This window comes from Bacillus sp. RC252, from assembly GCF_044909215.1.
GTDB classification, from domain to species: Bacteria; Bacillota; Bacilli; order Bacillales; family Bacillaceae_G; genus Bacillus_A; species Bacillus_A mycoides.
Genome location: NZ_JBIYDV010000005.1, coordinates 57,672 through 173,014 on the forward strand (window position 1 = coordinate 57,672; position 115,343 = coordinate 173,014).

Sequence of the window (115,343 nt, forward strand, 5' to 3'; positions counted from 1 at the left end):
AAACTATCAATCTTTTCTAATGCAACATTTTCATTTTGAAGAAAAGCTTCTTTCATAGATGCAGCTCCCATCGGTTCTACACCGATTACCTTTGTAGTAGGACTAACCCCCTTTACATATGTACCAATACCAGATGCTAATCCACCACCGCCAATTGCTGTAAATATATAATCAACTGGTTTCTCCATATCATGCATAATTTCAACAGCGACTGTTCCTTGACCAGCAACGACATACGGATCATCAAACGGATGTACAAATGTCATCCTATTTTCTACACAATAGCGCTGCGCCTCTTGGAAAGAACTATCAAATGTATCACCAACTAATACAATGTCTGCGAAATCACCACCGAAAAATTCAACTTGTGATACTTTTTGCTTAGGTGTCGTTGTCGGCATGAAAATTTTTGACGGAATCTTCAATAAATTACACGTATAAGCAACTCCTTGTGCATGATTACCAGCACTTGCACAAACAACACCATTTTGTAACTTTTCTTTCGGTAAACTTTGAATTAAATTATACGCACCACGAATTTTGAAAGAACGAATAACTTGTAAATCTTCTCGCTTAACATATACGTCACATTCATATTTCTCAGATAAAACTGAATCTCGTTGTAACGGTGTTTTAATAACGATATCTTTCATGCAATTATGAGCCATTAAGATATCTTCAATTTTCACTCTCTCCTTTACATTTTGCACCATTTTATATCATCCTTATCTCTTTTTATATTGGCTCAATCAAAATTCGGGATTTTCAGAACTGCACCTGTATTCGCCGATGTTACCATTTGTGCATAACGTCCAAGCCACCCAGTTTTCACTTTTGGTTCTGGTCGTTTCCACCCTTTTTTACGCTTCTCTAATTCCTCATCACTAACTCTCACTTCTAACAAGCGTTCCTCAACATCAATACATACAATATCTCCTTGTTCAAGAAGTGCAATCGTTCCGCCAGCTGCTGCTTCTGGTGAAATATGCCCTACCGAAATACCACGTGAAGCACCAGAGAAGCGACCATCAGTTAAAAGTGCAACATCTGCTCCTAATCCCATACCAGCAATTGCTGATGTTGGTGCTAACATTTCCGGCATACCAGGTCCGCCTCTTGGTCCTTCATAGCGAATAACAACTACATCTCCTTTCTTAACTTTCCCAAGCATAATGCCGGCAAGCGCCTCATCTTGTGAATTAAAAATAACGCAAGGTCCTTCAAATCGTTTTACTTCTGTTGCTCCGCTTTTAATAACCGCTCCGTCTTTCGCAAGGTTTCCTTTTAATATACGTAATCCTCCTTCTTCACTATGAGGATTTTCTAGAGAATGAATAACTTCCTTATCTTGAATCTCTGCATGAGCAATATTTTCTCTTAATGTTTGCCCAGTAGCAGTTATACGATCAAGGTGAAGTACCCCTTCTTTTCGGCTCATCTCTTTCAAAATTGCACTAATCCCGCCTGCGCGATCGATATCTTCCATATGCCAATTAGAAGCTGGACTTACTTTACATAAATGCGGTACACGTCTTGAAACTGCATCAATGCGGTTCATATCGTAATCTAACCCCGCCTCTTGTGCGAGTGCTAACGTGTGTAATACTGTATTCGTTGATCCACCCATCGCCATATCAAGTGCAAACGCATCATCAATTGCCTCTTCTGTTACAATGTCGCGTGGTTTAATATCTCTTTCAATTAAAATTTTTAATTTTTCTGCTGCTTGTTTAATTAACTCCTCACGTCTTGGATCAATCGCTAAAATACTCCCGTTACCAGGAAGAGCTAAACCTAACACTTCACATAAACAGTTCATAGAGTTCGCTGTAAACATACCGGAACAAGAACCACAAGATGGACAGCCATGATCTTCAATATCCTTTAATTCTTCTTCTGAAATTTTCCCAGATTGATAGGCTCCTACCCCTTCAAAAACAGAACTTAAATCGACAACTTCCCCTTTAGATGTTTTCCCCGCTGCCATCGGACCACCTGAAACGAAAACAGTTGGAATGTTTATTCGAAGTGCAGCCATCATCATACCTGGTGTAATTTTGTCACAGTTTGGAATACAAATCATTCCGTCAAACCAGTGTGCATTTACAACCGTTTCTACTGAATCTGCAATGATTTCACGACTCGGAAGCGAATAACGCATACCGATATGACCCATCGCAATACCGTCATCTACTCCAATTGTATTAAATTCAAATGGAACCATGCCTGCTGCACGTACTGCTTCTTTAACAAGTTTCCCAAACTCATTTAAGTGCTTATGACCTGGAATAATTTCAATAAAAGAATTACAAATTGCTATGAATGGTTTATCAAAATCTTCATCTTTTAAACCAGTTGCTTTTAATAAACTACGATGCGGAGCTTTATCAAAACCTTTTTTAATCATGTCACTTCTCATCTTGTCAAATCCCCTCTTACATATTTTTCACTTATACTCTATTAATCTATTTCTATACTAATTCTTTCGGTGCATGAATCCAGCTCATCATTTCACGAAGCTCTGCTCCTACTTTTTCTAGCTGATGATTTTGTTCTGCTTTTTTCATCGCACTATACGTTGGACGCCCTGCTTGATTTTCTAAAATCCATTTCTTCGCAAATTCACCTTGCTGAATTTCTGTAAGAACACGTTTCATTTCCTTCTTCGTTTCATCTGTAACAATTCTCGATCCTGTTACATAATCTCCAAACTCTGCCGTATCTGAAATAGAATGACGCATACTCGTTAATCCGCCTTCGTACATTAAATCAACAATTAACTTTAATTCATGCAAACATTCAAAGTATGCAATTTCAGGACGATATCCACCTTCCGTTAACGTTTCAAAACCAGCTTTCACAAGTGCTGTTACTCCTCCGCAAAGTACTGCTTGCTCACCGAATAAGTCTGTCTCTGTTTCTTCTTGGAATGTCGTTTCAATTACACCTGCACGTGTACAACCTACACCTTTTGCATACGCTAGTGCTACACTTAATGCTGTTCCCGTTGCATCTTGATGCACTGCGACTAATGCTGGGACACCATTTCCTTCTTGGAATACACGGCGAACGAGATGACCTGGACTTTTCGGCGCGACCATCGCTACATCTACGTAACTTGGCGGATTAATTTGTCCGAAGTGAATATTAAAACCATGTGAGAAAAGTAACATTTGTCCTTCACGAAGATTCTCTTCTACTTCTGTTTTATATACATACGCTTGTTGTTCATCCGGCAATAACATTTGTACAACTTGTGCGGTTCGAACCGCTTCTGAAACAGACATTACTTCAAATCCATCAGCTTTTGCTACTTCATATGACTTACCAGGGCGAACACCAACTACAACTTCCACACCAGAATCTCGTAAATTTTGTGCTTGTGCATGACCTTGAGATCCATATCCGACTACCGCAACTGTTTTCCCTTTTAATAGCTCTAAATTTGCATCTTTCTCATAATAAGTTTTCATATTCCATACACTCCTTATAATTTATTTACTTGCAGTACATTGATTAATTTTTTCAACTGACTGACAAGTAACGTTGCTTCATTTTCAGTACAAACTGCTGTTAGTTTCACTTCAGAAACACCACTTGTATCTCTTTCGTTTAAGCTTAAAGAAGAAATATAATAACCACGCCGAGCAAAAATTCCGCTTATACGTAATAAGACGCTCGGATCGTTATGAATAACTAATGAAAAAGTATGACTCATTCTTCCCACCTCTTCATAATCATTTCGTTATTCCCTTTGTTTGGCGGAACCATCGGAAAAACGTTCTCACCTTCTTCTACACAAAAGTCAACTACGACAGGACCTTCATGAGAAAATGCTTCTAGCATTACCTTTTTCGCCTCAAACGAATTTGTTGCTCTTAGCCCTTTTACACCATAAGCTTCTGCTACTTTCACAAAATCTGGTGACCCAATTCTCGATTCCGACAAACGGTTTTCATAAAACATTTCTTGCCATTGCCTTACCATTCCTAAAAATTTGTTGTTTATGATGAATACTTTGACAGGAATATTATTTTCAGCAATTGTTTGCAGCTCTTGAATGTTCATTTGGAAAGAAGCATCACCAGCAATACAGATGACAAGTTCTTCTTCTTTTGCAAGCTGAGCACCAATTGCTGCTGGAAAACCAAATCCCATCGTCCCTAATCCCCCTGATGTTAGGAAAGTCCGTGGTTTTCTCGCTTTATAAAAGTGAGCAGCCCACATTTGATGCTGTCCTACCTCTGTCGTGACAATCGCTTCACCATTCGTTAATTCACTTACTAAGTTGATAACATGCTGTGGTTTTAACTCAAATTCTTTTTGCTTATATGAAAGTGGATATTCTTCTTGCCATTTCTTCACTTTCTGAAGCCATTCATCTGTTTGTGAATAAATAGACATATGTAATAGCATATGTAGCGCCTTTTTCACATCACCAACAATCGGATGCTCTACAGTTACATTTTTATGGAACTCAGAAGGATCAATATCAATATGTACTTTTTTCGAATGCGGAGAAAAAAGTTCTAATTTTCCTGTTACACGATCATCGAAACGAACACCTAACGCCAGTAATAAGTCACATTCTGTTACTGCCATATTTGCAGTGTACGTTCCATGCATACCGAGCATTCCTAAAAACAACGGATCTCCCGGCGGATATGCACCCAGTCCCATTAAAGTTGAAACGACTGGAATACGATTCTCCCTCGCAAGCTTGATGAGTTCTTCAGATCCGCCTGAATGAATGACGCCTCCCCCGATATAAAGGAGTGGGCGTTTTGCTTTTGAAATTGATTTTGCTACCTCCCTCAGTTTCAAACTGTCTGACAAAGGTTCTGGTTTATATCCTGGAATCTCCACTTCTTCATTAAAGAAACATATTACATTTGCATTTTGAACATCTTTTGAAATATCGATTAATACCGGTCCCGGTCGCCCGCTTTCGGCGATGTAAAAAGCTTCTTGCACAGTTCGTGATAAATGATTTACATCACGAACTTGGTAATTATGCTTCGTAACAGGTACTGTAATTCCGACAACATCCGCTTCTTGAAATCCGTCTTTACCAATTAAAGGCGTTGCAACTTGCCCTGTAATGACAACTAAAGGAATCGAATCCATATAAGCATCTGCTAAACCCGTAACTAAATTCGTCGCCCCTGGGCCAGAGGTAGCAAAGACTACCCCAACCTTTCCAGAAGCTCTCGCATATCCTTCCGCTGCATGAATTGCAGCTTGTTCATGACGAGTTAAAACGTGCTTTAAACCACTTTCGTATAACGCATCGTATATTGGTAAAATCGCTCCGCCTGGATAACCGAAAACGGTCGTTACACCTAATTTCTTCAAACATTGAATAACGTGTCCAGCACCTGTAGCTTCTTCACTCTGCAGTTCATCACATGCTGTATACTGTTCCTCCATTTTAATTAACTCCTCTCCCTATTTACGCTAAACTTGCCGCCAATCCTGGAACACGTACTCCTCTTTCTCTCGTTAATTTTTTAAATTCTTCGGTTAATCTTTTTGTTACATCTCCTGGTTTTCCATCTCCAATTTCTCTTGAATCTACTTTCACTACAGGAATTAGTTCCGCTGCAGTTCCTGTTAAAAACACTTCATCTGCTACATATACGTCATGGCGAGTAAATGGCCTTTCCTCACATGGAATACTTAGACGCTCACATAACTCAATCACACTATTTCTCGTAATACCTTCTAGCGCCCCTAAGTACGAAGGAGGTGTTAACACTTTTCCATCTTTCACAATGAAAACATTATCTCCAGACCCTTCACAAACATATCCTTGTTGATTTAACATAAGAGCCTCTAGCACTCCCGCTTGTGCCGCTTCAATTTTTACAAGCACGTTATTTAAATAGTTCATTGACTTAATGCGTGGGTCTAATGCGTCTGGCGTATTACGTCTTGATGCAACAGACACAACGCTTAGTCCATTATCATAAAATTCCTGAGGGAATAACTTTAATTGTTCTGCAATGATAATTACGCTCGGTTTCACACAGCTTCTCGGATCGAGCCCTAAGTCACCTTTTCCTCTTGAAACAATTAATCGAATGTAGGCATCCGTGTATTCATTTTTTTGCAATGTTTGTACAACTGCTTCTTCCATTTCATCTACCGTCATTGGAATTGTAAGTAAAATAGATTTCGCCGATTCATATAATCGTTTCACATGTTCTTTTAAACAAAATACATTTCCTCCGTAACTACGAATCCCTTCAAATACACCGTCTCCGTATAAAAAACCGTGATCATATACTGAAACAACTGCCTTTTCTTTCTCTACAAATTCCCCATTCATATAGATGGACTGGTTTCCCATCTCACATCGCTCCTCTGTTTTATCTCTGTTTTTGCAATCTATTTCTATATCGATTGCTGAGATGAGTATTTTTAACAGAATATTCAGTATACTAACCTTAAAAATATACTCGTCTCAACAATCGATTACTTACACACTTGTAGCAATCCATTGCTGAGACGAGAGACTCGTGGTACCACTCAGCTTCCTTACACTTCTCACGAAATATAAGCTCTGCAAGTCCAATTAGACTTTTGTTTTTCTATCGGAAACAACTCCGCTACTTTTTACTAACTTCAAAAGCAGTGCTCCGAGGTGATTTTCAATGATTCAATTGTTACCACCCTCACAGCCTTTGGGCGGCTCTCTGAAACAATCTTTATCATTTACTCTCCTCTTCCTCGCATTCTTTTATTCTATTTTTTAAAATAAAAACTCTCGCCTCAGCAATCAACTACTACAAATTAGTAGCTTTGATTGCTGAGGCGAGAGTTTCGCGTTACCACTCAGCTTCCTTATACTTCTCACGAAATATAAGCTTCATAGGTCCAATCAGACCTCCGTCCTTTTACCGGAGACGATGCCGCCGCCCTCTACTCAGTTTCCCTTTCGCAAGCGATGCTCCGAGGTGATCTTCAATGATTCGATTGCTACTACTCTCTCAGCCTAGGAGTAGCTCTCTGAAACGACCATAATCATCTACTTTCCTCTTCTTTGCATATACAACATATAAAGTTAGAAAATTCTTAATTCACTTTTATTTGTTACACGTATTATAGGACGCGGTTCTTTTCATTGTCAACATGTTTTTAGAAAAAAATTAAAATTCATTCTATTCACTAGAAATCTATTTATTTTTTCTCAAAACAAAATCGGAATGAACTTCTTACACATACTCATATATTACTTAAGTATGTTCGCATTACTACATAAAGAAAAACAACTTAAAAACATATAAAATTTATGAGGAGATGAGAAAACTATGTTAAAAGGAAAAATAGCATTAGTTACAGGAGCAAGCCGAGGAATTGGGCGTGCTATCGCAAAACGGTTAGCAAACGACGGTGCATTAGTTGCTGTTCATTATGGAAATCGAAAAGAAGATGCTGAAGAAACTGTTCATGAAATTCAATCAAATGGCGGATTAGCTTTTTCTATCGGTGCAAATCTTGAATCTTTACACGGTGTAGACAACCTGTATATTTCTTTAGATAACGAATTACAAAAAAGAACTGGTGGAACACAATTTGATATTTTAATAAACAACGCTGGAATCGGTCCTGGTGCTTTTATTGAAGAAACGACTGAACAATTTTTTGATAGAATGGTTTCAGTAAATGCAAAAGCACCATTCTTTATCATTCAACAAGCACTACCACGTTTACGTGATAATAGCCGAATTATTAATATTTCATCAGCTGCCACCCGCATTTCTTTGCCTGATTTCGTTGCATATAGTATGACGAAAGGTGCAATTAACACGATGACTTTCACGCTTGCAAAACAACTCGGAGCACGAGGAATAACAGTAAATGCAATACTTCCAGGCTTTATTAAAACAGATATGAACGCAGAACTATTGAGCGACCCAATGATGAAACAGTACGCTACTACTATTTCCGCCTTCAATCGCTTAGGTGAAGTAGAAGATATTGCCGATACTGCTGCTTTTCTTGCTTCTCCAGACAGCCGCTGGGTTACTGGACAATTAATTGATGTTAGCGGAGGATCTTGTTTATAAAAAACATATATTTTCAAATCTTTTTTATTGCGCAATAAAACAATTTATATAATACTATATAAAACATATACATTTAGGAGGATTACAGCAATGTCTGAAAAAACATACGAACTCGCAACCTTCGCAGGCGGTTGTTTTTGGTGCATGGTAAAACCATTTGATGAGCTTCCCGGTATTCAAAAAGTACTTTCCGGCTATGCAGGTGGTCATGTAGAAAACCCAACATACGAACAAGTAAAGACTGGAACATCTGGACATTTAGAAGTTGTACAAATTACATTCGATCCTTCTATTTTTCCTTATCAAAAATTACTAGATTTATATTGGCCGCAAATCGATCCAACTGATGATGGCGGACAATTCTTTGACCGTGGTCCCTCTTACCGCACAGCAATTTTTTATCATAATGAAACACAAAAAGAGCTTGCAGAAAAATCGAAGCAAACTCTAGCAGAAAGCGGTATGTTTAAAGATCCTATTGTGACTGAAATTCTTCCTGCTGCACCTTTTTATGAAGCAGAAGAGTACCACCAACATTTCTATAAAAAGAATCCAGAGAAATATGCTAACGAGCAAAAAGAATCTGGCCGTGAAGACTTTATAAAAGAAAATTGGCAAAAAAAATAATAAAAACGCATCGTGCTTTCTTTTTAAAGTGCGATGCGTTTTTATCTTTGAAAAAGGATTCTTATTCAGCAAATTCACGTTTGATCATTTCCTACATATCTTACGCCATAATTACTCCTAGAATAGAATAATAGTACTAACGATTTATTGAGATTTTAATATTTTTATTCCTCATCAACAAATATTAAAACTAATAAAATGGTTGAATCATCCAGTCGTTAAAACTAATTAACCGGCAGTCGAATACCGTTCCAGTTACCTACATCACATTGGCCAAATTCATTATTACCTACCGCGACCACCGTGCCGTCTGATTTAAGTCCGACCGTATGCGCACAACCAGCCGCTATCGCTACAATATCGCGCCAATCACTTACATTACATTGACCATACTCATTCCAGCCCACTGCCACCACGGTACCGTCTAATTTAAGTCCGATTGTATGATTACTCCCTGCCGCTATTGCCACAATATTGCGCCACTCTCTTACATCACATTGACCCTGTTTATTATTACCCACAGCCGTCACCATACCGTCAGATGTAATACCAACTGTATGAAGATATCCCGCCGCTATCGCCACAATATCATGCCAGCTACTTACATTGCATTGGTCATACCGATTATTACCCACAGTCGTCACCGTTCCGTCCAATTTAAGACCGACTGTATGCCAGTCACCCACCGCTATCGCCACAATATCACGCCAGCTACTTATATTGCATTCTCCTTCTTTATTTCGTCCCACCGCTATCACCGTGCCATCCGGTTTCAGGCCAAAGGTACGACGCCAGCCCGCCGCAACCGTTACAATATTATGCCAGTCGTTTACATCACATTGATCATGCTTATTCCACCCCACTGCAACCGCAGTATTATCACATTTAAGAGCGATTGTATGAGCATTACCCGTGTTCGTCGCCATATGAACATTGCCCGCTGCGACTGCTTCAATATTACACCAGCCGCTTACATGGCATTCACCTTCTTTATTTCGTCCCATTGCTACCACCGTGCCATCTGATTTAAGAGCAACGGTATGACCACGACCCGCCGCTATCGTATCTTTAGGCCACCGTTTCACTTTTAACACCTCTTCTTTCGGTGAAATGTAATTCATGTTTTACCTCCTTGCATATAAGCAACTGTATCCAAATAGATATTTTCATCAAATTTCATTATAAATGAACTAACTTTTTTATAAATCTACATCTCCAAAGGAACCTATTACTTCTTCTTCAAAAATAAAAACCTCCAGTTTAAATACTAGAGGTCTTCTATTTTATTTCTTTAGTCTCTCAATAAAATCCTGTAACTTATCAAGCGATTTCATATTATGATTACAAGCTACACCATCTTTGCAAATATAGTTTCCCTTTCTAACGAAAGTTCCTTGTACATCACCTTTAATTTCAACTAAAAACATTCCTACTTCTTCATGCCCATGACATAATGAACAAATGCTTTTTTTATTTAAACTTTGAAATGTTCCTTGCAGACCAACAAACTTATTTTTATCATTTTTCGCTATAATAAATTTCCTGCTTGACCCTTTATCAATCCAGCTTAAATAAGATAATTCTTTCATGTCCAGTTCTTCCATATCAGGAAGTTTTAATTTTTTCGCTTTAGGAAATAATTTTTTTAATGTTTGTGCTGTAACTTCCTGAAACGGAATGACATACGGATTTATTTTCATTAAAAACGATTCTGCATCTTCTCTATTTTGAACTGTTAATACCGTATCAATTAACTCTTTCTGTTCATCCGTTAAATTCTCAAATACATGTATTATCTTTTCAATCGCAAGTGATTTTAACGCTTGAATTACACCTCTATCATTTGCCGTTGCATGCCCATTTGCTAAAATATAAGCTTGTGACTTTATAAAATTGTATTGATCACTTCTAATAAAAGCTTCCATCTTTATCACTCCATACAAATTGTTGATCTAGTCTTATTGTATACAATGATTCAGCTTTTTGATATGTAAAAGATAACTTAGAAATGAACATTACATACTCTGACTATGTTCTACCGAGGCATTTCCTGACAAAAGAAACCATCATCTGTTTTCCATTCTGCATATAATACATCTTCAAATTTAGTAATCCCTTTTTGCTTTATTTGTTTATAAAGCCATCCTTCATCAGAACCTGCTTCCCTCAAATTATCTTTCACTACTTTTCCATCACTAATTAATGAAATCGGTAAGTATACAGGTTTATGTTTTAAACTTAAATCATTTATAGTAGGAGATTCATATTTGCTTTTCTTCAGAACACTTATGTTTCCATTAGGTTCCAAAATCATATATTCAACTTCTCGGATTGAATATATATCTTTTTGTTGTCTTAGCATTTGTTGTAGTTGATTAATGTCCAAATGATTTGAACTTAGTTGTTCCCGGTCAATATATCCATTACGGATAATGATTGACGGAGAGCCTTCAAAAAAACTTCTCGTCCCTCTAAATTTTTGCGTTATCACTTCTATTGTATAAATTAACACTACCCATACAAGTACTGCATATAAAATAGACCATACTTTTATTTCCGGATCATATATAGTATTTCCTACTAATTCTCCGAGAACTATGGCAGAAATAAAATCAAATGGCGTTAACTGAGATATTTGTGTCTTCCCTAATATTTTAGTAGCAATCAATAGCACAAAAAAACAAAAAAATAGTTCTATCGTTATTTGTCCTAGATGATTCATATATGCTCACCTTTCTGCTTTTCACTCAAATGCTCTATATTCTATTTAGTAAAAAGCCGGCACATTTTTTCTATTATCTTGCCCATTCATATCCAATAGATACAAAACAAAAAGAGTCTAGTTCAATTATTAAATTGAACTAGACTCTTTTATTTTCATTTAGAATACACAATCTTTTTAATCGTTTCTCCGGAAAGAAAATGCTCCTCCGCAAGTTGATGAATGGAAATTCCATTTTTAAACGCTTCTTTAATAGCTTTGTTTCTTTCATCTAGTTGTTTTCTTCCTCCAGATTGTGTACCCCATTTATAATGTTTTGTTTCTTGTTTTGGAATGTAAATTGTTTCACCTTGTATATACTTTTGAATTTCAGCAATTAAACTTTCTGGTAAAACCGTCGCAGCTTTAACATATTTCATTTCTGCTCGCCCCTTATTTTTTATGGTTCATTTCAATAAGGTGCAAAGCCAAATATAAAAAATGATACGAGCTCATTTAGGCGATTGTATATTACTTGTCTACCCCACGCAAAGTATCGCCATTTCCATACTTGGCTTTGCATGAGACGCTGCAGTGTCTGGCAATTGAATTGTAATCGCCATATAAACACCTCCTAATATACCTTTTGCATTTTATTATATGATAAATTTCTTCCCCTTGCATCCACATCCTTTTTAAAGCACGAAGTTACTTAGTTTGATATAATACTTTTTAGTCCAATCCAAAAGTATAGTGAGGTTGCGTTATGAAAAAGAATATAATCATTACAATCGTTACATTATTCATTATTACTGTAGCATTATTCGGAACATACAAATTGATGAACGCAAGAAGTTTTCAATTGTTTGGAGGTTTAACAAACCGAGTAGAAACAAATGAAAAAGTGATTGCTTTAACTTTTGATGATGGTCCTACTAACAATGTTAAACAAATATTACCGCTACTAGATCGATACAATGCAAAAGCTACTTTCTTTTTAATCGGAAATGAATTAGAGAAAAACCTATCGTTAGGAGAAGCTATCGTACACTCTGGACACCAACTTGGAAATCATACATATTCTCATAACAGAATGGTTTTTAAAACACCTTCTTTTATTAAAGAAGAAATAGAAAAAACGAATTCATTAATCCGCCAAACAGGATTTACAGGCGAAATTGATTTTAGACCACCTAACGGTAAAAAGCTAATTGGTCTGCCCTATTATTTAAATAAAAATAATATCGAAACAATCACATGGGACCTTGAACCTGATACTTTTTATACATCTACAGCTGATAAAATTGAATATGTTAGTAAAAATGTAAAACCAGGTTCTATCATTTTATTGCACCCTATGTACGATGAATCTAATGAAAATCTGCAAACTATTGAAGGTATTTTAGACTCTTTATCTAAAAAGGGCTATCAATTCGTGACAGTAAACGAATTGCAAAAAAAAGCAAAATAAAAAGGTAGCGTATCATATCTCGATACGCTACCTTTCTTTTATATAATTCCAAGCACATTTAGGAATACGATAATAATCGCAATTGGTGCAATATAGCGAAGTAAGAATAACCATAATACGAATAGTTTATAGCCTTTATTTTTACTTACACCAAGCTCTTTCATTAATACATCTTTCTTCATTTTTAAAGGGACAAAGATGGAAACTAATAAAACACCAAGTGGCATTAGTATGTTACTAACCGCATAGTCTGCTAAATCAAAAATTGTTTTCCCAAATGGTTTCACATCACTTAACAAACCAAACGATAAGGCTGATGGAACCCCTACAACAAAGATTAACAAGCCAACAATTAATGCCATTTTTTCACGTTTCCCTTTACTTTTACCTTTAGTTGTTAAAGACGCAACACTAATTTCTAACATCGAAATTGCTGATGTAATAGTAGCAAAGAAGAATAGTAATAAGAAAACAATGAAGAATAATTTTCCGAACGCCATTTTACTGAAAATAGCTGGTAATACGATAAATAATAGTCCCGGTCCTTGAGATGGTTCCATTCCAAATGCGAATACAACTGGGAAAATTGCTAGTCCTGCAAGTAATGTAATCACAAGCGTTAAAGCTACGATAGAAAATGCTGAACGCGGTAAACTTTCTTCTTTCGGTAAGTACGAGCTATACGTTACCATAACGGCTACACCAACAGATAGTGAGAAGAACGATTGCCCCATTGCATATAAAATGATTTCTGACGTTACGTTTGAGAAATCAGGTTGTAAGAAGAATCGAACTCCTTCTCCAGCACCGTCTAAAGTAAGTGCACGAACAATTAGTACAAAGAATAATACGAATAATGCTGGCATGAAATATTTATTTACTTTTTCAACACCATTTTGTACACCTTTACTTACGATAAAAATAGTAATAAGGATGAATAATAGCTGTGATCCAACTGCTAAATATGGATTGGAAATGATTTCACCAAACGTAGCTTCGTATGCCCCATTTCCTTCCCATAGTCTACCTGTAATTGCATTCCATAAATATAGTAAAATCCATCCCCCTACAACACTGTAGAAAGAAAGTAGTATGAAACAAGTTACAATCCCTAATTTACCTAACCAAGGCCATAGTGTTTTTGGTGCGATTTCGCTATACGCATCAACAGCCTCTTTTTGTGTACTTCTTCCGATAACGAATTCAGCTAATAATAGCGGTAAACCAATTAATAATGTGAAACCGATGAAAATAAGGAAGAACGCGCCGCCCCCTCCAATTCCGGCCATATACGGGAACTTCCAAATCGCCCCTAGACCAATTGCTGAACCTGCTGCAGCTAATACGAAACCTAATTTCGATGTCCATTGCTGTGAATTCATCTTTTTATCTCCTCTCTTTTTCTTTTTCTTTTCATTATAATTCGCTCTATGTTCATATTGTTCTATTACTAGCCCGTTCTAATCCAACCACTTCCTCTCAAATAAAAAACGCCCCTACGTAAATACGTAGGGACGACAAAAATATCGCGGTACCACCCTAGTTATGAAGATACAACAAAGTTAGGACCTAAATAAAAAACGTCCCTACGCAAATACGTAGGGACGATAAAATATCGCGGTACCACCCTAGTTATGAAGACACAACAAAGTTAAGACCTAAATAAAAAACGTCCCTACGTAAATACGTAGGGACGATAAATATCGCGGTACCACCCTAGTTGTGAAACAATCTTCACCACTTTATTTGATAACGGTATAAACTACCGTCTTTCATTTCCTCATACTGTGAGATTTATGAAAGATGCTCCAGGACGAACTTCATGAATAATCTATATACTGATTCACACCAACCATCAGCTCTCTGAAATAGGGAGATTTTCACTACTATACCCTTTCATTGCCCAAATATTATTTTCCGAATTGATTACTATCATTTTTATCATACATTAAAAATAGTGTCAACTTATATTTTGAAATTTTATGCATTACATTCTATTTAAAAATTCAAAATATGACTTTTTTATGAATAGTATTAGAACATTTATGGTTTATACTGTATTAACTTCTCTAGCAGGTTTATAGTAGTATACGATAAAGTGAAACTTTAATCAGTGGGGGTTTTGTTCATCCCTCACTGATTATTAGTTGAACCAATCGGGCGTTTACGGGCAGTTGATCTCCCACCTAACTTCTTTGCTCCAGTCGCATTTTGAGGTGGGAGTCTTACTGCCCGCAAATAGCGGGATAAATGCAAGACAGCACGAGTAGGAGGAAAGAATTTTGTCTACTTCAAAAGTTTTAAAAGGTACCGCTTTATTAAGTGGTGCAACAATGATTTCACGAATTTTAGGTTTTATATACTTTTTCCCCTTTCAATTATTAGTTGGAACGCAAGGGGTCGCTTTATATGGATACGCATACTCTTGGTACGGTATTTTATTAAGCTTTTCAACAGCTGGTATTCCTATTGCCGTCTCAAAATTTGTTGCAAAACATAATGCACTTGATGATTATAGTACAAGTAAAAAATTGTATAACTCGAGCGTAAAATTAATGATGTTTATGGGCTTTTTAGGATTTTTAACTTTATTTATTGGAGCACCGTACATATCACAATTTATTATTCGCTCGAAAACACCAGATCCACAATTTATCGCAGACGTAACACTTACGATGCGAGCATTAAGCTTCGCGCTTATTATCGTACCAGCTATGAGTGTTACACGTGGTTATTTCCAAGGTTTTCAACATATGAAACCAAGTGCTGTTTCTCAAGTCGTAGAACAAATCGCACGTGTCGTTTTCATTTTAGTTGGTAGTTTTATCGTCTCAAAACTATTAGGAGGTTCAGTAGCTTCTTCTGTTGCAGTTGCTACATTTGGTGCTGTTATCGGGGCACTTGCAAGCGTCTCTATTTTAACGATGTACTGGAAAAAATATAATGGATTAAAACCTCCTGAAGGTGAGCTGAAAACGAGATCATCAAACATTCCGTTAAGAAGTATTTATATGGAGTTACTACGTTATGCAATTCCAATTGTATTTGTAGGCATTGCAATCCCGCTCTATACGTTAGTAGATCAATATACCGTAGCTGATGTCCTTAGAGCGATGGGAGAACCTTTAGAAACCGCGAATGCAGTTTTCGCTTATATAACGAACTATGCCCAAAAGTTAATTATGATTCCGGCTTCACTTGCAACTGGATTCTCATTAACAATTATTCCGGCTATAACGAAATCATTTACAAGCGGGAAGCTAGATGAATTACAAGGACAAATTTCAAAGATATTTCAAGTGTTGTTATTCTTCACTATCCCAGCCGCATTCGGTCTTGCTAGTATCGCTTACGATGCATTCCGCATGGTTTATGTAAATCCTGAAATTGCACTTAGTGGATCACAATATTTAATTTCATTTGCACCTTCTGCTGTATTAAGTGCGATTTTCACAGTTTCAGCTGCTATATTACAAGGAATTGATTATCAAAGAAAAACAATGATTGCATTCTCAGTCGGTATTCTCGTTAAAATTGTGGTGAACACACCGCTCTTACATTTATTCGGTGGACATGGTGCTGTGCTTGGAACAATTCTTGGCTATCTCGTTTCAAATATTATTATGTTGTACTGCATCGTTAAGTTTGCGAAATTTAAAATTGGCGAAACAGCAAAAACAGTATTTCTTATTACGCTTTATTCCGCGGCAATGTCTGCTGTTGTAATCGCATTAAGAGCATTTATAAGTTGGATTATTCCTGGCCAATCTTATATAGAATCATTGATTATTGTGTTTATATGCGCCTCAGCAGGAGGACTTGTTTATCTTTTATTCGTACTAGCGAGTGGACTTGCTTCGCATATTCTCGGTGATCGTATTCAACGTTTACCTGTATTAGGAAAGTTAGTAAAATAAAAAAACAAGAGATGTAACACGTTGTTACATCTCTTGTTTTTTTACTTCGCATATTGAATGCGCTTTTGTTGTTCAGCAATATTTAATTCTGGAGCATATTGTTCTACTAAATGTAATACCTCTTCGATCAACACTTCTAACTCCTGTACACTATACTCCGGTTTCCCTATTAACGTATTCGCCATACGCTCATATAGATTTTCAGGTTTGATATTCATACGCTCTACATTATAAGCCATCCATTTAAATGCAGGATGATGTACATACAGTTTATTCAAACCAAATAAAACACCGAATAAATCTCTTTGTACTTCACAAATAACATCGTAAAGCATAAGCCAATCCTTTCGTGTTAAAAGAGCCTCTCGATTATGCCAACGATTGCTTAACCAAAGATTTTCTGAAATCATCCTTTTCGCCAATTCTTCTGGATATACTTCAATCCTATCTTTTAGAGCATGTACTTTTACTTCTCCATACAAACTTACGCCATCATGAACCGATGATACAATACATTGTTTCTCATAATTTGTATCATACTGCTCTATAACTTCTGAAATAATTTTTTCTACTGTTAATGTTAAAAAGTTACTAATCTCTAGTTTAATTCCTTCTTTCGTCAAATACGTTTCCGACCATTCTTCGTCCTCGTAAGGATGATATGACAAAATCGTTCCACCAATATTATTAATTGGACCTAGACGCTCTTCATCCTCTGGTGGTTCTGACCATAAAATATGTAATTCAATATCTGAATGTTCATCTTCTAACTTTCTCGCTACAGATCCTGCTAAAATAATAGCTTCGACTTTCTTGTTTTGCCTATAAATCTCCGACATCTCTACCGCTTTCTCTTTTAATCCCATTGCATTTCCCCCTAAAACTGCAGTACTCCCCTTACTTTTCATTTATCTATTTCGATATTAAACATTACATTACCTTTTCAAATTCCTACTAAATCATATTTCTACCCAATAACGCTGAACAATTTCGCCAGAATTAGAAGAAACTACTTCATTTTCTAGCACACCGCCAACCTTTTGTATTGTTTTAGCAGAACCAATATTTTCTTTATCACAAGTTATTAACACTTTCTTCAACCCTAATTTTTGCGCCTCAGCCAATGAAAGTAGCAGTTGCTTCGTAGCGTAACCTTGGCGACGTTTATTCGGATGGACACTATAACCGATATGACCGCTTTCCAGTAATAATTCTGGATTTAATCGATGTCTAATATTCACAAAACCTATAAGTTCTCCTTTTTCAACACTTAAAAACTGACTAGACGGCACTCGATTAGATGGTAAGTTTTCTCCTACTTCTTGTATACTCACTTTTGCAAACCATTCATCGAGAGAATCAAAATTTTGTAGAGAACTGCTGCCGTGTGGTTGTTCTCCTGATTGTAAAAACGCATGTCTATATGCCATAATTTCCCCACTATATTCATGTATTGGTTTTAATAGTTTCATTGTCATTCTCCCCTCTTAATAACCTAAAACAAACACCTTAATAGCTCTATTTCGCTATTAAGGTGTTTCTATCAATTTCATTCAAATAATCCCATACTCAAATAACGCTCACCTGTATCAGGTGCAATACATAAAACTTTTTTACCAGCGCCTAATCGTTTCGCTATCATAATTGCTGCGTAAACAGAAGCTCCTGAAGATGGCCCTACTAATAAGCCTTCTTGTCTTGCTAAGTTTCTCATTGTAGTTAATGCTTCTTCATCCGCAATTTGAATAATTTCGTTATACACTTCTGTATTTAAGTTTTTTGGAATAAACCCTGGGCTTGTTCCGACTAGTTTATGAGGGCCTGGAACACCACCAGATAACACTGGTGATCCTTTCGGTTCTACTACGGCAATATATAAGTTTGGTAGTTTCTCTTTTAACGTTTCACCGGTCCCTGTAATTGTTCCACCTGTTCCTGCGGTTGCTACAAATGCATCAAGTTCTCCATCCATTTGTTCATAAATTTCAAGTGCAGTCGTATAACGATGAATATTCGGATTTGCTGGGTTTTCAAATTGCTGCGGAATAAAACTATTTGGAATTTCTTTTTGTAACGCTACCGCCTTCGCAATTGCTCCTGGCATTCTTTGTTCTGCTGATGTTAAAACTACTTCTGCGCCGTATGCTTTCAATAAATTAATACGCTCTTTGGACATATTATCTGGCATAATTAAAATAGCTTTATACCCTTTAGCAGCTGCATTCATCGCTAAGCCAATTCCTGTATTTCCACTTGTCGGTTCAATAATTGTATCACCTGGCTTAATGAGACCATGTTCCTCAGCAATATGAATTAAGTTATAGGCAGCGCGATCTTTCACACTGCGTGACGGATTAAACATTTCCAGTTTTACATACACATCCGCTGCGTCCTCTGGAATAAATTTAGATAATCGGACAACAGGTGTATCTCCTATTAATTCTGTAACGTTTTCACATAATTTCATAGCGCATCCCCTATTCTATCGTTTTCTTATCATTTGGCAGTAACAATGAAGTAAGTCCAATTAATGGTAAACCACTACATAATAGCATAATAAATTGAAGACTATACATATCAGCTAATTTCCCTAGGACTACAGCACCTAATGCTCCAAGACCAAACGCAAGACCGACAATTAATCCTGACACCATTCCAACTTTCCCTGGAACAAGTTCTTGTGCATATACAACGATTACACTAAAACTACTAGAGCTAATAAATCCAATGCATAAAAATAACGGTACAACCCACATAAGAGAAACGTGAGGTAACAATAGTGCAAGCGGCGCTGAACCGAGCATCGAAAAGACAATAATCTTTTTCTTACCGAATTTATCTGCTAACGGACCACCAAAGAACGTACCTAATACACCAGCAATCATAAATGCGAATACAAAATATTGCGCATTTTTTATAGATAAACCGTAATGCTCAATTAAGTAAAATTGATAGAAATTCCCGATACCAGCACCGTACCAAGAACGTACAAAAGTAAGAAAAACAAGAAGTATAATAACGAATTTAATGTGCGTACTTACAATTGCATTTTCCGCCTCAAGCGCAGCCCTCTTTTTCCTTCTTACAGCACCAGTTGCTAATTCATTTTTATACCAATTAGACACAGAAATTAACAATACAATTCCTACTGCTGCAAAGGCTGTAAAGCCTAAAGAACCAATTTGACCGAGCGGAACGAAAATTAATGCTGTAAAAATAGGTGCTAGAGAATTCCCTGTATTTCCTCCAACTTGATAAATCGCTTGCGCTAAACCTCGTTTTGCACCGGCTGCCATATAAGCAACACGAGCGCCCTCTGGATGAAAGACCGCGGAACCTAATCCAATAAATAAAACAGAAATAATAACAATTATAAAGTTCGGTGCAAATGCGAGTCCAATCATCCCAAGCATACTCGAAAACATACCGAGTGGTAATAAAAATGGTGACGGCTTCTTATCTGAATACATACCAAAAACCGGTTGCATAATCGATGACGTCATATTTAACGCGAACGCTATCCACCCTACTTGCATGTAGGATAAATTCATCGTTTTTTCCAAAATAGGAAACAACGCCGGTACAACTGCTTGCATCGAATCATTCAAAAAATGTCCGAAACTAATCGCAAATAATATTCGATATATCGTTGGTGTTTCCACTGCACTTTTTTGTGAAACTGCCGGCATATACGAATCTCTCCTTCCCGTACAAAATATATATTTATTACAATAAGTGTAATAAATTCTGAGTTTTGAAACATTTCTATTCTATACTGGTTTCATTTCTTTTTCCAGAAATATCACTTCATAAATATTAAATTTTCCCTATCTGTTTTATCAGATTTATTTATATGAACTCTCTGTACTTTTTTTCATGCTAAGTTAGGACGACGGGAAGGCTTGCAATTATGAAGAAAAAGACGACCCTAAAACATATTAGGATCGCCTTTTTTTATTAAATAGAAAAACGCTTATATTTCTCATAATCACTCGTCTTACATTCTAGTGCCATTTTCGTACCTTCGTTTTCATAACTCGTAGATAAAACGTGTGCATGATTGTTGAAATACGAAACTACCTGCCCTTGATCATACGGAATTAACATTTCACACTTCGTATACTCTTTATAAATGTGTGAACGAACTACTTCTACAAGCTCTTTAATTCCAACATGTTTCTTCGCAGATAGATAAACGCGATCTTCTTGCACTTTCGGAATTTCAACATCTACCAAATCTGATTTGTTATATGCATATATCGTCGGGATATTTTCCACGCCAATTTTCTTTAACGTTTCATTTGTAATATCAATTAATTGCTCATAATTGGGATTTGAGTAATCTACAACGTGAATAAGTAAATCTGCTTCCGCCACTTCCTCTAGCGTTGAACGGAATGCTTTCACAAGATGATGCGGTAACTTACTTACAAATCCAACAGTATCCGTTAATAAAAATGATTTATTATCCGGCAAATCAATATTTCGTACAGATGTCTCTAACGTCGCAAATAACATATCTTTTTCAAATACTTGTTTCTCTACAGTACCATTAAAAATTTCAAGCATTGTATTCATTATCGTTGATTTACCTGCATTCGTATATCCTACTAACGACACAACTGGAATTTCATTTTTCTTACGTTGTTTACGCTGCGTTTGGCGCTGTGCAACAAGTGCTTCTAATTCTTTATTTAGAGCCGCAATTTGTTCTTCAATTTTACGACGATCTAATTCCAACTTCTTCTCACCGACACCTTTATTTTTCGTGCCAACTCCCCCGCTTTGTCTTCCTAAAGATTCACGAAGACCGATTAAACGAGGCATCATGTACTGAAGATGGGCCACTTCTACTTGCAACTGCGCTTCTTTCGTTTTCGCACGTTGCGCAAAGATATCTAAAATTAAAATGGTACGATCAATTACTTTACAATCTAAATCCTCTTCTAAATTTCGAATTTGTGAAGGAGATAATTCGTCATTAAAGATGACCATATTTGCATCTGCTTCTTTCACATACGCTGCTACTTCTTCAATCTTCCCTTTTCCAATATAATGCGACGGATTTACTCGTTGTAAATTTTGCGTCACTTGACCGATTACTTCCACATCACAAGCTTCCGTAAGATTTGCTAACTCTTCCATCGAATATGCAAAATCAGCTTCCTTACCTAAATTTACTCCAACTAATATTGCTCTTTGTAATAATTCTTCCATATATTTATTCCTCCATTTCGATTACGCAAAATAAAAAACACAGGTCACTGCCTGTGTTTTCGTAAACGGATAAGGGTTCACCAAAGAAATAGAAGAAAGCAGTGCTTTCGTCCTATACATGGTCAAAAAGTCCCAAGATAGTATACGTATCCAACAAGTGTTCACCTATACTATCCCATTCTATTTATAAAGGCAAAACAAAAAGAGGGCGTATTCGTCCCTCCCTCTTTTTCACATATAAGCTTAATAAAGGGTTCCTTTAAAATAGGCAGACCAATCCCGTTCACTCTGTACACAGACAGAGCCTTTGAGCGCTATTCAATTATCGGCACAAAGTATTGAGACGTAATCTGATTAAGATCAAAGGAAGCCCCTCCGTTCATTTTAAGTTAAATAAAGTGTAGCATAAGTAATTCGCTTTCACAAGATTAAACCACCTATAGAAACCGAAAGAAAATCTTTATATTTTTACTTTAATCGTCATTTTTTGCGAGTTCTTCTCACAATGAAAATAACAACAGCAATTATTAATAACACACCTATAGAAATGATAGTCACTTGCCACCAACTTAAACCGCTTACCATTTCATCTTTTAAATACACTTTCTTCGTCGGAACAGACTCTTTTGCAATATGACTTAAAGCATTTTTCTGAATCTCTGCCTCATCTAATCTCTTCGTTCCACTGCAGATAGATGTCTCTAACTTTTCTTCTCCTCTGTAAGAAGAAAAGACTAGGTACTCTCCTCCCTCTGCAAAAGGAAATTCACAGCTACTAACACTTGTATACATAATAATTTGCGAAGAACTTGTCCCTTTCCAAATGTTCTTCACTTCAAATAATGTTTTTATTCTTCCGTCCTTCCTTCTCTTGAACTTCTAATACCTTACCTTCAAACACTACATCATTTTTTTGTAACCTCTCTTCTGGTGATGCTTTAGTACAATCACAAGCATAAGATTTCTCTGGTAAAATAAAATAAGTAAAGCTGCAAATTAAAACAAGAGACAACAAATAAATGATTCTTTTCAAGAATCTCAGCCCCCTTCACATTATCAATTTTAGAAGCTTTCCATATATTATTTTTATGTCATTCGCCAAATCCCTCTGTAGTAATTAAAATATTGTCGTTTCAATAAAATAAAGGTCCGTATTGACGTTTTCATAACCTAATATTAGTATCAGATTATGAAAACTAAGGAGATGTTTCTATGAATTCTAAATCTCGTATTACCGCAATTGGTACTTATGTTCCAAATCAAATATTGTCTAATAACGATTTAGAAAAGATGATCGATACGAATGATGAATGGATTGTGCAAAGAACAGGAATGAAGGAAAGAAGGATTGCTAACGAAGACGAATACTCCTCACACTTAGCCATTAAAGCAATCGAAAATTTGTGTACAACATATAAGAAAAACTTAGAAGATATTGACTGTATCATCGTCGCTACAACTACTGCTGACTATGTTTTCCCTAGTATTGCTTGCCAAATACAACAATACTTCAACATACCTCATACACTAGCTTTTGATTTAAATGCGACTTGCGCTGGTTTCACATACGGACTGCATGTCGGTAATAGCTTAATCACTTCTGGATCACATGAAAAAGTACTCGTCATAGCGACAGAGACATTATCTAAAGTTACTGATTACACCGATAGAACGACCTGTATTTTGTTCGGTGATGGCGCTGGAGCTATTTTATTAGAAAGAGATGAAAATAAACCAAGCTTTATCGCTGCTTCCTATCTGCTAAATCGGTACCAGCATAACGAGCTTGTAGATTCGTCGCTGTACCTGCACCGTATATGAGTAAAGAAACTAGTAAAAGAATAATACTATTTGTTAACGCAGCCAATACAACTCCAATAGCCCCTAGTCCCCCTACTATAAACCCTGTTGCAAGTCCTATTCGGCGACCATATTTTTGCGATAACTTCCCAACAAAGAAAGCCGCTACCGCAGATCCCATTGTAAACATAGCAGCCGGTAATCCCGCATATGCATCTGTCCCAAGCATTTGCTGTGCAAGTAGTGCACCTACTGTAATACCAGCAGCTAACCCTGCTCCGCCGAACATTTGTGAAATACTTACTATTATTAACGTTCGTTTATATAATTTTTGCTGCTCTTCTTCTGTATACATATGGTTACTTATTGAAGCATCCGCCTTACCTAGCATTTTCTCACCCTCCTTTTGAAATTAATTCCTCTTGTTAATGTACTATGTTTAACGTTACATATTCAATGTCATTTTTCATCCGTCGCTTTAATTATTAAAAAATCTCTAACTATACTTTACTTATCTCATGCTATATTAAAAATACTACTATTCACAATATACAAGGAGAAAACAATGAAAAAAACACTAGAATTATGCGAAGCTTGCAAACATAATCCAGTACAGCAAATAGAAGAATCTGATGAAGCAAATCAACCTTATAAATTATGTAGCCAATGTCATGAACGTCTTATCTCGTTATCTTTACATCCAAATGAATGGTACAATCTTGCAATCGTTCATTCACCTTATAAGTATTATTTGCACGACGATTTTTATGAAGGAGATGGTGAGGCGACGCAACCAGAATTAGAGATGGATGAGCATAAACTTGCACCCGCGCCTACTTTAGAAGAAGTTCGCTCAAACTTTAAAAACTTACTTGATTACACAATGACTCGATGGTTTCTTCAAGAAGAAGAAATTGAAGCTCTTAATATGTACGATAAAAGCGAAATATTAGATGCTGTTATGAACCGCTTTTCTAACACGATAAATGGTGTAATTAAAACTCGATTACTCGAGATTGTTATATGTGTATTAGGAGAAAATGCCTCTGATTGGATAAGAAAACTGTGGAAGGAATTTGATGAAGATTTAATTGCACCTCTTTCACACGCTGCCGCTTACTGTTTACCATTTGAAGAAGCATTCCCTTTAGTAATAGAAAAGCTAAAATCAGTATTAGAATGTGAGCTTCCGACCACTTCCTTCATTTGTTTACATTCTTTTCAATCCTCAGCAATATTGGATTGGATAGAGGAAAATGCAGTATCATTTCATAGCGATTGGGGACGATTAGCTGCAGTATCACAACTAACTTGGACGCGGATTAAATCTTGGCTAACAAAAGGACAACCATTAAGTTTAATAGCACTGGAAGCAATGGTTAACTGCATACCTTCAAATGAAGATATAATATATGAAATGAATCCCAAAATTTTATTAACAGATCCTTCAGAAATAGAGTCTATTTTAATAGCATACAAAGAAAAAGACAGTGTTTCTAATGTTAAAACAAGTGTTGAAACTATTTTAGAAAACAAAACGGTAATATTTCAACATGCGAATCCTTTACAAATATCTATCAAGAAGAAACCAAAAGACTTTTTAGTTATGGATGGCACAGTACAAATTCATGAAAACAGACTGGATGAATACGTAGAATTCATTAATACAAACAACTATACCCAAGTTTACATTAATGACCTTAGGTATAGTATGGAGCATCTTGATTTTCTAGAACGCTGTCCGCAAATCGAAGCGCTACAAATTAATAGTACCTATATTACCGATTATTCAGCTTTATATAAATTAAAAAACTTAAACTCTTTATCACTAGAAGAACCACAAGTCCCTTTAAACTTAACAGCACTAGAAAGCTTTAAAAATATAGAGGAACTTTACATACAGTGGAATAAAAACATTACAGGGTTCGAATCTTGTTCTAACTTAAAAGAACTATACATTTGGAAATACAAACCGAAACAAAAAAACCTTGAAGAATTAATGTCTTTACAAAACCTTGAAAAACTAAGAATTACACAAGGGAACATTAACTCATTAAAAGGATGTAGAGCATTTCCTAAATTAAAACATTTAGAAATCAATTATGTAAGAAATTTAGAACATATTGATGAAATTGAAAACAATGCTTCAACTTTAAAATACGTCGAATTCGATCATTGCAGTAAAATTAAAAATCACGACTATTTGCGTTATTTAACAGAGTTAGAAACACTCATTCTATCAAGTTGTGGTAACATACAAAATCTACAATTCATTAAAGAGCTACCACGGTTAAAGCATTTTAGCTTCGTGGATTCTACTATTGTAGACGGCAATTTAGAGCCTTGCATCGGAATTGATTTTGTTGGCTTTAATAATAAGAGGCATTACAGTCATAAGTTTAACGAATTAAACCCAGATTTTTCATACTAGCATAAAGAAAAACAGGCTAATAGCAGCCTGTTTTTCTTTACACTTCCTCTACCACTCTTTCCCTTCTCTTTTTACTCAAAGCCTTGCCTTCCCAAAATAACAAACTTACTAAAGCACAAACTAAAATAATTGGCACACTCGCTTTATATAAATCTGTAAAACTCATAGCCATCTGATTCTTAGCATAATGATTCACATCATTCAAAAATGCGAGTACCTCTTTCTTCATACTTTCCTCTTGTCTTTCAACTTCTTTTGTCACTTGACTCATAACTTCTTCTCTTTTTACATCTCTATATTCTACTGGAACTCCGCTTAATACTTCATCCACCTTTTGGTGAATTAATTCTTCTTTTTTCTCTTTATTTAGCCCTACAAATGTTCCATTTTGTTTCTTTTCTATATTTGTTTCTATACTTTGTTTCTCTATCTTTTCTTTTGTTACTTGTAATATTTCAGTTTGCTGAGCACTATCCACATGAATATTACGCACTTTTTCTTCTGCATAACGATATACATTCTCTTTATTTACAGATAAGTTGTGTGTTAAGTTAGATACAAATATCGCTACTGCTAATACAATACCTACTTGACGTAACATCGATACGACAGTTTGAGAAGCAGTTAATAATTCCCCTTCAAACGAAGATGCACTTAAAACTGTAATTGGTCCCACTACTAAACCATATCCAACACCTAATATCATACACGGAATAATAATTTCTATATTTGTTGAATTGACGTCAATCATTTGCAACCAATAGTAGGATAGGCCCATAACAAGAAACCCTGACAAAATAATAGTTACTTTTCCAAGCTTTTTAATTAAAGTTGCTGCAACAGGAGAGATAAAAAATATCATCGCTGAAATAGGTGTCACTAGAAAAGCAGCTTCAATTTCCGTTCGGTGCTGTATTTTTGTCAAAAAAGTTGGAAGCAATACAGTAACGCCAATTAAGAATAAATTACTCAATATAACAACGATAGATGCTCCGACAAACATTCGATCTTTAAATAAATTTAAATTCACCATTGGATTATGAATCTTTCGTTCCACTAAAACAAATAGAATAAGAGAAATAGTGCTAATTGCATAACAAGACAAAGCAATATTACTTTGCCATCCCCATGTATTACCTTTTACTAGTATGAGAGTAAAAGAGAAAATCGCTGAACTACTTAATATAAGCCCAATCCAATCAATTTTTGAGATAATACGTTCTTCATTTTTTATTTGTAGCATAATACAGCATAAAATGATTCCAAGAATACAAATCGGAACATTGACGAAGAATACCCATCTCCAGCCTACATTTTGCGTAATAATCCCGCCTATTACTGGACCAATTGCAGCTGACAACCCCTGTGTTACTCCTAAAATGCCAAGTGCAACATGTCTCTTTGCTAATGGCATAGCCGATACACCTATTACCATACTCGTTGGAAATAAAATTGCAGCACCAATACTTTGTATAAAACGAGAAAAAATAAGAAAATCGCCTGTATTAGCAAAAGCACAAAGCACTGATCCACCACCAAAAATAATTAAACCGAGAATATACACCTTTGCTTTCCCAAAAATATCAGCTATCCGTCCTAGCGGGATTGCGAGTACTGCAATCGTCATTGTATAAACATTTAATACCCAAGACATCTTCTCTAATGAAGTATTTACACTCGATTGTATTGCTGGTAAAGCTATATTCATAATCGTTGTATCAATCATACAAAGAAAAATACCTAAGCACATTAAAAAGACAATCTTAATACCCTTTGACTGCTCCATGTTAATCTACCCCTTTATTTATTGCGAACACAGTTTCTATTCTTTTGTTTTATTGCTTTCTTTCACTTCTAATTGCTGTAACTTCCTCTTCAACGTCTCTACTTGTGCACTATATGATGCAATACCTACATCGAGCGAAATTTCTTCAACGAAAGTAATACCTTCTCTCCATTGTTCATATTTCAAACGAAGATCTGCAATGTACGCTTCTTTCCTTTCAATTTCGTCTTCAATCCATTTTTTTATCGCCTTATGATCACTATAATTACCAAAATACATCCTCATTAAAAAATCTGAACGTAAAACGTCTTTCTCTACATCCGTTTGCATGTATTGATAAAACTCTTCACGCCCTTCATCTGTAATAAAGTACATTTTCTTATTCGGTTTCCCTTCTTGCATAACAACCTCTTTTTTTATTTTCCCCTCTTTTTCTAATTGTCTTAAAGTTGGGTAAATCATTCCAAAGCTTCCATCAAAAAAATGAGTAAATACATCTTCAAACAAAATTTTAATATCATAACCAGACAATTCTTTTTCCATTAATAAACCTAAAACAACATCTCTTCCCTTCAAAATAAGACCCCCACATAGCATATAATCAATAATCATATTAACAATGTTAATATGATTATTGATTATATACCTTATTCTGTAAATTGTAAAATGTTTCTAACTAAAAAAGCTGCCCTGTAATTTGGTTTTTCCAAATTACAGGACAGCCTCTCTTCATATTTCCTACACAAAACTTTTTACTATTTAACTCCTACATCTTGCATAGATTCAGTTTCCTTTTTCTTACCTTCTTTTATTTCATAGTAATAAGAAGGTAATTCTATATTATGCTCTAAGAAATAGTCCTCAATTAATGTAGTAATCACTTTCAATGTTTTCAAACGAGCGTATAATTTATCATTACTCGCAATAATATTCCATTTAGCATTCGGCTTATTTGTTTCTTCAAACATATCTTCCATTGCTTCGACATACTCATCCCATTTTTCACGATTACGCCAGTCTTCGTCTGTAATTTTCCATCTTTTAAGAGGGTTGTTCTCTCTTTCTGTAAATCTTTTTAATTGTTCGTCTTTACTAATATGATAGAAAAACTTTCCGATTATGTAATGATCATCAGTTAATAGTTTTTCGAAATCATTAATTTCACCATACGCTCTCGTCCACTCTTCCTTTGTGGCGAACTCTTCAACACGTTCAACTAATACACGCCCATACCAAGAACGGTCGAATATAGTAATTTGCCCATATTGAGGAAGTTTCCGCCAAAAACGTTGCAAATAATGATACCGTTTTTCATGAGGAGCAGGCGCGCCAATTGGATTTACTTGGAATCCACGCGGATCAAGATGTTCAGTCACTCGCTTAATTGCTCCGCCTTTACCTGCTGCATCCCAACCTTCCATAACGAGCATAACAGCGATTTTTTCTTCTTTTAAAATTTGCTGCAATGCTAATAAGCGCATTTGATATTTTTCGAGTTTTTTATTGTACTTAGATTTTGATTCAATTCTTTTCGTTACATCTACTTTAGCAAGATGTCCATTTTCCATAAAACAAATCCCCCTTGTTGTATGACAATGTTATTTTAACATATTATTGGGAATTTTTTCATATTAATACACCTCTTGATTCACGTTTTCAATGAAGAACAGAAATGATAAATCACATCTGCAAATACTTTATAGCAACATCATCAAAGAACGTATATTCCTATTAACTCTTTTCGATAATTACCTTCTAAATTATATATTCATTGATTTTGCCTCACATCGGCTCAATGCTACATAACATGCTCCATATACACCGGCATCATTATGTAATGATGCTAAAGCGATGTTCGTCTTATTTTGATAAATGTCCATTACTTTGTCGTGGAACCTTTCCTGAATTTCTCTCAAAAATGGTTCACCTTGTTCTGTAATACCTCCCCCTATAATAATTAATTCGGGGTTGAACATATGGGTAATATTCACTAAACCAGTAACAACATACTGCAAAAACTGATCATATACATTTTTCGCCAACTGCTCTCCTATATATATACGTTCTATAATTTCTTCACCTGTAATTGTACCTATCTCTATTCCTTGTATTTTAGATGCTTCTTTATATTGACGAATCAGCGCCGAAGTCGATGCATACCTCTCGTAACACCCTGCTCCACCGCAACTACATTTTTCTCCATTATGAAGAATTATCATATGGCCAAGCTCTCCGGCTAGCCCTTTTGCTCCCTGAAGCAATTGGCCATTTGTAATAATCCCACTACCAATCCCGGTTCCAAGTGTTATTAAAACAATATGTTCTTTACCTCTCCCCGCTCCTTTCCACATTTCACCGAGACAAGCTGAACGAACATCATTTTCAACAGTTGCCACGTACCCTGTCTCACTATAAATGTAATCTGCTATTTTTGTACCACTATATCCCGGAATATTAGCAGAAAACATAACTTCTCCTTTTATATTATCAATAATCCCACATGATGATATACCAACAGAATGAATTGTATAACTCTTTTCAAACTCATGTATTACTTCACAAATGCGATGCAAAATTTCTTTTTTTTGATTTTGTCCTGGTGTGTTTATTTTTCCTTGTTCATATACTATTCCTTGTTCATCAATCATTGCATATTTAATAAAAGTTCCTCCAATATCAAAACAAGCAATACACTTCACCATATTTCTCCCCTCCCTACTTTTACACAATTGTAATTTCATTATAGAATTTCTCTACAGTTTTAAGCTGTATATAACCTGTTGCTTGCTCAGCTGCATTCGCCATTCCACACGCCACTGCTAATCGAAGTGCATCCTTTACCTCATACCCCTTTGCGAGTGCAAACGTTATTCCTGCTACCATTGCATCTCCCGAGCCAACAGCATTGATAGAGTTTATTTCTGAAATAATTGCCCTAATGCTTTCAACTTTCGTGATAAGTATCGCCCCTTCTCTTCCAAGTGACAGAAGAACATACTGCACGCCTCCCTCGCATATTTTAGTTGCTTCCGCAATCATTTCTTCCTGTGATACATGCTCCTTTTGAAGCAACTGGCAAATTTCTTGCCTGTTTGGTTTAATTAAGAATGGCTTTCCTTGTATGCCATGAAATAATGGCTCTCCACTTGTATCTAATATAAATTTCTTACCATTTTCAGCAGCTTTTTGTGCCAACTGTTTATAAAATGAGTTTGGGATACCCTTAGGTAAACTTCCCGATGCAACAATAAACTCAAAATCTTTTACTATTCTTTCATATTTTTTTATAAAAAGAGCTATTTCATCCTCCGAAATAGCTGGACCTACTTCTAATACTTCAGTAGCCGAAGCAGAATTTTTTGTTACTAACGCTAAACAATTGCGAGTTTCTTCTTTCACGGAAACAAACTCATCTATAATTGATAGTTCTTTCAATTCTCCTCTTATGAACTCACCATTTCTACCACCAAGTAAACCAATACCTGTTACCGCTTCTCCTAGCAACCGAATTACTCTCGATACATTAATTCCTTTTCCACCCGCAGTTTTTTCATAGTCCTTCGTGCGATGCACTTTGTGTGGTTTTAATTCTCCTAATTCATATCGCATATCAACAGATGGATTCAATGTAATTGTCGCAATCATAAAAATATCTCCCTACACTCGATTCAAACTTTTGCACATCTTTATTTTATCCGCAACAAGTTGTTTCATGGCCAGAATTGCATCTGAAAAATATTTACGCGGGTCATTTTCTTCTGGATTAGTATGTAAATAATGGCGTAATGCTGTTACAAATGCAATTTTTAATTCTGTGGCGATATTCACTTTACAAATTCCTAAGCGAATTGTTTCTTGGACTAGACTGTCCGATAATCCAGATGCTCCATGTAGTACAAGCGGAATATCAACTTGCTTCCGAATTTTTGTTAATCTTTGTAAATCTAATTTTGGTTCCCCTTTATATAGCCCGTGAGCCGTCCCAATTGCAACTGCTAGTGAATCAATGTTGGTACGTTCTACAAATTCTTTCGCTTGATAAGGATCTGTATAAATTGAGTTTTCTACTATTATATCTTCTTCTATTCCTAATAATTGCCCTAACTCAGCTTCTACTGTTGCTCCATATTGTTTTGCATACGCCACAACTTCCTGAACAATCTGAATATTACTTTCAAACGGATGATGTGATGCATCGATCATAATAGAACGAACTCCTAAATCGATACAATTTTTAATATCTTTTATATCTTCATGATGATCCAAATGTAGGCTGATTGGTATATCATATCGCTTCCTTGCTGCTTCAATCATATACAAAAGATATTCTTTTCCCATATATTTTATCGTACCTGGTGTAGCAGCAATAATAACAGGTGACCTAAGTTCTACTGCGGTTTCAATTACCGCTTTTAAAGTTTCTAAATTATGAATATTAAAAGCAGGAACCGCATAGCCATTTTCTTGTGCATTTCTCAGTATAAATTGAGTTGAAACAAGCATATTCTCAAATCCTTTCTTTTTTCTTTTTATATTTCATTTCTCCCCCGACAAATGTCCCTATAAGGTTTAAATCCTCTGTTAATATAAGAAAATCAGCTCTTTTCCCTGGTGCAATACTTCCAATTTCATTGTCAACTCCAATACTTTTAGCCGGTATTAGCGAACCCATATGGACGCTTTCCCATAACGATGCATTTGTCCATTTCTCCATATTCTTCACACCATCAATAAATCGAAGTGTGCTTCCCGCTAAAGATCCCGCCTCTGTTCGGGCAATTCCTTCTTTTACATGGACAACAAATTCCCCTAAATTATATGCACCATCCCCTAATAAGCCCGCTCGCATACAGTCACTAACTAAACAAGTTTTATCATATCCTTTACATTTATATAAAATATTCACTACACTCGGATGGACATGATGTCCATCTGGAATGATTTCACCATACACACCCTCAGTAGAAAGTACTGCCCCAACAACGCCAGGTTCACGATGATGTAACCCCTTCATTCCATTAAACGTATGCACAAAGATTGTCGCTCCTGCCTGAATCGCTTTCTGACATACCTCATAGTTTGCATTCGTATGACCAATTGCTACACGGATATTCTTTTTCACAGCTTGCTGTATAAACGCAATAGCACCTTTTCTCTCTGGTGCCATTGCAATTTTTTTAACCGTCCCTTCTGATGCAATAATCCACTCCTCTAATAATTCAATAGTTGGATCAATAAAATACTTTGGGTTTTGTGCACCTTTATAGACTTCCGTAAAACAAGGTCCCTCAAGAAAAGATCCAATAATACTTGCCCCTGCCACTCCCCTCTTTTTTGCATGAGCTATATTCTTTAAGGATCTTACTGTATTTTCCAAAGAATCAGTTAATATAGTTGACAAAAAGCTCGTAACACCATTTTCCAATAACATAATAGAAATATTATTTAACGATTCATATGTGCTATCCATTACATCATGTCCCGCTACACCGTGAATATGCGTATCAACAAATCCTGGAGAAATAATACTTCCTTCAAAATCCATTACCAGCACTCCGTCTACTGTTTCTTCAACATGTTTTAGAAAGTAGCCATTTACAATATGTAAATATCCACTTTCACAAACACCATCTTCTAGTAGATACATAGATGCTTTGACGTAATAATTCATAAATTGCTATTCCTTTCCTTTATAAGGATGTACTGTTACCCCTTGAACGATACGATTTACACTTCCACTCGGACAAGGATTATCTGGAGTAATCCCTAACGCAATAGATTTATATAGCGCTAAAATTTGACCATATAATATATAAATGAACGTGATATATATGTCATCTTTCATGTCTCGCCCATCATTACATAAAAACGTATTACAATGCTGCCTTGCTTCCTGATTATCTTGATGCGCTATAACAATAATCTCGCTTCTTTCTTTCTCTTGAAAAATCTCTTTTAATAAATCAAGATCATATTTTTTCGTATGTTCATCATTAGATAAAAATAATACAACAACTGTATCCTTATCTAAAATTGATTTCGGTCCATGTCTAAACCCAAGCGGTGTGTCAAACATAACTGGGATACGCCCAGCAGTTAACTCTAAAAATTTTAAAGCAGCCTCTCGAGAAAGTCCTTCAAATACGCCTGATCCTAAAAATACAATTTTACGAAATTCTTTTTCTGCAATTCTTTGAATTTCTCGTTCTTGTTTTTCGATAACATCTTTTCCTAAACTTACAATATCCATAATGCTAGATTCTAAAAGGTGGATATGATTATAGTTACATAACATAAGCGCACTTAACATCATAGAGGTAAAACTTCCTGTCATCGCGAACCCTTGATCATTTGCCTCCTTCGGCATATACATAACAAAAGAGTTCTCTTTATGTTGAAATTGCTTCGCTAAATTTCCTTCTTCATTACATGTTAAAATAATATGATAAACTGAATGAATAATTTGTTCTCCTAACTCAACTGCCGCTACACTTTCTGGACTATTACCAGAGCGGGCAAAAGATACTAAAATTGTTGGGATGTCTGGCTGAAGATAGTAATAAGGACTTGAGACTATATTTGTTGTCGGAATACTTTCAATGTGCATTTTCTTTAAATTTGTTATTCTTTTGATATACGGAACAATTGTGTCTCCAACAAAAGCGGATGTCCCTGCACCAGTGAAAATAACTCGCACTTGTTCATGCTTTCTTGAAATACGTGAAAAGAAATCTATAATTTCATAATGATTACTTTGAAAATTCGAATATACTTGCTCCCAAAGATCTGGCTGTTGTGCAATCTCTTTCGCTGTAAAACATGCTCCATATGTTTCTCTTACTTCATCATTTGCATGTAATAACATTTGAGACCCCCCTTAATATTAGTTCACATCTTATCACGTCATCATTACCAGTTGAATTACAATAAGTATAATTATACTTATTGTAATTCAACTGTATAAGTAAATTTATCTCCTCTTGCAATTGTCTGTGTGTATTCGATTATATTTTCTTTCGCATATGCAATCCGTTCTAGTGATAAAGATGGTTCATTCTCTTCAATTTGTAGCCATATTGCATGCTCTTTTTCTGCTGCAATCGCTTTGAAGCTTTCTGCTGCGCGCGTGATATGGACTTGATATTTTGTACGGAAAATCTCATACATTGGTGTTTCTTCTAACTCTTTCTTCGTTAAATATGGAAAGAACTTTACAGGAATATAAGATGTTTCAAATAGCATTGGTTCTTTATCAGCTAACCTTAGTCTAGTGATTTGATACACCTCTTCTTCAAAATTAAGATTCATAATTTTCGCTATTTTCTTATCGCAATGAATAATGGAAAATGATACGACGGTTGATGACGGAACTTTTCCAAACTTTTTCATTTCTTCTGTGAAACTATAAAAACGAACAAGACTTTGATTAAATACACGAGGTGAGACAAAACTACCTTTACCATGTTTTTTATAAATATATCCTTCTTTTTCTAATTCCTGCATCGTCTGTCTCACTGTTGTTCTACTTACATCATGAATCTCACATAACTCCCGTTCGGATGGAAGCTTATCATGTTCTTGTAAATTCCCAGTTTCAATTTGTCCTACAATAATATCCATTAATTGATAATATAATGGTGTTCGATTATCTTTTACAATCATGTTTTACTCCCTCATCTATAAAGTTGTTATAACCAGTTTATGGCTATTATATCGAATGAAAATAGGAATTACCATCACTTTCTCACATACGAAGATAAGCTTATTCCATCGGTAAAAACTCATTTCAACTGTACGTTTAGTTTGTCCCTTTATATGCACTTTTCTCACTTCGCTGGATTCATCGCTTCTTTTAACCCTGTCACATATTGCTTAAGAGATACCGTTTCACCCGTTATTCTTGATCTTTCAGCTGCAAAAGCAATCAAATGACTATTTGCCGAAGTCATTGCAGACGTTAAACTTTCTGTTTTATTGCTTTTTACTTTTTCGATGAAATCAGTCATAATTGCATTATCTGCTCCCATATGTCCACCTTCTTTTGTTTCTGGGTAAACCGTTTCAACCTCACCAGAAAAATATTTGACCTTCAATTCATTTAGTACATCATGACCATGAATTTCACCATGTGTGCCCATAATTTTAAACGTACGGCAACACTCTTTCGTAAATGCAGACATTGTAAAAGCAACTGTTACATCATTATCAAACAGCAAATTTACAACTTGATGATCCACAACATCATTGTCACAATGGTACACACAACGCCCATAAGGTCCTTTTTTTAGTGCCTCCAGTCTATTTTCAATACTTGTATCAATAGAAACTACATTCGCCGGCCATTCATCTCTCTCATGTAAATACCACTTTAAAGCAGAATATTGGCAACTTTCCTCAACTTCACAACCATCTGTACATCGTAGCGTCGAACCCTTAGGTGCATGTTCAGATTTAAAATGAGTCAAACTTCCAAAAGATGAAATCTTTTCACATTCTGCACCAACAAGCCATTGTAGCACATCCATATCATGACAACATTTTTGCAAAATCATCGGACTAGATTCAGACTTATTACGCCAATTCCCTCTTACAAAGCTATGTGCTTGATGCCAATGACCGACATTTTCATTCCATTGAATCGAAACAATCTCCCCTATCTTCTTTTGATCAACAATTTCTTTTAAAGTCCGATAAAATGGTGCATACCTTAATACGTGACATACTGTTAATAACACGTTATATTTCGTTGCAGCCTCTGCAATTTCCAATGCCTCTATAGGGCTTGGTGACATTGGCTTTTCTAATAAAATTTTGTATCCCTTCTCAATTGCTTGCATAACAGGTTTATAATGAAACCGATCAGGCGAACAAATAAGCAATACATCACAAAGCTTTTCTTTCGCTAATAACTCTTCCCATGTTTCAAATTGCATATTTTCCGAAACGCTATGCATTTCAGAGAATTTCCGTCTTTTTGCATTATCCAATTCTGCAACTGCAACAAAGGTTATCTCTGTTGGATGTTCTAACGCATAAGAAGCATAAGCGTACATTCCACGACTTCCTGCCCCAATTAAGGCCGCTGTAATCATAAGTATCCTCTCCTATTCTATTATTCTTATTTTCCGCCTGTAATTGTAATTCCTTCAATAAATTGTTTTTGCAAAAATATAAACAATAACAACATTGGTAAAATCGCTAAAAATGATCCTGCCATTAACACCGGATAGTTTGTTGCATATTGTCCCTGTAGTGAAGATAAACCAACTGACAATGTCATCATATCTGGTGAATTATTTACAATCATCGGCCACATCAATTCATTCCAAGACCAAAGTGTTGTAAATATACCAAGCGCAATTAAACCTGGTTTTGCAAGTGGCAGCATAACATACCAATAAATTTGGAAATGATTGCAACCATCTAATCTTGCTGCTTCTTCTAGTTCCTTTGGAACACCCATAAAAAACTGACGTAATAAAAAGGTACCAAATGCACTAAATAACCCAGGCACTATTACTGCTTGTAATGTATTCAACCAATCCAGTTTTACCATAATTAAATATTGCGGGAGTAAAAATACTTGAGCTGGAACCATTAGGACAGAAAGGGTTAGTAAAAACAATATATTTCTACCTGGAAATTGTATTCTAGCAAAAGCATAAGCTGCTAATGAGCATAAAAATAACTGACCGACCGTTCTAGCTATTGTAACAATTAAAGTGTTCATCATAAATTTTAAAAATGGTAATAAGTTGAATACTTCCGTATAGTTACTCCACATAAATTGAGACGGGATAATAACTGGTGGAACTTGAACGGATTCTGCATATGTCTTTAGAGACGTTAATATCATCCAAATAAAAGGACCAATGGTTAATAAAGCACCTATGATGAGCATTGCATGAATCATAATCGTATTTTTATTGACTGCACCTACTCTTTTATTCATCATAATGCACCCACTTTTTCTGTAATATCATTTGAATCGCTGTAATGACTAATATAATAATTAATAATACAACTGCTATGGCTGCCGAATATCCTTTTTCATTTAAAATAAAGGCATTTTGATAAAATAAATAAACAATAGATTGTGTGTTTTCAATTACATTACTTGTTCTACCAATCATCATAAAGATGAGATCGAATACTTGAAATGCTCCAATTAAAGACATAATCGTTACAAAGAAAATAACTGGTGATAAAAGTGGCAATGTAATCTTAAAAAAAATTGTAATTGGCCGGGCTCCATCCATAATTGCTGCTTCATAGTATGTTTTAGGGATGTTTTGGAGACCTGATAGAAAAATAACCATGTTATACCCTATCCCACCCCAAATCGCAACTATAACAATTGAATATAATGCAATGTTTGGATTGGTAAGCCAATTAGGACCATCAATTCCAAACCATGATAATATGTAATTGAGTAGCCCATAGTCAGAATTATAGATCCATTTCCATACCATCGCGATTGCAGCCGGCATTGTAATAACAGGTAAAAAATATAATGTTCTATAAAGGGATTTCCCTTTAATGTTTTGGTTTAATAGTACTGCTAGTATGATGGATAAAAATATACCAATTGGAACGGTAAGTACGATATAAATAAATGTATTTTGAAATGCCTTTCCTAAATCTTTATCAGTAAACATCTTTTTATAGTTTTCTAATCCAATCCATTCATAGCTACCAAACGCATCCCACGCTGTAAAACTAAAATAAATATTTTGCAAAATTGGCCACATATAAAAAATGAATAACCCTAACATAGTTGGGGCAATCATGATATATGCCCATATATAATCTAATTTCTTTTTCTTTTTATATTTTTTTTGTATTTGTGTGTTTTTTTGATCCACTATCTTTATTGATAGATTCTCCATCTCTTCACTCCTCCCATAATTTTTGATTTAAAGCAAGGAGAGGATCCCTCTCCTTATTTTTTAGAAAGAATTTCATTTGCTTTCTCTGTTAATTCTTTTGTTGCTTCTTCAACATTCACCTCTCCTCCCCATACTCTTTTTAATGTTTTTGTTTCCTGCTCCCATAAAGCCCCTGTATTTTTCACACTTGGTAATGGGTAAGAATAGTCGACTCCAGTGATATACGCTTGTAAATTCAAGTTTGGAACGGATTTAACCCATGCTTCTTGTGTTCCATTAAAAGCAGGAATGACTGTTCCAGTTTCTGCAAATACATCTGCGGCCTCTTTAGAACCTAAATATTTTATAAATTCCCAAGCTGCATCTGGATATTTTGTTTTCGCTGAGATAACATTTGCTAGACCATGAATCATAACAGCTCTTTCTTTCCCTTTTGGCATAACAGCAATATTTAAATCAGGATTTTTCTTATATTCTGGTACCATCCATGGCCCATCAAAAATCATCGCTACTTTACCTGATAAAAACAAATCAGATGCTGTTGTCTCTGTCATTTGAGCAAATGTTGGTGATAATCCTTCTTTAATAAAACTAATGTTATAATTAAGTGCGTCAATTGCTTCTGGTTCATTAAATCCAACTGTTTTTTTATCTTTAGCAAGAACATATCCTTTGTTTTGGTAAATAAGATCATAATAGCCACCTTGATTACCCATCGCTGCTGCAAATCCCCATACATTTTTTTCCTTTTTCGTCAATTTCTTCGCTGTTTCTTTCATTTTCTCCCAGTCCCATGAATCATCTGGATAAGCTACTCCAGCTTCATCAAATAATTTTTTATTGTACCAAAGTGCCGTTGTATCAAAATCTTTTGGAATACCATATGTTTTATTATCCACTGTATATAAATCAACTAAAGATTTCGGATAATTTTCTAGTTTATACTTATCCTTTTTCGCTTTATCATCCAAAGGCATCAATACTTTTCCCGAAGCGTATTTCACGAAATTTGGTCCATTCATCCAAAATACATCTGGCAATGCATTTCCTGTTGCTGCTGTTTCAAGCTTCTGAAAATACTGCCCATACGCTGTTAATTCTATTTTCACTTTAATATTCGGATGTTTTTCATTAAACTGTTGAACCACTTTCTCCACTGCTGGTAGTTGTTTCTTATCCCAAAGTGCATACCGTAATTCTACTTTTTCATCTTTAGATGACGTGTTAACCTTTTCGCCACTATTAGAACATCCCACTACCGCCAATAGCAATACTGACAAAAAGAAAATAAACCACTTTTTCATCCCATTCCCTCCTCTATAAACAATCATCTATATAACAAAATCTTTACTTACGTTTCTTGTAACTCACTGATGATAAATTAAACTAATAAAAGCAACTTTACAAAAGGTCTGAAACGCCTTGTTAATAAAGCGTTTATAAACTTAATTTTATTAATCTATAAAGACAATGCTCTTCTCTCCCTTCTCTATCAATTTAAGTAGACTTATGTCATTATCAGTTGAAGGAATAAACTATCATTGATATATTATTTATACATATACCAATTCGATAACGACATGATGTTGTCATTACCAGTTGTTATGAAGTATAACACTATCACTTTTTCCTTCGCAATATATTTTCTGAATCTTTTGATTTTTTTATTGATTATATTCTATTTAATTTTATATGCCGCTAACATAAGTAGAAATATTTTTCTAATCCATTACCCCTATAAAATTTGTTATTAATAAATAATATAAAAATAAGGAGTGTTTATATGATTCAACAATTAAAAAGATATTACGATAAAGATATAAAAATTAATGAAGCAATACTTTCTGAAGATTTTAGTTGGTTTTTAATTGACGGGAATAGAGTAGGAATTCGTAAATCTCGCTTACACCAAAGGGAGTGTCAACTACTTTCCTCTCTCTTAACTCCCCTCTATACTGACACATGTTTTGAAACAGAAAAAGAAAAGTATTGGCACGAAGCGTTATATCAAAGTAAAGATATTCAAATAACATCTGTGCGCTTTTTACACTTCTTCACAACGCATCCTATAGTGGAACGTGATGAATTTCATAATGCTTTACAGTCGATACTTGATTTTGATACCCCTACAATATGGGAAACTTCACAAACTGGAGTTCTCATCTTAGCAGAGAATATATCTGAATATAGATTGCAAACAGCCCTTGATACGCTAGAAACAGATTTTTTTATATCCTTATCCTTTTTTGTCGGCAGACACTACACCCAAACAAATCAAATTTCTCACCTGTATCAATGGGAGCGAAATTTATTTTCTTTTCTTTCTCCCTATTTATCAAAGAAAATTACATATATTGAACAACTCCTTCCTTACCAATTAATGATCTCATTACCAAAAGAAAAGAGGGAAAAATATACACATCATTTATTAGCGCAGGTTTCCAGTGATAAAGAACTAATAGAGAGTGTTAAAGTATTCTTCCAATGTAATTTAAATGTATCACTTGCTGCCAAGCAATTATATTTGCATCGAAATACCTTACAGTATCGAATTGATAAATTTATTGAAAAAACAGGTTTGAATATAAAAACATTTGAAGGTGCTGTGGCTGTTTATATGGCCTTTCTTTCTTTGAACATCTCGTAATTTTGCATAAAAAAAGTAACATTTTTTGTGCAACTTGCCGATTCATCTTGCGACTAAAAAGACTTATAATTCAATTAATTATAGAAATAGAGGTGATTCATAATGGCAGAACTCGTATTAGATCACATTTTCAAATTGTATGACAATAAAACAACTGCTGTTTCTGATTTCAATTTACATATCCAAGATAAAGAGTTTATTGTATTTGTTGGTCCTTCTGGTTGTGGAAAATCAACTACTTTGCGTATGATTGCAGGTTTAGAAGACATTTCTGATGGCTCATTTTATATTGATGGAAAACTTATGAATGATATCGCTCCAAAAGATCGTGACATTGCTATGGTATTTCAAAATTACGCACTATATCCACATATGTCTGTTTATGATAATATGGCGTTTGGTTTAAAACTGCGAAAACTACCAAAAGATGAAATCAATCGTCGTGTAACAGAGGCAGCAAAGATATTAGGACTTGAAGATTATTTAAAACGAAAACCAAAAGCATTGTCAGGCGGGCAGCGGCAGCGTGTTGCATTAGGAAGAGCTATCGTTCGTGACGCAAAAGTGTTTTTAATGGACGAGCCTCTATCCAATTTAGATGCTAAATTACGTGTAAGTATGCGTTCAGAAATTTCTAAACTTCACCGCCGTTTAAACACAACTACTATATATGTAACACATGACCAAACAGAAGCAATGACAATGGCATCACGCCTTGTTGTTATGAAAGATGGTATCATTCAACAAGTTGGTACACCTAAAGAAGTATATGATACTCCTGAAAATGTTTTTGTTGGCGGATTCATTGGTTCTCCGGCCATGAATTTTTTTATCGGAACATTGAAAGATAACTATTTTTATATAGAAAACATTCGTTTCAAGGTACCTGAAGGACAATTGAAAAAATTACAGAAAAAAGGGTATAGCGAGAAAACACTTATACTTGGTATTCGCCCAGAAGACATTCACGATGAACCAATTGTCCTTCAATCTTCTCCTGACTCGACTGTCGAAATTACAGTTGAAGTAGCTGAGTTATTAGGTGCTGAGACTATGCTACATGGAAAACTTGTAAATCAAAGTTTTGTTGCACGAATCAACGCTCGATCAGAACCGAAAGCTGGCGATAAGCTTTCAGTAGCATTTAGTCTAACAAAAGCACATTTTTTTGATATTGATACAGAACAACGTATACGTAACAACTAAACATGTCTAATTGGCCGTTCCCAGCTTAGTTGGGTATGCAAACAAGCTGTGCAGAAAAATCTCTACACAGCTTCTTTCTCTAATTCCCCTTTATAAATACTATTTATCATCACTTTAATAGTATTTATCCATTGACACATCCTCTTTACTTTTTAACATTCTGTTGTTGAGTTGAAACGTTTCTAATATTTTTTCCCCTTCCTCTGTTGAATGCAAAATAAAAATATATAGTGTTGCAACAAAATAGCACATACACTTCATAATTCAATAGCACCTAATTATAAAATAATCGAAATACATATTCCCCACTTTTCATGTACAATCCCTAAGCTGATATACATGACTCCAATCATTAAAATATACGGTATATTATCTTAAAAAGTCCAAATAATAACAAATAAATCCATTAAAGAATGGGAGCTCTCTAAAATGAAACGAAAAATAATAACTCTCTTTACGCTTATATGCTTAGCACTACCAATACAAGCTAGTGCATACACATTTCAATCACTACCAATTGCGTCAAAGTCTAAACAGTGGTATATCGAAATTGACAAATCTCATAACTCAAACAAGCAAGCGTTGCAACCAAAACACGGTGTATATGATACGTATAGTTTATTCGTAAAAAACATCGGTAATGATGTCTCAAATGTATCTGTGGAAATACTTGATAACACACCTACATCTAAAGCTACCTTTAATCCTACTTCATCTAATAACAACGTTTCAAAAAGTCATACAAGCTTTGACTACATGGTATTCCCATTAGACTTTAATAGCCATAATTTTAAAGTTGTCATTACTTGGGAAGAAAAGAATTTCTCTTACAACGGTCATCCAGTACATGAGAGTAAAAAAATGAAGCAAACATTTGTGTTTAATGAAGAGTAAGTCCTAATTTGATTAGGGCTTACTCTTTATTTACAAAACCCGATTGAATTGCTTCTGTCACTTCTTTTGCAATATGTATTTTTGTAGCGTCTACACAGATTTTTTTGTCCCAAACATGTACGGAAGGCTCTTCATTAGACAAATGCTTAATTAAGATGAATCGATTATATTTCATTTTATTTTCTATAGGAGTAGCAATATACATCGTGAAATTCCTTGCTTCAAATACCTTTTCTCCCAAAACGTATTTACATCCCAACTCATGTACTACTAAATCATGTAGATTTTCTATAGTCATATACCATCCCCCCTTTTTGCCTACATAATCAATCGAACCGCCGAATACTTGGTACAGACAATGCCATTCCAATTGTTATGAGTACTAAAATAGCTAGCATTATAATTGTTATCTTTCCACCTATTACAGTAGCTAACCAGCCTACCATCACATACCCTAATGGTAATAAAGCAAATGAGCCTAACATATCAAGACTTGCCACTCTTCCAAAAGCTTCTTCTGGTACAAGCTCTTGTAAACTTGTTTCCCAAATAAGCCCAAATATCATAATACCGAATCCTTCAATTGCCATTAATCCAATTAAGGCAGGTGCCCAAGAAACGAAAGGCATAATTAATAACGCCATTCCACTAATTAAAACACCACCATACGCAAGTAATCCTCTCTTATGCCACCGCTTCCTCCCACCAAAAATTAGTGCTGCAATTACAGCTCCAGCACCAGAAGCAGCCATACCTAAGCCATACACGTAAGCTTCAAAATGATGATGAACATTAAACAACCATGGAATTAATACAACGATAATGCCTGCATAACAAATATTAACGAAAGAAAAGACTAGAATGGTAATCCACAACCACGGATGACTTTTTAAAACTAAAATACCTTCCATAAACTCTTGTTTGTAATCGATCTTACTCTTTTCAATGGGTTTTACTTTTTTAAACTTAATTTCTTTTAAAAATAATAAACATAAAAATGATAACAAATACGTTGCTGCATCTAGTCCGAATCCTATCCCTGCAGATGTAACTGATACTATTAACCCACCAAGTGCTGGGCCAATTAATCGTATTCCTTGATTACTCATTTGCGTTAATGCATTAGCTGCATTTCGAATTTCCGGTACAAATACTTTCGCTCTTACAGCTGAATACGCCGGCTGAAATATACCTTCCATAAGTCCATATAACGCTACGAGTACATATAGAAGTGGAATTGTTAAAACGTCCATAAATATAAGCGTTGCAAGTAATAGCATTAATATGCAGCGGATTATATCTGTAAATAACATCAATTTCACCCGGTCAATTCGATCCACGACTAATCCAGCAAACGGTAACGCAAGAATATTAGGAAGCATGTACATTGCCATAGTCATTCCCATTACAACTGTTGAACCAGTTAATGAATACACAACGACTGGCAGAATAACCATCGTTATCGAACTACCTAAAGTCGAAAGTAATTGCCCAATCCATAAAAACTTAAAGTGCGGTGACACTTTAACTGGCAATAACAATTTACCGACATAACCTAAATTTTTCTCTGTTGGTATTTCTCCTTGCATATCTCTCCTCTTTTCAAATTAAGTTAATACCAAAAATAAACACAGAAAATTCAATCTTTAATAACTTTAATTATATATGAAACTGTTAAATTATTGGTAGAAATATAAAAAAGAACATCGTAATGAATCTACACATATTATGTGTTGAATATAAATAAAAAAGGTGTTTTCATATATGAAAACACCTTTCCACTTTATAATTTTAAGTTCTTCTTCAATGTCCAATATTTTTCTGGAGCATTTTCAAGTGAGAATTCTACCCAGCCATTTGGATCTTCACGATATACGTTTACTTTTGTACCATTTTCTAATTTTCCAACTTCATTTTGTGTAACGTTTGGTACACTCTTAATTGGGTTGTTAAACGGGAATGGAACTTGATAGTAAGACCCTACCGACTGAACAGTAGTTTTTGCGTCTTTTGCATAATCTTTATATGGAATTGTTTCGCCTAATGCATCTACATTTAATGTATTAGGGTTTTTCGGTAATCGTTTGACATTTTGATAATCCTTGTTATTGAAAGGCTTAATACGTTCCATAATATTAGCAATTTTGCCAGCCCATTCTTTATCAGTTGAATACATTACATTCATCGCAGGTAATGTGTAACCTTTGAAATACTTAGCACCTTGTTCTAAGTAATTCTTTCTCACATAATCAGCATTGTATGAAATACTTAATCCATAAGATGGTAAATATTTTGCATGTGCGAATGGATCCCAATCATACGCTCGTAGTCCAAATAAATTATGTTTACGATATGCAATTTCTGATTTCCCGTATCCAGACTCTAAGATTGCATGTGCTGCTAAATATAAAGAGTTCACGCCATACTCGTTTTGCGCTTTAATAAAGTCTTGTCCAACTCCAACAAGCGGACTATCGGGATGATATCTTTTAATATAATTATCAATCTCTTGAGCTGTTACATTAGAAGGTAATGTTACATCTAAATCGATATATGATGCCATGGCGTTATATAAAAATTGTGCATATTCTTCACGTGTTAAAACACCTGTTGGATTAAATGCACCTGCTCCATTACCTGCAGCAACACCGTTAGACTCTAATGCACTAATCGCTTCATTTGCCCAATGATCTTTCGGAACATCATTAAATGTATGATTAGCTTTTACTTTTAGTTTAAAGGCTTTCTGTAAAATTACAGCCATTTCAGCACGAGTTAAAGATTCTTTCGGTCTAAATGTTCCTTTACCATCACCTACGAAAATCCCCATATCTGTTAAAGCTAAAATTTCTTTTTGGAACATTGTTGTCCCTTCGTTAATATCAGAGTATGGATTTTTATATTCGCTTTTCGCTTCTGGTTTTAATGCACGATATATTAATGCGGCTACTTGCTCACGATTTACAACATCCCCGAATCCAAACTTACCATTATCATATCCTGCAATAATTTCTTTTGATGTTAAATTAGTAATTGCTTTATACGACCAATGATCTTTCGGAACGTCTGGAAATTCTTTTTCAGCTGCAAATGAAGTTGCCGGAGCCATCACTACTTGAAGTGCGACTGTCACTGCTAACACATTAGAAATAACTTTTTTCATATTTTTTAACACGTTATGTATATGCTTGTCCCGTGTTAACTTGCCTCCCTTTATAATAAAATTTTCCCTATCAAACTAACAAACTCTTAATTAGTCAACAGTAAAAGTATACGTGATACAAATAAACTAATCTACCATTATTTTATTTATAATCATTATAATACGATATATCTTTTTATTTTGATACAAAATTATATAAACTCATATGAAAAGCCCATCTCTATATAGAAGATGGGCTTAGCAAACGATGTTTTTATTTAGCCAAACGATATTTTGAAACATTGAAACCTTTCCACTCATAATAATCTAAAATACCAGCATAAACTGCTTCAGCAGCAATTTGTCTTCCTGATTCTGAAGCCAACTTCTCATAATCTGCACTATTATCTAAAAATGCTAGTTCAGTTAATACTGCAGGCATCTCATTTTCTCTTAGTACATAAAAGTCTTCTGGTTTCGCACCACGATCTCTTGTATCTAGAGCTTTAACTACTCGTTTTTGTATTTTCTCTGCTAACATACGACTATCTTTTTCACGTTCAGTTAATTCTTTCGTTTCAGATCCTTTATAATAAAAAGTCTCCGTTCCATATCCATCATGATTGTTAGAGCCATTTGCATGAATACTTACAAAAATATCTCCATTATGCTCTTTCGCGAACTCTACACGGTTTTTAAGGTCCTCAGGTTGATTTTCACCAAGACGGATATCCGTTTCACGTGTTAACAACACATGGAATGGAGTATTTTTATCTAGTAATTTTTGTAATCTTTTCGATGTATCTAATACAATATCACTTTCATATAATCCTTGTGTCGGCTTCCCAGAATCTTTCCCACCATGACCTGGATCAATAATAATTACTTTTCCTTCTAATGCATCTGGAATTTTAAGAGAATCTGATTTTGCAATAAATTGCGCTGCTTCTGCCTTCGTTACAGTTTTATTAGGTAGCCAAGCTGTACTAGTTACACCTTGTGAAATATTCAATTCTACTAAAATGTTCGCTTTATCTTTTCCCCAACTAGGATTTAAATCTGCAAATTTTGTTGGTAATGGTTGTTTTACTTTCGCATCTAATTTATACGCCCCAACAAGCATCGCTGCCATAGAAACTCGGTCAATTTTACCGTCTGGATCAAAAATCCCGTTTCCTTTCCCTGCAATTACTCCTGCTTTTTCTACAGCGGCAATAAATCGAGTTGCCCAATGAGTTTTAGAATCTGTAAAGGTTGGCTGAGCCGCATTATCAATCGGTAACTTTAAAGTTTGCGCAATAATTGTTGCTGCTTCTGCACGAGTGATTTCTTTTCCAGGCTCGAACATTCCTGCATCATTACCTTTAATTGCACCTTTCTCTACTAAATAGTAAATAGAACCTTCTGCCCAGCCCCCTGCTGGGACATCTGGAAATGTTTTTGTTTGTGCGAAACTACTAGATGAATAAGATAATATACTAGCTGCAATTATTCCTGCTGCGATTATTCTATTTTTCATAGAATATATTCCCCTCTCAAGTACAATGTTTTTATGTAACAGACTAATTATAGTTCTGAAAATTAGTAATAGTCAATCTAATTTTGTATAATTTTGTATTATTATTGTATTTTTTGTCATAAATAACTACAATAAAAAACTATAAGATTTTATAAAAGGAGAGATTCGTATGAGTAAGAATTGGAAAGATATAGAACACCGCATTTATACAATGTGTATGATTCAACATAATAACGAAGTATTACTAATACGACGGCCGGATCATCTAGGCTTCCCTGGTTACATCGCTCCTGGCGGTAAAGTAGATTTTCCAGAAAGTATCGTTCAAGCTGCTAAACGAGAAGTAAAAGAAGAAACTGGATTACTTGTTTCGAATTTAACTTTTAAGGGATTAGATGAATACGTAAATCCGAAAGAAAATGTTCGATATATGGTATTTAACTATTGGACACATTCATTTGAAGGTGAACTCCTTTTGAATCCTCCTGAAGGCGAATTATTATGGGTGCCAATTGATACAGCACTCAATCTTCCTATGCAAGATTGGTTTAAAGAGAGATTCCCATTATTTTTTGAAAAAGGTACGTTTGAAATTCAGCGTGTTTGGGACCAAGACTTGGATAAACAAGTTGCTATGTCAATTACCCATACGTAAAAAAGCTTGGAATCTCTCCAAGCCTTTCTTACTTTCCCTCTATTTTCTTAATCTCATAATCAATTTCTAAAAACTTAACTCCAAATATCCACATCCTATGATTAGCTTCTAATATTTGATCCTTGCGCCCTTTAATAATAAATGTCTCTGCTAATGGTAAACGTATTGTAAAGAAACGAGTATGTAAATAAATCCCCTCATCTCCCCTGCCATTCTCTCTTAACTTACTTGTAATGATTAAAGCATTATCATCATTGCATAACTTCAAAATACCAGTCATATTCGAATATGGTAAAGGCAATGCGATATTCATATATGTCTCGTTCTTGTATGCATGCTTTGAATAGAGGGCTACAAAAACAGACTCTCCTGCTTCATTTTTTCTTAGCCAAGCCCTTACATTCTCTCTTCCATCCTTCTCATCTATTATCCCAATGATAGAGCCATGCATCGTTTCCCACTTGCCGCCCATTCCTAAATGTATTTGTCCTACACGCTTACTCATTTTCTCATAACAAAATGCAACCGGGCGGAACCAACGAGTCCATTTAATATGCGATTGTAACTCATACTCTTTTGTATTTTCATAAAAACGAATAATACTTAAAGGAATCTTCGTCATGTCAAATGCCTCACTATGAAAATCATTCATTTTATCAACTAAACCTTTGTATTCCTTGCTATCTATTAAATTTCTGTTATGTAAAAATGCTTCACCAACTGTCGCATTTCCTCTTAACCTGCTCATTGTTTTCCCGTAATATTTATAATTCGGAGTACTCTTTTCAATCATCCAACCAAGAAAAGCTGGTAACGCTACTCCAATTCCATTTACAACACCGTGAATCCAGACCATTTGTGCAATTGTAATCGTCATTACTTGTTTGAAATTTCCGTATGAATATATGAGTGAAAACATTATTGTTACCATAAGTGTACTGGATGAAAGAGTAAGGAGAATCTTTGCACTTATAGCATTGAATTTCGTTCTCCATACGTAAATCCCATATCCATAAATGGCACATAAATATATGAACACTGCAAAAAATTCAAATACCCTCGAATACGTAATTCCTATTGCAACTGTCATTGGAGAAATGACGATGATAAACATAATAGAGTCATATAACTTACTTCCCTGTTCTCTTTTTCTTCCAAGTAAACCAGCTGATAACGGCAATAAAAATGCCGAGTAATGAAAGTGTGCCGCTGTGAGTAAGACAATGTCAGAACTAAAATGCATAATGGAAAGTTTCGCTACAGAAGCAAAGAACCAAAAACCACCTAGTAACAAATAAATAAACGCACTATCTATAGCTACTTCTTCTAGAGGCTTCCATCCTCTTTCTAGCAATCTACTTACACCAAATAATGCAACGATTCCTGTATATACAAACCAAAGTAGCGCAAAGAAATAGTGATTTGTTACGAAAGCTAGCATTGCACTAACTGCTGCAATTGGATATAAAAGCGATACAAATTTATAAGATAATAAATACGATCCATTTCTTGTTTTCTTATCAACAATGCAAAATGACATCGGTATAAATAACAAAATAGATAACAATATGATTGCTTCAACAGGATTTACATTCGACCACTCGTATATTAGAAATATAATATAACAAGCAAGTCCAAATATTATATTTTTCATCTCGTTTATTCCCTTTCCACAAATGTTCCCTTATATGAAAATAACGAACCAATTAACGGATTTCGTACTTGTACATGAATTCGAAAACATTGTAGTGTTTCATCATAACTTTCTACAATTTTTGCCTCTCCGTATAAAAATCTAGGTAACGGTATTTTTCTTCCAAACATAAAAAACCATTGTTTCTTTGAAGAAATATGCATCCCGCCTTTTTCATCAATATAAAAATTCAATGTAGAAACGAGTAAATGCGGCTCACCAAAATAATCTACAATTTCATTATTCTCTTCATCCAACTGCATAACAGCGTTAAAATATCTTTTCTTACTATGAAAATAAAAAGTACGATTCCACCGTACAAATTCATTTCCATGTTCATCTCGCTCAGCGGTATTATGTATCAAAAACGGAACTTTTTGCCCTCGCTCAGAGAAAAACATTCGAAACTTCGATGTAATTTTTAATATTAATTTAACGAAAAAAGATCCTCCATAAATTTCATCCATTTCCCCTTCCCCAATAAAGCTATTTTCCTTTGTTATCGCATATCGTTCCTGCAATTTTGGATGAAGCCTTTTATAAGAATCCCCTAATAATCTTTCATAAATATTAACCATATACTTATCCCTTTCTCGTCCTCTTGCAATTTTTTGCGCTTGGCAAATTAGTGCTATTTATATAACCGACAATCGATAACCCTATTAGAAGAAAATTTAATGTAATCGGATTAAACGGTTGCGTAAAACTAGCGATATTCGTCGATCCTGCCGCTAATGTTAAAACTATCAACAATATAATATGCAATATAAATAGTTTTCGCTTTTGAAGTGGCAATAGCCACATAACACCCCATATTATTTCTAAAAATCCAACTATTTTAAGTATAAAAATACTACTTTCATTCGATCCGATTAGTGCAGAAAGCATCTTTACTTCTTCTGAATGAGTAAACATCAATTTCGGTACAATCCCTTGATATAACCATACGAAAGCAAATAAAAAGCAAACTAGCCAATACGTCATCGTTCTTCTAATTAGCAACTTTGGATGAAGTCCCTTTTCTAACCATAATTTTAAAGCATCAAAACTCCATGCTGTCGCCCAACCTAATAGTGGACGAAAAACATATAAATCTATCACATTTCCTATACGACCAAATCTCGTATCATAATCATATTGCGTTTCAAAATGAATATGTTCTTCATTCGGTGTATACTTCCAATAACCACGCCCTATTTGTATAAGTGATAATTGATTGTCTGTCCAAAATTTTAAAGAGGAAATGCGTTCTCCAGTTTCTTTTCTTATTTCACCTATCGATTCCCCTTCTCCGGCTATTTCAAGTCCAAATCCGATCTTTGTTTTATATAAAAACTTCTGTCGTTCTCCCTCTTTTTTTTCTAAATACGAAATCTCAGTAAAACGAGCATCCCACTCTGTATGTATATCAGGCTCTTGTGTATATGCCCATAGTTTCTCCATTGTTGTGTTCATTTCTGTGGCTACATAAATAGGCTTTTTCTTCCCCATCCTTCCACCTCCCAGGCGCTATATTTTCAATGTACATGCAATGAATCGATTTTGCTACATTTTTCACAAACTAATTTAATAAAAAGATAGAATTTCAAAAAAATACAAAAAACACTTGATTCCCTGAAAAATTTAAATTATTATAAAACAAATGTTACCAACAACTTCATAAATCATACACTCTCGCCTAAAACGTGAGATAGAGGTTGCAACGCTTATAAGTATTCTAAAGGAGACACAGAGATGTCTATGATTTTAGAGGAAAGGAAGTGTTGCCGAAATTGATAAATTTCTCTGCATTTATCAATTGGGGCTGTTTTCGAATAGAAACAGAACTGTCATATGTACAGACGTGTACGTATGAAGAGCTATCTACAAAAAAGAGATATCATTTTTATGATATTCCTTTTTTGGCGGTTTTTTTATTAGCTCCGTTTTCTGTTTCCCTTTTCCTGTAACAGCACCATCCTCACTTATTTGAGATGGTGTTTTTTGTTTTTCTCTCTGGTAACTACAGGAATATTGGGATTTGTATATGTCCTAACCTATTCTTAAAAATGGACGAAAGAAGGAATTCGTAATGGAAACGATTGTACAAAAATTTGGCGGTACTTCTGTCGGAAGCGTCGAACGCATTCAACATGTAGCAAATTTAATTATTGAAGAATATGAACGAGGACATAGTATTGTCTCTGTCGTTTCAGCAATGGGAAAAAGTACGGATAAACTTGTAGCACTTGCTAATGCTATTACTGAAAATCCAAGTAAACGTGAAATGGATATGCTCCTATCTACAGGAGAACAAGTAACTATTTCATTATTAACAATAGCACTACAAACAAAAGGTTATAACGCAATTTCATTAACAGGATGGCAAGCTGGTATTACGACAGAATCTGTACATAGTAGTGCACGGATTACTGACATTAACACCACTCGTATTCAGTCTTACCTTACTGAAGGCACGATTGTTATAGTAGCTGGTTTCCAAGGAATAAGTGAAGAAAATGAAATTACCACACTTGGCCGCGGTGGCTCCGATACGACTGCTGTCGCATTAGCTGCTGCACTAAAAGCAAAAAAATGTGATATTTATACGGATGTGACCGGCGTATATACGACTGATCCACGAGTTGTACAAGATGCTTATAAATTAGATGAAATTTCTTATGACGAAATGTTAGAGCTTGCCAACCTCGGTGCTGGCGTATTACACCCACGCGCTGTTGAATTTGCTAAAAATCATAATGTAATTTTAGAAGTTCGCTCAAGTATGGAACAAGAAAACGGAACAATTGTAAGGGGAGAATGTAACATGGAACAACAATCAATCGTTAAAGGTATTGCATTTGAGGATAATATTACACGTGTCACAATTAAAGGGTTAGAACAAGGTGCACTTTCAACAGTTTTCTCTACATTAGCAGCAGCACATATTAATGTAGATATTATTATTCAAAGTATTACAAATGAAGGAACTGTTCACCTCTCCTTCTCAATCCATTCTAATGATTTAAGAGAAACATTAGAAGTATTGGAACAAAATCAAGAAGCACTTCACTATGAATCTGTAGAACATGAAAATCATTTAGCAAAAGTATCAATTGTAGGATCTGGTATGGTATCTAACCCAGGAGTTGCTGCGAATATGTTCACTACTTTAAAAGAAGAAGATATTCATATTAAAATGGTAAGTACATCAGAAATTAAAGTATCTGTCGTTATTGACCGTCTTCATTTAGTAACGGGTGTTGAAGCACTTCATCAATCATTTATGGCGAAAATTGAACCTTTAGTGCAAATGATTTAATTTCCACTAGTAAAACTTACAACAAATTATACGAATCTATTTCCTTCCTATATAAATAGAAATAGGGTGGGAATATTTTGCGGGGAAGTCGAAGTTCTTTTATCAAATAGCAACTACAGTATCAAATTCTTGAAACTACTTGAAATGATAGTATTCACGAAATAAAGTTCGCGTATATTTCAATAGTAGAAAGTTTACGAAGTGTTTTTTGTTAATAAGTTGTTATATGACATACCCGAAAACACCTTGTCACATTTTCCTACACTGTGACAAGGTGTTTTTTGTTTAGAAGAGATTCTAGTATAATTATGAGGATAATTATATAATAAATTTATACATATAAGGAGATAAAGACAATGACAAAAAACAAATTACTAAGAATGGACAATGTCAGCATCGTTGTAGAATCTCTTGATAACGCAATCTCTTTCTTCGAGGAGATTGGCTTGAATCTCGAAGGGCGAGCTACTGTTGAAGGTGAATGGGCTGGTCGCGTAACTGGACTCGGTTCTCAGTGCGTAGAGATTGCTATGATGGTTACGCCAGATGGTCACAGCCGAATTGAACTTTCGCGATTTCTCACCCCACCTACTATAGCAGATCACCGGACAGCTCCTGTAAACGCCCTCGGTTATCTGCGCGTCATGTTCACCGTCGAGGACATTGACGAAATGGTATCCAGACTTACTAAGCATGGTGCTCAGCTCGTTGGAGAAGTAGTTCAGTATGAGAACTCGTATCGACTCTGCTACATTCGTGGAACCGAAGGAATTCTAATCGGTTTGGCGGAAGAAATCGGTAACAAATAATTAAGTAATTTTTTATAAAAAGTTATTGGCTTTGCCAAACAGAATTTCATTATCAATTAAACCATATTTTTAACCACGTCCTAACTTTAGAACGTGGTTATGCTTGTTTGAGCTTTTAAAAATGTATTTTCATTTTACACATAGATTTCAAGACTCTATCCAAATCGTTCTTTAACATATTATCAACATCCTAAAATCATTATAAAATAATTTAATTATTCATTTTATCCTTTCCTAGGAAATATAACTGACTCTTCTCATTTTATATCTTATCGCTCTTTCCCATGAAAAAACGCTCTATATTCATTCAAAATAACTTTCTTCACATCCGAGTAAAATACCATCATGAATAGTGCAACTCCTAATACAACCACCTGTATTTTTTCATAATCAATGAATGCAATTATAATTAGCAAACCAAATCCAAATCCAATGTCAACTACCCCCACTGAGTTGAAACGTTTCAGTGGGGGCTTGAGTTAGAACTCTAGGTCTTTTCGTCTATCGCTAGATAGTTTGACGCTCTAGAATTCATGCCACCTTACAGTAACACCCCAAGTATCTTTTTGGTTGGTACTAGAAACGAACAATCGTTTCCCCACTTGCACCACCCTTTCGAAAAAGAGCAATTCTTCCTTGTGGAAGAAGCCACCACTCAGATGACTCCGGCGTGTGCTACAAACCCCGACAAGTCGAGTACACATGGATGGTTGACGCACCCACTAAGCTATGCACGAAGCAACAGCCTTACGTTTTTGCACTTCTAATAGAATCGGCGTTTTCACTTTGAGATTGTCATCCAATTCTACAACTCTCGATTTTTCCAATGTATTCAATGCACCATTAATATCAGCATGAATACATTTCCCTGCTTTACTTTGGTACAGACCACGAGTGATCCGTTTGCCACTAAAGCGATAATGCGTCCTATCATCCTTATCCCAAACTGGAACCCTATCTTTATCAAGAAAACTAGCTTTTGAAGTATAGCTTTCTTCTTGCTTTAAAAATCGGATGCCTTCTTTTATACATTTATTCTCAATTGCTGCAATCAGTTTATGAAATGGGATTTGAACAAATTTTTGATTATTCTTTTTTCCCATATCAGATTTTTGTTTCCAACCAGCGTTATACCCTACGACAACAGTATCTATGTTGAATGCTTTCACTTTTTCGAACAACAAGCCTACAGTTTGTGAAATGTAACCATTTATTTGTCTTTCCCGTTTATGCCAAAGTGCAGCCATTTTGTTCGTTACAACTCGTTTAGAAAGTCCATTTTCCATGTTTTTCAGTTGTAGATTACGTATCATTTTATTGAAGTACTGGTTAATGGATTTTAATTTTTTTCCATCAATTAAAAATGCATCACCTGTATTTGTTACGCAACTTAATAATCTGTCTACACCTAAATCGCAACTCAAAGCTTTACTAATAGTCGTGGGTTGTTTCTTCATTTGAGAAACGTGCATTTCATATGTGTAATGCACCTCAAAGAACCGACCTTTTTGCTTCGGTACAATCTCAATGTAGGAGATTTTTTTATTTCTTAAGTTTTTAGGCATACGTATTTTAATGGAACCGAATTTTTTTCTGAATGCAACATTCATCGGAATCATCCAATACCCGTTATTATCAACTTTTGGAACTTGATAGATTTCAATGATTCGTTTGTCAGTGGAACGGGAATAATTCGGAAACTTAGGACGACCTGTGAAGGTTTCAGGTTTTTTCTTCCACTGTTCCATTGCTTTAAAAAAGCTCTTCACTTCTGTAAATAAGGCTCTACGAATCGCTTGAACAGAGTTTGATTGAATACCCCAGTAGTTCATATCGGTTTGCATGGCAGTGTCCACTTCTTTTACAGTAGCCATCTTGTTATTATTTAAATAACTTTGTTTAATCGTGTACAATCCAACATTTCGCAATGCTTTAGAACTATGTGACATGCGTTGCAGTAAGCGAAATTCTTTAGCTGTGAGACAAGCTCGTCCGATATTCTGTTTCTGCGTGAATCGTTGCATGTTTTCTCTTTTTTTTTGTTTACGTAATACTTTCACTGCTCTCTTTTTAGTCATTGTTTTCACCACCTTTCTCAGAGAGTTCATTAAAATTATTTCTTTCCTAAGATAATGTTTTATCTTAGGAAATCTCGTTTCACGAAACGAGAACTAACACTTTTGTAACTGTTAATTACTTTTGACAAATCAATATTTGGAACTAAACGGAACTAAATGTGAACATGTTCTTCATCTTAATTCCTTTTTGCTCAAGTAACCGAATGATTATTATCCAATTTCGTTGTCTTACGATATATTCCCTCCTTATCTACTACAGATTATATCGTAAGACAAAAAGAAACGAATGTTCCCCATCAAAAAATTGTTATGAACGAAACAAAAGAGTTCAGCCTATTGACTGACGGCAATTCATCTCCACCTGAATTGTTGGGTTTCACCCGTAACACAAATCAGATGGAGTCTTCTTGCCGAAAAGGATAAAAGGAGACGAAAAAGAAACCATTAGTAAAACTCACTGTAAACTATTCGTTTACAAAATAAAAAAGAAAGAATAGCTCTATGTTTGAGCTATTCTCTCTCACTTCTATTAAAACAAATGAATGTTTTCTTTCTTGCAAGCTTCACGTAAATCATCAGGCCATACAGAAGATTGAACTTCACCGATATGTGCTTTACGTAAGAAGTACATACACATTCTTGATTGGCCGATACCACCACCAATTGTTAATGGTAGTACGTCTTCTAAAATACCTTTATGGAAATCATACTCACGTTTGAAGTCTTCACCAGTTTTCGTTAATTGCTCATCAAGTGCTTTACTATCAACACGAATTCCCATTGATGATAATTCGAACGAAGCTTGTAGTACTGGGTGCCAGAATAAAATGTCACCGTTTAATTTCCAATCATCATAATCGGACGCGCGTCCATCGTGCTTTTCACCTGAACGGAGTGCATCACCAATTCCAATAATAAAGACTGCACCGTGTTCTTTCGCAATTGCATGTTCACGATCTTTCGGTGTTAATTCTGGATATTTATCTTCCAGTTCTTGAGAAGTAATGAAAACAATTTCTTCTGGTAAATACTTTCCAAGGAACGGATACTTTTCAAATAAGTGACCTTCCAATTCTTTGAATATTCCATAAATTGTTTGTACTGTTTTTTGTAAGTAATCGATAGTACGCCATTCTTTTTGAACGATTTTTTCCCAATCCCATTGGTCAACATAAATGGAATGCGTTGCATCAAGTTCTTCATCACGACGAATCGCGTTCATGTTTGTATATAAACCTTCACCAGCTTCATATCCGTATTCATGTAATGCGAATCTTTTCCACTTCGCTAGTGAATGTACAATTTCTAATTCTTCTCCTGAATGTAACATATCAAATTCAATTGGACGTTCTACACCGTTTAAGTGATCGTTTAATCCTGATTTCTTCGTTACGAATAATGGTGCAGATACGCGGAATAGTTCAAGGCGCTTTGCTAATTGATCCTCGAAAAATGTTTTAACTTCCTTAATTGCGATTTGAGTCTCTCTTACTGTCATTAATGATTGATACATGGTGGTTTCCTCCTAAAATGTTTGGATGTTGTGAAAAGAAGCCAACAAAAAAAGCCCTTCTTTCCCAAAAAACTGGGACGAAAGACTTTGGTTCCGCGGTACCACCCAAATTAGCAACAGAGGTTGCTCACTTATACAATACGGAGATTAAAAAATCTCGATACTGTTCTTCTTGTAACGGCGAAGTTCCCGGCTAAGTCTACTTTCCTATAAAGGATTTCGGTTAGCGACTCCAGGAGGTTCTTCATAATAGGCTTCGTATCAGGCTCACACCGTCCCTGACTCGCTTAAACTACATCCTACTACTACTCGTCCTTTCATAGTCGTTTTATTGTCACATCTCTGAAACATTTTATTAATGATTATTCTATACAAAAAATAGATAAAGTCAACAAAAAGTTTTAAAAAATTTTTCAATTCTTTATTTTATGCCTTTACCGATTGTTCTTAATATAACATTTTTATTTCCTTTGTCTCTTCAATCCAAAAAACATTTCACTAATTGAAACTAACATATATACAACAACTAGTGTGATTGTTCGAAATATAGAATCCGCAGTATTTCTTATTATTTTCATTTTCTTTATAATTCCTTTCAGTTTACTCGCAATTTCATGATATACTATAGCATTCAAGCAGTTTGTTTTTATTTAAAGCAAGCATAGTCATTTATCGATAGTATTTTTCTAAAACATTGGCTATTATCAAATCAGATTTTTTATATAACGGAGTGATCATATGAGTAAAACGAAAGCAAAACCGAAAAAAGGTGTAGGACAAGGTACAGGAAGTAAAGGATGGAACCGTTGGCAATCAAGTGCGAAAAAGAAAGCTGCAAAACCATACAAAAGTAAAGGTACAAAGAAATAAAATAAATAGTGGGAGATGAACAACTCCCACTGATTAAAGTTTCACTTTATCTCTTTACTTTGTACAAAACAAAATATAATTATTACAACAAAAAAGCTATGCTTTCATCTCTATGAAAGCATAGCTTTTTCCATATTAAATCATAAGAATATCGCGGATTTCTTCCTCCGTAATAGAAGATAACTTCTCTTCTCCTGGCTCGATAATTTCAGCGATTAAATTTTTCTTACTCTCTTGTAACTCGTGCATTTTTTCTTCAATTGTTCCATGTGCTACTAACTTAATCACTTGCACTGTATTTTTTTGTCCCATTCGATACGCTCTATCCGCAGCTTGTTGTTCAACAGCTGGATTCCACCACAAGTCGTACAATATAACTGTATCTGCACCTGTTAAATTTAGTCCTGTTCCACCAGCTTTTAACGAAATAAGAAATAGATCCCCTTCTCCTTCGTTAAACCGATTGCATAGCTCTACACGTTCTTGCGCTGGTGTACTCCCGTCTAAATAAAAGTATGGAACTGCTTGACGATTTAATTCACGTCCGATTATCGAAAGCATCTTCGTAAATTGGGAAAAGATAAGAATTCTCTTCCCTGTACTTCTGCATTCCTCCAAAATTTCTAGCAACTGATCAAATTTAGCTGAACTACCTTTATAGTCATCAACAAACAAAGCAGGATGACAACAAATTTGCCGTAGTCTCGTTAAACCAGCTAAAACCCGAATTTTATTTTTACGTAACGTATCTTTATCCAAATGTTTTAACGTTTCTTCTCTTAACTTTGCTAAATAAGCTGCGTAAAGCCTCTTTTGATCTGGTAAAAGTGCTGATGATTGTAAGTGCTCAATTTTTTCTGGGAGTTCATGTAATACATCACCCTTTAACCTTCTTAACACGAAAGGTTTTACCCTCTTCGCAATATCTTCACGTCTTAAATCACCGAACTCTTTTCTTCCCGGTAATAATTCTGGGAAGACGACGTGGAAGATAGACCATAGCTCTTCTAATGAATTCTCTACAGGTGTTCCCGTTAATCCAAAACGGTACTCTGCTTGAATCGTTTTTACTGCCTTCGCAGTTTGCGTCGTATGATTTTTAAACGCTTGTGCTTCATCAAGAAATAACGTATGAAATGGCTGCGCATATAACCTTATATCTCTTCTCAGTAAAGGATATGACGTAATTACTACATCAAATTCCGTTATATCTTTTAAAATTTTTCGGCGCTCTGCTTGATTTCCATCGGCAATAACTGCTCTAATATGTGGAGCGAATTTTTTTAACTCGCTAAGCCAGTTGTAAACGAGGGACGACGGAGAAACAACTAATATAGGCAGTTTCTTCTCTCGAATTTCCGGCAAAACAGAGTCTATAAAAGCAATACTTTGCAACGTTTTCCCCAGTCCCATATCATCAGCTAAAATGCCGCCAAAACGATAATAGGCAAGTGTTTTCATCCACTGGAATCCGTATGCTTGATACTCTCTCATTATCGCATCTAAGCCACTTGGCACCGCAAACTTCAGCTTTTTAGGGTTTTGAATGTTCTCTACCAATTCTTGAACAGACTCATCTAAACTTAATACGTTTCCTTCTTGCAGTGAATTCATCCATTTCACACTACGAATAAGAGGGACATCTATTTCTTCGCCCTTTAAAAATTCTTTTCGAATACTAGATTCTTTTATAAACTGATTAATATCATTAAACTCTTTACTCTCAAGTGATAGTAGAGCACCACTTGCTAAACGATAATATTTCCGTTTCTCCTCAAGAGCGACTAATACCCCTTTAATTTCTGCCTCTGGAATACCTTTTATATCAAAGCGGAATGATAACCAATCAATTCTCTCTTTCCTTCTAACTCTTATAAGAGGAGCTGTGTCTCCCTTATGAATTCGTAATTTGATGGCTGACGTCGCATAAATATCAACTAAACCTTTTAACGTTGGAACAGCATGATATAAAAAGTTATACTCAGCTTCTTCATTATGCATAAAATAACCGCCTTCCGTTTTCGCGAAGGCACTTTCACTCATAATGTCTAAAATCTCTTTTTCCTTTTTCTCATCACGATTAAAAACAGATGGCTGCCCATCCTCTTCTAACGGATTAATCACGACGTTTCCATAATGAAATTCGAGACCTGCTAACAAACGATTTTTCACTCGATCTAAATACAATTTTGCTTTTAGCGAAGGCGTTTCAACACGATCTGATATTACTTCATCAATTCGCACAGTACCAAGCTTCATTAACCCTGGTACAACTTTTGCTACAAAGTGTTCCATCTTATCTGCTGGAATATACAATTGGTTACTACTAGAACGATTCATCATTTTTTGTAATTCGATAAGCCGCTTACAATCCTCAGCGTTCAACTGATACAGTTTCCCTCCAAATAGAGCATAACTATACGTATCCATTACTTCTACTTGTTGTAAGCCGTCAATATAAAGTGTAAACCCACCGTTACTCCCTTTATTAAACTCAAAATGTAAAGGAAGTAGCCCTTTTGAAATTTGTAAACCGTGAAAAGATTTTCCATCTTGATTAAGTCCCACAAACTCAACTTTAGAAAGTAAAGAAAGCATATCCTTCCATGAAGCTGGCGGTATTAAAATCATACTATCATCTTGTTTTGCATGTACTTCCAGTGTATCCTCATACATTTTTTCATTATGATAAATTTTAATTAGCTGCTGAATAATCGCATCCGTTTCTTGCCTGAAGCTATGTACATCCGGTGTATATGTAAATTCATTTGAACAATTATAGGACTCTCTTTTCTCCACATTGGAAAGAAATTCTCTAATATGATTTACAAAATACATCTTGGCGAGTTTAAACTGAATACCTAGCAGTGCCCCACCATTTTTCGTAACTACTGGCGTACATATAAATTCAACATGAAGTATTTCACGTGTATCAAAACGGTGTTGTTTACTTTTTGGTCTTAATGGTTTTTCTGCAAATAAATGAAACATCCCGCTTGTTAATTGTTCATTTCCGCTACTAATAGGCACCATTCCACCGGTTTGCTGATTATAATTTATTTGTATCAATACTGCCGCAACATGTTGACAGTATGTTTGAAAAGACGCTAACGAAGGACAACTACATTTCGCAACAACATCACCTTTTTTAGCTTTTTCTACTGTAACATGAAAATCTTCGTTCCCTTTTACCGTCGCTTCGCAAATTTCTTTATTTTCATCATAATGATTTATTATTACTTTATTTGATTTATAATAAGCTTCGCCTCTTTTATATGAGGTTTCTCCGCATACTTCTTTAATAATCGATTTATTTATTGTAAAACTCATTGTTTTGACACTTCCTTACTTTAAAACCAGTTTCTCTTAACTAACATTTTACATGCTCCAAGAGAAAATATAAAATGTAGATTTAATAAAAAAAGATGCTTGTATATAAGCACCTTTTTTCACTCTATCTCCATCAACCGTTTCGCCTCAAAATACAACACTTGAATAAATTTCTTCGTATTAATTCGTATATGGCCAGAAGTTGCTACTTCATCCTTTGTCATTTCTGTCATTCGTTTTCTAACTACAGTGAAATCAAAAAATTTCGGAGCATAGCTTTCAAATTTCGGATTTGAAAAGTCTGTTAATCCAAGGGAAGCTAAGTGATTTAACGATTGATAAATCGCTCTACGTACCCTTTGTTCAGATGCTTTTCTCTCCTTATCTATATCTGCATCTGAAGCTATATTCTCTAATTTTCTTATAGTTATATGGTGAAAGATATCTTTTAGCGCAGGAAATCCAAATTCAAACGTTTGCTCTTTTTCTTGTCCATATAAATATTCCAACATACTAAGTAAATCTTTACTTCCATTCTCTCCCGCAATACCGAGTTCTGATAATAAATAGCGCCCTGAATCTGCTATTCTTTTTCCTTCCTGCATTGGCTCATTTCGAACTTGCGGCTGTTCCCACTTAAAAACGTTATTCAATGATTTTTGAATATCATGTATAGAGCGCTCTAAACGAATACGTTCCATTACTTTACGTACAACAGATACAACCTCAATTTTATTTAATGGTTTTGTAATATAATATTCAACACCAAGTGTATACGCCTCACCAATAAGCTGTTTCGATTCAACTTGAGAAATCATAATGATTTTCCCTGTAAAGGAGGACGCAATATGGCGAACTGTTTCAATCCCATCTCGCATTGGCATTAATAAATCAATAAATAAAATATCTACTTTTTTAAAATTCAGTTGATCTGCTTCAATAAAAGCTCCATCTTCCGACTCTCCAATTACTTCCCCAAGATCGCCATCTTCAATAATTTGTGAAAGCATGGAGCGGAAAACTTCATCATCATCTACGATATAATAAAACAACTTCATTCTCCTTCCCGCTTTAAACTGCACTCCGGTAAACAAACGATAAACTTACACCCTCCGCCAGTTTCTCGGTCTTCTAATCTCACTTCTCCTCCGAGCTCTGTTACCATTTCGTTTATGTAAGAAAGTCCAATACCTGTTGAAGGTGTTCCCGTTTGATCATACTTTGAAGTAAATCCTGGCTTAAATACTAATTTTTTATATTTCTGTGCAATACCAGGTCCATCATCAATTACTTCAAAGAATATATGTTTATCTCGTTTATATAGCTTAATAATAATGAGACCTCTACCCTCAATTGCTTCAACTGCATTTGCAACTAAGTTATTAAAAATGGATAAGACCGTGTACACATGATATTCTGCATGCTCACCTTCTATATGTTCCGAAAAACGTATATCTTTTTCTAACATTTCAGCATACTTCTCATTAATTCTTACAATCATTTCCGCTAATTCATGTCCTTCTACATACTCAGCCACATTTTTATCTAATAACAGTTTAGATAGTCCTGCAAAAATTCTTTGATTATCCTTTTTGATTTCGTGCACTTCTCCTGCTATTTTTAATGCTGTTTTGCTATTTAAATCATCATTCGCTTGTAAGTTTCGATATAGTTGATATGCTTCTTGTGTAATTAACTCGGCATTTTGTAACGTTTTTTTCAAATGGACAGATTCCACATATAAATTAGAGAGGTACATTAACATATTTTCATTTTCTTTTCGAACTTGTGATTCTTTTAATTTTGTTTCATATAAATTCATCATATTTAAAAAACCAAGTGCAAAGAAACTACGGAAAATAGCAATAATAATTAGTTTATTCACTTCAGAAACTGTTATCGTTGTCCCCAGCACTAACATATGATAAAACGCAAGTTCAGACATACTTGCGATAATTTCAATTGTAATTCCAAGACATCCTATCACAATTGGCTTCTGATGAAACTTATTCACCCTACAAAGCGAAAAAAGACTTCCATAAATAAAATAATAAAAGAACACAGGATAACGCAAATAAAATGATTCTGTCATATGGAATGAACCTTGCAATACCCAGTCAAGACATACACGAAATAAGACTACAGATATACCTACAAGAATACCTGCAGCTGCTGCTGGCACTCTTCTTAAAAATAGTAATAAAAAGAAGAAAAGCGGTGTCCCGAAACTAACACGAAACATATCATTAAAAGGATGAAAATTCAGCTCTCCAGCAATCGGAACAACAACCATTAATATAATTAAAAGATACATATCTTTCTTCCATAATTGATTCCAATTCAAAGGTGCCACTTCCTATGCTTTTTTTCAATTGTAAAAGTGAAAGCCCGCTTATAATTATAAACGGGCTTTATTTCTATATTCTAACCTTTTCTACCGCTTTTATTTGGCGATACTCCGGTTCCCATATTGCTTCTTTTACTGCAATCTTAATATCGTCATCACTTAAGTTCTCTCTAGCAACACCTTCTGCAACTGCAACTTTCGCTACTTCAATCGCAACCAGTTCAGAGATATTACGTAACTCTTCAACTTCTGGCAAAATAGGCGCTCCTGGCTGACTTGTATCTACCATACTTGCAACTGCTTCTGCTGCTGCTGCGAACATTCCATCCGTCATGACGCTTGCACGAACAACAATTGTACCAAGACCTAGTCCTGGGAAAATAAGTGCGTTATTTGACTGTCCAATCACATACGTTACACCGTTATATGTAACCGGTTCAAACGGACTTCCTGTTGCAACTAATGCTTTTCCTTCTGTCCACTCGATTAAATCTGCTGGTTTCGCTTCAGCAAGTGGCGTTGGATTCGACATTGGTAAAATGATTGGTCTTTCTACGTGAGAAGCCATTTCTTTAATAATTTCCTCTTTAAATGCGCCTGCAACAGTAGATGTACCAATTAAAATTGTCGGTTTTACATGTTTCACAACTTCAGTAAGTCCGATAGCATCATTTTGTTTCCAATCACTTACTTCAGCTTCTTTTCTTGCATATGGAATTTGGAAATCAAGAAGATCTTCCATATTATCTGTAACCAACCCATTACGGTCAATACACCAGAAACGATTATGTGATTCTTCGTCTGATAAGCCGACACGAACCATTGCATCTCTTACTTGATCTGCGATACCGATTCCAGCCGTACCAGCACCAAACACAACTACACGGTGTTCACTTAACGGTACACCAGAAGCTTTTACTGCCGATAATACAGCAGCAAGTGAAACTGCCCCTGTACCTTGAATATCATCATTAAATGTACAAACGTCATGACGATATTTATCTAAAATTTTTCGTGCATTTCGAGAACTGAAGTCTTCCCAATGTAGAAGTGCTTTCGGGAATTGTTTATTTACCGCTTGAACAAACGTATCAATAAATTCATCGTAAGCTTCACCTGTTATACGAGGGTGACGATTTCCAATATAAAATGGATTGTTTAATAATTCCTCACGATTTGTACCTACATCTAAAATTACCGGTAATACACGGCTAGGATCGATTCCAACTGCGGCCGTATATACAGCCAATTTCCCGATTGCGATGTTAATTCCACCAACACCCCAATCACCAATTCCTAATATACCTTCTCCATCCGTTACAACGACTAAATCAATGTTTTCAGCTGTTGCACCGATATTTGCAAATGCATCTTCAATACCTGATGGATCGTTAATTGATAAATAAATGCCACGTGGTTTACGGTATTCATGACTATATCTTTGAATTGCTACACCTACAGTTGGTGTATATACAATCGGTAACATTTCACGTAAATGCTCTGTTAAAATACGATAAAATAACACTTCATTTCGATCATGTAACGCTGTTAAGTATACATTCTTTAATAAATCATCCGGCTGAGAACTAAATTGTTCATATGCTCGGCGTGCTTGTTCTTCTAACGTTAAAACCGCTGGCGGTAATAACCCTTTTAAACCTAACTCTTCTCTTTCCTCTTGTGTGAAAGCTACCCCTTTATTTAAAAGTGGTGTTGATAATACTTCTGCTCCTCTTAATGTTGTTTCTAATGCACCATTAGAAGCCACTGTAAACTTACTCATAACATCCCTACCTCTATTCATATATAGCATTTCTATATTGTAAACAAAAAAGAGGGGATTGTCCCCCTCTTCTTTTAATTTTTCTTTAAAAGAGTTGCTCCTGCAATCCCTGGGTGTGTCATTTCGAATGGATCTAGAATTAACTCTAATTCTTCTTGTGACAATACACCATTTTTCACACATAGTTCTCGAACGGATTGCCCTGTCGCAATTGCTTCTTTCGCAACGCGAGCTGCTGCTTCATAGCCGATATGAGGGTTCACGGCTGTAATAATTCCTACACTCTTCTCAACGTACTCTTTTAAGCGATCTTCATTCGCCTCAATTCCTTTTAAGCAATTATCTGTAAAGGCACGGAAACCGTTATTCATAATGCTAATAGATTGAAGTAAGTTGAAAACAAGTACTGGTTCCATAACATTTAATTCTAATTGTCCTGCTTCTGAAGCAAGGCAAATTGTATGGTCGTTACCAATTACTTGGAACGCAATTTGATTAATTACTTCTGGCATAACAGGGTTTACTTTCCCTGGCATAATAGATGAACCTGGTTGACGAGCTGGTAGCATAATTTCCGCTAATCCAACGCGTGGACCTGATGCCATTAGACGAAGGTCGTTCGCAATTTTAGACATATTCATCATACATACTTTAAGTGCTGCAGATACTTCAGTGTACGCATCCGTATTTTGAGTTGCATCTACTAAATCTTCTGCACCAACAAGTGGTAGTTCACTAATTGTAGCTAAATGTTTTACAACTGCTTCAATATATTCTGGATCTGCATTTAAGCCTGTACCAACTGCAGTTGCTCCCATATTTACTTCATATAAATGTTGACGTGATTGCTTGATACGTTTCATGTCACGTTCAAGTACGCGGGAGTATGCTTTAAATTCTTGTCCAAGACGAATTGGCACAGCATCTTGTAAATGTGTACGACCCATTTTAATAACATGATCGAACTGTTCTGCTTTTAATTCAAATACATCATGCATATAACCCATTGTTTGTAATAAGCCTTCTAATGCATTTAATGTTGCAATATGAATCGCTGTTGGGAATGCATCGTTTGTTGATTGTGCCATATTTACATGACTGTTTGGACTAATATAATCATAGTCTCCCTTTTCCATTCCTAATAATTCAAGGGCACGATTGGCAATGACTTCATTTGCGTTCATATTCATTGAAGTTCCTGCACCACCTTGAATTGGATCAACGATGAAATGATCATGCCATTTCCCCTCAAGGATTTCTTGTGATGCTTCTGCAATAGCACCACCCTTTTTCAATTCCAATCTTCCTACATCTGCATTAGCAAGTGCTGCCGCTTTTTTTACAATTGCTAACGCTTTAATTAAGCCTTCATGGACTTTGTACCCTGTAATCGGGAAATTCTCTACTGCACGCATTGTTTGTACACCGTAGTACGCATAATTTGGTACTTCTTTTTCACCTAAAAAATCTTTTTCAATTCGTACTCCATTTTTAACTTCAGTTAATGTTGTCATGATTACTCACTCCTTAACAATCTCTTACGCTGCTTTTGTTTGTTTGACCGTTTCTACATATTGTTTTGCTTTCTCATCATCGAATTCGCCTTCCCACTTCGACATAACAATGGCAGCTAATGCATTTCCTAATACATTGACAGCTGAGCGAATCATATCTAAAATGCGGTCAATTCCCGCAATTAATGCGATGCCTTCTAGCGGTAAGCCCATTGATCCTAACGTCGCTAATACAACAACGAATGATGCACCCGGAACTCCCGCCATACCTTTGGATGTTAACATGAGAACGAATAATAGCGTTATTTGCTCCGTCAGTGACATGTGTACACCGTACATTTGTGCAACAAACAATGCCGCTAACGCTTGATAAATAGCTGATCCAGTCAAGTTAAATGTATAACCTGTCGGAATTACGAAAGAGGCAACTGCCTTTGGACAACCGAACTCTTCCATTTTTCTCATTATATTAGGTAAAACAGCTTCTGAACTTGCTGTCGTAAATGAAAGAATAAGTTCTTCTTTTAAAATTTTCATTAATGTAAAAATATTTACTCCAACCATTCGCGCATTAATACCTAATACAATCACAACGAATAGTATAACAGTTACGTATACAGCTAGCACTAGTTTTCCTAAAGGAAGTAGTGTTGCTACACCAAATTTCGCAACCGTAACAGCAATTAATGCGAATACACCAAATGGTGCGAATTTCATCACTTGATTTGTAACCCAGAACATCGCTTCGAGCACACCTTCAAAAAAGTTAAAAACAGGCTTTCCCTTTTCACCGATTGCTGCAACTCCTAAACCGAATAGTACTGAGAAGAATATAATCGGTAATAAGTCACCTTGTGTAATAGACTCAAATATATTTTTCGGTACAATATGAACAATCGTTTCTGCAAAGCCTTTCTTCTCTGTTGCATCTGCTGTTTGTTTATAAGAAGAAATATCACTTTGTTGTAAATTACTCATATCAACGCCAGTACCTGGTTGGAATATATTTGCTGCAAGTAATCCCATTAAAATAGCAATCGTCGTAATAATTTCGAAATAAAGAATTGTCTTACCACCCAGTTTCCCAAGCTTTTTCATATCGCCTACACCAGCTACCGCAACAATTAATGCTGAAATAACAATTGGTACTACAATCATCTTAATTAAGTGAATAAATATATCCCCAATTGGTGTGATATAAGAAATCGCCGTTTTATTGCCATAAAAGACTGCCCCTACTACAATCCCTAAAACAAGCGCGACAAAAATTTGTGTTGCCAATCCGAATTTTTTCATTTATGTTCATCCCCTTCATGCGAACGCTTTCAATTTGAATTTATAAAAGCTACTCACACATCATATAAGCGAACCTACAAAATCATACAAAAACCTACAAGTTCGTCACAAAAAATTCAAATTTATTTCTTATAATATTCATTGACACTTTTTATAAAAAAGAAATAAAATAACCTTGATAAAACATCAGATTATTTCGTATAATCTAAAAGATATACGTATTCTAAATAAATGGGGATGAAAAGGAGTGGATGTTATGAAAAATCACGTGAAGAAGTTCATCATATCTATTTCTTTTCTATTTCATTTTCTTACGAAGGAACAAAGGCATTCGCCTTTGTTCCTTTTTTATTGCAATCTATATAGGGGGAATTGTTATGAAACCATATAAACGCGTCTTAATTAAACTAAGTGGCGGCGCACTTGCTGATCAATCTGGAAATAGCTTTAATTCCAAACGATTAGAACATATCGCAAACGAAATAATATCCATTATTGACCTAGATATCGAAGTATCCATTGTCATCGGCGGCGGTAACATTTTCAGAGGTCATCTAGCTGAAGAATGGGGAATTGATCGTGTAGAAGCTGATAATATCGGTACGCTAGGTACGATTATTAACAGCTTAATGCTTCGCGGCGTTTTAACAAGTAAAACAGATAGAGAAGTACGCGTTATGACTTCCATCCCTTTTAATGCAGTAGCTGAACCATATATTCGCCTACGTGCAGTACATCATTTAGATAACGGTTATGTTGTCATATTCGGTGGTGGTAACGGGCAACCATTCGTTACAACAGATTACCCAAGTGTACAAAGAGCCATTGAAATGAATAGCGACGCCATTTTAGTCGCAAAACAAGGGGTAGACGGTGTCTTTACAAGTGATCCAAAATATAATAAATCAGCGAAAATGTATCGAAAACTGAACTATAACGATATTGTTAGGCAAAACATACAAGTAATGGATCAAGCCGCTTTATTACTTGCTCGAGATTATAATTTACCGGCACACGTCTTTAACTTTGATGAGCCTGGTGTTATGAAAAGAATTTGTTTAGGTGAACATGTTGGGACGTTGATTAATGATGATGTTTCGATGCTTGTGCATGAAAAATAGTATTTTCCATTAACAAAGGGTGCCTTTTATAGACACCCTTTGTTTGTTCGTTAATCCTCACAAATAAAAATCAACCAATCCCGCAAATTTCTCCTTACAACGCTCCCAAAAAGATAACTTCTCAAAAAACTCTTTCGTCATTTCTTTCGAGTCATGAAAATCTTGTGTTAACGCCTCATTCACTTCTGATACGATAGATCCACCATGAATATACAAATTCATCTCATCATTAATATAGAAGCTACGTGCAGTAAAGTTTGTAGTACCGATAACAGTTAATTCATTATCAATAAGCATTAACTTTCCATGAAACATACCTTTTTTATAACCGCATACAGTAATCCCACTATTAACAGCTTGACGTATGTATGGATATGCCGCCTCTTTAATAAGAGGAATATCTGGTTTATATGACCAAAGTATTTTTACTGTAACGCCACGTTTTTGCGCCGCGATTAAAGCGTTCATTAATTCTTTATTTTTCGCTATAAAATAAGGTGTTGTAATTACAATTGAATGTTTCGCTTGTTTTATTAACTTTATATATTTTTCAGCGACATGATGTCCATTGTAGCTAACCATCGTATGTAATGTATTCCCTTTATTCGCTTTATTCGTACTTCTTTTTATATGTTCTTTCGTATCTCGTTTCCAATCTAAAGCGAATTGCTCTTCTAAATCTTTTGCTCCTTCTCCTCTAAGCCGCACATGATAGTCACGCCAATATCCAAATCGCTTATCTTTCCCTAAGTACTCATCCCCCATATTAAACCCACCTGTATAACCGATTTCCCCATCAATTGTTGTAATACGGCGATGGTTCCGATGATGTAGAGAATAAAATCCAAATGGCAATTCAGGTTTTCTACTATATGTAAAATGAACACCACTTTCCCGCAATTCATTTTTCATCTTTCTTTCAAATGATAAATCATTAATTAAATCAACCGATAAATATACGTTTACTCCTTCTTTCGCCTTCTCCTTTAATAAGTTTAAAAAAGTATGGCTACTTTTATCATCCGATAAAATATAAAAATAAGTGTAAATAGATTGCTTCGCTTCACTTATATCAGTAAATAACTGTTTATAAAACGACTTCCCTTCTACATATAATTGAAAGTCACTATAATGAGGCGCATACTCTGTCGGCATATTTTTCCCGGCTTCCATTTTCCTTCCGAGCGTAACGTCAATATGCATCCAAATTAAAATAACAACGAAAATAGCAATAATAATAGAAGTGACTCGCAATATTTTTTTAATCATTTTGATTTCCTTCCACTCATATTACTTACTATTTCGTAGTGTTTCATTAAAATAAATTTTCATTCAAAATGCATTTCCTACTTTTTGGATGTTACAAAGTTAAAGGAGAGCAGACTATGAAAAGAGCAAAGACTCCTATTATTTTTATCCCAGGTCTTTTCGGTTCAATGAGTAATATTATTATTCCTGGTACCGGTAATTGGAACTTTGGGCTTTCTTCGTTTATTTATGAACCATTCATTATGATGTTAGAAAGTATCGGCTATGAACGAAATAAAAACTTGTTTATCTGTTTTTATGACTGGCGTCAGCGTATTGCTTTTTCCACTCAAAAATATTTATTAAAAACAATTGCCTATGTTAAAGAATTTACAGGGTGCGACAAACTAAATTTAGTTTGTCATAGTATGGGCGGGCTTCTTGCACGTTCTTACGTTCAAAGTGAAGAATATGAAAATGATGTGGAGCAACTTATTATACTCTGTACACCAAACGCTGGATCTCCCCCCAATTATAGTTATTGGACTGGAGGTGCTCTCCCAGTACATACATCTTCTAAAATAAATATCGTTCATTTTTATATGGAACAATACATTCACTACGTAAGCACCTTACACAAAATGAATAAAGTTGAAGCGATACACCGTTACTTTCCAGGATTACAAGATGTTATCCCTTGTAAAGATTACGGAAATTATTTATTTATAAAATCTGGCTCTGCTATTACATTTCTTCCTTATAACAAGATGAAAACGAAAAATCCATTCCTCGATACATTAAATGCAAATAGATTTATGATACAGAAAAGAAATATTGAAACTATACTCATTGCAGGAGATGGAGTAGAAACGATTCAATATTTACAAGTCGTCCCTTCACATTCAAAACTGGAATGGACAGATGGAAAAGTCGTCGGTGATATACTTACAAAACATGGTGATGGTAACGCTGTTCTACATAGTGTTTTTCTTCTAGAGGGAAATAAATATGTTGTGCATGCTTCACATAACGAAGTTCTCTACAAAAGCATTCCTATATTACAAAAGATACTTTAAATTACGAATACAAAAAAGGTGTGGCATTGCGCCACACCTTTTCATTAAATGAAGTTCCTTGCATCATTATTTCTTCCAAACTTATAAATCGCAATTAAGAAGAACGCTATCGCAAAGGCGAATAAGATTAAAATATTTAAATACAAATCTGAAAACGGAATTCCTTGCTGTAATTTCGAAATCGTGTCCATTAGCCAGCGTTGCGGTAAAAAATCAGCTATTTTTTGTACTGTTTTCGGCATAATATCATATGGAAAATAACATCCCGCTAATAAACATGTCGGCACAATAACAACATTTTGCATCGCATTTGAAGCAGTTGAACTTTTTGAAAAAGACACAATGACTAATGATAAACCAATTGCGATTAAAGCAAATATCATGAGTACACCAATCATCACTGTGAAAGGCATATTTATATTTGTATGAAAAACATACTTCATAAATAATACGGCAATTACAATTTGCACTGTTAGTATAATCATATTCACCGCGACATTAGATAATATAAATTTCTTTCCATCTATCGGTGTCGATAATAATCTAAAATACGTTCTGTTCTCTTTTTCTTTTAAAATAATTCCAGATAAATTCGCTGCCGAAAATAGCATAAACATGATAAGATAACCAATCGTTTGATTTGTCATATCCTTATTTTTCGAAGTATCTTCAAGTGTCTCTGCTTTTACTTTAAATGAACCTTTTTGATATCCTGCGTACATACTATCAAATTCACTTTGATCTGTTCCTGCCACTTTACTAATAGCTGCTACATTATCAATATAGTTGTATAAATATGATTTTATAAATCCTGTTACTTGCTCACCTTTAATCGACGAAATCTCAATATGACCAGGTTTCCCTTCTCGAACACTTTCAGAAAAACCAGAATCTAATGTAACAACACCATCAAGTTTTTTTGAAGTGAGTTTATCTTCCACTTCAGATTCCTTAATTTTACTAATATTTACATGATTGAGTCCTTCTAAAAATTTCACTGTATCATTTGCGATAGGCTGATTCTCTTTATTTATAACCCCAATATTTAACGTTCCTTGCCCTACATTCCCATATATTGAAAAAGAAATGAGTGTTCCTATTATCGGCAAACTTACAATAAGCAATAATCCTTTTTTATTTTTTAAAAGCGCAGCTAATGTTTTTCGTATGAGCCATAAAATATCTTTCATATTACAGCCCCTCCCGTCTACGTAATGCGATAATCGCAATTAATAAAAAGATTGCTGAAATTCCAAGATTTAAAGAAATAACCGGCAGTGCTGCTCCTATGTCATTTGCATAAATAATTTTCATAATAGCTGTATTGGCCCACGTTAATGGCGATAAATTCGTAACGATATTTTCTTCCACCACGAAATAAGCACCGCCAAAAATAGAAGCTAATTGCACAACAACCATAATAATTGCTCTAGATGCCTCACCTGTTTTTGTAATATATCCGATTCCTAAACCGAAGCTAATTGCTAGAAAGACTTCTGTTAGTAAAATAATAAATATGATTCCAAGATGGTCGCCCCAATTCGCTTGAAAAACAAATTTACTAAATAAAACGACGAGTAATAGACAAAGTGCATTCGCTACAAGACTACCGAGCACTTTCCCAACGAAAATCTCAGCTTTACTTATAGGTGCTGCAATTAAACGATCTCCTGTTTTACGTATTCGTTCTCCTCGAATTAAAAAACTCGCCCCCATTGCAGCGTACAGTGCAATCATCGTCGTCATTACAACCGCATAGTAATCCATAGAACCTGGTTTTTTAGCAGCTTGTAAAGATGTTTCTTTAATATAATCATTATGATTTCCGTTTGAAATAACTGCGCTAACCTTACTCGGATCTACTTTTGCAACTTCGGCCACTACGTTGTACTTATCAACAAATGTTGTAAGCATGCCTTCCACAATACTTCCCTCAATACTACTTTTGTCACTTCCGTAAAATTTTGCACCATCTTTATTTAACTCTACATAAGCAGCATATTTATTTTGCTTCACTTCTTTTTTCCCATCTATACCTTCGGAAACTTTTTTAAAATGAATACCTGATTTATCGACTTCTTTCGTAAACGCTTCAAACGATTGAGAAAACGTGCTACTCGCTTCATCTTTATATAGCACTTGTATATCCTTAATCGCTTGACTATCGCTATTAAATGCGTTACTTAACGCTGTTCCTAATACAAGCATAAGCACAATCGGAAATGCTAACATGAAAACTAAAGTTCTTACGTCCCTGAAATCTCTTTTAATGTGCATCACTGCAATGTTAAAGATGTTCAATTGATGAACCTCCCTTTACCTTTTCTTCATTTACCTTTTATTTATCTCGTAAGTTTCTCCCAGTCAACGTAAGGAATACAGTTTCTAAGTTCGGAGCCTGCTCCTCTAACGAACGAATTTCAATGTCATGATTAATAAAGTGTTGAATAATTTTATTTAAATTATTTAATCCTGCATCCGAGTTTACCTTGATTACGTTCTCTTCAATTTGAACAGCTTTCACACCATTTATCTCTTTTAAATTTTCTACATCTAAATTTTCTACTGACTTTACTTCAATCCAAATATCTTTCGTATCTGTAATAATCGCTTTTAACTGTTCTTTCGTTCCTTCTGCAATTACTTTACCGTGATCGACAATTGCTATTTTCGTACAAATCTCTTCTACTTCTTCCATGTAGTGACTCGTATAAATAATCGTACTTCCCATTTCATTTAATTTTCGGACAGACTGAAGAATGTAGTTCCTTGACTGCGGATCAATTCCAACTGTCGGTTCATCCATAATAATTAACTTCGGTCTATGAGCGATTGCACAAGCTATATTCAGTCTTCGTTTCATCCCGCCAGAAAAGTTTTTCGGATAACTTTTATGTTTATCACTAAGGCCTACAAATTGAAGTGCTTCCTCTACTCTCGCTTTTAGCTCGGCTCCTCGTAATCCATACAATCCAGCAAAGAATTTCACATTTTCATAGGCAGTTAACTCTTCATAAATCGCAATATCTTGCGGAACGATACCAATATTCATTTTCGCAAATCGATTATATTTCTTTATATTCTTTCCTAGTATGCTGATTTCACCTTCATTACTTCTTAACAAACCAGCAATCATATTAATCGTTGTACTCTTACCAGCACCATTCGAACCTAAAAAGCCAAATATTTCTCCTTCTTTAATAGATAAAGACATATTATCTACCGCGATGAAATCACCAAATTTTTTCGTTAAATTTTTAATTTCCAATGTGTTCATCATTTCACCCCTATTTCGGTTTCTCTGCTTTTATCCCGCTATTTGCGGTCAGTAAGACTCCCACCTCAAAATTCAGCTGGTGCAAAGAAGTTAGGCGGGAGTCGGGCTGCCTGTAAATGCCCGATTGGTTCAACTAACAATCAGCGGGGAAAAACAAAACCCCCACTGATTGAAGTTTCACTTTATTATAAACAAAAAGAATGAACCTGCTCAGTGCAGAAGTTCACTCTTTTCACATGAGATTATTCACTTTTTTCATATGAGATGATTCATCCTCGTCTCATCCTCTTATATCGGCAATAACATTGTTACTGAAAAACCACTTGTTCCATCTACAATAATTTTTCCGTTTACTGATGCTGTTCGCTCCTCCATCCCCATAATACCGAGGCCTTTCTTAACAAGAGCTGCACCTTTACCATTATCCTTCACTTGTACTTTCACCATCTTGTTCAGTACATGAATATCTATTGAAATGACTGTCGCATCAGCATATTTCATCGCGTTTGTTAGTGCCTCCATAACATTTTCACCAATAATCTTCCACTGAATTGGTGAAATCATATCTAAGTTCCCTTTATATACGAATGGAATATTTATATCATGCTTACCAGCAAATTCCTCTATGAATAATTTCATACGATGAATACCAATTTGCTCAGTTGGTGGCTTCATATTTTTTAATGTAATCCGAATGCTTTCAATTCCATCTTTTGAAATATGAATGGCATTTTGTAATAATTCCGCAGATTTTTCTTTATCTATTTCCATTAATCTCTTTGCTGCTTCCATTTGAATTAGTGCACCTGTCATTGAGTGACCAATTTTATCATGAATTTCTTGAGATAGTCGATTTCTTTCCTCTAATTTAAATGTGTATTCAGATTGCCTTATGTAATCTTTATTTTCATTTAAGCTTTTCGTAAGTCTTTGTATGTCTTTTCTCATTTTATCATTTTGCATTTCTAGTTTTAATAATCGTGCTATATAGCGATGAGCTATCGTTAAGGAAAAAAAACAAAATGCACTAATAAGTCCATACGTCATTTGAATACCTTCACCTATAAAAATAATAGGAAGAATCATAATGAAAAAGATTAACCATTTCTTTTTTATGTAATAATTTGCAATTTCATATAAGTTCAAAGGTAAAAATAAAATAAAAAACGGATGAACCTTCCATGTAAATAACATAACTACGCCAATTGACACACAAGTTAATATGTTTTTGTACGTATCTTTTTTAAGTATAGAGATCAACACGTTTACAGAAAGATATAAAAGCAAAGTAAGTATAATCCATGGTAAGTTCGTAACATTTAAATGAATGTAGCTAAACACTATATATAAAAAGACAATAAGTTTACTTACAGTTAACCAAAATTCCATAACATTAATCTACTTTCCCTGTTAAGTAATAAATCGCAATTTGTGTGCGATGTTCAAGTCCAGTTTTCCCTAAAACTGATGTAATATAATTTGCAATCGTTCCTTCAGATATGAAAAGTTGCTTCGAAATTTCTTTATTTGAAAAACCTTTCGCAATTAATGCGATAATACTAAGCTCTCTTTCTGTGAAAAGGCTCTTATCAATTTTAGATTCTTCTTCTCTACTTTCCATTAAATTAGACTTAATTTTATCAAGTACTACATCTTGCATAACAGTTTGACCGTTATATACTCCTTTTATTGCATCACGGATACGCTCTGGATCGTTATTTTTTAACAAATAACCTTTCGCTCCGTTTTTTACTGCATCCAAAATATATTCATCATCATCAAACGTCGTTAAAATGAGAGGCTTCGTTTTTGTCTCTTCACAAATTATTTTCGTCGCCTCTACCCCGTTCATGTTTGGCATACGAACATCTAAAAGCGCAATATCAACATCATGCTTTTTACAATACGCTACAGCTTCTTTTCCATCATTTACAGTATCTAATACTTCGAACTCTTCATATGTATTTAAAATAATTTTCATACCTTCTCTAATAAAAGAATTATCATCGGCTATTAATATTTTAATTTTCATGTTTGTTAGTATGGACCTTATCCTACTAACATTCACATCCTTTCTCCATGTAGCATTTCCTCTTTGCTCATTATATACTTCTCTTTACCATTTTTTCACACCTTTTTCATATAGCCCTCCTGCTAAAAATATATTATTCTTTTTTTACAACATGTGTAGGGTGACTTATCATTTCTTACGTCTATATAATAGAATGCGTCAAAAAGGAGGGAGAGACCGATTGAGGAAAAACAATTAATTGAAAAAGCACAGCAAGGAAGCGAACATGCTTTTCGTTTCCTTGTACAAACATATCGTCATTATATTTTTCAAGTTATCTTTTCTATTTTAAGACATGAAGAAGATGCTAAAGATGTTACACAAGAAGTATTCGTAAAAATCCACGCCTCTCTCCCAAATTATCAATTTCGCGGATTAAAAACGTGGATGGCACGTATTGCCACCAATCACGCTATTGATTATAAGAGAAAAAAAGCTAGAGAAAACGAAGAACTCTCCTTATGTAAAGAAACTGCGGAAAATATAAAATCCTCTCATAATATTGAGGCTTTATTATTGACGAAAGAGCAAAAATTACTCATTGCTCAAAAACTGAGAGAACTTCCCGACAATTACCGTGACGTCGTTCTCGCACATTACTTAGAAGAAAAAAGTTATCAAGAAATTGCTTTGCAAGAAAATATTGAAGTGAAAACAGTCGAAATGAAACTGTATCGGGCAAGAAAATGGATTAAAAAACATTGGAAGGAGGAAGAGTTTCTATGATGCATTATTCAAAAGAAGATTGGCGCAATTATACATTAGATGTTATATCAAACAATGAACGTGAATCTATGGAAGAACATCTTTATGAATGTGATCATTGTTTAGCACTTTATATGGAAAGTATTGATGAACAACATGAAAACCTTCCAATGATAAATGATGATTCATTTACGAACGAAGTTATGACGCAAATTAATTTTGAAACGTTACAACCTAATGAAAATATAAAAACAAACTCACTAAAGCGTACAATTATTCACTACATAATTGCGACTGCGGCTACAATTATTTTTATGGTAAGTGGTTTATTCCAGTATATTTTCACAGCGACATCAAATTTCGAGAAATCTTCAAAACATAACGAGTCTTCTATCTCACAACAAATTGTAAACAAATCGGTAGACACATCAAAAAAGGACGGAGGTTCAAAGCATGATTAAAAATCCCTTTTTAGCACTTGTATTAGGGCTAATTCCTGGGCTTGGACATTTATATTTAAAGAAATTTGGACGATTTATTTTATATAGCGGAGGGGCTTTATTTCTATTTATCTTTGCAGCATTTTGTACAATAGCATTAGGAGCGCGTGATATTGCTTTTCTTTCTCTATTTTTACTAGTCGTGTTATGGGCGATCAATTTATTAGATTTAGTTATCACTATTATTAACCAATCGAAAAAACAAGCTGCCGGAGAATTTACAGAGTCCTCTAAAGAGAGCGAACGATTTTATATCATTCTCCTATCAATCATCCCTGGACTTGGTCATTTCCAATTAGGGCTTATGCAGCGAGGTCTTACATTTTTAGTCGCTTGCGCAGGCTTAGGCAGCATGATTATATTTGTGACATTATTAACATCTCAAGGAAGTTTCCTTATCTTCCTTATTACGTTACCTGTTTTATGGATTTATAATTTCTTCGATGTTGTTCAGCAACTACAGAAAAAAGAACGTGGCGAGCAATTAGTTGATCGTACTATTTTTGAAGACTTTGAAGAGCACCGAGAACAAGGAAAGAAAAGTAAAACATTTGCTTCTATTTTAGCGATGTTCCCTGGAGCAGGACATATGTATTTAGGCTTACAACGCCGTGGTCTTCAGCTTATGGCAGCCTTTTTACTATCTATTTATTTGCTCGACTTATTAAGACTTTCTGCGTTTTTATTTTTAGTACCAATCATTTGGTTCTATAGCTTTTTTGATGCGTTACAGCAAACTGCAAAATACGGAAAAGAACGTGTAAATGACGAACCTATCATTGACTATTTTATAAATCATCAAAGATGGATCGGTATTGGGTTAATTACACTCGGTGGTTATTATTTATTAGATCAAACAGTCCTTCCTATTTTGAATGACTATTTTGCAACTATATTTAATATTCATCTTAGCGAACTATATTATCGCTATTTCCAAACATCTATCGTTGCTCTCCTTTTAATTGGTGGCGGCTTTAAATTGTTACTTGGAAATAAAGAAAACAAAGGTGGTACAAACGAATGAGAACATGGCGCGTTGGAACATTCTCAATGGGGCTCTCCATTATTACATTAGGTTGCTTTTTACTATTTTCAGTCGTAAAAGGAGTTCAAGCATTAGATACATTAACAGCCTGGTGGCCTGTTTTACTTATCATACTTGGCGCTGAAATTTTACTATACCTTCTATTTTCTAAGAAGGAACATTCATTTATTAAATATGATATTTTTAGTATTTTCTTTATCGGAGTTTTAGGAAGTGTTGGAATTGCTTTTTACTGCTTATTATCAACTGGATTGCTAGAAGAAGTTCGTCATTCTATTAACACAACTAGACAAACGAGTAATATTCCAGACGGACAACTTGATATACCTGAATCTATCAAAAAAATCGTAGTGGATGCGGGGCATCACCCTCTAACGATAGAGGGTGATAATACAAATCAAATTCATCTTTTTGGAACATATGAAATGACGACAAAAACAAATGAAAAACCTAATTTAAAAAGAGATGATTTCCTTTCAGTTCAAACGGCTGGAGAAACGATGTATATAACGTTAAAACCATTACCGGTTCAGCATACGTTATTTAACTCAACACCACAGGTGAAACAAACACTCGTTCTTCCGCAAAATAAAAATGTAGAGATCCGCGCTTCAAATAACGAACTATCTCTTTATCCAGGTCAATTACAAAATAATTGGTTTATACAAAACAGTTCAAACGTATCTGTTCATTTAACTAAAGAAAGTGATGTTTCTTTAACAGCCGTAACAAATCAAAAAGAAACTCACGGAAACACACCTTGGGAACAAGTAGAAGATTTAGCGAAAAAAGAAAATAATTCTTCAGAAGAAAATCCAGAATTAAATGGGCAAGAACATTGGTATAAAAACTCGATAAAAACAGGAAATGGAACGTACAAATTAAATATTGAGAAAGCTTATAATTTAAATATGAGCGTTATCGAAAAATAAGAAACCTTCCACAATTGTGGAAGGTTTTTCTCATATAATCGCTTTTATTCCTTCTAAAATTAATCCAATCATAAAACCACAAACAGCCCCGTTCACACGAATCCACTGCAAATCTTTACCGACATTATTTTCAATCATTTCGATTAATGTTTTATCATCTAACTTATCAAGGTTTTCTTGCACAAGCTTTCCAATTTTCGAATGATTCTTTTCAACAATAGTAACAACTTGTTTTTGTAACCAATCTTCTATTTTTTGAACAGTCAGTTCGTCTTCTTTTATTTTATTCATTTGTGTTTGTAAGAATGGAACAACATATTTATCAGCAAATTCTTCATTCTTCACAAAGGTAACTGCCCTACTCTGTACTTGCTCTAGCATTTCTTTTATTTTGTCTGTAGCATCCCAATTTGCAATCCATTTTTCTTTCCAATTCTCTAATTCCTGTAATAAAGATTCATTTTCTTTTACATTTATAATCTCTTGACGAATTTTCGCTAATATAAGTTGTCTTGTGCTATTATCTGCATCTTGTAAGCTGTTAATATTGCTAATGATAAACTTCTGCAAAATGCCGCCGATTTTATCCTCATCAACAATATTCATAAACGATTTCAAAGTAAACTGTAGGAATCCATCTACTTTTATGTTTTCCATCGCCTTCATGCCTAAGCTTCCGAGCTGATAACGTGCTTCATCTTGAGCTGTCCAATCTTTCACTTTTACTAATATGTAATCAAGTGTTTTTTCATCATATTCTTGCACTACTAATTGATCCACGAGAACTTGTAATATGTTACTTGTGTTAATTGTATGCAAATACGTTTTTAATTCTTTTTCAATAATAACTGCTAATTTTTCCGTATCTATTTGAAGAATCGCTTTCTCAGCAATTGTTACAATTCCTTTTTTCACAGCGTCAGACTGTAACTCTTTCTCAGCAATTTGCAGTACCATTTGTGCTAGCTGCATTTCTTTTACTTTACTTGTAATACTTTCTTTCGTCAGCCATTCATTTTCTAACGTAGAAACGAGACCCTTTGTTACCCGTTTCCGATTTTTAGGTAATAATGCTGTATGTGGAATTGGAATTCCCAACGGATGACGGAATAAAGCTGTAACCGCAAACCAATCCGCAAGTCCACCAACTAACCCAGCTTCAAATCCCCCTTGAATAATCTCCCCAGCTACCGTTCCTTGAAAAGGGATGGAAGCCGCAAAACCTACGCCCATAACCCCAAGCGAAATACCCGCTATATATTTAGTCTGTAATGACATCGTATACACATCCTCTTATTATGTAAAATAAAGCTTTTTGTTATTTTTATTCGATATTAGCAATCCTTTATATCTATACTATAAAGAACTAGTGCGAAAATAACAAAGAATTTTATGTACATGAAAAAAATGAGGCTGTAAATAGCCTCATTTTTATTTTAACTTTAATTCCAAACCTTTCTTATAATACCCATTCATCACGTCTTCCGGAACCATACTCCCACCAGTTCCCCACACAATATGAGTACCTTTCTTCACCTTCTCTGTTAACTGTTGTTTTTGTAAATACTCATTTTCAGCTTTACATACATTCAACGGCCCTATCAAACCCGCTAATGCAGAAGGCTCTAAATAAATATTTTCAGTATCAGCCAGTTCTTTTAATAATCTATATAACTCCTCATCACTTACTGTGTAATTTCCACTCAAAAATGGTTCCATCGTTTTACCGACAAATCCAGATGGTCTTCCTACTGCAAGCCCATCCGCATCAGTTACATTGTCAATACCGATATCTTGAACGGCAATTTTATCGTGAAGCCCTGTCATTAAACCGAGTAACATACACGGAGAGTGCGTAGGCTCCGCAAAGAAACAGTGCACATTGTCTTTGTACAATAACTTTAAACCAAATGCTACTCCGCCAGGCCCGCCACCTACCCCGCACGGAAGATAAACGAATAAAGGGTGCTCTTCATCTACTACAATTTCTAACTCTTCTAATTGTTTTTGTAAACGTGACGCTGCTACTGCGTATCCTAAAAATAAATCATGTGAGTTTTCATCATCAACAAAATAACAGCTAGGATCTGCATCTGCTTGCAGTCTTCCTTCTTCTACCGCTTTACTATAATCAGCTTCATATTCAATAACGTTTACACCTTTACTTCTTAATAAATCTTTTTTCCATTGTTTTGCGTCTGCTGACATATGGACTGTCACATTGAAACCTAATTTCGCACTCATAATACCGATGCTAAGCCCTAAATTTCCAGTAGAACCTACTGCAATTGAATGCTTCGCAAAAAAAACTCTAAATCTATCACTATCTAAAATTGAATAATCATCTTTCTCTGTTAACATTCCATGCTGAAGTGCCAGTCGCTCTGCATGTTTCAGCACTTCGTATATTCCGCCTCTAGCTTTTATTGATCCTGATATCGGAAGCCCGCTATCACATTTTAATAGTAATTCCCCTAAAATAGGTTGCCCATAATTTTTCTCTAAAGATTGTTTCATAGAAGGTATTTTCACTAAAGGTGATTCTATAATACCGCCTGTTTCCTTCGTTTCAGGAAATACTTTCGCAATATATGGTGCAAAACGCTTTAATCTCTCTTCCGCGTCTTTTACATGTTCTTCATTAAGTGGCGAATTTTTTATTGCTGTTTCATACTTTTCCATATTCGGGTTTATCCAAAATACTTCTTCTGTTGCGATTAAGTTATTTACTAGTGGATATTGCTCTTTTAATGCCTCTATCTCCTTCATTCCTCTTCCTCCTCATATCCTTGTAGCTAGCCATATAATAAATTATAATTAATTTTAATATAGTTTAACATAAATAATTCATTTGAGTTAATTTTAATTTAATTTATTTAAATATAATTTAATAATTATTAAGGAGCATTTATTATGGAAAATATAGATATTGGTAAAAAGATTGAAAAACAAAGAAAAGAAAAAGGATTAACTAGTAAAGAATTAGCAAAGATGGCCGAAATCACACCATCAATGCTTAGTCAAATTGAACGTGGTTCTGCTAACCCTTCTATTCAAACATTAAAGGTACTTGCAAAAGCTCTTGATGTTCCAACATTTAGTTTTTTACTTGAAGAAAATAATACAGACGATTTAATTGTACGTTCTCATAAAAGAAAAAAAATGATTATCGATAATTTATCATATGAATTGTTATCACCTGATTTCACAGGAAATTTAGCAACAGCAATTATGACTATCCCACCAAATACTGCTTCATCAGAAAATGTTCTAGAACATAAAGGTGAAGAATTAGCATTTGTATTAGACGGAAAAATCACATTGCACTTAAATGAAGAAGAATACACATTAGAAACTGGTGATAGCGTAAAAATACCAGCTTATTTAAAACATAAATGGGTAAATCAATTCGAGAAAAATGCGATTGTTTTATTTTCTGTTACTCCGCCGATTTTTTAATTCATATGATGATACAAAAATAGCCATGCTCTCCGTGCATGGCTACTTTTATTTTTTTGGTACTAACAAAATCCCTAAACTAATAACAAAAAAACTGAGTATTTGCTGTATTGAAAGACCAAATAGAACTGAATTTTGTTCACTAATAAGTGAAATAATGATATGAGCAATTCCCTCGCAAATTAGAAAAAAGCTTATATTCTTTCCATTTCCTAATCTTTCATTTTTAATCCATAACGAGCCAATTATACCGAGTGCGAGTATAATCTCATACATGAAAATAGGATGATACAAAAATTTTGATTCATATATTTTCATCCCCCACGGCAGTGTCGTTTGTGCACCTACTTCTTGATGGAATATAAAATAAAAGATTATACTCACGCAAAATCCAAAAGGTAATGTATCAAGTAAAATCCGAAGAGAAAATTGCTCTTTTTTACTTTTCCAAACAATATATATACTCGCAATTACGCACCCTACTATAATATGCTGAATACTTCCTACAGCTAATAATGCTGGCATTGGCGCCCCAATGGCCCATACCGGATTTAAAATTGCCGGTGCGAATTTCCATACTAATACAATGATAAGAAAGCCATTCGTTACTGCATCCATCATTTTTTCATATTGAATATTTTGCTTTTTCATCCTTAGTTTCATTAGAGTAAATCCAAATAAACTTCCTATTATAAGAGAAACGGGTTGTAACCTCACCATCCACTCCATCACTATGAAATCCCCTCTTAATTCTCAATTATTTTCTTAAACTTCTCTTCTAATTGATCTGGAGGTAATACACCTCGTGCATGATCTACAATAATTCCATCTTTATTAACAAAAAATGTCGTTGGTAAAGAAAATACTTTATAATCTATTCCAGCTACTCCGTCCATATCTAATAGAACAGGAAATTTAAATCCGTGACGATCTGCAAATGCGCTCGCTTCTTGTACTGGATCCCCGATTGTTGCATTTACCGCAAAGATTTCAACATCCTCCTTATATTTATCATACAAACGAACTAGATCAGGAGCCTCCATTTCACATGGACCACACCATGATGCCCAAAAATTAATAACATATGGTTTTCCCTTTGCATCATTTAACGAATAAAGCTTCCCATCTAATCCTTTTAATGTTATGTTCGGCGCTTTAAATCCCACTTGTGGTAATACTTCCTTCTCTTGTAACTCCGCTTGTTTCGCTTTTCTTTCTTTTTCTTCTTTCTTAGTATTATAAAAGTTAACTCCGGCCCAAATTAGTGCCCCAGCTAGTATAATAGCAATTAGTTTCTTCACTTTTCTTCCTCCTCATTTCTAAAATCCCGTAAATCCGCCGAATAGACGAATAAAGAACGCTGTAATTTTCGTCATTTGATTTGTATATAATAAAACCCCTGTTAAAATCATCATTCCACCGCCGATTTTCATCATGACATTGGCATAAGTAACAATCCATCTTACCTTTCCAATAAAAAATGCCATCACGAAAAACGGAACTGCAAAGCCAAGAGTATATGCCGTAATATAAAGAAGCGCACTTTCAGGATTGGTCGCCCCGAGCATAAGCACTGCAGAAAATATCGGACCAACACACGGTGTCCATCCTGCTGCATATGTCATGCCGACCAAAATTGAGCGAATATATCCTGTCGATTTACTTCTATACTGCACTTTTTTCTCTGCCATAAGCCACTTAGGCTGAAACAATCCAGTCATAAATAACCCCATCAAAACAATAAAAACCCCACCAATTTGCTGAATCAATCTTTGATTAGATGAAAAAGTAATCCCAATCCAACTCACCGATAAACCTAACGCATAAAATATAACCGAGAAACCGATCATAAAAAATACTGTATGTATAATCGCTGACTTTTGCATAATCCCACGATTTTCTTTTAAATCTTGAATAGACACACCTGTAATATATGATAAATAAGATGGATATAGCGGTAAAGAACATGGTGATATAAATGAAAGTATCCCAGCCCCTACTACTAGCCAAATTGTTAAATCCGCCGCATTCATTTTATCTCTCCTAAACACACTACAATGCGTAGTGTTAATTATTAAAAAAAGAGGCTATATGCACTCTCCGACAATAAGTACAATCGACATACAAAATAGCCCTAACGTTACATATACTGAATTTGTATGTAATGGCATATTCAGCTTAACAACTTTCTCATTCAACACTTGCTCAATTCGTAAATTAATTGCGGTTTTCGCAAACGACGCTGTAATACATTGATTTTCCATCGTCTTTATTTTAATTAACTTTAATAATGCACTACCTAGCTCAAATGAAGATTTCATTTTTTGCATCGCATATTTATCTGCTGATAGCTCTTGATATACATGATAACGCTGCAACATCCCTTTTAATATAGGAATATACATCATTCCCTCAGCTAACAATGTAAAGAAAAATAACTTTAATGGATCTCGATTTTTTTGATGATATTCCTCATGTAATACAATCGCATCAATTTCTTCCTCAGAAAATGCCTGAAACATTCCTTCTGAAATGACAATTTTCGGTCGAAATAATCCAATTGTAAATGCCGTAATCTGTAACGTTGATAATACGTACACTTGCTTTCCTTTTCTAGTAATAGACACGAGATTTCTTTTCAATCTTTTACTATAAAAAAATTGCTTCCAAATTCTTTTACTCATAATAATTACAGTAAATAACAGTAATCCGGCTATCATTATACGAAGTATTGATAGTTCCCTCATATGTTTTTGTAATTCAAATAAACAAAATTGAGAAAGGAAAAATGCTTTATTTTGAAAAAGAAATGGGTATGTAACGTAGTATACTAACATGCTTAAAAAAAGCACACTAATAGTCACTGCTAACAAAACGATTTTACGCATTTGCCACTTCATTTTATCGGTCCTCTTTTTTTAGCCGACTTAATTTCTCTTCTAATTTTTTTATTAAAGACGGATCAGCTTGTTCTAACTCATCTATCATATGGTTCACAACAAGATCTCCAAATTCACCCATTAATTCCTGTGTCATTTTCTTCGTTTGATTAGATAAAAATTCTTCCTTCGTTTGTGTAGTACGATACATACCACTTCTTTTCACAATATGCTTTTCTAAATGTGCTTTCTCTACTAATCTGTTCATAACTGTCATTACAGTATTAAAATTCACCGGGGATTCTTCACTTAATCTCTGTTGCACATCTTTAATGGTAATACCCTCAGTAGCCCAAACAATTTCCATTATTTTCGCTTCAAGCGGTCCGAAAAAGTGATTTAACCCTTGCTCATTTAACTTGTAGTTTTGAGTAAACATCGTATGGCCCCTTTCACACTACAGATTGTAGTATAAAATATATAGAAGGTCAAACATAAATGATATTAACTGATACTTAAATGAATCCTAATCTCCACTAATTAGTTATCTGTACCACGTTCGATTCATTGTAAACCTAACTTCTCTCCAAATGTATCATAGAGATAATATTCTAATATTTGCACACTAAATTTCTCATTACGCCCAAGTGCAAATAATTCCCGATCTTTAGCTACGATAGTATCTAATGGAATCACCACATTATCCACTATTTTTGTAATTTCAATTATATTACTTTCTACGTTTACTTCTGTTTTAAATTCAATATTTTCTAATACTATATGTGAACGCCTTCCTGATGCAAAAAAAGTAAAGTTAGGGTTTTTAAAAATTCCAATTTCACTCTCTAACGGATATAAATATTTATAAATTATATCTCTGTGTCCATCTTTTATTATTTTTTCATCTTTTTCATCATCTAAATATTCTTTCACCTTCGCTGCGAACTCAAATCGAAAATCCACTCTTTCACGCTCCCTCTTTTTAGTCTACGCTAATAAATATATTAATATAATTTAACTATATTATAAAATAAGTTCCTATAAAAAGTAAAAAACACTTTTGTAAAACTTTTGGTATTCCCTGTACTTTTTAAATATAAATACTCCTTCAACATTCATTAGTACGTCGTTATATTCATTTAAACATATTGTTCCCATATTTTGAAACAATATTTTCCAGTATTATATATCAATAAAGTGAAACTTTAATCAATGGGGGGTGTTCATCCCCCATTGATTATTAGCCCACACCAATCGGGCGTTTACGGGCAGCAGGGCTCCCACCTAACTGCTTTGCTCCAGTTGAATTTTGAGGCGGGAGTTTACTGCCCGCAAATAGCGGGATAAACTGCTTCTAATTCCTTTCTATCTACAGCTAACGATACCTCATGCTATTTCAGTATATTGTTTGCTTTATTTCCCCTTATTCATTAAATCACAGAAGGAATGTAACTCCCCACTATCGAATTTTTACATAACAAATATTATTAGGTGGTGCTTTACTATGAAATTAGCTGTCATTGGTGGCGGTGATTTACAAGATCCAAATCACTTGCATATTAATGAACGACTTATAGAATTAACGAATAAACAATACCCAAAAGTATTATTCATTCCTACAGCTAGTCGTGATGATGAAGGATATATAAAGTTATTTTTAGAAACATTTGAAAAGCAATTACATTGTGAGGTTCAAATTTTACGCATTTCAACCGAAACACCTACTAAATATGAAATAGATGAGATGATTCATTCTGCCGATTTAATTTACCTTGGCGGTGGAAATTACGTTCACATGCTTGAACAATGGAAAGAACATAAACTAGATGAAAAGTTACTATTTGCTTTAAAACGTGGAACACTTATTGCAGGATATAGTGCCGGTGCTATGTGCTGGTTCACATCTAGCATTCGTTCAGATTATGAAGGTTCCGGTTATATAGAAAGTAGTGGCTGGGGTATTGTTAACAAAAGATTTTGCCCCCATTACAATCAATTAAATAGAATGAATGCCTTCCATACGTTTTTACAAACTCACCAAGGTAATATAGAAGGTATTGCATTAGAAGATAATTGCGCTTTATATATTACAGAAGGTTCATTTGAAATTATCGGTGAGCCAGATACAGCTTGGGAGTTTTATATGAATAATGGAGAACTCATTAGACAACATTTTGACATAACTTTAAAAAGTTATTTATAAGCATTCATAAAAAAATGTCCCTAAGTATAATGACTTAGGGACATTTTCATCTTTTAACTCACTAATCGTGTAATTCGTTTCTTCTGCCATGAAAGCTTATAATATGCATACTGTAATATTAAGCTGACGATGAATGCAGCTGGATACCCAATCCATATCCCTTCTATTCCAAGGCTCGTATGGTAAGAAAGATAATACGCCACAGGTACTTCAACAAGCCAAATTGATACAACACTGATTACAGTTGGCCATAGTACAGTACCACTTGCTCGCATTGTCGCACTAATAATTTGTGCATGACCGAAAATTAAGTAGCTCCATAATGTAATCATGATTAGACTATGAGCAATGTCAATTGTATTTTGACTTGTTAAAAATAGTGCTAAAATATCTCTTGAGAACAAGTAAATAAGAGATATTAATACACCACCAATTATATAATTCATAATAATTCCGGCCTTAACAACTTTCTGCAATCGATCAAATTGGTTCGCACCAATTGATTGCGCTGCAAAAATTGATACCGTAATACCGAGGCTAACCGCTGGCATTTGTACATAACTTGCAACTTGGTTCACAACACCATACGCCGCTGTTGCATCTGAACCGTACCGATTTACAAATGCGATTACCGCGATCTCTGATAATGAAACTAATATCATATTAATACTCGCTGGAATACCGAGGCGTAACAATAATTTTAATAACTCCCAGTCCATACGAAGATATTTTCTTACTGTCCCGTCTAATTGTAGTGGATGATTTTTCTTCTTTAAATACACTAGCATGACAATAAACGTAATAACTGTAGATATAACTGAAGCATAGGCTGCTCCGTAAACATCTAATTTCGGAGCTCCTAACCAGCCAAAAATAAGAATTGGTAATAAAATCATATTTAGCGCTGTACTTACGATTAAAAAGTAAAATGGCGTTTTTGAATCTCCTGTACCTCTCATAAATGTTGTGTATGCAAAATATAAAAATAATACTGGCATAGATATAAATAAAATTCTTGCGTAATGCACACTTATTTCAATAATATTTTCTGGCGTTCCCATAAGACGCATAATATCCATCGCAAAAATACTACCTATTATCGCCAACACGACTCCGATAATAAAAGTAAACGTAAGCGTCGTACCAACGATAGCTTTTAAGCGCTCCTCATTTTTAGCACCAAATGCCTGACCAATTAAAATTGAACTACCAGAACCAATTCCAATTACAAATGAAACGAGTAGGAAAAATAACGGAAAAAATGCCGATATAGCTGCTAGATCATTTACGCCAAGCCATCTTCCTACTACTACCATTCCAAATAACTGTCCAACTGACTGTAATACATTACTTAAAAGTAACGGCACTAAAAACATGGACATCGATTTCCATATCGGCTTATGTTCCGTTTCTGACTTCTGTGACTCTACACCTTCTTTATTGTTATTTGTAGGTGGTTTCAAATTTCATTTCTCCTTTTACTAAAAATCTGTTTTTCAACTTCTATCTCTTTGTATAGTTGTTATAACGATGTGCTTCCATTCATTTTCTTTTCCGTATTATTATAACTTCACCCAGTATTGGCTTCCATCAGCTGTTCTATCTAAAAACCCATATTCGATTAAATATCTTCTTAAAGTTACAAAATCCGGGTATACACTTTCTATGACAGTATTTACTTCTTTTTCATTGTACTTTTTATTCCTATCAAACTTCGTCACTAAATGGCGTAATATAATTAATTTACGCTTTTGCTTTTTCGGAAATTTAGAAAGCGGTCCATCTAATCCTTCTGTAAAATGTGCTTTTAATACTTCCTCATTTTCTTCTTCCGTAATATTGTAGCGATCATCCACCATCGTTGCTGTTCTATGAATGGGTACAAATTTCGTTTGTACTTTTGATTTTTTTTCTGACAGTTCCATTAACGCTAAAAACACTTTCGCTTGCTTCATTTTTTCTCTAAGTGTAAATCGATGATTACGAATGGTTGATGTACTTCCGCCATCCATCTCTTTTACAATCTCTTTATCATTTAGCCCCATATGGAAAAACTGAACCATTTTCTTTTGCAAATCCGTTAAACCCGTATACTTCTTATCAAGATTTAATAAATAATCAAACATAGACGTATGTTCATTTTGCACATGCAATTGCACAAACTTCTCTGCTTCATACAAAACTTGATTATCTTGATAAATAACCCCCTTAATAAACGCTTCTCCACAAGCTAAACAAATATATTCCTCTGCTTCCGCTTCAAACACATACCCTTTCTTCAATTCCTCAACCGATGCATCCCAAAACTTCTCTGAAATATCATTCACACTAAACACTCCTTCAAAACGTTTATTCAAAAACTAAACAAATCACAATAACGTTTATTACCACTTCACCATCTTAACATAACACAAACAAACATTTCAACGTTCCGTTTACCCATTTTATAAACTTTTATAAAAAAATCTATTAAACAAATTAAAAAAGGACTTAAAGCAACGAAAAGCGAATGTGTTTAATAAATGAATTTAGGATGTGAAACAAAACATGACTATTTTGCACGACCCTTGGTTTACTGTTAAACAAATCGCTCGAAATACATATGCGATTAGTGAATATGGACATTGGGAGAAAGTACATTCCTTCTTACTTGTAGGCGATACCACCGCACTCCTTATCGATACTGGACTAGGTATCGATAAGATGAAACGTATAACGGACCAACTAACAAACTTACCAATTACAGTTGTCACAACACACGTTCATTGGGATCATATCGGTAGTCACTCACAATATGAAGAAATCTATGTACATGCTTTAGAAGAAGATTGGCTCATTAACGGCATAAAAGGACTTCCTATTACTCAAATTAGGCACGACATCGCTCGTGACATTACTAAACCTACACCTAAAACATTTCAACCTGAAACATTCAATCCATTTCAAGGAACACCAACAAAATTACTACAGGATGGAGACATTATTGATATCGGAAATAGGAAAATTCAAATTATACATACTCCAGTTCACTCACCAGGATATATTTGTATATACGATTATGAAACTGCGTTTTTATTCACAGGAGATTTACTTTATGAAGGCACGATTTTTGCGTTTTATCCTTCCACAAATCCTGTAGACTTAGTTCAGTCTCTAAACAAAATTACAAACTTCTCTCCTATTAAACAAATTTACGGTTCACATCATACACTTGGTCTTTCTCCTACTATATTGAAAGAAGTAAAATACGCTATTCAATATTTAAGTGATAACAACCTCGTTCAACATGGAACCAACATTCACTCATTCCAAAACTTCAGTATTCAATTTTAACTACAAAAAAGGTGTTTCCACATATAGAAACACCCTTTTTACCCTTTATATATTTTATAAACAACTTCCACTAAAACTTTACTCGCTTGTACAAATACATGTTTTCGCTTTCCATCCTCAGCGAATCTATTTGAGCAGCCATTCATAATCATCATACAACTAATTATGACTAGCACTACACTTCTATTCTTGTTAGTCACTTTATGCCACTCCACTATTAAAAACTTCATTTAAATTTATCCTATCAAAAAATTTTACACGAATAATAAACCGAAAGAATATGCAATTCTGCATATTCTTTCGGTTTATTACGATGTTGTGATTTAATTTAGTTAAATAACACGTATAACGAGGTGACTAACTTGAAGTTTAAAGCGAAAAAAAATCCATTTCACGTCATTTTTATTACATTATTTATAATTATTTTTTTCATTTCGCTATTCTTCCAAAACGAAAATTCTATTTTTTTCACTCTTATGATGCTGTTAAATATCGTGAATCTCTCTTCATTCTATTTCTCTCACTACAACATAACGGAATCTTCTCTTATTGTAAAACACGGTTTCATATTACGTACTGAAATTCCATTTGAAGATATTCGTCACATTAAATACTCTGGCAAAACACTCCGTTCAGAAAAATGGACTAGGCAGCAATTAGAAATCGATTATAATTTATTTGACTCTGTGACAACTTTCGTACCACAAGCAGAAGAAAAATTCATTTCACTCTTAAAAGAGAACTGCCCACATATGAAAGTAATGAATACGTCTTCTAACAAATAATATCTTTTGGAGCTTGCAGTAGTACAAGTGGCGGAAACATAAAATAAATATCAAAAAAAGCCAAGATTCTAAACTAAGAACCTTGGCTTTTTCTATTACTCTTTCGGAGCAATCATTTTTTTCGGATCTACAATTTCATCAAATTGCTCTTCTGTTAATAGGCCCGATTGCAATGCTGCTTCTTTTAAAGTTAACCCCTCTTTATGAGCATGCTTCGCAATTTTCGCTGCATTTTCATATCCTATATGCGGGTTTAATGCAGTAACAAGCATTAATGAACGATTCACATTCTCTTTAATTACTTCTTCATCCGCTTCAATGCCAACTGCACAATTATCATTAAATGAAACAATTGCATCTGCTAATAAGTGAGCGGATTGTAAGAAGTTATATGCAATAACTGGTTTAAATACGTTTAGCTCAAAATTACCTTGGCTCGCAGCAAATCCGATTGTTGCGTCATTTCCCATCACTTGCGCTACAACCATCGTTAACGCTTCACTTTGCGTTGGATTTACTTTACCTGGCATAATAGAGCTTCCTGGCTCATTTGCCGGAATAATAATTTCTCCTAGACCACTACGTGGACCACTTGCCAGCCAGCGTACATCGTTAGCGATCTTCATTAAATCAGCTGCTAATGCCTTTAATGCACCATGCGTATATACAACTTCATCATGGCTCGTTAATGCGTGGAACTTATTTGGTGCAGAAATAAATTGCTTACCTGTAAATTGGCTAATTTCCTCTGACACCATCTCACCAAATTTAGGATGAGCATTAATACCTGTTCCAACTGCAGTACCACCAATTGCAAGCTCTTTCATATATGTATTGCTCTCTGCAATCATACGCTCTGTTTTTTCAAGCATACGGTGCCATCCGCTAATTTCTTGTCCTAACGTTAACGGTGTTGCATCTTGTAAGTGTGTACGACCAATTTTTATAATATGTTCAAATGCAGTTACTTTTTCTGCTAAAGTTTCTTTTAATTTCGTAATTGCCGGTAATACGTGATTTTCTACTGCAATTACACATGCTACATGAAGCGCTGTTGGAAATGTATCATTTGAACTTTGAGACATGTTCACGTCATCATTCGGATGAATATGTACGTCAGATCCCTTATCTTTCAAAATTTGATTCCCTCGATTTGCAATTACTTCATTCACATTCATGTTTGACTGTGTACCGCTACCCGTTTGCCATACAACAAGCGGAAAATGTTCATTCCATTTCCCTGCAATTACTTCGTCAGCTGCTGCCACAATTGTTTCTGCTTTTTCTTCTGATAACTTTCCTAATTTTTGATTGCTAAGCGCTGCACTCTTCTTTAAAATGGCAAATGCTTTTACAATTTCAAGCGGCATTTGCTCTGTTCCAATCGGGAAGTTTTCTTTACTACGTTGTGTTTGTGCTGCCCATAATTTATCAGCTGGAACTTTTATTTCTCCTAATGTATCTCTTTCAATTCTGTACTCCATTTTTTCATCCCCTTGAAAATATAATACCTACATCTCTTATATTAACAGACTTTTAATCAAATGATAAGAATTCTCACTCATATATACAAATATTCAATATTTTTTTCATAAATTCCTCTTGACCTAAACTTAGGTTTAGGCTGTACCCTTTCCATTGTAACCTACTATAACGACACTGGAGGAATTCAAAATGAAAAAATATGCTTTCATAACAGGTGCGAATAAAGGGATCGGATATGAATTGGTTCGTCAATTAGCAGAAAAAGACTATCACGTATTTTTAGGTGCTCGTAATAAACAACTTGGACAACAAGCCGTAGAATCTTTAAATGTTTCAAACGTTTCCTATATTCAAGTAGACATTTCTAGTGCTCAATCCATTCAAGAAGCAATCAAAAAAATCCATGAAACGACTGACCACTTAGATTTATTAATCAATAATGCAGGCATAGCACTCGACTTCCATACGCTACCTAGTGAATTAAATATTGAAACTTTACGCCAAGGATTTGAAGTTAACTTTTTTGGAACATTCCAAATGGTGCAAGCCTTTTTACCATTATTAAAGAAATCAAGCAACAGTAAAATTATAAATGTAACAACTGACATGGCCTCACTAACAATGTTTGCTAGCGGTGAAACACACCCAATTAATACATTAGGATACAATTCTTCAAAAACAGCTATTAATGCTTTAACATTAGCATTTAGCAAAGAATTTGGTACTAACGGTCCAGCAATTTTCGGAGTAACCCCTGGTTTTACAACTACTGACCTAAATGGAAATTCCCCAGGTGGCCATACGACCAATGAAAGTGCTAAAATTATTATTAAATATGCATTAAGTGAAACAAACTATAATGGTAAAATACTAAATAAAGACGGCATTATACCTTGGTAATAAAGGGATGAATGATATGTATTATACAATTGGGCAAGTCGCCAAAATGCACCACTTAACTATTTCTCAAATACGTTATTACGATAAACAAGGACTGTTCCCTTTTCTTAAAAGAAATGAAAAAGGAGATCGCGTTTTTGATGAAGAAGCACTGAAATATTTAGAGATGATTTTATGTTTAAAAAACACCAGTATGCCAATTCAAAAAATAAAAAAATTTATCGACTGGTCTATGGTGGGGGAATCTACCATCCTTCAACGGTTGGAATTAATGAAACAACAGGAGACCAATGTCTTACAGCTCATTCAAGACACTGAAAAAAACTTAAAAAAGATACAACAAAAAATTGCTAAATATGAGGACGAAATAACTTCTTCAACTCCTATTATAAAATAAAAAATCACCTTCTACATATTGTAGAAGGTGATTTTTTATTTTATGATGCTTGCTTTCCTTTATCCGCATCATCTACATACCAAATGAACTTGCCTGTATATCCATAAATAACTGCTAAAATGAGTGATACGAAGCTTAGCCACATAAATGGAACGTATGATAATGTTGATACACCTAAAATACCAGCCATAAAAATACCATTATCAGACCATGGAACCATACCAGAAGTCAAAGTTCCACCTACTTCTGAGTTACGTGCTAATACGCGGCGATCTATTTTTAATTTATCATAGCTTTCTTCCATAATTTTTGGTGTTAAAATAAGTGATACGTACATCGCACAACCAAATATGTTAGCTAAAAATGCAACGATTAGTGTAGACAATGTTACATTACCTGCAGAATTTAATTTCTTCTCAAATTTCGATACGATTACCTTTAGAACACCTAGCTTTTCAAGTAATCCACCAAAACCTAAGCCGAAAATAATAACGGCTACTGAACCAAGCATACCATTAATTCCACCACGGTTTAATAACTTATCGACAAACTCGACACCAGATTGAATTGAGAATCCGTTATATGCTGTTCCAATTGCCTCTCCAAAGTTCATTCCTTGGAAAAGTGTTGCCCAAATTGCACCAATTAAAGCTCCCATAGCAATTGTTGGCATAGATGGTTTCTTCATCGCCAATAGCACAATAACAATTACCGCTGGAACAAGCATCCATATTTTAATATCAAAGTGCTTTAATAAAGATTCTTTTAAAAACTCAACTCTATTTAAATCTACATTATCCCCGCCATACATCCATCCAGCAACAGTAAACATAATGCTGGTAATAATATAAGCTGGAACGTCTAATACGAGCATGGCTCGAACGTGAGCAATAACATCTACTTTCGCCATAGAAGCTGCAAGAACTGTGCTATCAGAAAGTGGTGATAATTTGTCTCCGAAATAAGCTCCTGAAAGGACCGCACCCGCAACAAGCGGAAGTGGTAATCCAAGCCCTTCACCTATCGCCATCATAGCAATACCTGCAGTTCCAACTGTTCCCCATGATGTTCCTGTCGCGATAGAAGTGATTGAACAAATAATTAAAGTTGCCAATAAGAATATGCTAGGGTGAATGAATTCTAATCCATAATAAATTAATGTAGGTACAACCCCACCAGCAATCCACGTTCCAATTAAAGCCCCAACTGCAACTAAAATAAGAATTGCTTCTAATCCATTAGAAATCCCTTTCGTAATTGCATCTTGCAATTCTTGATAACGAAATCCTAATCTTAATCCAAGCGCAATAACTAAAAACCATGAAATAAATAGCGCTAATTGAATTGGGAGATCAAAAATCGTTTGGAAGGAAAAGACGACAGCAAGAAATAGGCATAAAAGAATAATAATTTCTAGCATCGATGGTAATCTTACACTTTTCATTTTTTTCTCTCCTTACAAGTCGATAACATGATGTATGTAGTCTTACGTATATGTAGTATACAATTAGCGAAGACAAAACAAAATTTTCATATTATTTCGATTTATTTTTTCAGTATAATATATTCACAACCCTTTCTATTGTAAAAGTAGATTGCGCTTTTCGCAATGAAAAATATAAAAAATGTTGTATTTTTATTTATTTAGATAAAAACACCTAATGAAATAAAACTTTAATCAATGAGGGTTTTATCCATCCCCACTAATTATTAACCCATAATAACCTTTTTAATATTTGCCTCAACAAAACTTTTTACTACCGCTTTCACCTCATATGTAATAATATATTTCCACATAAAAAAAGAGCACACATCATTTAATCGATGCATGCCCCTCTTTTATTTATACATATTTTGTATCTCTTCTTTATTTTTAAGTATTTCCGAAAACTTATCGCTACAACCTTTCGGAAATAAAACTCCGAGTCCATATGAATGCCCAAACTGAAAATGAGGGTATTTCACCTTGACCTCATCCCAAAACTTATACACACCGAAATCACCGTTTTTAACTTCAATATCATGAAATAATACAATACCATTTTTCGCAACTTTAGGTAACCATGTTTTATAATCATGAGAAACAGCTTCATACGTATGATAGCCATCAATATGCAAAAGATTTATCGTTTCATCTTGAAACTCATCCAGAGCATCATCAAAAGTAGACCGAATTAAATTCCCTATATTCAGGTAGTTATCCCTCACCACTTTTTCTACTATTTGAAAAACCCCTTCTCCATATGGACCTGTATGCCCATCTCCAGCCCAAGTATCTACAGCAAAACATTTTGTGGCTAACCCACCATCTTTTACCCCCTGGCAAAAACTAAAAAAGGAAGCACCTAAATGCGTACCTAACTCAACTAAAGTTGCTGGTTCTTCAAATCTTACTAAATCATATGCGAAATCTAAATGCCCACTCCACGCAGATTGTGACCGAATAATAGGACTAAATTTTTCAAATTCAAACGATGGTTTATGAGTAACCCAGTTCATCGCGTATCTCCTTATACACATATTTTTAACAAACCAAATTACTCTTATCTTTATTTTTTTGGCGTCGCGATTATGATTATATTTCATAAAAAGATGAAGAATTACCCATTCTTATTGGGGTAAAGCATCATATACATATGGATTTGCTGGCTTCTTAATCTTCTCTACTTTACTTATTTTCACAAATGGAAATAGCATTCCTTAGAACCAGAAGCATTGAAAAACTTAGATGAACGATATGGAGATCAAATAACTGAACTTGTATTTATCGGCATCGATATGAATCGTTCTATTAACAGAAAAAGAAATGAACCAAAACTGGAATACATTTGTTGATCCTATTCCGGCTTTTACTTTCACTTCATAATAAAAAGGCTTCCGTAGCATGGAGCCTTTTTCACTTTGTAATACTCTTATTTAACATATTTGCTTTAATAAGAAACACAATTGTACCTAAAACAATTAAGATAGCATATACGATACCAACTACATCACCTATTTTTTCTAAGCCAAACGGTAATAGTATAGTAGCAACTCCGACTATATAGGAAAACACACCTGAAAGCTTCGCTAATTTATTTTTATCTCCAACAAACGTTTCTTCCTGATAGCCTGCCAACAAAAACAATCTCTTTTTCACATGTATTTGATACCCTAAAAAAATGATAAGTAATCCAACAAATAAACAAACTAAAAATCCTGCTAGCATATAACTCCCCCCTACGATATTTTACTATACACAAAAAAGATGATCGTTCTTACTAAACAATTTTATTTTCAATTAGAAATTTCAGTTTATTGATATTCCATTCTGTGATATATTGCATATTGTATCCAATATATTTTTTTGAAAAGGAGGACTTATATATTTTATGGATTCAAATCGTTTAAAAGGAATTATTATGGTTGTAATTGGTGCTTGTTTATGGGGCTTATCCGGAACAGCTGCGCAACAACTTTTTCAATATGAAAACGTTTCTACTGAATGGTTAGTTACAATCCGTTTGCTTATATCCGGTGCTATTTTGCTCATTATGTCATCATTCGGAGCGAACAAAAAAGAAATATTTGGAATTTGGAAACAAAAGTCTGATGCAAATAAGATAATTTTGTTCGGTCTTTTAGGCATGCTTGCTGTACAGTACACGTACTTCGCTTCTATTAAAGAAGGAAACGCTGCTGTTGCAACTTTGTTACAATATTTAGCCCCTATATTTATCACTATATACTTACTGTTCAAATGGAACGTCCGTCCATCAAAAATTGATTATATTTCAATTGCACTCTCATTAGTAGGGACTTTTCTCTTACTAACAAACGGGTCTGTTCAAAACTTAGCTGTTTCCACACCAGCTATCATTTGGGGCATTTTATCTGGATTATCACTCGCATTTTATAGTTTGTATTCAAAAGAATTGTTAGAAAGATGGTCTTCATCCGTTATCGTTGGATGGGGGATGATCATTGGGGGTATTGGTGTAACGATTTTACACTTTATTTCTACAAACGAATTCATTTTATTATCAACTATGAAATATGTAAAACTAAGTACCCTCCCGCTCATTACATTTGTCGTCATTTTCGGGACACTCATCGCATTTTATTTATACTTAGATAGCATAAGATACCTTACGCCTAAAGAAACAACATTATTTGGCTGTACAGAACCACTCGCAGCTATTATTTCTTCCGTACTTATTTTGCACGTACCGTTTCAATCTTTTCAATTATTAGGTGCTTTTTGTGTCATTGTAATGGTGCTCATATTAGGCCAAAAACCAGATGAAGAAAAACCAAAATTAAAGCTTGTTAATACGAAAAAGAAACATATATAATGAAAGGATTGAATTCACTATGCCTGTCCCTCAAAATTATAAAAAACCAGGAAGAGTTTCAGCAAAGTCACTCGTTTTAAATCAACTGCGAGATTGGATTATAGAAGGTGTTTTACGACCTGATGAAAAAATAAATGATGGGGAATTGGCAGAAGCACTAGGAGTAAGCAGAACACCTGTTAGAGAAGCTTTACAAATTTTAGAGCTTTCTGGATTAGTTGAAATGGTACCTGGGCAAAAAACGAAAATCGCGCCTATTAAGTTAGACGACGTATCTATCATTTATGAGACGATAGCTGGTCTTCACTCAATTATAGGAAAGCAAGCACTTCAAAAAGTTACAGACGCTGATATTAAACTACTTTCCGAGATAAATGATGCTTTTCAACAATCTATACATGAAAAAGATTCAAAAAAAGCTTTAGAACTAGATATACGATTTCACAATACAATTACTTCTATTGCTAAAAACCGATATATTGAACCTTTTCTAGAAAATATGCAACTTCACATTTTACGCCTTGAATATTTATTTTTCCAAAACTTCGTACCTGCAAGTCAATCTATTAAAGAACATCACTCTATAATTCAAGCACTACAAAAACAGGATGAAAAACGAATGGAACAAATGATGTCTCAAAACTGGCTCCGTCCAATGAAAGAAATACAAAAAATAATTTCTATGAAATAATAAAGCTGGTTACACAAAAGTGTAACCAGCTCCTTCTTTAATAATCTATGTGCTATGCCTGAATATTTGCGTAATCTTCAATATGCTCGTACTCTTTTTCCAATTCCTCTAAAGACAGCTCGTATAATTGTCGGTCGCGAATCTTAAACACCCCTGCTCCAATTAACTCATCAATTAAATGTCTCTTACGATTTTCAACAGCAAAACGGAGTTGACTACTCATCTTTTAAAAAACTCCTTTCTACGATCATTGAAAATGATAATCTTTATCAATTACCACTTTTGATTATAAAAGATGATTCTTAATAAGTAAAGTAATCTTATGAAATATTTACCTTACAAAGTATTTGTGACCACATTATATATATGTATGCCACGCGAAAAATGTTATGACATTTTTTCATACCCTTTTTCTTTCATACTTTGCAAGTTGTCTCATTATGGTTAAATTCACCTTCTATTTCAACTTGAATGGTGACATGTTCTACATGAAATTTCCCCTTTAATACATCCGTTGCTTCTTTCAATACACTTTGCGTTTCATTACCTTCGATAATAAGATGGCAAGTTAATACTTGAAAATCTGATGTTACAGACCATATATGTAAATCATGAACTTCTTTTACAATAGTAATATTTAATAATGTATTTTTCACCTCTTCAGCATCTATGTGCTGCGGTGCACCTTCCATTAATATATGAACTGTATCACGTGTTACACGCCATCCACTTATAATGACTAAAATAGACACAAGAATACTAGCAACCGCATCTGCAGCAGTCCATCCAAAAAATTTAATAAGTAACGCAGCAATAATCGCTCCAACTGAACCTAATAAATCGCCTAGTACATGTAAGAACGCACTTCTTAAATTTAAATTACCTTTCACATCTCCGCCTCTCATTAATATCCAAGCTGATACAATATTAATAAGCAGACCAAGCACAGCAATAATGAGCATTCCATTACTAGCGATTTCAACTGGTTCCTTAAAACGACGAATTGCTTCAATAAAAATATATACTGAAATGACAATAAGAACGACACCATTACATAATGCCGCTAACATTTCGACTCGCTTATACCCATATGTTTTCGCGGCCGTTGCCGTTTTTTCCCCAAGCTTGAACGCAAGTAAACTTAAAGCTAAGGATACTGCATCACTTAACATATGCCCTGCGTCAGACAATAGTGCTAAGCTATTTGTTACAAATCCGCCAATAACTTCAGCAATCATAAAGCTTGTTGTTAATAAGAAGGCAATTAATAACGCTTTTTTATTTTTTGAATGACCGTGATCATGTGAGTGCCCCATACAAATGCTCCTTTAAGTGCAATATCTGTATGTTAGTATGAAACACATTCCCTATCTTTATCCCCCATTAACGCCCGATAGTGAATGCTACTAATCAGTAGAAGATGAACAATACCCCACTGATTAAAGTTTCACTTTATCCCGCTTCCTCTGTATACAAACTTCGCTACTTTTCAAACAAGTCCTTTTTCTCAACTAAAAACAAGACTACTTCTTTTTTATTTTCATATTGTTTACTAATGAAAGAATTTTTAAGGGGGTTACAAAATTGAAACGACTATTTCTCTGCATGGAGCGTGAACTTGTTGTAGTAAAAGAACAATATGGTAACTATGAAACCACATATCATTTACAAAATATGCAACCTACCTGTATTGTGGTTGATCCATTCCAAACAAATCGTGTTTATTGCGGCACATTTGGACGAGGTTTATGGCTAAGTGACGATGGCGGGGATTCGTGGAGACCAATTGGAGATTCATATCGTTACTTTGATTTCCCTAAAGAGGATGGTATTTTACACTCTTCTATTACTTCTATAACGATAAGCTCAAATGAACAAGTTAACGGCTACGGCGTCGTTTATGTAGGTACAGAACCTAGTGCTTTATTCCGTTCAGAAAATGGTGGTGAAACGTGGACTGAACTTAAAAATATGAAATCATTATTATCTTCTTATACGTGGGCTTTTCCGCCTAGACCTTTTACCCATCACGTACGCTGGATTACAGTTGATCCAAACAATCCAAATACACTCCATGTTTCAATCGAAGCTGGTGCTGTTATTCAAAGTAATGATAAAGGGCATACATGGATTGATAAAAAATTCGGTGCTCCTATCGATGCTCATCAATTACTCATGCACCCTGAAGCCCCAAATCGCCTTTATGCATCATGTGGTGACGGATTTATGGGCGGACCTGATCGTGCATATCTTGAAAGTTATAACAGTGGAAACAGCTGGATCTCATGTAGTGACGGACTTGAGCATCATTATTTATACAGCATGGCTATCGATCCCGCTGATTGCGATACAATTCTTGTTTCTGCCGCACCAAGTGCCGACCTTGCTCATCACCGTATTCCTTATGAATCTTATATTTATCGGAAAACGAAAGATACTCCGTTCCAGCAAGTACAGCAAGGTCTACCATCTGCAATTGGTACAGTCATTTCGATGTTTGCTACAAATCCAGCCGAACCACATACGTTTTACACTTTAAATAATAATGGCGTCTTTCAATCCAATGATAGCGGCGAATCGTGGGAACAACTAAATATTCCGTGGAAAGATGAGTATAAAACGCAGCATCCGCATGCGTTACTCGTAACTAGTTTTTAACGAAAAAGAGACTGCCTAATGTTTTTAGGCAGTCTCTCTTTTATTTCTTTAAATCAATTACGATATCATCTAGAACAATATCTTTACTCTTCGCTTCTTTTTTCGGCACTTCAATTTTCTTCTCTTTTCCATTCACATATTCCACTCCACCATGATTTTCAGGTGTATGAACTCGCAAGTGCACACGAGGTGTAACGATAAGCTTTGTTGCATTTTCGTTTAACTTTTGGAATGTAGCACTCCAACTACTTTTATGTGGCTCTGCTACTGTACTAGTTCCGCCATTTCCTTCACCTGCATATTTATTTCCTAAATCATCTTTTATTTCTAATTCCACATCAGCGCTATCCCATATACTCCGTAATGCCTTAGATTCTTCCTGATTGTAAAAAACGATAAAGGACATCGGGGTTACTTCCATTTTATCTATGTTTACTTTTATTCCTTCTTTTTCAGAAATTCCTTGAAGCTTAATTTCTTTACTATCCATTCCCTTAACAGTAAGGGCAAAATTCCAATTCCCTTTTATAGATTTCTTTTCCTCATACATATTTATTGCCTCTATGTCCCACCAAACATTTGCAACATCTAACCTTTCACTACCATGACCACTCATCGTAGTCATACCTACATATTTTCCCTCTCCAACTTTTGTCACGTCCGAACTACCTCCTCCACCATTAAAGCCCATCACTTGCGGACTTCCAAATGGGAACGGTTTCTCTCCTAAATCTTTTTCGCTTTCAATAGAATATGTGATTGTAATTGTTCTACCATCGAACACAGCATCATTAATTGTAACCTTAACCCCATTACTCTCCCTCGTCATATTCAATTCAGTCGAAAACTCTTTATAATTTTCATATAACCCTGTTCTACCATTATCTAAAAATCGGAATATGTCACCTACAATTGGCAATCCCCCTGCATATGTAGGAAACCCGATACCAAGCGTTGCAACTGATAATCCTACTAAAATAGATGCAGCAGCGACACCCTTTTTCCACCTTTTCATCTTTTTCTTCATACGTATCGATTGTTTTACATTACGTTTTACTTTTTCTTTTTCAATTTCAGAAGCCTCAATTTCCTCAAGTTCTTTTTCATCTATATCAATGTCATTTAATAGTTCATAAATGTCTTTCATATTGCACTACCTCCAAAACTAATATTCGTAGCATTTTGTTGTAGTTTCTTTTTTCCCCGGTACACACGATTATCGATCGCCGCCCTGGTTAATCCTAACTTGTCACCGATTTCCTCTGTCTTCATACCGAGAAGATATTTCATAATGAACACCTTTTGATCTAACGGTTCTAATTGATTAATAAGCTTCAATAACGATTAATTCATCTTCTGCCTATTTTTCTGTACTAATATGAAACTCATCTGAAATAATTTCTACTGTTCTAGTCGCTTTCCGGTAATAATCAATCGCCTTAAACTTTGCAATCGCTGCAATCCATTTTTTAAAATCATTCGGCTCTCCATGAAATTTATTTGCATTATTCCAAATGGAAAGAAATATATCGTTTACACATTCCTCTATGAGTCCATCATTTTGAACCGGAAGAAGAACTTTGTGCGTTATCCCCTTTATGAGCGGTAAGTATGTATCGACAACAAATTCTAGCGCATCTTCCTTCTGCCGCTGTAATCTTTTTATAAAATTTTTCTCATTTGATTTCATGTAGCGATTCCCCTTATTTTTTTGTAAAAGCTTTTACACCCTATATAACGTTTTGGAAATTTTTTTCTCTCATCTTTTTTATTTTTTGTATGTAATGGAATACTTTTCCTTAGCCCTTGTCTCATATAAATATAAGCTTGAAGAAAATTTTCTCAAGTCTGTAATTCAATTAGTGTAGTACACTATTTATGCAGACACTCTTTAACCTAGTGTACATTTCATTTAATTAATCTACTTTTATAATTTTAAATTAGGAGATGAAATTTGTATGTGTGGAATTACAGGTTGGGTAGATTGGAAGAAAGATCTTTCAAATGAACATGTTATTTTAGAAAAGATGGCGAATAGTATTCAGCATCGCGGTCCTGATGCTGAAGGATTTTGGTTTTCTCCTCGTGCGGCCTTTGCACACCGACGTTTAATTGTTATTGACCCAGAAGGTGGGACGCAGCCAAAAACATTCCGTGCCGGTGATTATACGTATGCTCTTACTTATAATGGAGAAATTTATAATTTTCGTGAGCTGAGAGAGCAGCTTCAAAAATGTGGTCATGCATTTGAAACTCATTCAGATACAGAAGTGTTACTACATGCTTATTTAGAATGGAAAGAAGACTGCGTACAACATTTAAACGGAATTTTCGCTTTCGCCTTATGGGATGATCAGAAGCAACAACTGTTTTTAGCACGTGATCATTTAGGCGTAAAGCCACTCTTTTATACAGAAAGAAATGACAGTATTATTTTCGGATCTGAAATAAAAGCGTTATTAGCTCATCCATCTGTTCCTGCTGAAATTGATGCGGATGGAATAAATGAAATATTTGGATTAGGCTTATTTCGAACTCCAGGATGTGGCGTCTTTAAACATATTCAAGAAGTTCGTGCTGGACATTCTATAACATTCACACGTGATAAAAAAGTAGTTAAGAAGTATTGGAATTTAGAAAGTAAGATCCATACAGACTCTACCCAAGACACATCTTCTCATATTTTATCTATTTTACAAGATACAGTAAAAAGACAATTAATTGCTGATGTTCCCCTCGTTTGTATGTTATCAGGCGGATTAGATTCTAGTGGTATTACTGCACTGGCAGGTAAAGAATTTAGAGAGGAACACAAAACACTTCACACATATTCAATCGACTTTTTAAATAGCGCGAAAGATTTCGAACTGACATTTGCTCGCACTGGTTTAGACGCTCCTTGGGTAAAACGTGTTTCTGAACATGTAGGGACATCGCATCATGATATTATTGTGAATGCTGAAGAATTAGCAAATCACTTATTCGTTCCCCTCCATGCAAAAGATTTACCAAGTGCTGGCGAAATGGAAACTTCACTTTATTTACTATTTTGCGAAATGAAAAAAGATGCAACCGTAGCTTTATCTGGAGAATCTGCTGATGAAGTATTCGGGGGATATCCTTGGTTTCATCAAGAAGAACTATTATATGTAGATAAGTTTCCGTGGTTAACAAACTGGAAAAACACATCTTCTCTATTATTAAACGACGTAACAACTCAATGTAATCCTGAGCAGTACATTAATAAACGATTCCATGAGGCTGCTCTTGAAGTACCTACTCTTGAAGGTGAAAGTAAAAAATCCGCGAAACAACGTCAAATGTTTTATTTATTTTTAACACGATTCCTTCCGTTCTTACTCGACCGTAAAGACCGTATGAGTATGGCTGTAGGATTTGAAGTTCGTGTACCGTTTTGCGATTATAGATTAGTTGAATATTTATGGAACGTTCCTTTCAATATTAAAAGTATTGATAATATCGAAAAGGGAATTTTACGTAGAGCGCTGAAACCAGCTTTACCTGATGATGTGCGAAATAGAAGAAAAAGCGCTTACCCTACTTCACAGGATCCACACTATTTACAAACAATCCGCAATTTAACGCTTGATATGTGCAGTAATAAAAACAATCCTGTTTTCTCACTCATTAACCATTCCATATTACTTGCAATTGCTGATCAAAGTAACAAAGAGATTACCAATTTTGAAGCAAGAAGTGCTATGGAGTATATGCTACAAGTAAATGAATGGTTAAAAACGTATCATATTCATATTGCTTAACAAAAAAGAGTTCAAGGACAAAAACCCTTGAACTCTCTTTCATTTATTAATTGGCACATTGTCTATTTTCAGTATCGATGGACCATCCAATAATAGTGGCACAATCTCTACCTTTCCACTGAAGTACATTTGTTAATACAGGCTCAATCTGTAAACAAGATCCGTCGTGTAATATTTCTACTAAAGATTGATCATCATCAAACTTTAGTTTATCACACTCTAAAATACCATCCGTTGCCATTACAATGTGATTCTGACCTTTTTCTAATCCCCTTACCCCTGATGTAAAACAAGGTGTATTCGCTGCAAAAACATTTTTTCTTCCTATATACTCATAGTTCTTACGCTTATTTAGCCTACCTTTTCCATTTTTCGTTTGCTCTGAATGGAATAAATACGCGAAGCAATCACCAACTGATAGCCAATATAAGAACTCACCTTTTCGTAAACAAATTAAACATGCAAGTTCCTCATCATCTTGGTCACATTTCTCGATAAAGAGCTCATCTGTAAATAACGCTAATAAATACATATGTGTATGATGAAATGCTAAATGGATTGGGTATGAAAATAACTCTTTTAGTTTTTCTTCTCTTTCTGAAATCGCTTCTATTATATAATGTATATTTTTCGTTTTATGATGTGTATCAAAAATCATAACAAATTCAAATTCTAATTTCGGATCCCACCAAGCTAGCACTGCATCTCCTCTTTCATATGCATCACTCTCTTGATTTCCTCCATATACGCCGACTGAAAGAGGACCACATTTTTCAACATGTATTTGATCTACATACATCTTTTCATGACTAATCCATTTAAATGTATTCACAGCTATCATCCTCTCTCTTGCTAAATGTATACCTTTACACATAGATTACCTTATATTTCAATAAAAATAAACTTTTTCAACATTTTTAATGAAAATAAAAGGATTTTACTTCTTAATCAACGAATATATCTTACTATACGATATAAAAATAGGAGGATTTATCATTATGAAAGACATTAATCAACATTGGGAAAGTATTTATTATCACTTACGATATGAATATGAAGACAACCTTTCTCACCAAGCTATTCGTATTTTACAAATCGTTTCTCGTGAGAAAGATATAACAATTGGAAAAGTTGCTACTGAGCTTAGTCTCTCTCATAACACAGCATCTGAACACGTAAAGCGCCTTATTCAAAAAGGATTTATTATAAAAGAAAGAAACAAACACGATGAAAGGGTTGTAAACCTTACTTTAACGAAAGAAGGCATTGAAGTATTAGAAAAGCATACTTTACTAGATAAAGAAAAGATAAAAATATTAGAATCACAGTTATCAAAAGAAGAACAACAATTAATTGAAAAAGCCTTTTCGTTATTAGCGAAGGAGGCAAAATATGCATTTCCTCGTTAAAGTAATCGTTTCGGCACTTATTATCGGCGTTATTACTGAAGTCGCTAAACATTATAGTACGATAGGCGGCTTTATCGCTGCCCTTCCACTCGTTAGTTTACTAAGCCTATTTTGGATTTCTTTCGAAGGTGGGAGTAAACAAGAATTAAGTCAATTCGCTTTAGGCGTATTATATGGATTTCCTGCATCCGCACTACTATTATTTATTGTTTATATCGGTTTAAAGAACTCCTTTTCACTTAGTACATCTATACTCTTCGGCATATGTGCCTGGTGTATCGTCTTTACTTGCCAAAAAGTATTTCAAGCTTAGGGGGAATTACTATTAATAGATCAATAGAGATATTTGGACAAACTGTAGAAGTATATATAAGAGGTAACAGTAAACAAACTGTAGTCATTCAAACAGGAATGACTTGCTCATTTTATGATTGGCTCCCTATTATAGAAGAGCTTTCACAACACTTTACAGTTGTTTCATACCATCGCCCAGGTTACGGAAAAAGTGAGCTAGGAAATACTCCACGTACAGCAAGGCAAGTTACAAAGGAACTACATATGTTACTAAACAAACTCCATATTCACAAGCCAATCATTCTAATCGGCCATTCCTATGGAGGGTTATGTGCACAACATTTTGCAATGTTACATGAAGATAGGCTGCAGGCACTTCTTTTAGTTGATTCTACTTCCATGAACTTACACCGATTAGATGAGCTTCATTTACCAGTTTCTGATCAAACTGATTCTGATGATATGTGGCTACAAAAATATTATACTTACTCCAACATGGATGCAGACGCACTTTATAATGAACTAAAATCTATGCTCGTCAATACAACAAAACAGCATATCAAATTTTCTACCTCTCCTTCATTATATAAAGCGACAGCTTCTGAACTGTCCGAGTGGAAAAATTGTGCTCGCTCAATAAAAAAACAACATAAAACATTAGAAATACCATTAATTGTTATCGGTAGAGATCCTCAATATTCTATTGCTCAATTAATTGAGGGCGGTATGCCAAAAGAAGAAGCTACACAACTTGAAGATATGTGGCAAGAACTTATTCGTGAACAATTAAATCTCTCAATAAACAGCCAATACATTTTGGCTGAACATGCTAGTCACGGGATAGAAAACGATCGTCCAGATGCTATCATTGAAGCCATTCACTTATTGTAAATAAAAAAAGGAAGCAACTAAAGCTGCTTCCTTACTTATCTATTCATAGTCTTCTTCATCATCGACTTCTTCATAATACGAACTCCCATTGCTTACATATATAGGACCGTTCGCAACATCAATACGTAGTACCCATGCCCATGGCACAGCTAAACGTTTATGTATTGCTCTCCAAAAGTTCATTGATTTTCTTTCGTACTCCTGGAACTCCTGAAGTAACTCTTTATAGGAGGAACCGTCTAACTGAATATTTGCTTCTAATAAACGAGAATGGGCATAGTACTGTAACTCTAGTTCAGCAGCAATCTCCATTTCTTCTTCCGTTGCCATACCTATAATTGCTCCATCTGCTGGTGCGATTTCATATACGTTGTGAACTTCAATAAGCCCTTCTTTCTCTTTCTCAAACATGTAAACAGCCTCCTTTAACCAATATTTTTTATGTTACAAAGTCATACTTCTACAATACCTTCTCCCTTTCCTCTTTTTTTGATAAACTTTTACAAATTATTTATCTGATAATCTGTAGACTGTATTCTTTCAGCAGAACTGAAACAATTATTATCAAAAGTTAATTTATACACATCTGGCATATGAAGGGTTTTCCAAAACTGAAAACCATATTTCGAATCAAAATAATTCATTAGTAATACCATAATATTCCCATGAGTACCTATTACAATATTCTTACCTTTATATTTTTTTAATATACTTTGCATGCATATTACAGCGCGTCTTTGCGCTACATCATTTGATTCTCCGCCTTCGTATGCAAAAGTCCAGTCTTCCCATACCTTCTGAATAGCATCATTAAAATCTGTTACTGGCTCTTTACTTAATAACCTTTCCCGTAAATCTTCTTCCAGTTGTATTGATAAATTATATGTATTCGCAATTCCTTGCACGGTTTGAATCGCCCTTTTATACGGGCTAGAAATAACAACATCAATGTTTTTATCCTTTAACAAACTTGTTACATTACCTGCATCAATCTCTCCTTCTTCAGATAAGGGACGTTCCCTTTCTTCCTTTGTATATGTAGAGTGAGCGTGGCGAACGAAATATACTGTAGTCATTATTCAACTTCCTTTCTTAGTTTCAATCTATATTCCATGCAGTAAATAGGAAATCCTGTATCATGAATAGAAAAGAGCGCCTTTTAAAAAGCGCTCTTTTGTTTACATAATAAAATTATTCCATTATAACTTTCTTCTGAATTCTTCATCTGTTATAGCATCTTGAATAAAATAATCTATATTATTTCTCAGCTTTTGATATGCAACTTGATCTTCTATATCGTTAAACATAATTACAACTTCTACCTTATTCCCTTTCTTATCTGTAGTATACAAACTTTTTGTCAATACGAATGCGGTAGAACCACCTTTTTGACCAGCATATTCCAACTTACTATTTTCAACTGTTCCTTTAAAAACATTATCAATTTCATCTTGCATTGATTTTGGAAAATAATTTCTACTATTTATCTTTTCCATTAAACTCAAATAATCTTTAGCATTTGCACTCACTAATCGATCTGACCAAATACGCTGGAATTCCATATCTATTTTTAATGGTATATCACGTTTCTTCCATTCACTTTCATCTTTCATCCATTCATGTATTTGTAACACGTGTTTATTATATTCATCATTAGACATGTTACGTATCATTTCTAACGATTGATTTTCTGGCTCATTAAGCTCTTTTTCTACATACCCTCTCATATATAATGAAGCAGTATACGAAGAGAACTTGTCATGACTAGTAAGTTCTAACTCTTTTAAACTATCATTTACTCTTTCTATTCCAAGCTTATCTAACAAATATGTTGTATTCGCATTAGAACTATAATGAATCATCCCTTTAGCCACTTCTTCTAAAGCAATCTGTCCATTTTGCACTAACTCTCTCACTTTTGAATCTTCTAACCAGTCAGGATGCGCTCCACCATCAGTGTTTTTAACATAATATTTTTCTAAATCCTGCAATGAAATTTGTTCATCTCGACTTATTTTTCCTTCTGACACTTGCTTAGCAAATTCAACTGCTATGACGATTTTTGCCGTACTCGCTAATGGCAATTTTACATTTTCATTTATAGATGTTAATACTTCCCCATTTTTTCTAATTAGTAATGAACACGTTTCATCATCTTTATGTTCTTTTATGTACTTTAATACGTAATCAGGATCTTCTTTTGACAAATAGTACTTCATAATAAAAAAGAAAGCTATAACGGCTACTATAATGACTCCTGCAACAATTCCTATAATCTTTAATATGTTCACAATATGCCCCCTCTATAAATTCCCTTCTATATAATAATTATAACGAATAAAAATACAAAATTATACAAAACAGAGTAACTCTTCCTAAAAAAAGAAAGAGTTACTCTATTTCACATGATGTTATTTGTCCATTTAACGTAACAACTATATTTGAGTCGTCACTTTCTTTAACTCTATTTAGTCGATTTAAGTTAGGAGGACCAATTACAACTGACTCCTTAATTGGCGAAAGGTCCTTTCCTAATTTTTCTGCACTTACACCGTATGCAGCTTGAAATACTTCTGGCGGTGTTAATCTAAGTATGTCTGATCCCTCTGCTGTTTCAAACTGATCGTTATTAAAGAACAAATGTAATTGTACTTCTTCTGTTACCGCTGTAATCCAATGCCACCATCCCATTGGAATAAAGACAGTTTGCCCCGCTTTCACATGATAATTTTGCAATTGATTCGTTTCGGGATTTAAAATGGATGTAACTGCTTCTCCTGATACAACAACATCTAATTCCCACGCATTCGGATGCCAATGTGGTTCCCGCATATGCCCTTTCGTCATAAATAAATCAACAAACGCCCCTCCTATCATCGCAGGTAACTGCGTTGAGGTAACTTCATATGCAACGTTTTTCTCATCTCTTTTAAAAAAGACATTTTTTCTCGAATTAAAGAAAAGATTTGGCGTTCCTGAGCTTTTCTTTAAATTTTTATTATCTGTAACATAACCTGAATTACTCATTCAATTCCTCTTTCCCGCTCCGAACATTTCTGATTTTACACTGTATCGTATGGGGAAATTTTATAAATGTGCCTATTAACAACATAACAAAAAAACATGCCTTCATGATGAGAGCATGTTTTGTGATTTTTTTCACATTATTTAGTTAAAAAATAAACTTTTTACTTACCATGATGTAACATTAAATCACTAAGTTCTTCTTCAATGTGATTTAATTTCGCAACTCCTTCTTTCCACTTATGAATATAACGCGATACCCCGACAATAAATAAAACAATAATTGTAGAAAGAATAATACCATATACGATTGTTACAGTACTCATAGTTACACTTCCTTATAATTAGTAATGTTGTTATTAGTTATATTTTTATTATAAACCTTTTTCTTTTAAAATACTTCGATTTCAACTTTTTGTAACAAAATTGATTTTTCTAATATTTCGTTCATAAAAATGGAATATTTTTCACAAATTATACAAAACTTCACCATATGTACTATTGCCACATGAGTTATATTGTTAAATAGGATAAAGTGAAATTTTAGTCAGTACGGGGTATCTATCCCACACTGATTATTAGCCCGCACCAACCAGGATTTTACGGACCGTTACTGTGGGATAAAGGGGATGAAATACTATGACGACTTGGTTTATTGTAATGTTAGTTGTATTTGGAGCATTTAAAATTATTGTTTCTAGCCTTCCTAACTCTGCTATTGAATCCATTATTAGCAAGTACGAAACACATCCACAACTTGAAGAAGAGAATGTGACTGTTACAATCAATGGAAATAACTTAGAAGGCGAAAAGAAATCCAAAATTATTCATGATTTTAACGAAGGATTATTTTTAAATCGCTATTATGCACCACCACACAATGAAGGCACTCCTTTAATTATCAATGCAAAACGTGGCAAAAAAGATTTTACATTTTATATTTATAGTCATGAAGAGCATGTTGATGTAGTAAAACAACATAAAAAGAAGGTAGTTGCTTATAGTTTACGCTCTAAAAACCTTCAAAATAATGATATGTTCGTGTCAGCTGATTTAGCTTAATACTCATATATTAGAAGAAGGAATCCATGTGCCATGGATTCCTTCTTTCCTATTTACTGAAAAATAAGCTCTGTCTTCAAACTATCTTTCGGTAACAACCATCCTTTTTTCTCTATACTCGCCATTAATAATTCTCTTTGTTTTGTCGCGATACTTTCCTCATTTGTTTTAAACGACACTTCTATTACGAAGTCATCTTCTATCTTCCCGGTATTACTTAGTGGCCAAACTTCAATATTCGTTTTAATATTTTCAAATTCACCTGTATACCTTT

The 115,343-nt window shown here is 34.7% G+C and carries 110 protein-coding genes, 6 pseudogenes, 1 riboswitch and 4 other annotated features (2 of these 121 cut by a window edge); of the genes and pseudogenes, 34 read left to right on the top strand and 82 right to left on the bottom strand.

Annotated elements, in window-relative coordinates; translation table 11 throughout:
* The 6 genes in view from ilvA to ilvE are tightly spaced (at most 52 nt apart) and all read right to left on the bottom strand, a layout consistent with a single transcriptional unit that may run on beyond the window.
* Positions 1–713: the 5' portion of a threonine ammonia-lyase IlvA gene (gene ilvA / locus ABH960_RS08655; protein WP_404444439.1), read on the bottom strand. Its footprint begins 550 nt before the window's first position; 713 of the gene's 1,263 nt are visible here — the first part of the coding sequence; it begins with the start codon at positions 711–713; the stop codon falls past the left edge of the window.
* Between the two features lie 32 nt (positions 714–745).
* Complete coding sequence (ilvD, locus tag ABH960_RS08660; RefSeq protein ID WP_002012150.1) at positions 746–2,419, bottom strand: dihydroxy-acid dehydratase; 1,674 nt, start codon at positions 2,417–2,419, stop codon at positions 746–748.
* 52 nt (positions 2,420–2,471) lie between these two features.
* On the bottom strand, positions 2,472–3,473 hold the full coding sequence (gene ilvC / locus ABH960_RS08665) for a ketol-acid reductoisomerase (RefSeq protein WP_404444443.1): 1,002 nt from the start codon (positions 3,471–3,473) through the stop codon (positions 2,472–2,474).
* Between the two features lie 14 nt (positions 3,474–3,487).
* Complete coding sequence (locus ABH960_RS08670; RefSeq protein ID WP_002126787.1) at positions 3,488–3,718, bottom strand: ACT domain-containing protein; 231 nt, start codon at positions 3,716–3,718, stop codon at positions 3,488–3,490.
* Complete coding sequence (ilvB, locus tag ABH960_RS08675; RefSeq protein ID WP_404444446.1) at positions 3,715–5,430, bottom strand: acetolactate synthase large subunit; 1,716 nt, start codon at positions 5,428–5,430, stop codon at positions 3,715–3,717. Before ilvB ends, ABH960_RS08670 begins: the two co-directional genes overlap by 4 nt.
* Before the next feature lie 22 nt (positions 5,431–5,452).
* Positions 5,453–6,352 (bottom strand): branched-chain-amino-acid transaminase, encoded by a 900-nt coding sequence (gene ilvE, locus ABH960_RS08680; protein WP_002168658.1) that lies wholly within the window; start codon positions 6,350–6,352, stop codon positions 5,453–5,455.
* A 151-nt stretch (positions 6,353–6,503) separates the two neighbouring features.
* Positions 6,504–6,742 (bottom strand) — a binding site (T-box leader).
* Between the two features lie 67 nt (positions 6,743–6,809).
* Positions 6,810–7,055: a binding site (T-box leader), on the bottom strand.
* Between the two features lie 258 nt (positions 7,056–7,313).
* On the opposite strand from ilvE, the gene ABH960_RS08685 reads away from it, so the two are divergent.
* Complete coding sequence (locus ABH960_RS08685; RefSeq protein ID WP_002126779.1) at positions 7,314–8,072, top strand: SDR family oxidoreductase; 759 nt, start codon at positions 7,314–7,316, stop codon at positions 8,070–8,072.
* A 90-nt stretch (positions 8,073–8,162) separates the two neighbouring features.
* A complete protein-coding gene (gene msrA / locus ABH960_RS08690; protein ID WP_002126778.1) occupies positions 8,163–8,699 on the top strand; it encodes a peptide-methionine (S)-S-oxide reductase MsrA in 537 nt (178 codons plus the stop codon).
* Positions 8,700–8,923: 224 nt separating this feature from the next.
* Here msrA and ABH960_RS08695 read toward each other — a convergent pair whose 3' ends face one another.
* The 4 genes from ABH960_RS08695 to ABH960_RS08710 all read right to left on the bottom strand — a co-directional run bounded on the left by ABH960_RS08695 (position 8,924) and on the right by ABH960_RS08710 (position 11,840).
* Complete coding sequence (locus tag ABH960_RS08695) at positions 8,924–9,820, bottom strand: RCC1 domain-containing protein (protein ID WP_404444450.1); 897 nt, start codon at positions 9,818–9,820, stop codon at positions 8,924–8,926.
* A 162-nt stretch (positions 9,821–9,982) separates the two neighbouring features.
* The gene (locus tag ABH960_RS08700) at positions 9,983–10,624 is read right to left on the bottom strand and encodes a FusB/FusC family EF-G-binding protein (RefSeq protein WP_404444453.1); all 642 of its coding nucleotides are present in this window, start codon (positions 10,622–10,624) and stop codon (positions 9,983–9,985) included.
* A 110-nt stretch (positions 10,625–10,734) separates the two neighbouring features.
* Positions 10,735–11,421, bottom strand: a complete 687-nt coding sequence (locus ABH960_RS08705; RefSeq protein WP_404444456.1) for a DUF421 domain-containing protein — start codon at positions 11,419–11,421, stop codon at positions 10,735–10,737.
* Positions 11,422–11,576: 155 nt separating this feature from the next.
* Positions 11,577–11,840 (bottom strand): CD3324 family protein, encoded by a 264-nt coding sequence (locus ABH960_RS08710; protein ID WP_404444459.1) that lies wholly within the window; start codon positions 11,838–11,840, stop codon positions 11,577–11,579.
* Between the two features lie 326 nt (positions 11,841–12,166).
* Here ABH960_RS08710 and ABH960_RS08715 point away from each other — a divergent pair, with 326 nt between their 5' ends.
* Positions 12,167–12,871 carry a polysaccharide deacetylase family protein gene (locus tag ABH960_RS08715; protein WP_002126769.1) on the top strand — a complete coding sequence of 235 codons (705 nt, stop codon included), beginning with the start codon at positions 12,167–12,169 and terminating at the stop codon, positions 12,869–12,871.
* Positions 12,872–12,909: 38 nt separating this feature from the next.
* Here the strand turns inward: ABH960_RS08715 and ABH960_RS08720 are convergent, their stop codons facing one another.
* A complete protein-coding gene (locus tag ABH960_RS08720) occupies positions 12,910–14,253 on the bottom strand; it encodes a sodium-dependent transporter (RefSeq protein WP_002126767.1) in 1,344 nt (447 codons plus the stop codon).
* Between the two features lie 304 nt (positions 14,254–14,557).
* Positions 14,558–14,780 (bottom strand) — a binding site (T-box leader).
* A 373-nt stretch (positions 14,781–15,153) separates the two neighbouring features.
* On the opposite strand from ABH960_RS08720, the gene ABH960_RS08725 reads away from it, so the two are divergent.
* Positions 15,154–16,788: a putative polysaccharide biosynthesis protein gene (locus ABH960_RS08725; RefSeq protein ID WP_404444464.1), complete on the top strand. Its 1,635-nt coding sequence runs from the start codon at positions 15,154–15,156 to the stop codon at positions 16,786–16,788.
* Positions 16,789–16,829: 41 nt separating this feature from the next.
* Here the strand turns inward: ABH960_RS08725 and ABH960_RS08730 are convergent, their stop codons facing one another.
* The 6 genes and pseudogenes from ABH960_RS08730 to ABH960_RS08755 all read right to left on the bottom strand — a co-directional run bounded on the left by ABH960_RS08730 (position 16,830) and on the right by ABH960_RS08755 (position 23,038).
* Positions 16,830–17,654, bottom strand: coding sequence for a DUF4037 domain-containing protein (locus tag ABH960_RS08730; protein ID WP_404444467.1), 825 nt, complete (start codon positions 17,652–17,654; stop codon positions 16,830–16,832).
* Between the two features lie 93 nt (positions 17,655–17,747).
* Positions 17,748–18,260: a GNAT family N-acetyltransferase gene (locus ABH960_RS08735; protein ID WP_404444470.1), complete on the bottom strand. Its 513-nt coding sequence runs from the start codon at positions 18,258–18,260 to the stop codon at positions 17,748–17,750.
* Between the two features lie 77 nt (positions 18,261–18,337).
* Complete coding sequence (gene cysK / locus ABH960_RS08740) at positions 18,338–19,255, bottom strand: cysteine synthase A (RefSeq protein WP_050000208.1); 918 nt, start codon at positions 19,253–19,255, stop codon at positions 18,338–18,340.
* Positions 19,256–19,265: 10 nt separating this feature from the next.
* Positions 19,266–20,477, bottom strand: coding sequence for an MFS transporter (locus ABH960_RS08745; RefSeq protein ID WP_404444473.1), 1,212 nt, complete (start codon positions 20,475–20,477; stop codon positions 19,266–19,268).
* Between the two features lie 268 nt (positions 20,478–20,745).
* On the bottom strand, positions 20,746–22,005 hold the full coding sequence (hflX, locus tag ABH960_RS08750) for a GTPase HflX (RefSeq protein WP_002126761.1): 1,260 nt from the start codon (positions 22,003–22,005) through the stop codon (positions 20,746–20,748).
* Between the two features lie 480 nt (positions 22,006–22,485).
* Positions 22,486–23,038 (bottom strand): annotated as a pseudogene (locus ABH960_RS08755) (cobalamin biosynthesis protein CbiN).
* A 179-nt stretch (positions 23,039–23,217) separates the two neighbouring features.
* Between ABH960_RS08755 and ABH960_RS08760 the strand changes: the two are divergent.
* A pseudogene (locus tag ABH960_RS08760) lies at positions 23,218–23,754 on the top strand (ketoacyl-ACP synthase III); the annotation flags it as partial.
* Here the strand turns inward: ABH960_RS08760 and ABH960_RS08765 are convergent.
* Positions 23,750–24,196 (bottom strand): annotated as a pseudogene (locus tag ABH960_RS08765) (MFS transporter); the annotation flags it as partial. The pseudogenes ABH960_RS08760 and ABH960_RS08765 overlap by 5 nt on opposite strands.
* A 174-nt stretch (positions 24,197–24,370) precedes the next feature.
* Here ABH960_RS08765 and ABH960_RS08770 point away from each other — a divergent pair.
* The gene (locus ABH960_RS08770) at positions 24,371–26,236 is read left to right on the top strand and encodes a leucine-rich repeat domain-containing protein (RefSeq protein ID WP_404444478.1); all 1,866 of its coding nucleotides are present in this window, start codon (positions 24,371–24,373) and stop codon (positions 26,234–26,236) included.
* Positions 26,237–26,273: 37 nt separating this feature from the next.
* Here ABH960_RS08770 and ABH960_RS08775 read toward each other — a convergent pair whose 3' ends face one another.
* The 13 genes from ABH960_RS08775 to ABH960_RS08835 all read right to left on the bottom strand — a co-directional run bounded on the left by ABH960_RS08775 (position 26,274) and on the right by ABH960_RS08835 (position 40,215).
* Positions 26,274–28,022, bottom strand: a complete 1,749-nt coding sequence (locus tag ABH960_RS08775) for an MFS transporter (RefSeq protein ID WP_404444481.1) — start codon at positions 28,020–28,022, stop codon at positions 26,274–26,276.
* 36 nt (positions 28,023–28,058) lie between these two features.
* The gene (locus tag ABH960_RS08780; protein WP_404444484.1) at positions 28,059–28,598 is read right to left on the bottom strand and encodes a PadR family transcriptional regulator; all 540 of its coding nucleotides are present in this window, start codon (positions 28,596–28,598) and stop codon (positions 28,059–28,061) included.
* Between the two features lie 179 nt (positions 28,599–28,777).
* Positions 28,778–29,590 (bottom strand): polyphosphate kinase 2 family protein, encoded by an 813-nt coding sequence (locus tag ABH960_RS08785; RefSeq protein ID WP_404444487.1) that lies wholly within the window; start codon positions 29,588–29,590, stop codon positions 28,778–28,780.
* A 192-nt stretch (positions 29,591–29,782) separates the two neighbouring features.
* Positions 29,783–30,724, bottom strand: a complete 942-nt coding sequence (locus ABH960_RS08790) for an ROK family protein (protein ID WP_404444490.1) — start codon at positions 30,722–30,724, stop codon at positions 29,783–29,785.
* Positions 30,725–30,743: 19 nt separating this feature from the next.
* Positions 30,744–31,667, bottom strand: a complete 924-nt coding sequence (gene pfkB, locus ABH960_RS08795) for a 1-phosphofructokinase (RefSeq protein WP_404444493.1) — start codon at positions 31,665–31,667, stop codon at positions 30,744–30,746.
* A gap of 12 nt (positions 31,668–31,679) precedes the next feature.
* Positions 31,680–32,525 (bottom strand): tagatose-bisphosphate aldolase subunit GatY, encoded by an 846-nt coding sequence (locus tag ABH960_RS08800; protein WP_404444495.1) that lies wholly within the window; start codon positions 32,523–32,525, stop codon positions 31,680–31,682.
* A gap of 4 nt (positions 32,526–32,529) precedes the next feature.
* Positions 32,530–33,693 (bottom strand): N-acetylglucosamine-6-phosphate deacetylase, encoded by a 1,164-nt coding sequence (nagA, locus tag ABH960_RS08805; protein WP_404444498.1) that lies wholly within the window; start codon positions 33,691–33,693, stop codon positions 32,530–32,532.
* 6 nt (positions 33,694–33,699) lie between these two features.
* Entirely contained in the window at positions 33,700–34,887 is a 1,188-nt protein-coding gene (locus ABH960_RS08810; RefSeq protein WP_404444501.1) for an SIS domain-containing protein, read from the bottom strand.
* 77 nt (positions 34,888–34,964) lie between these two features.
* Positions 34,965–35,684, bottom strand: a complete 720-nt coding sequence (locus ABH960_RS08815) for a GntR family transcriptional regulator (RefSeq protein ID WP_404444504.1) — start codon at positions 35,682–35,684, stop codon at positions 34,965–34,967.
* A 164-nt stretch (positions 35,685–35,848) separates the two neighbouring features.
* Positions 35,849–37,114, bottom strand: coding sequence for a Gfo/Idh/MocA family protein (locus ABH960_RS08820; RefSeq protein ID WP_404444506.1), 1,266 nt, complete (start codon positions 37,112–37,114; stop codon positions 35,849–35,851).
* 26 nt (positions 37,115–37,140) lie between these two features.
* Complete coding sequence (locus ABH960_RS08825; protein ID WP_002086333.1) at positions 37,141–37,974, bottom strand: carbohydrate ABC transporter permease; 834 nt, start codon at positions 37,972–37,974, stop codon at positions 37,141–37,143.
* Positions 37,967–38,911, bottom strand: coding sequence for a carbohydrate ABC transporter permease (locus ABH960_RS08830; RefSeq protein ID WP_404444509.1), 945 nt, complete (start codon positions 38,909–38,911; stop codon positions 37,967–37,969). Before ABH960_RS08830 ends, ABH960_RS08825 begins: the two co-directional genes overlap by 8 nt.
* Positions 38,912–38,964: 53 nt before the next feature.
* Positions 38,965–40,215, bottom strand: coding sequence for an ABC transporter substrate-binding protein (locus ABH960_RS08835; protein WP_404444512.1), 1,251 nt, complete (start codon positions 40,213–40,215; stop codon positions 38,965–38,967).
* A gap of 479 nt (positions 40,216–40,694) precedes the next feature.
* Here ABH960_RS08835 and ABH960_RS08840 point away from each other — a divergent pair, with 479 nt between their 5' ends.
* The 3 genes from ABH960_RS08840 to ABH960_RS08850 all read left to right on the top strand — a co-directional run bounded on the left by ABH960_RS08840 (position 40,695) and on the right by ABH960_RS08850 (position 43,658).
* A complete protein-coding gene (locus tag ABH960_RS08840; protein ID WP_002135554.1) occupies positions 40,695–41,558 on the top strand; it encodes a PucR family transcriptional regulator in 864 nt (287 codons plus the stop codon).
* Positions 41,559–41,660: 102 nt separating this feature from the next.
* Positions 41,661–42,764: an ABC transporter ATP-binding protein gene (locus tag ABH960_RS08845; protein ID WP_404444515.1), complete on the top strand. Its 1,104-nt coding sequence runs from the start codon at positions 41,661–41,663 to the stop codon at positions 42,762–42,764.
* A 429-nt stretch (positions 42,765–43,193) separates the two neighbouring features.
* The gene (locus ABH960_RS08850; RefSeq protein WP_404444518.1) at positions 43,194–43,658 is read left to right on the top strand and encodes a hypothetical protein; all 465 of its coding nucleotides are present in this window, start codon (positions 43,194–43,196) and stop codon (positions 43,656–43,658) included.
* 19 nt (positions 43,659–43,677) lie between these two features.
* Here the strand turns inward: ABH960_RS08850 and ABH960_RS08855 are convergent, their stop codons facing one another.
* The 4 genes from ABH960_RS08855 to ABH960_RS08870 form a co-directional block, all read right to left on the bottom strand.
* Positions 43,678–43,956, bottom strand: a complete 279-nt coding sequence (locus ABH960_RS08855; protein ID WP_404444520.1) for a hypothetical protein — start codon at positions 43,954–43,956, stop codon at positions 43,678–43,680.
* A 28-nt stretch (positions 43,957–43,984) separates the two neighbouring features.
* Positions 43,985–45,247 carry an MFS transporter gene (locus ABH960_RS08860; protein WP_404444522.1) on the bottom strand — a complete coding sequence of 421 codons (1,263 nt, stop codon included), beginning with the start codon at positions 45,245–45,247 and terminating at the stop codon, positions 43,985–43,987.
* Positions 45,248–45,441: 194 nt separating this feature from the next.
* Positions 45,442–46,821 carry an S-layer homology domain-containing protein gene (locus tag ABH960_RS08865; RefSeq protein ID WP_404444758.1) on the bottom strand — a complete coding sequence of 460 codons (1,380 nt, stop codon included), beginning with the start codon at positions 46,819–46,821 and terminating at the stop codon, positions 45,442–45,444.
* A 253-nt stretch (positions 46,822–47,074) separates the two neighbouring features.
* Positions 47,075–48,319, bottom strand: a complete 1,245-nt coding sequence (locus ABH960_RS08870) for an N-acetylmuramoyl-L-alanine amidase (protein ID WP_404444525.1) — start codon at positions 48,317–48,319, stop codon at positions 47,075–47,077.
* 169 nt (positions 48,320–48,488) lie between these two features.
* Between ABH960_RS08870 and ABH960_RS08875 the strand changes: the two genes are divergently transcribed.
* Positions 48,489–48,974: an 8-oxo-dGTP diphosphatase gene (locus ABH960_RS08875; RefSeq protein ID WP_404444528.1), complete on the top strand. Its 486-nt coding sequence runs from the start codon at positions 48,489–48,491 to the stop codon at positions 48,972–48,974.
* A gap of 28 nt (positions 48,975–49,002) precedes the next feature.
* On the opposite strand, the gene ABH960_RS08880 is transcribed toward ABH960_RS08875, so the two are convergent.
* From ABH960_RS08880 to ABH960_RS08890, 3 genes are read right to left on the bottom strand one after another with little or no spacing between them, the layout of a single operon-like run.
* Positions 49,003–50,628 carry a YndJ family protein gene (locus ABH960_RS08880; RefSeq protein ID WP_404444531.1) on the bottom strand — a complete coding sequence of 542 codons (1,626 nt, stop codon included), beginning with the start codon at positions 50,626–50,628 and terminating at the stop codon, positions 49,003–49,005.
* A gap of 5 nt (positions 50,629–50,633) precedes the next feature.
* Positions 50,634–51,245, bottom strand: a complete 612-nt coding sequence (locus ABH960_RS08885) for a DUF4166 domain-containing protein (protein ID WP_404444534.1) — start codon at positions 51,243–51,245, stop codon at positions 50,634–50,636.
* Positions 51,246–51,249: 4 nt separating this feature from the next.
* The gene (locus ABH960_RS08890) at positions 51,250–52,158 is read right to left on the bottom strand and encodes a DoxX-like family protein (RefSeq protein ID WP_404444537.1); all 909 of its coding nucleotides are present in this window, start codon (positions 52,156–52,158) and stop codon (positions 51,250–51,252) included.
* A 192-nt stretch (positions 52,159–52,350) separates the two neighbouring features.
* Positions 52,351–52,537: riboswitch (Lysine riboswitch) on the top strand.
* Between the two features lie 201 nt (positions 52,538–52,738).
* On the opposite strand from ABH960_RS08890, the gene ABH960_RS08895 reads away from it, so the two are divergent.
* Both ABH960_RS08895 and ABH960_RS08900 read left to right on the top strand, forming a co-directional pair.
* On the top strand, positions 52,739–53,968 hold the full coding sequence (locus ABH960_RS08895) for an aspartate kinase (protein ID WP_002186181.1): 1,230 nt from the start codon (positions 52,739–52,741) through the stop codon (positions 53,966–53,968).
* A gap of 356 nt (positions 53,969–54,324) precedes the next feature.
* Positions 54,325–54,777, top strand: a complete 453-nt coding sequence (locus tag ABH960_RS08900; RefSeq protein ID WP_328070762.1) for a VOC family protein — start codon at positions 54,325–54,327, stop codon at positions 54,775–54,777.
* Between the two features lie 269 nt (positions 54,778–55,046).
* On the opposite strand, the gene ABH960_RS08905 is transcribed toward ABH960_RS08900, so the two are convergent.
* The 4 genes and pseudogenes from ABH960_RS08905 to asnA form a co-directional block, all read right to left on the bottom strand.
* A complete protein-coding gene (locus tag ABH960_RS08905) occupies positions 55,047–55,226 on the bottom strand; it encodes a hypothetical protein (protein ID WP_404444775.1) in 180 nt (59 codons plus the stop codon).
* A gap of 273 nt (positions 55,227–55,499) precedes the next feature.
* Positions 55,500–56,855 carry an RNA-guided endonuclease TnpB family protein gene (locus ABH960_RS08910; protein ID WP_041868014.1) on the bottom strand — a complete coding sequence of 452 codons (1,356 nt, stop codon included), beginning with the start codon at positions 56,853–56,855 and terminating at the stop codon, positions 55,500–55,502.
* Between the two features lie 21 nt (positions 56,856–56,876).
* A pseudogene (locus ABH960_RS29545) lies at positions 56,877–57,031 on the bottom strand (transposase); the annotation flags it as partial.
* Between the two features lie 353 nt (positions 57,032–57,384).
* A complete protein-coding gene (gene asnA, locus ABH960_RS08915; RefSeq protein ID WP_201032922.1) occupies positions 57,385–58,368 on the bottom strand; it encodes an aspartate--ammonia ligase in 984 nt (327 codons plus the stop codon).
* Between the two features lie 70 nt (positions 58,369–58,438).
* Positions 58,439–58,698 (bottom strand) — a binding site (T-box leader).
* 408 nt (positions 58,699–59,106) lie between these two features.
* Here asnA and ABH960_RS08920 point away from each other — a divergent pair.
* Complete coding sequence (locus ABH960_RS08920) at positions 59,107–59,238, top strand: DUF3934 family protein (RefSeq protein WP_000047589.1); 132 nt, start codon at positions 59,107–59,109, stop codon at positions 59,236–59,238.
* Between the two features lie 135 nt (positions 59,239–59,373).
* On the opposite strand, the gene ABH960_RS08925 is transcribed toward ABH960_RS08920, so the two are convergent.
* The 6 genes from ABH960_RS08925 to ABH960_RS08950 form a co-directional block, all read right to left on the bottom strand.
* Complete coding sequence (locus ABH960_RS08925) at positions 59,374–62,568, bottom strand: SNF2 helicase associated domain-containing protein (protein ID WP_404444542.1); 3,195 nt, start codon at positions 62,566–62,568, stop codon at positions 59,374–59,376.
* A 119-nt stretch (positions 62,569–62,687) separates the two neighbouring features.
* Positions 62,688–63,620 carry a response regulator gene (locus tag ABH960_RS08930; protein ID WP_002135525.1) on the bottom strand — a complete coding sequence of 311 codons (933 nt, stop codon included), beginning with the start codon at positions 63,618–63,620 and terminating at the stop codon, positions 62,688–62,690.
* 2 nt (positions 63,621–63,622) lie between these two features.
* Positions 63,623–64,921, bottom strand: coding sequence for a sensor histidine kinase (locus ABH960_RS08935; protein ID WP_087946990.1), 1,299 nt, complete (start codon positions 64,919–64,921; stop codon positions 63,623–63,625).
* Positions 64,922–64,985: 64 nt separating this feature from the next.
* Entirely contained in the window at positions 64,986–66,698 is a 1,713-nt protein-coding gene (malS, locus tag ABH960_RS08940; protein ID WP_016092869.1) for an oxaloacetate-decarboxylating malate dehydrogenase, read from the bottom strand.
* Positions 66,699–66,772: 74 nt separating this feature from the next.
* Positions 66,773–68,212: an aspartate ammonia-lyase gene (aspA, locus tag ABH960_RS08945; RefSeq protein ID WP_002086363.1), complete on the bottom strand. Its 1,440-nt coding sequence runs from the start codon at positions 68,210–68,212 to the stop codon at positions 66,773–66,775.
* A 24-nt stretch (positions 68,213–68,236) separates the two neighbouring features.
* Positions 68,237–69,508, bottom strand: a complete 1,272-nt coding sequence (locus ABH960_RS08950) for a cation:dicarboxylate symporter family transporter (protein WP_002086365.1) — start codon at positions 69,506–69,508, stop codon at positions 68,237–68,239.
* Between the two features lie 377 nt (positions 69,509–69,885).
* Here ABH960_RS08950 and pyrH point away from each other — a divergent pair, with 377 nt between their 5' ends.
* Complete coding sequence (gene pyrH / locus ABH960_RS08955) at positions 69,886–70,629, top strand: UMP kinase (RefSeq protein ID WP_003188660.1); 744 nt, start codon at positions 69,886–69,888, stop codon at positions 70,627–70,629.
* Positions 70,630–70,686: 57 nt separating this feature from the next.
* Here pyrH and cls read toward each other — a convergent pair whose 3' ends face one another.
* The gene (cls, locus tag ABH960_RS08960) at positions 70,687–71,898 is read right to left on the bottom strand and encodes a cardiolipin synthase (RefSeq protein ID WP_404444548.1); all 1,212 of its coding nucleotides are present in this window, start codon (positions 71,896–71,898) and stop codon (positions 70,687–70,689) included.
* Positions 71,899–72,014: 116 nt separating this feature from the next.
* On the opposite strand from cls, the gene ABH960_RS08965 reads away from it, so the two are divergent.
* Positions 72,015–72,953: an esterase/lipase family protein gene (locus ABH960_RS08965; RefSeq protein ID WP_404444551.1), complete on the top strand. Its 939-nt coding sequence runs from the start codon at positions 72,015–72,017 to the stop codon at positions 72,951–72,953.
* A 44-nt stretch (positions 72,954–72,997) separates the two neighbouring features.
* On the opposite strand, the gene ABH960_RS08970 is transcribed toward ABH960_RS08965, so the two are convergent.
* The 5 genes from ABH960_RS08970 to ABH960_RS08990 form a co-directional block, all read right to left on the bottom strand.
* Positions 72,998–74,143 (bottom strand): ABC transporter permease, encoded by a 1,146-nt coding sequence (locus ABH960_RS08970; protein WP_404444554.1) that lies wholly within the window; start codon positions 74,141–74,143, stop codon positions 72,998–73,000.
* Between the two features lies 1 nt (position 74,144).
* Positions 74,145–75,254 carry an ABC transporter permease gene (locus ABH960_RS08975; RefSeq protein ID WP_404444557.1) on the bottom strand — a complete coding sequence of 370 codons (1,110 nt, stop codon included), beginning with the start codon at positions 75,252–75,254 and terminating at the stop codon, positions 74,145–74,147.
* Positions 75,255–75,291: 37 nt separating this feature from the next.
* A complete protein-coding gene (locus ABH960_RS08980) occupies positions 75,292–76,230 on the bottom strand; it encodes an ABC transporter ATP-binding protein (RefSeq protein ID WP_404444560.1) in 939 nt (312 codons plus the stop codon).
* Positions 76,231–76,518: 288 nt separating this feature from the next.
* Positions 76,519–77,619 (bottom strand): sensor histidine kinase, encoded by a 1,101-nt coding sequence (locus ABH960_RS08985; RefSeq protein WP_404444563.1) that lies wholly within the window; start codon positions 77,617–77,619, stop codon positions 76,519–76,521.
* Positions 77,620–77,623: 4 nt separating this feature from the next.
* Positions 77,624–78,262, bottom strand: coding sequence for a response regulator (locus ABH960_RS08990; protein ID WP_377867292.1), 639 nt, complete (start codon positions 78,260–78,262; stop codon positions 77,624–77,626).
* A 237-nt stretch (positions 78,263–78,499) separates the two neighbouring features.
* On the opposite strand from ABH960_RS08990, the gene ABH960_RS08995 reads away from it, so the two are divergent.
* From ABH960_RS08995 to exsE, 4 genes are read left to right on the top strand one after another with little or no spacing between them, the layout of a single operon-like run.
* Positions 78,500–79,027 (top strand): RNA polymerase sigma factor, encoded by a 528-nt coding sequence (locus tag ABH960_RS08995; RefSeq protein WP_404444761.1) that lies wholly within the window; start codon positions 78,500–78,502, stop codon positions 79,025–79,027.
* Positions 79,024–79,467: a hypothetical protein gene (locus tag ABH960_RS09000; RefSeq protein WP_404444566.1), complete on the top strand. Its 444-nt coding sequence runs from the start codon at positions 79,024–79,026 to the stop codon at positions 79,465–79,467. The genes ABH960_RS08995 and ABH960_RS09000 overlap by 4 nt, the downstream gene beginning before the upstream one ends.
* Positions 79,460–80,530, top strand: coding sequence for a hypothetical protein (locus ABH960_RS09005; RefSeq protein WP_404444569.1), 1,071 nt, complete (start codon positions 79,460–79,462; stop codon positions 80,528–80,530). The genes ABH960_RS09000 and ABH960_RS09005 overlap by 8 nt, the downstream gene beginning before the upstream one ends.
* Entirely contained in the window at positions 80,527–81,483 is a 957-nt protein-coding gene (gene exsE / locus ABH960_RS09010; RefSeq protein ID WP_404444572.1) for an exosporium protein ExsE, read from the top strand. The genes ABH960_RS09005 and exsE overlap by 4 nt, the downstream gene beginning before the upstream one ends.
* Before the next feature lie 30 nt (positions 81,484–81,513).
* Here the strand turns inward: exsE and ABH960_RS09015 are convergent, their stop codons facing one another.
* Both ABH960_RS09015 and ABH960_RS09020 read right to left on the bottom strand, forming a co-directional pair.
* Positions 81,514–82,761, bottom strand: coding sequence for a DUF445 domain-containing protein (locus ABH960_RS09015; RefSeq protein WP_219301952.1), 1,248 nt, complete (start codon positions 82,759–82,761; stop codon positions 81,514–81,516).
* A 153-nt stretch (positions 82,762–82,914) separates the two neighbouring features.
* The gene (locus ABH960_RS09020; RefSeq protein ID WP_404444575.1) at positions 82,915–84,252 is read right to left on the bottom strand and encodes a D-serine ammonia-lyase; all 1,338 of its coding nucleotides are present in this window, start codon (positions 84,250–84,252) and stop codon (positions 82,915–82,917) included.
* Between the two features lie 144 nt (positions 84,253–84,396).
* Between ABH960_RS09020 and ABH960_RS09025 the strand changes: the two genes are divergently transcribed.
* Positions 84,397–84,942 (top strand): helix-turn-helix domain-containing protein, encoded by a 546-nt coding sequence (locus ABH960_RS09025; RefSeq protein WP_002012259.1) that lies wholly within the window; start codon positions 84,397–84,399, stop codon positions 84,940–84,942.
* A gap of 48 nt (positions 84,943–84,990) precedes the next feature.
* On the opposite strand, the gene ABH960_RS09030 is transcribed toward ABH960_RS09025, so the two are convergent.
* From ABH960_RS09030 to ABH960_RS09055, 6 genes are all read right to left on the bottom strand, one after another.
* The gene (locus ABH960_RS09030) at positions 84,991–85,674 is read right to left on the bottom strand and encodes a prolipoprotein diacylglyceryl transferase family protein (RefSeq protein ID WP_002086390.1); all 684 of its coding nucleotides are present in this window, start codon (positions 85,672–85,674) and stop codon (positions 84,991–84,993) included.
* 14 nt (positions 85,675–85,688) lie between these two features.
* Positions 85,689–86,243, bottom strand: a complete 555-nt coding sequence (locus ABH960_RS09035) for a TlpA family protein disulfide reductase (RefSeq protein WP_002031090.1) — start codon at positions 86,241–86,243, stop codon at positions 85,689–85,691.
* An 18-nt stretch (positions 86,244–86,261) separates the two neighbouring features.
* Positions 86,262–86,975, bottom strand: coding sequence for a cytochrome c-type biogenesis protein CcdA (gene ccdA, locus ABH960_RS09040; protein ID WP_002012263.1), 714 nt, complete (start codon positions 86,973–86,975; stop codon positions 86,262–86,264).
* A 54-nt stretch (positions 86,976–87,029) separates the two neighbouring features.
* Positions 87,030–87,842, bottom strand: a complete 813-nt coding sequence (locus ABH960_RS09045; protein WP_002012264.1) for a M56 family metallopeptidase — start codon at positions 87,840–87,842, stop codon at positions 87,030–87,032.
* Position 87,843: 1 nt separating this feature from the next.
* Complete coding sequence (locus ABH960_RS09050; RefSeq protein WP_002031086.1) at positions 87,844–88,260, bottom strand: BlaI/MecI/CopY family transcriptional regulator; 417 nt, start codon at positions 88,258–88,260, stop codon at positions 87,844–87,846.
* A gap of 125 nt (positions 88,261–88,385) precedes the next feature.
* Positions 88,386–88,784 carry a DUF3942 family protein gene (locus ABH960_RS09055; protein WP_002031084.1) on the bottom strand — a complete coding sequence of 133 codons (399 nt, stop codon included), beginning with the start codon at positions 88,782–88,784 and terminating at the stop codon, positions 88,386–88,388.
* Positions 88,785–89,325: 541 nt separating this feature from the next.
* On the opposite strand from ABH960_RS09055, the gene ABH960_RS09060 reads away from it, so the two are divergent.
* The gene (locus ABH960_RS09060) at positions 89,326–90,024 is read left to right on the top strand and encodes a peptidase E (RefSeq protein ID WP_002064712.1); all 699 of its coding nucleotides are present in this window, start codon (positions 89,326–89,328) and stop codon (positions 90,022–90,024) included.
* A 53-nt stretch (positions 90,025–90,077) separates the two neighbouring features.
* On the opposite strand, the gene ABH960_RS09065 is transcribed toward ABH960_RS09060, so the two are convergent.
* Both ABH960_RS09065 and ABH960_RS09070 read right to left on the bottom strand, forming a co-directional pair.
* Positions 90,078–91,487 (bottom strand): MATE family efflux transporter, encoded by a 1,410-nt coding sequence (locus ABH960_RS09065; RefSeq protein ID WP_404444582.1) that lies wholly within the window; start codon positions 91,485–91,487, stop codon positions 90,078–90,080.
* A 99-nt stretch (positions 91,488–91,586) separates the two neighbouring features.
* Positions 91,587–92,351: a DUF2087 domain-containing protein gene (locus tag ABH960_RS09070; RefSeq protein WP_404444585.1), complete on the bottom strand. Its 765-nt coding sequence runs from the start codon at positions 92,349–92,351 to the stop codon at positions 91,587–91,589.
* Between the two features lie 220 nt (positions 92,352–92,571).
* On the opposite strand from ABH960_RS09070, the gene ABH960_RS09075 reads away from it, so the two are divergent.
* Entirely contained in the window at positions 92,572–93,357 is a 786-nt protein-coding gene (locus ABH960_RS09075; protein WP_404444764.1) for an MBL fold metallo-hydrolase, read from the top strand.
* 38 nt (positions 93,358–93,395) lie between these two features.
* Here ABH960_RS09075 and ABH960_RS09080 read toward each other — a convergent pair whose 3' ends face one another.
* Complete coding sequence (locus ABH960_RS09080) at positions 93,396–93,587, bottom strand: hypothetical protein (protein WP_002141208.1); 192 nt, start codon at positions 93,585–93,587, stop codon at positions 93,396–93,398.
* A gap of 132 nt (positions 93,588–93,719) precedes the next feature.
* Here ABH960_RS09080 and ABH960_RS09085 point away from each other — a divergent pair, with 132 nt between their 5' ends.
* On the top strand, positions 93,720–94,142 hold the full coding sequence (locus ABH960_RS09085) for a PH domain-containing protein (protein ID WP_404444588.1): 423 nt from the start codon (positions 93,720–93,722) through the stop codon (positions 94,140–94,142).
* Positions 94,143–94,237: 95 nt separating this feature from the next.
* Here the strand turns inward: ABH960_RS09085 and fumC are convergent, their stop codons facing one another.
* On the bottom strand, positions 94,238–95,626 hold the full coding sequence (fumC, locus tag ABH960_RS09090; protein ID WP_113735573.1) for a class II fumarate hydratase: 1,389 nt from the start codon (positions 95,624–95,626) through the stop codon (positions 94,238–94,240).
* Positions 95,627–95,816: 190 nt separating this feature from the next.
* On the opposite strand from fumC, the gene ABH960_RS09095 reads away from it, so the two are divergent.
* Positions 95,817–96,527: an SDR family NAD(P)-dependent oxidoreductase gene (locus ABH960_RS09095; RefSeq protein WP_088039152.1), complete on the top strand. Its 711-nt coding sequence runs from the start codon at positions 95,817–95,819 to the stop codon at positions 96,525–96,527.
* Between the two features lie 7 nt (positions 96,528–96,534).
* Positions 96,535–96,924 (top strand): MerR family transcriptional regulator, encoded by a 390-nt coding sequence (locus tag ABH960_RS09100; protein ID WP_080019756.1) that lies wholly within the window; start codon positions 96,535–96,537, stop codon positions 96,922–96,924.
* Between the two features lie 40 nt (positions 96,925–96,964).
* On the opposite strand, the gene nhaC is transcribed toward ABH960_RS09100, so the two are convergent.
* The 3 genes and pseudogenes from nhaC to ABH960_RS09115 all read right to left on the bottom strand — a co-directional run.
* Entirely contained in the window at positions 96,965–98,368 is a 1,404-nt protein-coding gene (gene nhaC, locus ABH960_RS09105; protein WP_002135474.1) for a Na+/H+ antiporter NhaC, read from the bottom strand.
* 395 nt (positions 98,369–98,763) lie between these two features.
* Positions 98,764–99,423 (bottom strand): class I SAM-dependent methyltransferase, encoded by a 660-nt coding sequence (locus ABH960_RS09110; protein ID WP_002168696.1) that lies wholly within the window; start codon positions 99,421–99,423, stop codon positions 98,764–98,766.
* 111 nt (positions 99,424–99,534) lie between these two features.
* Positions 99,535–99,624 (bottom strand): annotated as a pseudogene (locus tag ABH960_RS09115) (TIGR03943 family putative permease subunit); the annotation flags it as partial.
* A 15-nt stretch (positions 99,625–99,639) separates the two neighbouring features.
* Here ABH960_RS09115 and ABH960_RS09120 point away from each other — a divergent pair.
* Positions 99,640–99,759 (top strand): cobalamin biosynthesis protein, encoded by a 120-nt coding sequence (locus tag ABH960_RS09120; protein ID WP_483862325.1) that lies wholly within the window; start codon positions 99,640–99,642, stop codon positions 99,757–99,759.
* 61 nt (positions 99,760–99,820) lie between these two features.
* Here ABH960_RS09120 and ABH960_RS09125 read toward each other — a convergent pair whose 3' ends face one another.
* Positions 99,821–100,132 (bottom strand): DUF3784 domain-containing protein, encoded by a 312-nt coding sequence (locus tag ABH960_RS09125; RefSeq protein ID WP_404444593.1) that lies wholly within the window; start codon positions 100,130–100,132, stop codon positions 99,821–99,823.
* 163 nt (positions 100,133–100,295) lie between these two features.
* Here ABH960_RS09125 and ABH960_RS09130 point away from each other — a divergent pair, with 163 nt between their 5' ends.
* Positions 100,296–101,258: a DMT family transporter gene (locus ABH960_RS09130; RefSeq protein ID WP_404444596.1), complete on the top strand. Its 963-nt coding sequence runs from the start codon at positions 100,296–100,298 to the stop codon at positions 101,256–101,258.
* Between the two features lie 19 nt (positions 101,259–101,277).
* Positions 101,278–101,949 carry a GntR family transcriptional regulator gene (locus ABH960_RS09135; RefSeq protein WP_404444599.1) on the top strand — a complete coding sequence of 224 codons (672 nt, stop codon included), beginning with the start codon at positions 101,278–101,280 and terminating at the stop codon, positions 101,947–101,949.
* A 52-nt stretch (positions 101,950–102,001) separates the two neighbouring features.
* Here ABH960_RS09135 and fbpA read toward each other — a convergent pair whose 3' ends face one another.
* On the bottom strand, positions 102,002–102,172 hold the full coding sequence (gene fbpA, locus ABH960_RS09140) for a Fur-regulated basic protein FbpA (protein ID WP_002012091.1): 171 nt from the start codon (positions 102,170–102,172) through the stop codon (positions 102,002–102,004).
* Between the two features lie 193 nt (positions 102,173–102,365).
* On the bottom strand, positions 102,366–103,265 hold the full coding sequence (locus ABH960_RS09145) for a cation diffusion facilitator family transporter (protein ID WP_002012090.1): 900 nt from the start codon (positions 103,263–103,265) through the stop codon (positions 102,366–102,368).
* Between the two features lie 268 nt (positions 103,266–103,533).
* Here ABH960_RS09145 and ABH960_RS09150 point away from each other — a divergent pair, with 268 nt between their 5' ends.
* Positions 103,534–104,607 carry a WD40/YVTN/BNR-like repeat-containing protein gene (locus ABH960_RS09150; RefSeq protein WP_041868015.1) on the top strand — a complete coding sequence of 358 codons (1,074 nt, stop codon included), beginning with the start codon at positions 103,534–103,536 and terminating at the stop codon, positions 104,605–104,607.
* A gap of 40 nt (positions 104,608–104,647) precedes the next feature.
* Here the strand turns inward: ABH960_RS09150 and ABH960_RS09155 are convergent, their stop codons facing one another.
* Both ABH960_RS09155 and ABH960_RS09160 read right to left on the bottom strand, forming a co-directional pair.
* Entirely contained in the window at positions 104,648–105,754 is a 1,107-nt protein-coding gene (locus ABH960_RS09155) for a DUF4179 domain-containing protein (protein WP_404444604.1), read from the bottom strand.
* Positions 105,751–106,297, bottom strand: a pseudogene (locus tag ABH960_RS09160) (sigma-70 family RNA polymerase sigma factor). Before ABH960_RS09160 ends, ABH960_RS09155 begins: the two are co-directional and overlap by 4 nt.
* Before the next feature lie 268 nt (positions 106,298–106,565).
* Between ABH960_RS09160 and asnB the strand changes: the two are divergent.
* Positions 106,566–108,389: an asparagine synthase (glutamine-hydrolyzing) gene (gene asnB / locus ABH960_RS09165; protein ID WP_050000180.1), complete on the top strand. Its 1,824-nt coding sequence runs from the start codon at positions 106,566–106,568 to the stop codon at positions 108,387–108,389.
* A gap of 46 nt (positions 108,390–108,435) precedes the next feature.
* On the opposite strand, the gene ABH960_RS09170 is transcribed toward asnB, so the two are convergent.
* The gene (locus ABH960_RS09170; RefSeq protein WP_002012083.1) at positions 108,436–109,263 is read right to left on the bottom strand and encodes a PP2C family serine/threonine-protein phosphatase; all 828 of its coding nucleotides are present in this window, start codon (positions 109,261–109,263) and stop codon (positions 108,436–108,438) included.
* Positions 109,264–109,387: 124 nt separating this feature from the next.
* Between ABH960_RS09170 and ABH960_RS09175 the strand changes: the two genes are divergently transcribed.
* Genes ABH960_RS09175 through ABH960_RS09185 form a run of 3 tightly spaced genes read left to right on the top strand, consistent with a single transcriptional unit; the run spans position 109,388 to position 110,983 of the window.
* Positions 109,388–109,798: a MarR family winged helix-turn-helix transcriptional regulator gene (locus ABH960_RS09175; RefSeq protein ID WP_002030991.1), complete on the top strand. Its 411-nt coding sequence runs from the start codon at positions 109,388–109,390 to the stop codon at positions 109,796–109,798.
* The gene (locus ABH960_RS09180; RefSeq protein ID WP_002086410.1) at positions 109,782–110,111 is read left to right on the top strand and encodes a DUF3147 family protein; all 330 of its coding nucleotides are present in this window, start codon (positions 109,782–109,784) and stop codon (positions 110,109–110,111) included. The genes ABH960_RS09175 and ABH960_RS09180 overlap by 17 nt, the downstream gene beginning before the upstream one ends.
* Entirely contained in the window at positions 110,063–110,983 is a 921-nt protein-coding gene (locus tag ABH960_RS09185; RefSeq protein WP_002186201.1) for an alpha/beta fold hydrolase, read from the top strand. The genes ABH960_RS09180 and ABH960_RS09185 overlap by 49 nt, the downstream gene beginning before the upstream one ends.
* A gap of 39 nt (positions 110,984–111,022) precedes the next feature.
* On the opposite strand, the gene ABH960_RS09190 is transcribed toward ABH960_RS09185, so the two are convergent.
* From ABH960_RS09190 to ABH960_RS09215, 6 genes are all read right to left on the bottom strand, one after another.
* A complete protein-coding gene (locus ABH960_RS09190) occupies positions 111,023–111,394 on the bottom strand; it encodes a hypothetical protein (protein WP_000461762.1) in 372 nt (123 codons plus the stop codon).
* Between the two features lie 89 nt (positions 111,395–111,483).
* Entirely contained in the window at positions 111,484–112,059 is a 576-nt protein-coding gene (locus tag ABH960_RS09195) for a histidine phosphatase family protein (protein ID WP_002030998.1), read from the bottom strand.
* Between the two features lie 123 nt (positions 112,060–112,182).
* Positions 112,183–113,274, bottom strand: coding sequence for a serine hydrolase (locus tag ABH960_RS09200; protein WP_087962754.1), 1,092 nt, complete (start codon positions 113,272–113,274; stop codon positions 112,183–112,185).
* Between the two features lie 100 nt (positions 113,275–113,374).
* Entirely contained in the window at positions 113,375–114,010 is a 636-nt protein-coding gene (locus ABH960_RS09205) for a cupin domain-containing protein (RefSeq protein ID WP_404444612.1), read from the bottom strand.
* Positions 114,011–114,171: 161 nt separating this feature from the next.
* Positions 114,172–114,333 carry a hypothetical protein gene (locus ABH960_RS09210; protein ID WP_000109008.1) on the bottom strand — a complete coding sequence of 54 codons (162 nt, stop codon included), beginning with the start codon at positions 114,331–114,333 and terminating at the stop codon, positions 114,172–114,174.
* 65 nt (positions 114,334–114,398) lie between these two features.
* Entirely contained in the window at positions 114,399–114,515 is a 117-nt protein-coding gene (locus ABH960_RS09215; RefSeq protein ID WP_002031004.1) for a hypothetical protein, read from the bottom strand.
* A gap of 131 nt (positions 114,516–114,646) precedes the next feature.
* Between ABH960_RS09215 and ABH960_RS09220 the strand changes: the two genes are divergently transcribed.
* Positions 114,647–115,069 (top strand): YfmQ family protein, encoded by a 423-nt coding sequence (locus ABH960_RS09220; protein ID WP_404444616.1) that lies wholly within the window; start codon positions 114,647–114,649, stop codon positions 115,067–115,069.
* Between the two features lie 53 nt (positions 115,070–115,122).
* Here the strand turns inward: ABH960_RS09220 and ABH960_RS09225 are convergent, their stop codons facing one another.
* Positions 115,123–115,343 carry the end of a hypothetical protein gene (locus tag ABH960_RS09225; protein WP_404444619.1) on the bottom strand. The gene runs 613 nt beyond the window's last position, so only the last 221 of its 834 coding nucleotides appear in the window; the start codon falls outside the window, past its right edge; it ends in the stop codon at positions 115,123–115,125.

Bases quoted from the DNA above. Each gene is read 5' to 3' on its own strand.
- ABH960_RS08865 (WP_404444758.1), bottom strand. From the start codon at position 46,821: ATGAAAAAAGTTATTTCTAATGTGTTAGCAGTGACAGTCGCACTTCAA.
- ABH960_RS09210 (WP_000109008.1), bottom strand. From the start codon at position 114,333: ATGAGTACTGTAACAATCGTATATGGTATTATTCTTTCTACAATTATT.
- ABH960_RS08965 (WP_404444551.1), top strand. From the start codon at position 72,015: ATGAAAAGAGCAAAGACTCCTATTATTTTTATCCCAGGTCTTTTCGGT.
- ABH960_RS09020 (WP_404444575.1), bottom strand. From the start codon at position 84,252: ATGAAGGAGATAGAGGCATTAAAAGAGCAATATCCACTAGTAAATAAC.
- ABH960_RS09125 (WP_404444593.1), bottom strand. From the start codon at position 100,132: ATGCTAGCAGGATTTTTAGTTTGTTTATTTGTTGGATTACTTATCATT.
- ABH960_RS09180 (WP_002086410.1), top strand. From the start codon at position 109,782: ATGCATTTCCTCGTTAAAGTAATCGTTTCGGCACTTATTATCGGCGTT.
- ABH960_RS08810 (WP_404444501.1), bottom strand. From the start codon at position 34,887: ATGTTATTACATGCAAATGATGAAGTAAGAGAAACATATGGAGCATGT.
- ABH960_RS08815 (WP_404444504.1), bottom strand. From the start codon at position 35,684: ATGATTGTAAAAGATAATCGAACACCATTATATTATCAATTAATGGAT.
- ABH960_RS08720 (WP_002126767.1), bottom strand. From the start codon at position 14,253: ATGAATTCACAGCAATGGACATCGAAATTAGGTTTCGTATTAGCTGCA.
- ilvB (WP_404444446.1), bottom strand. From the start codon at position 5,430: ATGGAGGAACAGTATACAGCATGTGATGAACTGCAGAGTGAAGAAGCT.
- ABH960_RS08870 (WP_404444525.1), bottom strand. From the start codon at position 48,319: ATGAAAAATAGAATAATCGCAGCAGGAATAATTGCAGCTAGTATATTA.
- ABH960_RS08910 (WP_041868014.1), bottom strand. From the start codon at position 56,855: ATGACTAAAAAGAGAGCAGTGAAAGTATTACGTAAACAAAAAAAAAGA.
- ABH960_RS09110 (WP_002168696.1), bottom strand. From the start codon at position 99,423: ATGAACTGGGTTACTCATAAACCATCGTTTGAATTTGAAAAATTTAGT.
- cysK (WP_050000208.1), bottom strand. From the start codon at position 19,255: ATGAAATTATGTGAAAACGTTACAGAATTAATAGGAGATACACCTGTT.
- ABH960_RS08925 (WP_404444542.1), bottom strand. From the start codon at position 62,568: ATGAGTTTTACAATAAATAAATCGATTATTAAAGAAGTATGCGGAGAA.
- ABH960_RS09015 (WP_219301952.1), bottom strand. From the start codon at position 82,761: ATGTCATTACAGACTAAATATATAGCGGGTATTTCGCTTGGGGTTATG.
- ABH960_RS09175 (WP_002030991.1), top strand. From the start codon at position 109,388: ATGAAAGACATTAATCAACATTGGGAAAGTATTTATTATCACTTACGA.
- ABH960_RS08685 (WP_002126779.1), top strand. From the start codon at position 7,314: ATGTTAAAAGGAAAAATAGCATTAGTTACAGGAGCAAGCCGAGGAATT.
- ABH960_RS09155 (WP_404444604.1), bottom strand. From the start codon at position 105,754: ATGAAAGACATTTATGAACTATTAAATGACATTGATATAGATGAAAAA.
- ABH960_RS08670 (WP_002126787.1), bottom strand. From the start codon at position 3,718: ATGAGTCATACTTTTTCATTAGTTATTCATAACGATCCGAGCGTCTTA.
- ABH960_RS08705 (WP_404444456.1), bottom strand. From the start codon at position 11,421: ATGAATCATCTAGGACAAATAACGATAGAACTATTTTTTTGTTTTTTT.
- ABH960_RS08860 (WP_404444522.1), bottom strand. From the start codon at position 45,247: ATGCAAGGAGAAATACCAACAGAGAAAAATTTAGGTTATGTCGGTAAA.
- ABH960_RS09060 (WP_002064712.1), top strand. From the start codon at position 89,326: ATGAAATTAGCTGTCATTGGTGGCGGTGATTTACAAGATCCAAATCAC.
- ABH960_RS09170 (WP_002012083.1), bottom strand. From the start codon at position 109,263: ATGTGTAAAGGTATACATTTAGCAAGAGAGAGGATGATAGCTGTGAAT.
- ABH960_RS08735 (WP_404444470.1), bottom strand. From the start codon at position 18,260: ATGAAACTATTAAAACCAATACATGAATATAGTGGGGAAATTATGGCA.
- ABH960_RS08990 (WP_377867292.1), bottom strand. From the start codon at position 78,262: ATGAAAATTAAAATATTAATAGCCGATGATAATTCTTTTATTAGAGAA.
- ilvC (WP_404444443.1), bottom strand. From the start codon at position 3,473: ATGAAAACTTATTATGAGAAAGATGCAAATTTAGAGCTATTAAAAGGG.
- ABH960_RS08770 (WP_404444478.1), top strand. From the start codon at position 24,371: ATGAAAAAAACACTAGAATTATGCGAAGCTTGCAAACATAATCCAGTA.
- ABH960_RS08820 (WP_404444506.1), bottom strand. From the start codon at position 37,114: ATGATTACAGCGGCCTTAATTGGGGCAGGAAGTCGTGGAATGTACGCT.
- ABH960_RS08830 (WP_404444509.1), bottom strand. From the start codon at position 38,911: ATGGAGAATCTATCAATAAAGATAGTGGATCAAAAAAACACACAAATA.
- malS (WP_016092869.1), bottom strand. From the start codon at position 66,698: ATGAGTAAGTTTACAGTGGCTTCTAATGGTGCATTAGAAACAACATTA.
- ABH960_RS08950 (WP_002086365.1), bottom strand. From the start codon at position 69,508: ATGAAAAAATTCGGATTGGCAACACAAATTTTTGTCGCGCTTGTTTTA.
- ABH960_RS08835 (WP_404444512.1), bottom strand. From the start codon at position 40,215: ATGAAAAAGTGGTTTATTTTCTTTTTGTCAGTATTGCTATTGGCGGTA.
- ABH960_RS08890 (WP_404444537.1), bottom strand. From the start codon at position 52,158: ATGGGGAAGAAAAAGCCTATTTATGTAGCCACAGAAATGAACACAACA.
- ABH960_RS08715 (WP_002126769.1), top strand. From the start codon at position 12,167: ATGAAAAAGAATATAATCATTACAATCGTTACATTATTCATTATTACT.
- ABH960_RS08800 (WP_404444495.1), bottom strand. From the start codon at position 32,525: ATGCTTGTTTCAACTCAATTTATACTGAGAAATGCACAAGAAAATGGC.
- ABH960_RS09025 (WP_002012259.1), top strand. From the start codon at position 84,397: ATGGAAAATATAGATATTGGTAAAAAGATTGAAAAACAAAGAAAAGAA.
- exsE (WP_404444572.1), top strand. From the start codon at position 80,527: ATGAGAACATGGCGCGTTGGAACATTCTCAATGGGGCTCTCCATTATT.
- ABH960_RS08895 (WP_002186181.1), top strand. From the start codon at position 52,739: ATGGAAACGATTGTACAAAAATTTGGCGGTACTTCTGTCGGAAGCGTC.
- ABH960_RS08845 (WP_404444515.1), top strand. From the start codon at position 41,661: ATGGCAGAACTCGTATTAGATCACATTTTCAAATTGTATGACAATAAA.
- ABH960_RS08875 (WP_404444528.1), top strand. From the start codon at position 48,489: ATGAGTAAGAATTGGAAAGATATAGAACACCGCATTTATACAATGTGT.
- ABH960_RS08900 (WP_328070762.1), top strand. From the start codon at position 54,325: ATGACAAAAAACAAATTACTAAGAATGGACAATGTCAGCATCGTTGTA.
- ABH960_RS09220 (WP_404444616.1), top strand. From the start codon at position 114,647: ATGACGACTTGGTTTATTGTAATGTTAGTTGTATTTGGAGCATTTAAA.
- ABH960_RS08730 (WP_404444467.1), bottom strand. From the start codon at position 17,654: ATGGGATTAAAAGAGAAAGCGGTAGAGATGTCGGAGATTTATAGGCAA.
- ABH960_RS09190 (WP_000461762.1), bottom strand. From the start codon at position 111,394: ATGTTTGAGAAAGAGAAAGAAGGGCTTATTGAAGTTCACAACGTATAT.
- ABH960_RS09130 (WP_404444596.1), top strand. From the start codon at position 100,296: ATGGATTCAAATCGTTTAAAAGGAATTATTATGGTTGTAATTGGTGCT.
- asnB (WP_050000180.1), top strand. From the start codon at position 106,566: ATGTGTGGAATTACAGGTTGGGTAGATTGGAAGAAAGATCTTTCAAAT.
- ABH960_RS09135 (WP_404444599.1), top strand. From the start codon at position 101,278: ATGCCTGTCCCTCAAAATTATAAAAAACCAGGAAGAGTTTCAGCAAAG.
- ABH960_RS08745 (WP_404444473.1), bottom strand. From the start codon at position 20,477: ATGCCGGCAGTTTCACAAAAAAGTGCAGTGGAAACACCAACGATATAT.
- ABH960_RS08885 (WP_404444534.1), bottom strand. From the start codon at position 51,245: ATGGTTAATATTTATGAAAGATTATTAGGGGATTCTTATAAAAGGCTT.
- ABH960_RS08970 (WP_404444554.1), bottom strand. From the start codon at position 74,143: ATGAAAGATATTTTATGGCTCATACGAAAAACATTAGCTGCGCTTTTA.
- nhaC (WP_002135474.1), bottom strand. From the start codon at position 98,368: ATGAAAAGTGTAAGATTACCATCGATGCTAGAAATTATTATTCTTTTA.
- ABH960_RS08790 (WP_404444490.1), bottom strand. From the start codon at position 30,724: ATGGTGAAGTGTATTGCTTGTTTTGATATTGGAGGAACTTTTATTAAA.
- ABH960_RS08855 (WP_404444520.1), bottom strand. From the start codon at position 43,956: ATGACTATAGAAAATCTACATGATTTAGTAGTACATGAGTTGGGATGT.
- fumC (WP_113735573.1), bottom strand. From the start codon at position 95,626: ATGGAGTACAGAATTGAAAGAGATACATTAGGAGAAATAAAAGTTCCA.
- ABH960_RS08880 (WP_404444531.1), bottom strand. From the start codon at position 50,628: ATGAAAAATATAATATTTGGACTTGCTTGTTATATTATATTTCTAATA.
- ABH960_RS09050 (WP_002031086.1), bottom strand. From the start codon at position 88,260: ATGTTTACTCAAAACTACAAGTTAAATGAGCAAGGGTTAAATCACTTT.
- aspA (WP_002086363.1), bottom strand. From the start codon at position 68,212: ATGACAACATTAACTGAAGTTAAAAATGGAGTACGAATTGAAAAAGAT.
- asnA (WP_201032922.1), bottom strand. From the start codon at position 58,368: ATGTATCAATCATTAATGACAGTAAGAGAGACTCAAATCGCAATTAAG.
- ABH960_RS09145 (WP_002012090.1), bottom strand. From the start codon at position 103,265: ATGGGGCACTCACATGATCACGGTCATTCAAAAAATAAAAAAGCGTTA.
- fbpA (WP_002012091.1), bottom strand. From the start codon at position 102,172: ATGAGTAGTCAACTCCGTTTTGCTGTTGAAAATCGTAAGAGACATTTA.
- ilvE (WP_002168658.1), bottom strand. From the start codon at position 6,352: ATGGGAAACCAGTCCATCTATATGAATGGGGAATTTGTAGAGAAAGAA.
- ABH960_RS08775 (WP_404444481.1), bottom strand. From the start codon at position 28,022: ATGGAGCAGTCAAAGGGTATTAAGATTGTCTTTTTAATGTGCTTAGGT.
- pfkB (WP_404444493.1), bottom strand. From the start codon at position 31,667: ATGATTGCGACAATTACATTGAATCCATCTGTTGATATGCGATATGAA.
- cls (WP_404444548.1), bottom strand. From the start codon at position 71,898: ATGATTAAAAAAATATTGCGAGTCACTTCTATTATTATTGCTATTTTC.
- ilvD (WP_002012150.1), bottom strand. From the start codon at position 2,419: ATGAGAAGTGACATGATTAAAAAAGGTTTTGATAAAGCTCCGCATCGT.
- ABH960_RS08840 (WP_002135554.1), top strand. From the start codon at position 40,695: ATGATTCAACAATTAAAAAGATATTACGATAAAGATATAAAAATTAAT.
- ABH960_RS08785 (WP_404444487.1), bottom strand. From the start codon at position 29,590: ATGGAAAATGGACATCTTGCTAAAGTAGATGTAACGAAAAGAATTGAA.
- ABH960_RS09045 (WP_002012264.1), bottom strand. From the start codon at position 87,842: ATGAAGTGGCAAATGCGTAAAATCGTTTTGTTAGCAGTGACTATTAGT.
- msrA (WP_002126778.1), top strand. From the start codon at position 8,163: ATGTCTGAAAAAACATACGAACTCGCAACCTTCGCAGGCGGTTGTTTT.
- nagA (WP_404444498.1), bottom strand. From the start codon at position 33,693: ATGAATTATTACGTCAAAGCATCTATGTATCTACTAGAAGATGGTGTT.
- ABH960_RS08695 (WP_404444450.1), bottom strand. From the start codon at position 9,820: ATGAATTACATTTCACCGAAAGAAGAGGTGTTAAAAGTGAAACGGTGG.
- ABH960_RS08710 (WP_404444459.1), bottom strand. From the start codon at position 11,840: ATGAAATATGTTAAAGCTGCGACGGTTTTACCAGAAAGTTTAATTGCT.
- ABH960_RS09095 (WP_088039152.1), top strand. From the start codon at position 95,817: ATGAAAAAATATGCTTTCATAACAGGTGCGAATAAAGGGATCGGATAT.
- ABH960_RS09080 (WP_002141208.1), bottom strand. From the start codon at position 93,587: ATGAAGTTTTTAATAGTGGAGTGGCATAAAGTGACTAACAAGAATAGA.
- ABH960_RS08825 (WP_002086333.1), bottom strand. From the start codon at position 37,974: ATGAATAAAAGAGTAGGTGCAGTCAATAAAAATACGATTATGATTCAT.
- ABH960_RS08700 (WP_404444453.1), bottom strand. From the start codon at position 10,624: ATGGAAGCTTTTATTAGAAGTGATCAATACAATTTTATAAAGTCACAA.
- ABH960_RS08920 (WP_000047589.1), top strand. From the start codon at position 59,107: ATGAGTAAAACGAAAGCAAAACCGAAAAAAGGTGTAGGACAAGGTACA.
- ABH960_RS09100 (WP_080019756.1), top strand. From the start codon at position 96,535: ATGAATGATATGTATTATACAATTGGGCAAGTCGCCAAAATGCACCAC.
- pyrH (WP_003188660.1), top strand. From the start codon at position 69,886: ATGAAACCATATAAACGCGTCTTAATTAAACTAAGTGGCGGCGCACTT.
- hflX (WP_002126761.1), bottom strand. From the start codon at position 22,005: ATGGAAGAATTATTACAAAGAGCAATATTAGTTGGAGTAAATTTAGGT.
- ABH960_RS08980 (WP_404444560.1), bottom strand. From the start codon at position 76,230: ATGAACACATTGGAAATTAAAAATTTAACGAAAAAATTTGGTGATTTC.
- ABH960_RS09075 (WP_404444764.1), top strand. From the start codon at position 92,572: ATGACTATTTTGCACGACCCTTGGTTTACTGTTAAACAAATCGCTCGA.
- ABH960_RS09205 (WP_404444612.1), bottom strand. From the start codon at position 114,010: ATGAGTAATTCAGGTTATGTTACAGATAATAAAAATTTAAAGAAAAGC.
- ABH960_RS09005 (WP_404444569.1), top strand. From the start codon at position 79,460: ATGATTAAAAATCCCTTTTTAGCACTTGTATTAGGGCTAATTCCTGGG.
- ABH960_RS09000 (WP_404444566.1), top strand. From the start codon at position 79,024: ATGATGCATTATTCAAAAGAAGATTGGCGCAATTATACATTAGATGTT.
- ABH960_RS09185 (WP_002186201.1), top strand. From the start codon at position 110,063: ATGTGCCTGGTGTATCGTCTTTACTTGCCAAAAAGTATTTCAAGCTTA.
- ABH960_RS09195 (WP_002030998.1), bottom strand. From the start codon at position 112,059: ATGACTACAGTATATTTCGTTCGCCACGCTCACTCTACATATACAAAG.
- ABH960_RS08850 (WP_404444518.1), top strand. From the start codon at position 43,194: ATGAAACGAAAAATAATAACTCTCTTTACGCTTATATGCTTAGCACTA.
- ccdA (WP_002012263.1), bottom strand. From the start codon at position 86,975: ATGAATGCGGCGGATTTAACAATTTGGCTAGTAGTAGGGGCTGGGATA.
- ABH960_RS08985 (WP_404444563.1), bottom strand. From the start codon at position 77,619: ATGGAATTTTGGTTAACTGTAAGTAAACTTATTGTCTTTTTATATATA.